Origin of the sequence: Blautia segnis (genome assembly GCF_014287535.1) — a bacterium.
GTDB lineage: Bacteria > Bacillota > Clostridia > Lachnospirales > Lachnospiraceae > Blautia_A > Blautia_A acetigignens.
Genome location: NZ_JACOOT010000035.1, coordinates 1 through 82,008, shown reverse-complemented (window position 1 = coordinate 82,008; position 82,008 = coordinate 1). Strand labels below are relative to the sequence as shown.

At 46.2% G+C, this 82,008-nt stretch carries 77 protein-coding genes, 3 pseudogenes and 1 riboswitch; of the genes and pseudogenes, 66 read left to right on the top strand and 14 right to left on the bottom strand.

Going from position 1 to position 82,008, the window contains the following annotated elements; genetic code table 11:
• The first annotated feature begins 260 nt into the window (after window positions 1–260).
• The 22 genes from H8S54_RS15060 to H8S54_RS14955 all read left to right on the top strand — a co-directional run bounded on the left by H8S54_RS15060 (window position 261) and on the right by H8S54_RS14955 (window position 20,697).
• Window positions 261–1,484 carry an FtsW/RodA/SpoVE family cell cycle protein gene (locus tag H8S54_RS15060; protein WP_021924301.1) on the top strand — a complete coding sequence of 408 codons (1,224 nt, stop codon included), beginning with the start codon at window positions 261–263 and terminating at the stop codon, window positions 1,482–1,484.
• 176 nt (window positions 1,485–1,660) lie between these two features.
• Window positions 1,661–1,894, top strand: a complete 234-nt coding sequence (gene acpP, locus H8S54_RS15055) for an acyl carrier protein (protein ID WP_021924300.1) — start codon at window positions 1,661–1,663, stop codon at window positions 1,892–1,894.
• A 293-nt stretch (window positions 1,895–2,187) separates the two neighbouring features.
• A complete protein-coding gene (gene gltX, locus H8S54_RS15050) occupies window positions 2,188–3,642 on the top strand; it encodes a glutamate--tRNA ligase (protein WP_117851554.1) in 1,455 nt (484 codons plus the stop codon).
• Window positions 3,642–5,468, top strand: a complete 1,827-nt coding sequence (locus H8S54_RS15045) for an ATP-dependent helicase (protein ID WP_186901748.1) — start codon at window positions 3,642–3,644, stop codon at window positions 5,466–5,468. Before gltX ends, H8S54_RS15045 begins: the two co-directional genes overlap by 1 nt.
• A 146-nt stretch (window positions 5,469–5,614) precedes the next feature.
• Window positions 5,615–6,763 (top strand): YncE family protein, encoded by a 1,149-nt coding sequence (locus H8S54_RS15040; RefSeq protein ID WP_021924297.1) that lies wholly within the window; start codon window positions 5,615–5,617, stop codon window positions 6,761–6,763.
• 127 nt (window positions 6,764–6,890) lie between these two features.
• On the top strand, window positions 6,891–7,757 hold the full coding sequence (spoIIIAA, locus tag H8S54_RS15035) for a stage III sporulation protein AA (protein ID WP_243000203.1): 867 nt from the start codon (window positions 6,891–6,893) through the stop codon (window positions 7,755–7,757).
• Window positions 7,754–8,269, top strand: coding sequence for a stage III sporulation protein AB (locus tag H8S54_RS15030; RefSeq protein WP_021924295.1), 516 nt, complete (start codon window positions 7,754–7,756; stop codon window positions 8,267–8,269). Before spoIIIAA ends, H8S54_RS15030 begins: the two co-directional genes overlap by 4 nt.
• A 19-nt stretch (window positions 8,270–8,288) precedes the next feature.
• Window positions 8,289–8,483, top strand: coding sequence for a stage III sporulation protein AC (gene spoIIIAC, locus H8S54_RS15025; RefSeq protein ID WP_021924294.1), 195 nt, complete (start codon window positions 8,289–8,291; stop codon window positions 8,481–8,483).
• A 7-nt stretch (window positions 8,484–8,490) separates the two neighbouring features.
• A complete protein-coding gene (locus tag H8S54_RS15020; RefSeq protein WP_173766427.1) occupies window positions 8,491–8,877 on the top strand; it encodes a SpoIIIAC/SpoIIIAD family protein in 387 nt (128 codons plus the stop codon).
• Window positions 8,874–10,124 carry a stage III sporulation protein AE gene (locus tag H8S54_RS15015; RefSeq protein ID WP_117851567.1) on the top strand — a complete coding sequence of 417 codons (1,251 nt, stop codon included), beginning with the start codon at window positions 8,874–8,876 and terminating at the stop codon, window positions 10,122–10,124. The genes H8S54_RS15020 and H8S54_RS15015 overlap by 4 nt, the downstream gene beginning before the upstream one ends.
• 71 nt (window positions 10,125–10,195) lie before the next feature.
• Window positions 10,196–10,762, top strand: coding sequence for a stage III sporulation protein AF (locus H8S54_RS15010; protein WP_186901746.1), 567 nt, complete (start codon window positions 10,196–10,198; stop codon window positions 10,760–10,762).
• Window positions 10,686–11,096 (top strand): hypothetical protein, encoded by a 411-nt coding sequence (locus tag H8S54_RS15005; RefSeq protein ID WP_243000205.1) that lies wholly within the window; start codon window positions 10,686–10,688, stop codon window positions 11,094–11,096. Before H8S54_RS15010 ends, H8S54_RS15005 begins: the two co-directional genes overlap by 77 nt.
• 11 nt (window positions 11,097–11,107) lie before the next feature.
• Window positions 11,108–11,794: a SpoIIIAH-like family protein gene (locus tag H8S54_RS15000; RefSeq protein WP_021924289.1), complete on the top strand. Its 687-nt coding sequence runs from the start codon at window positions 11,108–11,110 to the stop codon at window positions 11,792–11,794.
• A 258-nt stretch (window positions 11,795–12,052) separates the two neighbouring features.
• Complete coding sequence (locus tag H8S54_RS14995; RefSeq protein WP_117851571.1) at window positions 12,053–13,642, top strand: peptide chain release factor 3; 1,590 nt, start codon at window positions 12,053–12,055, stop codon at window positions 13,640–13,642.
• Window positions 13,643–13,749: 107 nt separating this feature from the next.
• Window positions 13,750–14,136: an Asp23/Gls24 family envelope stress response protein gene (locus H8S54_RS14990; protein WP_021924457.1), complete on the top strand. Its 387-nt coding sequence runs from the start codon at window positions 13,750–13,752 to the stop codon at window positions 14,134–14,136.
• 104 nt (window positions 14,137–14,240) lie between these two features.
• Window positions 14,241–14,798, top strand: a complete 558-nt coding sequence (nusB, locus tag H8S54_RS14985; protein WP_021924456.1) for a transcription antitermination factor NusB — start codon at window positions 14,241–14,243, stop codon at window positions 14,796–14,798.
• Window positions 14,791–16,005, top strand: a complete 1,215-nt coding sequence (gene xseA, locus H8S54_RS14980) for an exodeoxyribonuclease VII large subunit (protein WP_021924455.1) — start codon at window positions 14,791–14,793, stop codon at window positions 16,003–16,005. Before nusB ends, xseA begins: the two co-directional genes overlap by 8 nt.
• Entirely contained in the window at window positions 15,998–16,222 is a 225-nt protein-coding gene (gene xseB / locus H8S54_RS14975; protein WP_021924454.1) for an exodeoxyribonuclease VII small subunit, read from the top strand. Before xseA ends, xseB begins: the two co-directional genes overlap by 8 nt.
• Window positions 16,206–17,102, top strand: a complete 897-nt coding sequence (locus H8S54_RS14970; protein WP_117851740.1) for a polyprenyl synthetase family protein — start codon at window positions 16,206–16,208, stop codon at window positions 17,100–17,102. The genes xseB and H8S54_RS14970 overlap by 17 nt, the downstream gene beginning before the upstream one ends.
• Before the next feature lie 13 nt (window positions 17,103–17,115).
• The gene (gene dxs, locus H8S54_RS14965; RefSeq protein WP_186901745.1) at window positions 17,116–18,978 is read left to right on the top strand and encodes a 1-deoxy-D-xylulose-5-phosphate synthase; all 1,863 of its coding nucleotides are present in this window, start codon (window positions 17,116–17,118) and stop codon (window positions 18,976–18,978) included.
• Window positions 18,979–18,982: 4 nt separating this feature from the next.
• A complete protein-coding gene (locus H8S54_RS14960; protein WP_117851578.1) occupies window positions 18,983–19,810 on the top strand; it encodes a TlyA family RNA methyltransferase in 828 nt (275 codons plus the stop codon).
• Window positions 19,811–19,818: 8 nt separating this feature from the next.
• Window positions 19,819–20,697, top strand: a complete 879-nt coding sequence (locus tag H8S54_RS14955; protein ID WP_021924450.1) for an NAD(+)/NADH kinase — start codon at window positions 19,819–19,821, stop codon at window positions 20,695–20,697.
• Here H8S54_RS14955 and H8S54_RS19465 read toward each other — a convergent pair.
• Window positions 20,588–20,854 carry a DUF6783 domain-containing protein gene (locus H8S54_RS19465; protein WP_408610293.1) on the bottom strand — a complete coding sequence of 89 codons (267 nt, stop codon included), beginning with the start codon at window positions 20,852–20,854 and terminating at the stop codon, window positions 20,588–20,590. The two genes, H8S54_RS14955 and H8S54_RS19465, sit on opposite strands and share 110 nt — an antisense overlap.
• On the opposite strand from H8S54_RS19465, the gene argR reads away from it, so the two are divergent.
• Window positions 20,829–21,284, top strand: a complete 456-nt coding sequence (gene argR, locus H8S54_RS14950; protein WP_021924449.1) for an arginine repressor — start codon at window positions 20,829–20,831, stop codon at window positions 21,282–21,284. The two genes, H8S54_RS19465 and argR, sit on opposite strands and share 26 nt — an antisense overlap.
• A gap of 174 nt (window positions 21,285–21,458) precedes the next feature.
• Entirely contained in the window at window positions 21,459–23,141 is a 1,683-nt protein-coding gene (recN, locus tag H8S54_RS14945) for a DNA repair protein RecN (RefSeq protein WP_021924448.1), read from the top strand.
• 356 nt (window positions 23,142–23,497) lie between these two features.
• Here the strand turns inward: recN and spoIVB are convergent, their stop codons facing one another.
• A complete protein-coding gene (gene spoIVB / locus H8S54_RS14940; protein ID WP_117851582.1) occupies window positions 23,498–24,712 on the bottom strand; it encodes a SpoIVB peptidase in 1,215 nt (404 codons plus the stop codon).
• Window positions 24,713–25,250: 538 nt separating this feature from the next.
• On the opposite strand from spoIVB, the gene spo0A reads away from it, so the two are divergent.
• The 10 genes from spo0A (at window position 25,251) to xerD (ending at window position 35,787) form a co-directional block, all read left to right on the top strand.
• Window positions 25,251–26,057 carry a sporulation transcription factor Spo0A gene (spo0A, locus tag H8S54_RS14935; RefSeq protein ID WP_021924445.1) on the top strand — a complete coding sequence of 269 codons (807 nt, stop codon included), beginning with the start codon at window positions 25,251–25,253 and terminating at the stop codon, window positions 26,055–26,057.
• A gap of 65 nt (window positions 26,058–26,122) precedes the next feature.
• Window positions 26,123–27,568: a glycogen synthase GlgA gene (glgA, locus tag H8S54_RS14930; RefSeq protein ID WP_021924444.1), complete on the top strand. Its 1,446-nt coding sequence runs from the start codon at window positions 26,123–26,125 to the stop codon at window positions 27,566–27,568.
• Between the two features lie 241 nt (window positions 27,569–27,809).
• Complete coding sequence (locus tag H8S54_RS14925; protein WP_021924443.1) at window positions 27,810–27,995, top strand: hypothetical protein; 186 nt, start codon at window positions 27,810–27,812, stop codon at window positions 27,993–27,995.
• 12 nt (window positions 27,996–28,007) lie between these two features.
• Window positions 28,008–28,256 (top strand): spore coat protein, encoded by a 249-nt coding sequence (locus tag H8S54_RS14920; protein WP_021924442.1) that lies wholly within the window; start codon window positions 28,008–28,010, stop codon window positions 28,254–28,256.
• A 731-nt stretch (window positions 28,257–28,987) separates the two neighbouring features.
• A complete protein-coding gene (gene recA, locus H8S54_RS14915; RefSeq protein WP_021924441.1) occupies window positions 28,988–30,064 on the top strand; it encodes a recombinase RecA in 1,077 nt (358 codons plus the stop codon).
• Window positions 30,065–30,568: a regulatory protein RecX gene (locus H8S54_RS14910; RefSeq protein ID WP_243000206.1), complete on the top strand. Its 504-nt coding sequence runs from the start codon at window positions 30,065–30,067 to the stop codon at window positions 30,566–30,568.
• Between the two features lie 786 nt (window positions 30,569–31,354).
• On the top strand, window positions 31,355–31,957 hold the full coding sequence (locus H8S54_RS14905) for a site-specific integrase (RefSeq protein ID WP_117851589.1): 603 nt from the start codon (window positions 31,355–31,357) through the stop codon (window positions 31,955–31,957).
• Window positions 31,958–32,250: 293 nt separating this feature from the next.
• A complete protein-coding gene (gene rny / locus H8S54_RS14900) occupies window positions 32,251–33,795 on the top strand; it encodes a ribonuclease Y (protein ID WP_408610292.1) in 1,545 nt (514 codons plus the stop codon).
• Window positions 33,796–33,982: 187 nt separating this feature from the next.
• Complete coding sequence (locus tag H8S54_RS14895) at window positions 33,983–34,582, top strand: hypothetical protein (RefSeq protein ID WP_147342992.1); 600 nt, start codon at window positions 33,983–33,985, stop codon at window positions 34,580–34,582.
• 323 nt (window positions 34,583–34,905) lie between these two features.
• Entirely contained in the window at window positions 34,906–35,787 is an 882-nt protein-coding gene (gene xerD, locus H8S54_RS14890; RefSeq protein WP_186901744.1) for a site-specific tyrosine recombinase XerD, read from the top strand.
• Here the strand turns inward: xerD and H8S54_RS19460 are convergent.
• From H8S54_RS19460 to H8S54_RS14880, 3 genes are all read right to left on the bottom strand, one after another.
• Entirely contained in the window at window positions 35,741–35,839 is a 99-nt protein-coding gene (locus H8S54_RS19460; protein ID WP_408610291.1) for a DUF6783 domain-containing protein, read from the bottom strand. The two genes, xerD and H8S54_RS19460, sit on opposite strands and share 47 nt — an antisense overlap.
• Before the next feature lie 198 nt (window positions 35,840–36,037).
• On the bottom strand, window positions 36,038–37,069 hold the full coding sequence (locus H8S54_RS14885; RefSeq protein ID WP_021925504.1) for a 3-deoxy-7-phosphoheptulonate synthase: 1,032 nt from the start codon (window positions 37,067–37,069) through the stop codon (window positions 36,038–36,040).
• A gap of 91 nt (window positions 37,070–37,160) precedes the next feature.
• On the bottom strand, window positions 37,161–38,504 hold the full coding sequence (locus tag H8S54_RS14880) for a polysaccharide biosynthesis protein (protein WP_117851601.1): 1,344 nt from the start codon (window positions 38,502–38,504) through the stop codon (window positions 37,161–37,163).
• Between the two features lie 197 nt (window positions 38,505–38,701).
• Between H8S54_RS14880 and nifS the strand changes: the two genes are divergently transcribed.
• From nifS to H8S54_RS14865, 3 genes are all read left to right on the top strand, one after another.
• The gene (gene nifS, locus H8S54_RS14875) at window positions 38,702–39,889 is read left to right on the top strand and encodes a cysteine desulfurase NifS (RefSeq protein ID WP_021925506.1); all 1,188 of its coding nucleotides are present in this window, start codon (window positions 38,702–38,704) and stop codon (window positions 39,887–39,889) included.
• Window positions 39,890–39,917: 28 nt separating this feature from the next.
• Window positions 39,918–40,364 carry a Fe-S cluster assembly scaffold protein NifU gene (gene nifU / locus H8S54_RS14870; RefSeq protein ID WP_117851605.1) on the top strand — a complete coding sequence of 149 codons (447 nt, stop codon included), beginning with the start codon at window positions 39,918–39,920 and terminating at the stop codon, window positions 40,362–40,364.
• Window positions 40,365–40,619: 255 nt separating this feature from the next.
• The gene (locus H8S54_RS14865; protein ID WP_243000207.1) at window positions 40,620–43,196 is read left to right on the top strand and encodes a cation-translocating P-type ATPase; all 2,577 of its coding nucleotides are present in this window, start codon (window positions 40,620–40,622) and stop codon (window positions 43,194–43,196) included.
• Window positions 43,197–43,341: 145 nt separating this feature from the next.
• On the opposite strand, the gene H8S54_RS14860 is transcribed toward H8S54_RS14865, so the two are convergent.
• Window positions 43,342–44,175 (bottom strand): histidinol-phosphatase HisJ family protein, encoded by an 834-nt coding sequence (locus H8S54_RS14860; protein ID WP_173766834.1) that lies wholly within the window; start codon window positions 44,173–44,175, stop codon window positions 43,342–43,344.
• 287 nt (window positions 44,176–44,462) lie between these two features.
• On the opposite strand from H8S54_RS14860, the gene gap reads away from it, so the two are divergent.
• The 4 genes from gap (at window position 44,463) to H8S54_RS14840 (ending at window position 49,885) form a co-directional block, all read left to right on the top strand.
• Complete coding sequence (gap, locus tag H8S54_RS14855) at window positions 44,463–45,482, top strand: type I glyceraldehyde-3-phosphate dehydrogenase (RefSeq protein WP_117851616.1); 1,020 nt, start codon at window positions 44,463–44,465, stop codon at window positions 45,480–45,482.
• 146 nt (window positions 45,483–45,628) lie between these two features.
• Entirely contained in the window at window positions 45,629–46,822 is a 1,194-nt protein-coding gene (locus H8S54_RS14850) for a phosphoglycerate kinase (protein WP_117851621.1), read from the top strand.
• 147 nt (window positions 46,823–46,969) lie between these two features.
• Window positions 46,970–47,722, top strand: coding sequence for a triose-phosphate isomerase (gene tpiA / locus H8S54_RS14845; protein WP_117851624.1), 753 nt, complete (start codon window positions 46,970–46,972; stop codon window positions 47,720–47,722).
• Window positions 47,723–48,076: 354 nt separating this feature from the next.
• A complete protein-coding gene (locus tag H8S54_RS14840; RefSeq protein ID WP_117851628.1) occupies window positions 48,077–49,885 on the top strand; it encodes a Na/Pi cotransporter family protein in 1,809 nt (602 codons plus the stop codon).
• A gap of 187 nt (window positions 49,886–50,072) precedes the next feature.
• On the opposite strand, the gene H8S54_RS14835 is transcribed toward H8S54_RS14840, so the two are convergent.
• Complete coding sequence (locus tag H8S54_RS14835; protein ID WP_186901743.1) at window positions 50,073–50,375, bottom strand: helix-turn-helix domain-containing protein; 303 nt, start codon at window positions 50,373–50,375, stop codon at window positions 50,073–50,075.
• 179 nt (window positions 50,376–50,554) lie between these two features.
• Between H8S54_RS14835 and H8S54_RS14830 the strand changes: the two genes are divergently transcribed.
• The 6 genes from H8S54_RS14830 (at window position 50,555) to H8S54_RS14805 (ending at window position 58,104) form a co-directional block, all read left to right on the top strand.
• Window positions 50,555–50,767, top strand: a complete 213-nt coding sequence (locus H8S54_RS14830) for a hypothetical protein (protein WP_021926880.1) — start codon at window positions 50,555–50,557, stop codon at window positions 50,765–50,767.
• A 173-nt stretch (window positions 50,768–50,940) separates the two neighbouring features.
• Window positions 50,941–52,242: a homoserine dehydrogenase gene (locus H8S54_RS14825; protein ID WP_117851637.1), complete on the top strand. Its 1,302-nt coding sequence runs from the start codon at window positions 50,941–50,943 to the stop codon at window positions 52,240–52,242.
• A gap of 133 nt (window positions 52,243–52,375) precedes the next feature.
• A complete protein-coding gene (gpmI, locus tag H8S54_RS14820) occupies window positions 52,376–53,917 on the top strand; it encodes a 2,3-bisphosphoglycerate-independent phosphoglycerate mutase (protein ID WP_021926878.1) in 1,542 nt (513 codons plus the stop codon).
• Window positions 53,918–54,127: 210 nt separating this feature from the next.
• Window positions 54,128–55,468: an MATE family efflux transporter gene (locus tag H8S54_RS14815; RefSeq protein ID WP_021926877.1), complete on the top strand. Its 1,341-nt coding sequence runs from the start codon at window positions 54,128–54,130 to the stop codon at window positions 55,466–55,468.
• Window positions 55,469–55,804: 336 nt separating this feature from the next.
• On the top strand, window positions 55,805–57,775 hold the full coding sequence (locus H8S54_RS14810) for a L,D-transpeptidase family protein (protein WP_021926876.1): 1,971 nt from the start codon (window positions 55,805–55,807) through the stop codon (window positions 57,773–57,775).
• Between the two features lie 32 nt (window positions 57,776–57,807).
• Window positions 57,808–58,104 (top strand): DUF3784 domain-containing protein, encoded by a 297-nt coding sequence (locus tag H8S54_RS14805; RefSeq protein ID WP_021926875.1) that lies wholly within the window; start codon window positions 57,808–57,810, stop codon window positions 58,102–58,104.
• A 214-nt stretch (window positions 58,105–58,318) separates the two neighbouring features.
• Here the strand turns inward: H8S54_RS14805 and H8S54_RS14800 are convergent, their stop codons facing one another.
• Window positions 58,319–58,933: an HAD family hydrolase gene (locus H8S54_RS14800; RefSeq protein WP_186901742.1), complete on the bottom strand. Its 615-nt coding sequence runs from the start codon at window positions 58,931–58,933 to the stop codon at window positions 58,319–58,321.
• Between the two features lie 207 nt (window positions 58,934–59,140).
• Between H8S54_RS14800 and sfsA the strand changes: the two genes are divergently transcribed.
• Genes sfsA through H8S54_RS14785 form a run of 3 tightly spaced genes read left to right on the top strand, consistent with a single transcriptional unit; the run spans window position 59,141 to window position 61,933 of the window.
• Window positions 59,141–59,830, top strand: coding sequence for a DNA/RNA nuclease SfsA (gene sfsA, locus H8S54_RS14795; protein ID WP_117851644.1), 690 nt, complete (start codon window positions 59,141–59,143; stop codon window positions 59,828–59,830).
• A gap of 34 nt (window positions 59,831–59,864) precedes the next feature.
• Window positions 59,865–60,920, top strand: coding sequence for an A/G-specific adenine glycosylase (mutY, locus tag H8S54_RS14790; protein ID WP_186901741.1), 1,056 nt, complete (start codon window positions 59,865–59,867; stop codon window positions 60,918–60,920).
• The gene (locus H8S54_RS14785; RefSeq protein ID WP_186901740.1) at window positions 60,917–61,933 is read left to right on the top strand and encodes a glycosyltransferase family 2 protein; all 1,017 of its coding nucleotides are present in this window, start codon (window positions 60,917–60,919) and stop codon (window positions 61,931–61,933) included. Before mutY ends, H8S54_RS14785 begins: the two co-directional genes overlap by 4 nt.
• 100 nt (window positions 61,934–62,033) lie before the next feature.
• Here H8S54_RS14785 and H8S54_RS14780 read toward each other — a convergent pair whose 3' ends face one another.
• Both H8S54_RS14780 and H8S54_RS14775 read right to left on the bottom strand, forming a co-directional pair.
• Window positions 62,034–62,723: a phosphatase PAP2 family protein gene (locus tag H8S54_RS14780; RefSeq protein ID WP_117851652.1), complete on the bottom strand. Its 690-nt coding sequence runs from the start codon at window positions 62,721–62,723 to the stop codon at window positions 62,034–62,036.
• A 30-nt stretch (window positions 62,724–62,753) separates the two neighbouring features.
• Window positions 62,754–63,686: a diacylglycerol/lipid kinase family protein gene (locus H8S54_RS14775; RefSeq protein WP_173766847.1), complete on the bottom strand. Its 933-nt coding sequence runs from the start codon at window positions 63,684–63,686 to the stop codon at window positions 62,754–62,756.
• A 175-nt stretch (window positions 63,687–63,861) separates the two neighbouring features.
• On the opposite strand from H8S54_RS14775, the gene H8S54_RS14770 reads away from it, so the two are divergent.
• The 9 genes from H8S54_RS14770 to H8S54_RS19455 all read left to right on the top strand — a co-directional run bounded on the left by H8S54_RS14770 (window position 63,862) and on the right by H8S54_RS19455 (window position 72,886).
• Complete coding sequence (locus tag H8S54_RS14770) at window positions 63,862–66,051, top strand: DNA topoisomerase III (protein ID WP_021926868.1); 2,190 nt, start codon at window positions 63,862–63,864, stop codon at window positions 66,049–66,051.
• Window positions 66,052–66,296: 245 nt separating this feature from the next.
• Window positions 66,297–66,968 (top strand): YkgJ family cysteine cluster protein, encoded by a 672-nt coding sequence (locus H8S54_RS14765; RefSeq protein ID WP_021926867.1) that lies wholly within the window; start codon window positions 66,297–66,299, stop codon window positions 66,966–66,968.
• 454 nt (window positions 66,969–67,422) lie between these two features.
• Window positions 67,423–68,907 (top strand): AAA family ATPase, encoded by a 1,485-nt coding sequence (locus tag H8S54_RS14760; RefSeq protein WP_021926866.1) that lies wholly within the window; start codon window positions 67,423–67,425, stop codon window positions 68,905–68,907.
• 23 nt (window positions 68,908–68,930) lie between these two features.
• Entirely contained in the window at window positions 68,931–69,437 is a 507-nt protein-coding gene (locus H8S54_RS14755) for an NUDIX hydrolase (RefSeq protein WP_021926865.1), read from the top strand.
• Window positions 69,438–69,569: 132 nt separating this feature from the next.
• Window positions 69,570–69,676: riboswitch (TPP riboswitch) on the top strand.
• Between the two features lie 146 nt (window positions 69,677–69,822).
• Entirely contained in the window at window positions 69,823–70,119 is a 297-nt protein-coding gene (locus H8S54_RS14750) for a thiamine-binding protein (protein WP_021926864.1), read from the top strand.
• On the top strand, window positions 70,088–70,870 hold the full coding sequence (locus H8S54_RS14745; RefSeq protein ID WP_021926863.1) for an ABC transporter permease: 783 nt from the start codon (window positions 70,088–70,090) through the stop codon (window positions 70,868–70,870). Before H8S54_RS14750 ends, H8S54_RS14745 begins: the two co-directional genes overlap by 32 nt.
• The gene (locus H8S54_RS14740) at window positions 70,863–71,870 is read left to right on the top strand and encodes an ABC transporter substrate-binding protein (RefSeq protein WP_021926862.1); all 1,008 of its coding nucleotides are present in this window, start codon (window positions 70,863–70,865) and stop codon (window positions 71,868–71,870) included. The genes H8S54_RS14745 and H8S54_RS14740 overlap by 8 nt, the downstream gene beginning before the upstream one ends.
• A gap of 58 nt (window positions 71,871–71,928) precedes the next feature.
• Window positions 71,929–72,681 (top strand): ABC transporter ATP-binding protein, encoded by a 753-nt coding sequence (locus H8S54_RS14735; RefSeq protein WP_021926861.1) that lies wholly within the window; start codon window positions 71,929–71,931, stop codon window positions 72,679–72,681.
• Window positions 72,682–72,742: 61 nt separating this feature from the next.
• Window positions 72,743–72,886 (top strand): DUF6783 domain-containing protein, encoded by a 144-nt coding sequence (locus H8S54_RS19455; RefSeq protein ID WP_408610290.1) that lies wholly within the window; start codon window positions 72,743–72,745, stop codon window positions 72,884–72,886.
• A gap of 10 nt (window positions 72,887–72,896) precedes the next feature.
• Here the strand turns inward: H8S54_RS19455 and H8S54_RS14730 are convergent, their stop codons facing one another.
• Window positions 72,897–73,358: a TspO/MBR family protein gene (locus H8S54_RS14730; protein WP_021926860.1), complete on the bottom strand. Its 462-nt coding sequence runs from the start codon at window positions 73,356–73,358 to the stop codon at window positions 72,897–72,899.
• Window positions 73,359–73,738: 380 nt separating this feature from the next.
• On the opposite strand from H8S54_RS14730, the gene H8S54_RS14725 reads away from it, so the two are divergent.
• Window positions 73,739–75,103, top strand: coding sequence for an MFS transporter (locus H8S54_RS14725; protein ID WP_021926859.1), 1,365 nt, complete (start codon window positions 73,739–73,741; stop codon window positions 75,101–75,103).
• 17 nt (window positions 75,104–75,120) lie between these two features.
• On the top strand, window positions 75,121–76,137 hold the full coding sequence (locus tag H8S54_RS14720; RefSeq protein ID WP_186901739.1) for an alpha/beta fold hydrolase: 1,017 nt from the start codon (window positions 75,121–75,123) through the stop codon (window positions 76,135–76,137).
• Here H8S54_RS14720 and H8S54_RS19120 read toward each other — a convergent pair.
• Window positions 76,131–76,331, bottom strand: a pseudogene (locus H8S54_RS19120) (DUF6783 domain-containing protein). The gene H8S54_RS14720 and the pseudogene H8S54_RS19120 sit on opposite strands and share 7 nt — an antisense overlap.
• Between H8S54_RS19120 and H8S54_RS19115 the strand changes: the two are divergent.
• From H8S54_RS19115 to H8S54_RS14705, 4 genes and pseudogenes are all read left to right on the top strand, one after another.
• Window positions 76,281–76,406, top strand: a pseudogene (locus H8S54_RS19115) (DUF6783 domain-containing protein); the annotation flags it as partial. The pseudogenes H8S54_RS19120 and H8S54_RS19115 sit on opposite strands and share 51 nt — an antisense overlap.
• 143 nt (window positions 76,407–76,549) lie before the next feature.
• Complete coding sequence (locus tag H8S54_RS14715) at window positions 76,550–77,053, top strand: gamma carbonic anhydrase family protein (protein ID WP_186901738.1); 504 nt, start codon at window positions 76,550–76,552, stop codon at window positions 77,051–77,053.
• Between the two features lie 189 nt (window positions 77,054–77,242).
• A complete protein-coding gene (locus H8S54_RS18670; protein ID WP_186901737.1) occupies window positions 77,243–78,265 on the top strand; it encodes a DUF2971 domain-containing protein in 1,023 nt (340 codons plus the stop codon).
• A gap of 422 nt (window positions 78,266–78,687) precedes the next feature.
• A complete protein-coding gene (locus H8S54_RS14705) occupies window positions 78,688–79,860 on the top strand; it encodes a DNA cytosine methyltransferase (RefSeq protein ID WP_021926496.1) in 1,173 nt (390 codons plus the stop codon).
• Between the two features lie 54 nt (window positions 79,861–79,914).
• On the opposite strand, the gene H8S54_RS14700 is transcribed toward H8S54_RS14705, so the two are convergent.
• Window positions 79,915–81,006, bottom strand: a complete 1,092-nt coding sequence (locus H8S54_RS14700; RefSeq protein WP_021926497.1) for a hypothetical protein — start codon at window positions 81,004–81,006, stop codon at window positions 79,915–79,917.
• 254 nt (window positions 81,007–81,260) lie between these two features.
• Here H8S54_RS14700 and H8S54_RS14695 point away from each other — a divergent pair, with 254 nt between their 5' ends.
• Window positions 81,261–81,713, top strand: a complete 453-nt coding sequence (locus H8S54_RS14695) for a very short patch repair endonuclease (RefSeq protein WP_186901736.1) — start codon at window positions 81,261–81,263, stop codon at window positions 81,711–81,713.
• A gap of 187 nt (window positions 81,714–81,900) precedes the next feature.
• Here H8S54_RS14695 and H8S54_RS19585 read toward each other — a convergent pair.
• Window positions 81,901–82,008: pseudogene (locus tag H8S54_RS19585) on the bottom strand (DNA replication protein); the annotation flags it as partial.

Below are 82,008 nucleotides of genomic sequence, written 5' to 3'. Positions count from 1 at the left end.
ACAAAACGTCATAAAACGCTAGTGAAATATGATTAATTTTAAAAATAAAAAAAGCCTGTCAGCCGCTAAATAAAAGGCTTTCAAGCTACAAGCAAACATGTGATGCTGCAAAACTGTGGATGATCCTGCCCCTTTCTTTATGGGTTCATGGGGCGGAACCCTTATACTCCCTTGCGTCCCCAAAAGGAGTCTGCTATAATGAAACAAATTGGGAAGAGGACTAGAAACTGACATAGAAAGAAACAGGAACAGGTGATTCAATGGATGCTGCGAAAAACAAAAAGGCAGGTGCCAGGTCAGCAAAGAAGAAAAAAGGCCTTGCCTATGAAATCCGAAAAGCACTGAAAATCGGGAAATCGGACTACTATGACTTCAATCTGGTAGCGGTCATTATCCTGATCATGTGCTTCGGTCTTATTATGCTTTACAGTACAAGCTCCTACATGGCACAGATCAATGAAGGGGACGATATGTTTTATTTCAAGAAGCAGGCTCTTTACAGCATAGGCTGTCTTGTGATGGCAATTATAGAGTCTTATTTTGACTATCATCTTCTGCAGAAAATCCCTATGCTGATCTATTTTGCAGCTGTGGTGCTGATGGTACTTGTTAAAACGCCTCTTGGAGTAACCTCCCACGGTGCCAGAAGATGGCTGAAGTTAGGAGTTCAGTTCCAGCCTGCAGAGGTCGCCAAGATCGCGGTGATCATCTGTCTGTCCTATCTGATCGTGAAAATGGGCAAGCGTGTGAAAACCTTAAAGGCATCTATGGTACTTCTCGGGGTCGGAGGCTTCCAGGCATTTCTTGCATACTGGCTGACACAGAACTTAAGTACTGCTATTATTATTTTCGGAATTACAGTTGGTCTGGTATTTATTGCACATCCAAAGACCAAGCCTTTTATTCTCGTGGCAGCAGTGGGAGTCGTTCTGGCAGCAATCCTGGTGTATGTTGTTTCCCGCATGGATGTAGTAGAGGGAAGCTTCCGTCTGCGCCGTATCCAGGTATGGCTTCACCCGGAGGCAGATGCAAGCGGAGACGGCTATCAGACTCTGCAGGCCCTTTATGCCATTGGTTCCGGCGGCTTTTTTGGAAGAGGGCTTGGAAACAGTATCCAGAAGTTAGGAAGCGTGCCTGAGGCACAGAACGATATGATCTTTTCCATTATCTGCGAGGAACTGGGAATCTTTGGGGCACTTATGGTGCTGGCCCTGTTTGCCTATCTTTTGTACAGACTGTTTTTTATTGCCCAGAATGCACCGGATCTGTTCGGTTCCATGCTGGTAAGCGGTGTGTTTATACATATTGCCCTTCAGGTCATTATGAACGTGGCGGTTGTGCTGAATCTGATGCCGAACACAGGTGTTACCCTGCCCTTTATCAGCTATGGAGGAACCTCGGTTTTGTTCCTGATGGCAGAGATGGGACTGGCCCTCAGCGTGGCGAGACAGATTAAATTCCAGGAACCGGAATTTATACTATAATTCTCTTGACAAATGCGCCACCAGATTATATACTTTCCGCAGTGTATGAAATACGGCGCAAGAGAAGCCGAGAACCTGGCTGCGAAATCATGTGAAGAATGATTTTGATGCATCGCGAAGGGCGTAACTGTGAGGGTGATGAACGGTTACGATATTTATTTAAAGGAGAATGAACAATGTTAGAAAAGATGAGTGAAATGATCGCAGAGCAGCTTAACTGCGACGCAGAGACAATTACCGCAGATACTTCTTTTAAGGATGACTTAGGAGCAGATTCCCTTGACCTCTTCGAGCTTGTTATGGCTCTGGAAGATGAGTACAACATTGAGATCCCGGCAGAGGAGCTTACAGAGCTGAATACAGTTGGCGACGTAATCGACTACCTGAGAGATAAAGGAATCGACGCATAATTTTTACGCGCGCTGATCTCCCTGAGGCGGACCTGCTTCGGGGAGATTTTTTTCGGCATTTCCCAGAAATTTTGTCCGGGAAAGCCTATAGACATTTTTTAACCTTTAGGTATATAATAATGTTAGGGTCAAAAAGTCTTTTGCCCCTGATATCATATAATGGGAAAAGACAGAAAAGATGCGGCGCGACACCCATTTTGAGAAATCTGCCAGAGCCTTTTTCAAACGTGCTCCAGGGCAGGTATCGATAGCGGGAAACAGCCGCAAATAAAGAAACAGGAGAAACAATTATCATGACGAAGATCAGAACCAGATTTGCACCAAGCCCTACAGGCAGAATGCATGTTGGAAATTTACGAACCGCGTTATACGCATATCTTATTACCAAGCATGAAGGCGGAGATTTCATCCTCCGTATTGAAGATACAGACCAGGAGCGCTATGTAGAGGGCGCTGTTGACATTATTTACCGCACCATGGAGAAGACAGGCCTTCTTCATGACGAGGGACCGGATAAGGACGGCGGATACGGACCGTACGTACAGAGCGAGCGCCAGGCACAGGGCATTTACCTGAAATATGCCAAACAGCTTGTAGACCAGGGAGACGCTTACTACTGCTTCTGCCAGAAGGAAGAACTGGAGAGCATGAAGCGCGTAGTTGCAGGCAAGGAGATCTCTATCTATGACAAACGCTGCCTGAAGCTTTCCAAGGAAGAAGTACAGCGCCGTCTGGATGCAGGCGAGCCCCATGTAATCCGTTTCAACATGCCTACAGAAGGAACAACCACCTTCCATGATGTAATCTACGGAGACATCACAGTAAACAACGAGGAGTTGGAGGATCTGATCCTGATCAAATCCGACGGATACCCAACCTATAACTTTGCCAACGTTGTAGACGACCATCTGATGGGAATCACCCACGTAGTAAGAGGAAACGAGTACCTTTCTTCCTCTCCGAAATACAACCGTATTTACGAAGCCTTCGGATGGGAAATCCCTACCTACGTACACTGCCCGCTGATCACAGACGAGACACATGCCAAGCTGTCCAAGCGTTCTGGACATTCTTCCTACGAGGATCTTCTGGACCAGGGATTCGTTTCCGAGGCAATTGTAAACTACGTTGCACTTCTTGGATGGAGCCCGGCAGACAATAACGAGATCTTCAGCCTCCAGGAACTGGTTGAGAAATTTGATTACCACCACATCAACAAGTCCCCGGCTGTATTTGATATCAACAAGCTTCGCTGGATGAACGGCGAGTATATCAAGAAAATGGATCCGGACGTATTCTATGAGAAAGCACTTCCATACATGAAGCAGGTTCTCACAAAGGACTTCAACTTTAAGAAGATCGCAGGTATGGTTCAGACCAGAATCGAGACCTTCCCGGATATCCCGGCGCTCATCGATTTCTTTGAGGCTGTTCCGGAGTACGACGCATCCATGTACTGCCACAAGAAAATGAAAACAAACGAAGAGACTTCCCTTACCGTACTCAAGGAAGCTCTTCCGGTTCTGGAGGCACAGGAGGATTACACTAACGATCCGCTTTTCGCTTCCTTAAGTGAATTTGTCAAGGAGAAAGGCTACAAGAACGGTTATGTAATGTGGCCGCTTCGTACAGCTGTTTCCGGCAAGCAGATGACTCCTGCAGGCGCTACTGAGATCATGGAGATCATCGGCAAGGAGGAGACCCTCCGCCGTGTAAACGCAGCTATTGAAAAGCTTGAAAATCTGTAATGAAAAGAAATCCATCTCAATTAAGAGCAATCGCTCACCTGTCAGGACCTATGATGGTTCTGGCAGGCCCCGGTTCGGGGAAAACCTCAGTGATCGTTGAAAGAACTGCATATATGACTGGTGAGGGCAAAATACCCGGATCCTCTGTTCTTGTTGTGACCTTTTCCAGGTCTGCTGCCAGAGAAATGAAGGAGCGCTTCCTGAAATTTACAAGACAGGCCTCTACGGATGTGACCTTCGGAACCTTCCACGGCGTGTTTTACGGCATTTTAAAGCATGCCTACGGGCTTGGCGCGGGAAATATTCTCTCCGAGGAGGAAAAGTACGCCATTTTGAAGGAAATGACCCTGGAATACGGACAGGAGCTGGCCCAGGAAGGGGATTTCCAGGAGGATGTGGCAAAGGAGATCAGCGTGGTAAAAGGAAACCGGATCGCCCTGGATCACTATTATTCCTCCTGCTGCCCGGATGATGTGTTCCGGCAGATTTACACAGGCTATCAGAAAACCCTGCGTGAAAGGCGGAAACTGGATTTTGATGACATGCTTCTTTGCTGTTACCAGTTGTTTGACAGGAGAAAGGATATTCTGGCAGCGTGGCAGAATAAGTTCCAGTACATTATGGTGGATGAGTTCCAGGACATTAATCACCTCCAGTACGACATTGTGCGTATGCTGGCAAAGCCAAGGGACAATCTTTTCATTGTGGGGGATGACGACCAGTCCATCTACCATTTCCGCGGCGCCAAGCCGGAAATCATGCTGAACTTTACCAAAGATTATCCAAAGGCGGAGACTGTGCTTCTGAACATCAATTACCGCTGTACCAAAAACGTGCTTCAGGCTGCCATGAACGTGGTGGACTGCAACAAAAAGCGTTTCCAGAAGCAGCTGTCTACTCCAAATGAACAGGGAAAGCCTGTGCGCATGATGGAGTTTGACAATCCAAGGGAAGAGTATATGAGAGTTTCCGCTTTTCTGAAAAAGCGCCTGGATGCAGGGGAAGACCTGGAGGATACGGCAGTTCTTTTCCGCACCAACCAGGAGGCAGAGGGGCTTGTAGGCGCCCTGATGGAGTATCAGATTCCTTTTACCATGAAAGAACAGCTGCCCAATCTGTTCCGCCACTGGATCAGCCGGAATCTGATGGCGTACCTTGAGATGGCAGCAGGAGACCGAAACAGAAAGACGTTTCTGGAAATCATGAACCGCCCGAACCGCTACATTGCAAGGGATGCCCTTACATCTGCTACTGTTTCTTTTGATGCCCTGCAGGAATTTTACAAGGATAAGGACTGGATGTGCGACCGGATCACCACCCTGGAAACCCATCTTCGGATCCTTTCCACCCTGGCACCTTATGCGGCTGTGAATTTCATACGAAAGGGAATGGGCTACGAGCAGTACTTAATGGAGTATGCCCAGTACCGGAAAATCCGCCCGGAGGAGCTTCTTGAGGTCCTTGACCGGATCCACGAGAGCACCAAGGGGATGAAAACCCTGGAAGAGTGGCAGGCCTACATTGAGGATTACACAAAAAAGCTTACCGAGCAGGCGAAAAAGCAGGAAAAGAAACGGGAGGGAATTGTGGTGTCCACCCTTCATGCAGTAAAGGGCCTTGAGTACGACAAGGTTTACATTATGAATGTAAATGAGGGCAGCATCCCCTACAAAAAGGCGGTTCTGAAGGAAGCCCTGGAAGAGGAGCGCAGGCTTTTCTATGTGGGAATGACCCGTGCGAAAAAAGAACTGACCCTGTGCTATGTGAGACGGCAGTATGAGAAGGAAAGAGACCCATCCAGATTTCTGGAGGAAACCGGTCTGTAATATTTCCCCTTGTAAACACCAGGAATATAAAGTATAATGTGGAATGTTGTGCGAAACAGTACAGCATTGCAGCAAATGAGAAACAGAACCATTTGTCTGCCGTGAAAAGGCAGGCAGTGACCAGTTGCAAAAAGCAGTGGAGATAAATGACGAAAAAACTGAAATGGAGAAACCGCTTATTCTGGATCCGGATCCTGATCATGATCCTGGTCCTTGCGGGTTCTTACTGCGCTTATGCGTTTATATACAGAGGAAGAAATGAGCCGCCTGCCAAGCGGAAGGTTACCAACCAGGAGGCGGCCTATTACACCTTAAGAGGGCAGATCCAGATGCTTTCCCAGAAGGAAGAGCTGATGGCATTTGCCTTTGATGATCGGAAAAAAGAGCGGGAATACGGAACCTATATCATTCCCGGATTGAAATCAACCAGAACCCTTCTTACCAGCGAGGGTGATATGCCGGCCATGTGCACCACTATGACGCCTCAGGGGCTGGCTGTAACGGAAGACTATGTTTTTGTAAGTGCCTACTGTCATGCGAAGAAGCATAACTCTGTGATCTACATGATCGATAAGGAGTCACACAGATTTATTAAAGAAATTGTTTTGCCCGGACAGCCTCATGTGGGCGGTCTGGCCTATGACAGCGAGCACCAGATTCTGTGGTATTCCTCCAATACCCAGGAGCTTGCCCAGGCGGTAAGCCTTACCATGGAATCCATCAAGAATTATGACTATGATAAGAGCCAGCGTCCCATTGCGACCAACCAGATCGCCAGCCTTTACGGAATCGTAAGGGATTCCTTTATGACCTTTTATGAGGGTTGCCTGTACGTTGGCTGTTTTACTAAATATACGGAAAGCGCCATTGCAAGATACGCAGTGGACGATGAGGGAAATCTGATCAATACCATGGATGAGGGACTTGGAATGAACTTCGAGATGGCAGTGCCTCTTGATTATTCCACCATCTCCGAGCAGGCACAGGGAATGACCTTTTATAATGACAAGCTGCTGTTGTCCCATTCCTTTGGAATTCTGCCTTCCCGCGTGGTATTTTACGAGAAATCCGACAAGCGTCTTTACGTAGATGAAAATTCAGCCATCAGCTATCGTTTCCCGGAGCGGATCGAGCAGATCTTTGTGGACGGGGACGATCTGTATGTGCTGTTTGAATCCGCTGCCTATGCATACAGCGCAGCATCCGTGAATATAGTGGACAGGGTATTAAAGCTGAGCCTTCCAAGAATGGAAGAATACCAGAAAAGTACCCAGAACTCTGTAAGCCAGTACTAGAGCTTTTTTCAAACACGTTCTAATGTGCATGAATCCGGGATTGTCCACATATATTAAAATTGAGAGGTGATACAAGATAGAAGCAGAGCAGATCCAGAACCTGTTTGCAGGCAATATCCGCAGACTGTTGATAAATGCAGACCTTGATTATGACAAAATATACGAGATCCGCCTGAGAGTGGGGCGCCCCCTGTTTTACACCTATGACGGCGGTGAGGGGTTTCTCACTGACGAGGACGGCAAATATGTGGTGACCCGGGAAGATTTAAAGGAAACCATGGAGTACGTAAGCGGCTACTCCTTGTATTCTTATGAGGATGAGGTCCGCCAGGGCTTTCTCACTGTTCAGGGCGGCCACAGGGTAGGCGTTACCGGAAAGGTAATCCTGGATGGAAATGAGATCCGGGGAATGAAATATATTTCCTGCATCAATGTGCGCCTTGCCCATGAGGTGGTAGGCTGTGCAGACCCGGTGATGCCTTACATCCGAAAAAGAGACTGGGTGGCCCACACTCTGATCGTTTCCCCGCCAAGGGGAGGCAAAACCACTCTGCTTCGTGACATTATCCGCCAGCTCAGCAACGGGAAAGAAAAATTCCCGGGAATGACAGTGGGAGTTGTGGACGAGAGAAGTGAGCTTGCAGGGTCCTATCAGGGCGTTCCCCAGAATGACCTTGGCATGCGCACCGATGTGCTGGACGGCTGTCCCAAAGCGGAAGGCATGGAGATGCTGATCCGTTCCATGTCCCCGGCAGTTGTAGCTGTAGATGAGCTGGGACGGGAAGAAGATTTCAAGGCCGTGGAATCGGTGATCCACAGCGGCTGCAAGGTGATTGCAACAGCTCACGGCAATTCCATTGAGGATGTGATCCAGCAGCCCTTATTTGAAAATCTGGTGCGAAGACGGGTGTTTGAGCGCTACATTTTCCTGGATAGGGGAGATCATGCAGGAACCATACAGGGAATCTATGACAGAAACGGGAGGCGTTGTTGAAAACAACAGGGATCATTCTGATCATTTTTTCAGGAACCGGTCTTGGGCTTTGCAAAAGCATGGAGTTGTCTGGAAGACTGAAAATACTGGAGAGGCTGGCTCAGCTTCTTCTGCTGTTAAAGGGAGAAATCCGCTGCACGGGAGCTTCTCTTGAGGATGCCTTTTTAGATGTGGCGAAAAAGATGCCGGGAGAGTACAGGCTGTTTCTGGAAGAGATGGCCGGAAGGATCGGGGAGAGATCCGGCATTGCCTTTGAAGTTATTTTCCGGGAATGTGCCTTTAAGTGCCTGCCTATGGAGAAAATTTCGCCGGAAGAGCAGGAGTGCTTACTTTCTCTTGGGGAAAAGCTGGGATATCTGGACAAAGAGATGCAGGTGGCGCAGCTGACCCTTCTGGAAGAGGAATTAAGGGAACGGATCCGGGAACTGAAAAGCGGGATGCCGAAGCGGCAGAAAATGTACCAGAGCATGGGAATTCTGGGCGGGATTCTGCTTGCTGTGCTGATGTGGTGATGCCAGAAAGGAGGAGCCCTTGGAAGTCAGTATTATTTTTAAAATTGCTGCTGTAGGGATCCTGGTCTCTGTACTTTCCCAGGTGCTCAAGCACAGCGGCAGAGAGGAACAGGCATTTCTGGTCAGTCTTGCGGGACTTCTGGTGGTGCTTTTCTGGATCGTACCTTACATTTATGAGCTTTTTGACAGTATTAAAAAATTGTTTGAGCTATAGGTGGAATATGGACATTATAAAAATTTCTTTATTAGGCGTATGCGGTGTGATGCTCGGCTTTCTCATGAAAGGAACCAAACCGGAATACGCCTGTTTTATTACTGTGGGGATCGGGCTTGTGATCATGGGACTTGCTGTGGGAAAAATCCGGTATCTGTTTGAATCCCTGGGGAAAATCCAGGAAGCCCTGCCTGTGGATACGGAATATATTTCCACTCTGGTAAAAATGGTAGGAATCACCTACATCGGGCAGTTTGCTTCCGGAATCTGCAAGGACGCCGGGTACAGCACCACAGCGGCCCAGATCGAACTGTTCTGCAAGCTGTCTGTGATGGTTCTGAGTATGCCTGTGCTTATGGCGCTTCTTCGGACCATTCAGGAGTTTATGGTATGAGACCTAGCGGTGGGAGAAGGAAAACGGATTGGCGCAGAATCGTTTTGGGCTTGCTGCTGGCGCTGTTTTGCGGGCAGTTCTGCTCCAGGCAGGTAAGTGCCATGGAAGAGAGAAAGCAAAGTAATTCCTATGGGCTGCAAACGGAAAAGGATGCAGATGAGACCAATGCTGGAACGGTTTCGGGAACTTCAGATCCGGTTTCCCAGGAACTGGTTTCGGACATGTCCTTTGAGCAGGTTCAGAAGCTGATGGACGAGATGCTTGGGGAAGAGAGTTTTTCCATGGAAACAGCTCTGAAAAATATGATAAGCGGGGAAACTGTATTTTCAAAAGAGGCGGTGCAAAGCTTTTTGCGCAGCCTCTTTTTTGATCGATTGGAGCAGGAACGGGCCAACTTTATGCGCATTCTTCTGCTGGTGCTGGCGGCCGCCTTGTTTTCCAATTTTGCTGCAGTGTTTGAAAATGGGCAGATCGGGGATGTGAGCTTTTATATGATCTATCTTCTTTTGTTCACGATCCTGATGAACAGCTACCAAAGTCTTGGGATTTCCCTGGGAAAACAGCTGGACTGGCTGACCCAGTTTATGAAGGGACTTGCCCCTGCCTATTTTGTGGCGGTTTCCGCGGCAAGCGGGGCATTGACTGCCACTGCTTTTTATCAGGGAGTGCTGCTTCTTGTCTGGCTTGTGGAATGGCTGCTGCTCACCCTGATCCTGCCGGGAGCCAATTTGTACGTGCTTCTTTGCCTGGTAAATCATCTGTCAAAGGAGGACATGCTCAGCAAAATGGCAGAGCTTCTGGAAACCTTGATCAGCTGGAGTCTGAAAACCATGCTGGGGGCTGTGCTTGGGCTTCAGGCTGTGCGGGGGCTTGTGGCGCCTGCCATGGATGCCATCAAGCGGACTGCCATCGGCAAAACAGCGGGAGCCATTCCGGCAGTGGGAAATGCGGTGAACGTGGTGACAGAGCTGATTCTCACTGGTGCCCTTCTTGTGAAAAACTGCCTGGGCGCGGTGGCTGTGGTGGCTCTTCTTCTGGCTGGTGCAGGACCGGTGATCCATTACGGCGTACTTTCCCTTAGCTACCGTTTCCTTGCCGCCGCGGCCCAGCCGGTGTCAGATAAGCGGATTGTGGGCTGCCTTGGAACCATGGGAGAAGGGTGCGCCATGCTCCTTCGGATCATGATCACGGCGGAGGTGATGTGCATCCTTACCTTTGTGATTCTGATGGCGTCTGTTGGTGGGTAAATATGGAGTTATTGCCGATAGGCGGTCTGTTTGGGGAATGCAGCAGAAGCCAGTCAGGAAGGAGGTGTGCTATGAAGGAAGCCATCTATAGCTGGATCAAATGTCTTGCCATCTTTTACATTCTTCTGACCATGCTTCTCCACTTAGTCCCAACAGAGAAATACCAGCGCTATGTGCGTTTTTTCATGGGCCTGGTTCTCATGGTCATGCTGGTCACGCCCGTGCTTTCCCTTTTGGAAAAAAGCCGTCAGCTGCCAGACAGTTTTTCGGGACTTTACCAGCAGGAAGAGCAGAAGCGCATGGAACTGGAAATGGAGAATCTCCAGAAAAACCTGCTGGAAACAGGAATGGAGGAGCAGCTTGGAGAAAATATTCTGGAAAGTTTGCAAAAGAATGGCATAGAAGTCCTGTATTGCGAAGTACATATAGAAGGGGAGCTTTTAAAAGCCTCTGTATGGACCAAAGAGGTGCCGGATGAGGATCTTGAGGGGAGGATAAAGGATGAACTTGGAAAAGAATGGGGAATCCGGGCTGAAAACTGTGAGATCCTTTCTGGGGAAGATGGGAACCAGACAGTGGGTGATCCTTCTTCTTCTGGGACTGCTTCTGACAGTGATCGCACTTCCGGTGTCCGATAAAAAAGGGGAAAAAAGTTCGGGGAAAGGCCAAAGCACCGGGATTTTTACAGATACTGCTTCTGACGATGCAGAGGTACAAAGAACTGCACTGGAAGAAAAGCTGGAGGACCTTTTGTCAAAGGTTGAGGGTGTGGGGGAAGTGCGCGTAGTACTGATGACAGGGGAGAATCCGGACAGCCAGAGCTTTTACAGCTCGGGAAAGGAAACTGTCACAGGGGTGCTGATCGCAGCCCAGGGAGCCGACAATTCTGTTGTTTCCCGGAATATTGTAGAGGCAGTTATGGCATTATTTCAAGTAGATGCCCATAAGATTAGAGTAATGAAAATGAAATGAGGAGAGGTAAAGTGAAAAAGATTCTGAAAAAAAACCAGGTAATCATTACTTCGCTGGCGGTTCTGATCGCAGTTGCCGGATACCTGAATTTCGCGGATGTGGATCTGGGATTTAAGGATCAGGCGGCAAGCACGGACGGCAGCAGTATCCTGGAAGATGTGGATTATGACCTTACCGATGAAACAGCCCTTCTGGATGAGAACGGGGCAGATGGCTCTCTTTCGGATGTGTCGGATCAGGCAACCAGCACACCTGGGGAAGCTGTACTTACGGCTGCGTCGGATTTTGCAGCCCAGGCCAAATTGTCCAGGGAGCAGATCCGTTCCCAGAACAAGGCAGACCTGCAGGCGATCATCAACAACCAGGAGCTTGGAGATGACCAGAAGCAGGAGGCAGTCAGCACCATGGTATCCATGGCGGACCTGACGGAAAAGGAATCTGCTGCAGAGCTTCTTCTGGAGGCAAAGGGCTTCGAGAACGTGATCGTCAACCTCACCGGGGAAACGGCAGACATCGTAGTGCCGGAAGCAGACCTAAGCGATGCCAAAAGGGCACAGATCGAGGACATTGTAAAGCGCAAAACCGGAATCGCCCCGGAGAACATTGTGATCACGCCGCTGAACGAGAGCATGGAAGACTCTGCAGATGAGACTGCATCCATGTCAACATCTGTAGATATCGATGACGATACCCCTTGATGATACCATTCACTGGTAATATTCCGCGAGGTGTTTTTTGTGAACAAAGTTCACAGAAAACCCGAGAACTTCGGCGCGAAATCATGCAAAGCATGATTTCTGTGCATCGCGAAGCGTGTTACTGTGCACGAAGTGAACAGTAACCCCTTGACAGTGCGGTATTCCGTATAATAGAATAGGAATGCTGTAAAAAATTAGGAACGCATTCATGAAGCGTGCCGCCGCAAGCGGCATATATAGATCAATAGGAGGCTAAACGTGTCGAAGTATACGAAAGAGATAGAAAAAAGAAGAACCTTTGCCATTATTTCCCACCCGGATGCAGGTAAGACCACTCTTACAGAGAAATTCCTGCTGTATGGCGGAGCCATTAATCTGGCCGGAAGCGTAAAAGGAAAGGCAACGGCCCGCCATGCAGTATCAGACTGGATGGAAATTGAGAAGGAGAGAGGTATTTCCGTTACTTCTTCCGTACTGCAGTTTCATTACGACGGATATTGCATCAATATCCTGGACACCCCCGGACATCAGGACTTCTCAGAGGATACCTACCGTACCCTGATGGCTGCGGACTCCGCAGTTATGGTAATTGACGGTTCCAAAGGTGTTGAGGCCCAGACCAGAAAGCTGTTCAAGGTCTGTGTAATGAGACATATTCCTATTTTTACCTTTATTAACAAAATGGATCGTGATGCCAACGACACCTTCGATCTTCTGGATGAGATCGAGAAGGAGCTTGGAATCGCAACCTGTCCTATTAACTGGCCAATTGGTTCCGGTAAGAAATTCCGCGGTGTTTACGACCGCAACACTAACAAGATCCTGACCTTCTCCGATACCCAGAAGGGTACCAAGGAGGGAAGCTTCGAGGAGATTTCCCTGGATGATCCTCACGTGCTTGAGGTGATGGACCCGGAGCAGAAGGACCAGCTTCTTGAGGAAATCGAGCTTCTGGACGGCGCAAGCGCAGAGTTTGATCAGGAGATGGTAAGTAAAGGAGAACTGACTCCTGTATTCTTTGGATCAGCTCTTACCAACTTTGGTGTGGAGACTTTCCTGGAGCATTTCCTGAAAATGACCACATCCCCTCTTCCAAGAATGGCAGACTGCGGCCTTGTAGATCCTATGAGCGATGATTTCTCCGCTTTTGTATTTAAGATTCAGGCCAATATGAACAAGGCACACCGTGACCGAATTGCCTTTATGCGTATCTGCTCCGGCAAATTTGACGCTTCCCAGGAGGTTTACCATGTGCAAGGCGAGAAGAAGATGAGACTTCTCCAGCCCCAGCAGATGATGGCAGAATCCCGCCATGTGGTAGATGAAGCTTATGCAGGAGATATTATCGGTGTCTTTGACCCGGGTATTTTTTCAATTGGTGATACCATCTGTGCACCGGGAAATAAATTTGCTTTCGAGGGAATCCCGACTTTCGCACCGGAGCATTTTGCAAGGGTAAGACTTCTGGATACCATGAAGAGAAAGCAGTTTGTAAAGGGCATCAACCAGATTGCGCAGGAAGGTGCCATCCAGATTTTCCAGGAGCTTTACGGAAATATGGAAGAGATCATTGTGGGCGTTGTAGGTGTGCTTCAGTTTGATGTTTTGAAATATCGTCTGGAAAATGAGTATAACGTGGAGATCCGCCTGGAGAACCTGCCTTATGAGCATATCAGATGGATCGCAAACAAAGAGGAAGTCAATGTGGACAAGATCGCGGGAACCTCTGATATGAAGAAGGTTACCGACCTGAAGGGCAATCCGCTGCTTTTGTTTGTCAATGCATGGAGCGTGGGCATGACAGAAGATCGAAATCCAGACTTAATATTAACAGAATTCAGTAAATAACTCTTTTCATTTTTGCGGCATTTTGCTATAATAGGAATACTTAGATGGTTCGCAGCTGTGGATGTGTGAAGCAGCTGCGATGGATTAAACCTAGGAGGTTTTGAAATATGGCAGAGAAGAGAACAACATATAAGATACAGGATCTTGAGGGAATCGGCGAGGTTCAGATCGCAGATGAGGTGGTTACTATTATTGCCGGACTTGCAGCTACAGAGGTAGACGGCGTTGCTTCCATGGCAGGCAACATTACCAATGAGCTGGTAAGCAAGCTTGGAATGAAGAATCTTTCCAAGGGCGTGAAGGTAGAAGTTCTGGACGGCGTTGTAACCGTTGATCTGACACTGAACATTGAGTACGGCATGAACATCCTCGAGACCAGCAAGAAGGTCCAGGAGAAAGTCAAGGCAGCCATTGAGAACATGACCGGCCTTGAAGTGGCAGACGTCAATATTCATATTGCAAGCGTAGATATGGAGAACGAAAAAGGAAAGTAAACCTTTCCTTTTTTTACTATGACTTTCATAGTAAAAAAAATAAAAATGTCTGCGTCAGCAGACATTACCCTGTAATTATCCGGGAGTCATAAATAGGAGGAACCATGAGAAGAAGGGAACAGAGAGAACACATTTTCAAGCTGCTTTTTATGAGCGAATTCAATTCACAGAAAGAGATGGAAGAGCAGCTTGCTTTATACTTTGCTGATATTGAGAATCTGGAAGAGAAGGATAAGGAATACATCAGCAAAAAATATATGAACATTATGAACCATACCGATGAGCTGGATGCCAAGTTAAACGGCATCAGCATGGGATGGAAGACCAGCCGTATGAACCGCGTAGACCTTACCGTGCTTCGTCTGGCTGTCTATGAGCTGGAATATGAGAAAGAAGAAGTGCCTGTAGGAGTTGCCATCAATGAGGCAGTAGAGCTGGCCAAATGCTTCGGCTCCGAGGAGTCCGGCGCATTCGTAAACGGTATCCTTGGCAAGATCGCCAATCCGGATAAGAAGGTTGCTGCAAAGAAATCTCCTGCCAAATCCCAGGAGAAATCCCCTGCAAAACCGAAGTCCGGCTTCAAGGTGAAGGATTCGTCCAAGACCATCGTTGTCGTGAACTCCAATGTGAGATCCAAGGCACCGGAAAATAAGAATGAATAATGTATATTCTGTAGCGCAGGTAAACCGTTATGTAAAGAACATGTTTACCCAGGACTATTTTTTACAGAATATTTATGTAAAAGGCGAGGTATCCAACTGCAAATACCACACAAGCGGCCACATTTATTTTTCCCTGAAGGACGAAAGCGGTACCTTAAGCTGCATTATGTTCGCTGGCTCCCGCAAGGGACTGGCTTTCCGCATGAAGGACGGGGACAAGGTTGTGGCAGGCGGCAGGGTGGACGTGTATGAGAGGGACGGACGCTACCAGTTTTATGCCAGGGAGATCACCCTGGAAGGGGCAGGTGCCCTTTATGAGCGCTTTCTTGCCCTGAAGCAGGAGCTAGAAGACATGGGCATGTTTGCACAGGAATACAAGCAGCCTATTCCGGAATTTGCCCGCAGGGTGGGAGTGGTTACTTCCCCTACAGGTGCAGCCATCCGGGACATTGCCAACGTTTCCACCCGGCGCAATCCATTTGTCCGGACTATTCTTTATCCTGCACTTGTGCAGGGGGAGGGGGCGGCTGCCAGTATTGTAAAGGGAATCCAGATGCTGGATGAAGCCGGCGTGGATGTGATCATTGTAGGCCGGGGCGGCGGTTCCATTGAGGACTTGTGGGCTTTTAATGAGGAAGAGGTGGCAAGGGCAATCTTTGAATGCCGTACGCCAGTGATCTCCGCAGTGGGTCACGAGACCGATTTTACCATTTCGGATTTTGTGGCGGATCTTCGTGCACCCACTCCGTCAGCAGCGGCTGAACTTGCTTATTTTGACTGCAGAAGCTTTCTGGATGCCATGCAGGGCTACCAGGAGCGAATCGAACGTGCTATATGGAACCGGATCGATGTGAACCGGGCGAAGGTGGAGCGTTACCAGACACGCCTTCAGTACCTGAATCCGGAGAGCAGGTTAAGAGACCAACAGCAGTATGCGGCGGACATGCAGGAGCGGATTTCCTCTGCTATGGAACAGAAGATAAAGGATAAAAGACACAGACTGTCTCTGTATCTGGAACGGTTTTACGGACTTTCCCCACTTCGCAAGCTGAATCAGGGCTACTCCTATGTTTCAGATGAGAAGGGAAAGACCGTCACATCTGTTTCCCAGGTAAAACAAGGGGATAGTCTGCTGGTTTATGTGACAGACGGCACCATCCGTGCCGCTGTTCAGGATACAAGAAAGGAGGAGCGGGACGATGGCTGAGAACCAAAAAGAAGAGAAAACTCTGGAGGAGGCATTTTCAGAGCTGGATGTTCTGGCTGACAAGCTGGAAGACCGTGAGACCTCTCTGGAGGATTCCTTCCGGCTTTACAAGCAGGGAATGGGGCTTCTGAAATTTTGCAATGACAAACTTGACACTGTGGAAAAGAAAATGCTTCAGATGAATGAGGATGGTAGCCTTGGTGAATTTTCAAGATGAATTAAAGAAAAGAACAGAAGAGATCGAAGCTGTGTTAAAGTCCTATCTTCCTAGGGAGGAGGGCTTTGCCAAAACTATGGCACAGGCCATGAATTACAGTGTACTGGCAGGAGGCAAGCGTCTTCGCCCTATGCTGATCCTGGAGACCTGCAGAATGTTTGGCGGTGAGGACAAGCTGGCTTATCCTTTTATGGCGGCTATGGAGATGATCCACACCCATTCCCTGGTCCATGATGACCTGCCTGCTCTTGACAATGACGATTACCGCAGGGGGCGTCTGACCACCCACAAGGTTTATGGGGAAGCAATGGGCGTTTTAAGCGGCGTGGCACTTCTGAACTATGCCTATGAGGTGATGCTGACCGCTTTTGATCTGGCTGAGGACGAGAAGGCCAGAGCGCGTGTGATCAAGGCGCTGAAGGTAATGTCCCACAAGACCGGACTTTACGGAATGCTGGGCGGCCAGAGCGTGGACGTGGAAAATGACGGCAAGCCTATGAGCCGTGAAATGATCAACTATATTTACGAGAACAAAACTTCTGCCCTGATCGAAGGCTCCATGATGGCAGGCGCCATTCTTGGCGGCGCTTCAGCAGAAGAAGTGGCTGTAGTGGAAAAGGCAGCTTCCGGAATTGGACTTGCATTTCAGATCCAGGACGATATCCTGGATGTGACAAGCACTGCCGAGGAGCTTGGAAAGCCTATCCACAGCGATGAGAAGAACCATAAGACCACTTACGTGACCCTGATGGGAATCGAGAAGGCGTCACAGCAGGTGGCAGAGCTGTCAGAGGAAGCGGTGAAGCTTCTGGAAGGGCTGAATAAGAAAAATGAATTCCTGTTTACCCTGGTGAAGGAGCTGGTGGGACGCAGGAAGTGAAAGAAGGATACAAATGATTCTGGAGAAAATAAAAAAGCCCAACGATATTCACAAGATTCCTCTGGCGGAATTTCCGCAGCTGGCTGATGAAATACGAAGCTTTTTGATTGAATCCGTCAGCAGGACAGGAGGACATCTGGCATCCAATCTTGGCGTGGTAGAGCTTACACTGGCACTGCATAATGTACTGGATTTTCCAGATGACAAGCTGATCTGGGATGTGGGGCACCAGGCTTACACTCACAAGATCCTCACTGGCCGCAAGGACGAATTTGAGACTCTGCGCAAGGAAGGCGGCTTAAGCGGTTTTCCAAAGCGTGGAGAGAGCAGCTGTGATTCCTTTGATGCAGGGCACAGCTCAGATTCCATTTCCGCAGGCCTCGGCTATGTGAGAGCCAGGGATATTCTGGGTGAGAAATACCATGTGGTTTCTGTGATCGGAGACGGAGCCCTTACCGGCGGAATGGCATATGAAGCCCTTAATAACGCAGCGGAGCTGGAGACGAACTTTATCATTATCCTGAATGATAACAATATGTCCATTTCCCCCAATGTAGGCGGAATGTCCCACTATCTTAGCGCCATCCGTACCGCAGAGGCGTACACCGGAATGAAAATGAGCGTTAACAAGGCTGTGAAGAAGATTCCACATGTGGGAACTGCCATGGTGGATGCCGTGCGAAGAACCAAAAGCAGCATCAAGCAGTTGTTTATCCCGGGAATGCTTTTTGAGAATATGGGCCTTACCTATTTAGGACCTGTAGACGGGCACAATATGCGCCAGATGATGCGTCTTTTCAATGAAGCCAAGCGTGTGAAAGGACCGGTTGTGGTTCATGTGCTTACAGAAAAAGGCCGGGGCTATGAGCCGGCCAGACGCAATCCGGATATGTTCCACGGAATCGGGCCTTTTGATGTGAAGACAGGCAGACCTACGGAGCAGAAGTCCTGTCCGGGATATACAGATGTGTTTTCTGAGGCGCTTTGCCAGGAGGCAGAGGAAGAGAAGAAATTGGCTGCCATCACAGCAGCCATGCCGGGAGGAACCGGGCTTAAGAAGTTTTCCCAGAGGTATCCGGACCGTTTCTTTGATGTGGGAATTGCGGAGGAGCATGCGGTTTCCTTTGCCGCAGGACTTGCCCTTGGGGGCGTGGTTCCGGTTGTGGCAATTTATTCCTCCTTTTTGCAGCGCGCTGTAGATCAGATACTTCATGATGTGTGCATGCAGAAGCTCCATGTGATTTTCGCAGTGGACAGAGCGGGACTGGTAGGGGCTGATGGAGAGACCCATCAGGGGAATTTTGATATTTCCTATCTTGGCATGATGCCGGGAATGACGGTCATGGCGCCAAAGAACGACTGGGAGTTAAGGGAAATGCTGCATTTTGCAGTGAAGGCCGAAGGCCCGGTGGCAATCCGCTATCCAAGAGGAAATGCGTACCAGGGAATGAAGGAGCATCAGGCTCCCATCTGCCTTGGCAAAAGCGAGGTTTTAAGAAATGGAAGCCAGATCGCGGTTCTGGCCATTGGAAGCATGGTGGAGGTCTGTCAGAAGGTCTGCGAGAATCTCAGAAACGCAGGCAGTGATCCGACCTTTGTGAACGTGCGGTTTGTGAAGCCTATGGACACAGAGCTTTTGGATCAGCTGGCGAAGAACCATGATCTGATCGTAACCGTAGAGGAGAATGTGCAAAACGGCGGATTCGGGGAGCATGTATGCAGCTATATGGAAGAACACCATCCAGACTGCCATGTGCTGCCAGTGGCAATCCCGGATCGTTTTGTTGCCCACGGCGGCGTTGACAGCCTGAGAAAGCAGCTTGGGCTTTGTCCGTTTGCCATTACCGAAAGAATTAAGAATTACCGGAAGGAATAAGAGAATGAAGAAAAGATTGGATATGATGCTTGTGGAACGCGCTCTTGCACCTTCCAGAGAAAAAGCAAAAGCATACATTATGGCCGGACAGGTTTATGTGGACGGCCAGAAAGAAGATAAAGCAGGCTCCATGTTTGCAGATACCGTAAAGGTAGAGGTCAGGGGCAATACCCTTCCCTATGTCAGCCGCGGCGGTCTGAAGCTTGAGAAGGCCATGAACGAATTTGATGTGAGCCTGTCCGGCAAGGTCTGTATGGACGTTGGTGCATCCACCGGCGGCTTTACAGACTGCATGCTCCAGAACGGCGGCGTCAAGGTGTATTCTATTGATGTGGGATACGGACAGTTAGACTGGAAGCTTCGCAATGACCCAAGAGTGATCTGCATGGAGAAAACAAACATCCGTTACGTAGTGCCGGAGGACATTCAGGAAAGACCTGCTTTTTCCTCCATCGACGTTTCCTTTATCTCCCTGACCAAGGTACTGCTCCCTGTGAGAAATCTGCTTACCGAGGACGGCGAGATCGTCTGCCTGATCAAGCCACAGTTTGAGGCTGGCAGGGAAAAGGTTGGCAAAAAAGGAGTTGTCCGCGACCCTGCCGTTCATGAGGAAGTCATAGAGAAGGTAAGGGATTACGCCATGAGCATTGCCCTTGAGCCATGTCACCTTTCTTTTTCCCCGATCAAGGGACCGGAGGGAAATATTGAATACCTTCTTCATCTGAAGAAAAGACCGGAAGGAACCCAGGTTCCGGACAGCCTGACTGTGAAGGTGGAGGATGTGGTCGCACAGGCTCACGGAGCACTGGACAAACCGGGAGCAGCGAACTAAAACCAGTTATGAATAACTTTTATATTATAACCAACAGTGAAAAAGATAATAATCTGGAATTTACCGATCATGTGGTAGATTACCTTGGAAAACGGGGCGAACACTGTGAAGTGCAGCTTGCCGGACGGCAGGAGGAAGGTCCGTTCCACTATACAGACCCCAGGAAAATCCCGGAGGAAACACAGTGTATTATTGTGCTTGGCGGTGACGGAACTCTTCTGCAGGCCGCCAGGGATATTCAGGCAGCCCATGATGAGAAGCGCAGCCAGATTCCTCTTCTGGGTGTGAACCTGGGCCATCTTGGCTTTCTGGCAGAGGTGGACCGGCAGTCTGTATACCAGGCACTGGATAAACTGATCGCAGATATTTATGAGGTGGAGGAGCGGATGATGCTGTCTGGTACGGTATACCGGAATGGGGAAGCCATCGGGGAAGACATTGCCTTAAATGACATTGTTATTTCCAGGGAAGGCTCTCTTCGTGTGGTAAGGTTCAAGAACTTCGTCAATGATGAGTATCTGAATTCCTACAACGCAGACGGCATTATTATTTCCACACCTACAGGCTCCACAGGATACAGCCTTTCTGTAGGCGGTCCCATTGTTTCCCCAAGCGGGGAGATGACCATTATGACGCCCATTGCACCCCACACCCTGAACACCAGAAGCATTGTTTTTCCGGCGGAGGATGTGATCACAGTGGAGATGGGCGAGGGACGCCACAATGACTGCGAGAAAGGACTGGCATCTTTTGATGGGGATTCCGAGATTCCCATGATCACAGGAGACAGGATCGTGATCCGCAAGGCTGAGGTGAAGACCAGGATTCTGAAGCTGAATCACCTGAGTTTTGTTGAGGTGCTGCGCCAGAAGATGAGGGACAGCTGATCAGAGTGTGCCCCAAAATCATTCCCGCAATCTGCACGCCCCACTTTGCGGTATATGGCAGAACGGATATCATTTTGAGACAATTGCAGATCATCTGAGAATTGGACGGATATCTGCAGGGAGGTTGAGACGTGAAATTAGCAAGACATGAAAAGATTATCGAACTGATTCAGGAATATGACATAGATACACAGGAAGAGCTTGCAGCCAGATTAAATGAAGCCGGTTTTAAGGTGACACAGGCAACGGTTTCACGGGATATCCGTGCCCTGAAAATGACCAAGGTTGCAGGAAAGGACGGGAAATCCCGTTATGCGATCCTGCAGGACACACAGCCAGGACTGGGAGACCAGTACACAAGGGTGCTTAACGATGCCATTGTCTCCATTGATGTGGGACAGAATCTTGTGGTGATCAAGACCGTTACCGGAATGGCAATGGGAGTTGCCACTGCCCTGGATGCCCTGAAGTGGCCGGAAATCCTGGGCTGCATCGCAGGAGATGACACCATCATGTGCGCCTGCAAAAGCACCGAGCTGGCCGAAGGCGTTATGGAGAAGCTTGGCGGTATTTTGAACAGAAGATAAAAAGGGACGATTTGGCCAAAAGAGTTTGGAACGTTTCCGCAAAAAATAAATCGGGCAGGAATTTCCTGCTCGATTGTTGTCTGAAAAAAGCATTATCTGAAACAGCTGCCGCCGATTGTTTTTGAGGGTTTGGCTTTGGCAGCATAATATGAGCGAATCGTAAGGAGGTCAGCTTTGTTAGTACATTTACACGTAAAAAACCTTGCACTCATAGATGAAATTGAAGTGGAATTCGGGCCTGGACTTAATATCCTCACTGGTGAGACCGGTGCTGGTAAGTCCATTCTTCTTGGTTCCATGCAGCTGATCCTGGGAGGAAAGACATCCAGAAGCATGATCAGGGAAAATGCTCCCTATGCGCTGGTGGAGCTTTTGTTCCAGGTGGAGAATACGAAAGCAAAGGAGGCGCTTGCCGCACTGGATATTTACCCGGAGGACGGACAGGTATTGATGTCCCGGAAGATCATGGACGGCAGGAGCATCAATAAGATAAATGGGGAGACAAGTACGGTAAGCCAGATGAAGGCTGCAGCGGCATGTCTTCTTGACATTCACGGACAGCATGAGCACCAGTCCCTTCTTTACGAGGAGAAGCAGCTGGAGATTCTGGATGCCTACGGCCGTGAGAGGATTTTCCCGGAAAAAGAAAAGGTGAAGGCAGCCTATCAGGAATACCGGAAGTGCCAGGCAGAGTTGAAATCCCTTGATATGGACGAGGAGCAGAAGAACCGGGAGATGGCTTTTCTGGAATTTGAGATTAATGAGATCGAGAAAGCAGCCCTGGTTCCGGGGGAAGATGAGGAACTGGAGAAGCAGTACCGGAAGCTTTCCAATGGACGGAGAATTATCGATTCCCTCCAGAGTGCCCACGCCCTTACCGGGTATGACGGTCAGGGAGCGGGAGAAGCTGTGGGAGAGGCTCTTCGTGAGCTTTCCAGAGTGACGGAGTATGATGATCAGCTGGAATCCCTTTCCCAGACTTTAAGCGAGGTGGACGGGCTTCTCAACGACTTTAACAGGGAACTGTCCTCTTATATGGATGATATGACTTTTGACGAATCTGTTTTTTATGAGACAGAGCGCCGTCTGGATCTGATCAATGGCCTAAAAGCAAAATACGGACAGCGGATCGAGGAAATCCAGGAATACCAGAAAAAGCAGCAGGAGAAGCTGACGAAGCTTCAGAAATATGAGGAAATTTTTGAGGCAGCCAAGGCGGAATTAGTTAAGGCCGAGAAGAAGCTGGAAGCAGCCTGCGGCCGTCTTTCTGAAGTGCGAAGGGAATACAGCCATCAGTTGGAGGAAAAGGTGATCCAGGGCCTGAAAGATTTGAATTTCCTGGATGTGCAGTTTGCCATCACCTTTGCCAGAAGAAGCAGCTTCACAGACAACGGTTTCGATGAGATTCAGTATGAGATTTCTACCAACCCTGGGGAGACCTTGAAGCCTCTTGGCAAGATCGTATCCGGCGGTGAGCTTTCCAGAATCATGCTGGCGTTGAAGGCAATCCTTGCCGACCGTGACCAGATTGAGACTCTGATCTTCGATGAGATCGACACCGGAATCAGCGGCCGCACCGCCCAGAAGGTATCCGAGAAAATGGCAGTGATTGGCCACCACCATCAGGTGCTCTGCATCACCCACCTGCCCCAGATCGCAGCCATGGCAGATTCCCATTTCGAAATCGAGAAGCAGGTAGAAGGCACCAAGACCACCACCCAGATACATACCCTGGACCAGGAGTCCTCCATCCGCGAACTGGCCCGCCTGTTAGGCGGCGCCCAGATCACCGACGCCGTCCTCGAGAACGCAAGAGAGATGAAAAAGCTGGCAGGAGAGTGCAAGGCAGGTCTGTAGAAATACAGAACTCTTTTCATATTGGAACAGACAGAGATACTTGCAAAATGCAGGTATCTCTATTTTTTTACTTATTTTTCAGAAGAATTTTTGCAGCGGTCGGTTTCTCTTTTTATGACATAAAAGGTTACATGTGCTTCTTCGTCTGTCAGCGGGATGTTAACCCGGTCTGGGTAGCCATCCTGGACGGCGGCGAGAGCCTGTTCTTCTCCCATTACGATCCGAAGACCGTGGAGTGGTTTATGTCCATTCTGTAAAAAGATAATGGAATAAGGTTCCTATGAAATTAGGCCCGCCAGCCTGGAGTGTGCGAAACAAACTTCGGGCTGGCGGGCTTTTACTGTTTTTTTGAGCATTTATGTGTCCAGCATATTTTCAATAAAAATCCCATATCCGCTTGCCGCATCCTGAACGAAAACGTGTGTGATGGCGCCCACTACCTTGCCGTTTTGCAGCACCGGGCTGCCGGACATTCCCTGGACGATGCCGCCGGTGGTGTCGATAAGCTCAGGGTCTGTTACCTGGATTACGAAGCTTTTGTTGGAGTCCTCGTGGTTCATATCGATTCGGGTGATTTTGGCGTCATATTCCTTCACGCCGTCACCTACGTTGCACAGGATAGAGGCAGGACCGACTTGAAGTTCCTGCTTGTATCCGATTTTCATTTTTCTCAAAGCGATTGACTGCTGGGAATCACTGCCGAAATTCCCCGTAAAATTTCCATAAATTCCATTCTCACTATTAGAGTTAATTGTCCCGATCACATTATCATTCCGATACCGTATCAGCCCAGAAAGCTCTCCGGGCTTTCCCTTGGCACCTTTTTGCACTCCGAGAATCTGCGCGCAGTAAAGCTTTCCGCCCTTAATAGAAAGAAGATTCCCGGTATCCACATCACTGATCCCATGTCCCAGTGCACCGAATTTTCCATTCTCTGTAACAAAAGTCAAAGTTCCGATTCCCTGGGTATCATCCCGTACCCAGATGCCGAGCTTGTATTTGCCCGAAGAATCCTGCACAGGCGTGAGAGACACCGGAACCAGGCTGTTTTCCCTTCGGATACTCACCGTAACCGCGCTGCCGTCCAGATCCTTCAGATCGTCGATCAGGTCCTGCTTGCAGGATATTTTCTGCTGGTTCAGGGCAACAATATAGTCACCAGGCTTCAGAAGATTTTTCGCAGGATCCTGAATCTGTCCGTCGCTGGAAAGAATTTCCCCGGTGTCGATCACCAGCACGCCCGAGGTTTCCATGTAAATTCCCACGCTGCTCCCGCTGACCAGAATGCTGTCCGCCTCCGTGGGTGTCACTTTGATATCCTTAAAATGTATTTTCCCCAAAAGCGTGCAGGGCAGCTGATAGCTTCCTTCTCCCGACACCGTAATGGTATCCCCGAAAGAAACAAAAGGGATCCCGGAAAGACTGGAAAAATCTAGTCCCGAATTTCTGTCAATGTGGATTTCATCCGGAATTTTCCGGTCCAGATAACGATAGCCGAGAAATACCACTGCAAGAAGATCCAGGACCAGACAAAACAGGATAAAATGTCTGTATTTTCGTTTCTGGTTCATGTCTGTCACATCCTTTTCTTTTGTTTGTCAGATCAAATGAAGTTAGGGTCAAAAGGTTTTTTGTCCTTAACTTGATATCTGCTTCTTCGATTCTTTTTTAGTATGTGGGAAAATCATAATTTCAGTCTTGTATTTTTATGAACGGATTCCATTTCTTTCAATCATAAAATGCGAAAAATGACAAACAAAGGTTAAAATGAGACACTGTGGGGAATGCTGTCACATTATAAAATTTAATTGGGAAAATGCCTTTTTTCTGTCTGGAAAATGAGCAAAAAACCTCGAAACAAATCGAACGAAAATCCAGTAAAATCGGCAGTTTCGGCTTGATTTCCCCATGGCTGTTCCACTATAATAGACGTTGTTACAGCAAAGGAAAATTTTTCTGAAAAATGTGCAAGAGCAAACAGGGCCCAGATGTTTTGTACAAGCAATCATAGGATGCCGGACTGGTAGAAAGTGACTTTTTACCCCGGCATCAATATATCTCCGACAGAAGCCTGTTGGAGGATTTTCGAAATAGGAGGAGAATAGCCTCATGGAAAAATTGAATGTGGCAATCGCAGACGACAATGAGAAAATGGTGGAAGTACTAAGCAGAATCATTGATCAGGACGAGGATCTGAAGCTGGTTGGAAAAGCACATAACGGAGAAGAAATCTGTAATATTATAAAAGAAAAGCAGCCGGACGTGGTTGTTCTGGATATTATCATGCCCAAGCTGGACGGGCTTTCTGTAATGGAACGGTTAAGTCATGACGACAATCTGAAAAAGGTTCCCTCTTTTATCGTAGTTTCTGCTGTGGGACAGGAACGGATCACAGAGGATGCTTTTGATCTTGGGGCGGACTATTTTATGCTGAAGCCCTTTGACAACAAAATGCTTCTGAACCGGATCAAGCACATCCGCCGGGCTGGAGAACGCCGGATGAAGGAAGTGAACCGCCCCAGAAAAAGAGAAGAGGAAGGTACATACAATCCCGGAAATCTGGAAACGGACGTGACGGACATTATACATGAGATCGGAGTTCCCGCCCATATCAAAGGCTATCAGTATCTGCGGGATGCCATTATTTTATCCGTAAATGATATGGAAATGCTGAACTCCATTACCAAAATTCTCTATCCCACCATAGCCAAGCGTCACCAGACCACCCCAAGCCGTGTGGAGCGTGCCATCCGCCACGCCATCGAGGTAGCCTGGAGCCGGGGAAAAATGGACACCATTGACCAGTTATTTGGCTACACAGTAAGTAATGGGAAGGGAAAACCTACTAATTCTGAATTTATTGCCCTGATTGCGGATAAAATCCGGCTGGAATATAAAAATCGTTCTTTCCAATAGGAGGAAAATAGGGTATAATGTAATCTATCAGAAGCTATTTGCTATTACTAAGGAGGGTTTTTTGAATGAAAAGAATTCTTTTTGCAACATCAGAAGCAGTGCCTTTTATTAAAACCGGGGGATTAGCTGACGTTGCTGGCTCACTGCCGAAATGCTTTGATAAACGCTATTTTGACATTCGCGTAATTTTACCGAAATATGCCTGCATGAAACAGGAGTGGAAGGACAAAATGGAATATGTCACACACTTCTACATGGATCTGGGCTACAAGAACTGCTATGTAGGTGTTCTACAGATGGAATATGACGGTATCCAGTTCTACTTTATAGATAATGAATATTATTTCAGCGGCCCGAAGCCGTATGACAGCGCTCCGTGGGATCTGGAGAAATTCGCATTCTTCTCCAAGGCAGTGCTCTCCGTACTTCCGGTGATCGGCTTCCGTCCTGATATTATCCACTGCCATGACTGGCAGACAGGCCTTGTTCCTGTTTACCTCCATGACAGCTTCCAGCAGAATCAGTTCTTCTGGGGAATCAAGACCATTATGACCATCCACAATCTGAAATTCCAGGGCGTGTATGATGTGAAGACCATCAAGGAGATTACCGGACTTTCCGATTATTACTTTACACCGGATAAGCTTGAGGCATACAAGGACGGCAATTTCCTCAAAGGCGGTATCGTATTTGCGGATGCGGTTACCACTGTAAGCAATACCTACGCAGATGAGATCAAGACACCGTTCTACGGCGAGGGACTGGACGGACTGCTCCGCGCACGTTCCAACAGCCTTAGAGGTATTGTAAACGGTATTGACTACACAGATTTTAACCCGGAGACAGACCGCAATCTGACTGCATGCTACAATGCAGCTACCTTCCGCAAGGAGAAAGTGAAGAACAAGATCCAGCTTCAGAGGGATTTAGGCCTTGAGGAAGATCCGAAGGCCATGATGATCGGTATCGTTTCCCGTCTGACAGACCAGAAGGGATTTGACCTGATCGCCTATATTATGGATGAGCTTTGCCAGGATTCCGTACAGATCGTGGCACTTGGTACAGGTGATGAGCGTTATGAGAATATGTTCCGTCACTTTGACTGGAAGTATCATGGCAAGGTATCTGCACAGATTTATTATGATGAGAGCATGTCCCACAGAATCTATGCAGCTTCCGATGCGTTCCTGATGCCGTCTCTGTTTGAGCCATGCGGCTTAAGCCAGCTGATGAGCCTTCGTTACGGAACACTTCCAATCGTCAGAGAGACAGGCGGTCTGAAGGATACTGTAGAGCCGTATAATGAGTTTGAGGGAACCGGAACCGGCTTTTCCTTCAGCAATTATAATGCACATGAGATGCTTACTACAATCCGCTATGCAGAGCGTATTTTCTATGATAAGAAGCGCGAATGGAATAAGATGGTGGATCGTGCAATGGCAAAAGACTTCTCATGGGGTAATTCCGCACGTCAGTACGAAGAGATGTACAACTGGCTCATCGGAGAGTAAGATCCGTACCGCATGAAATTTCTGGAAACAGATTCGGTACATAATAAGATGAAAAATCGGACATATTACCTTTTGTAAGGTGTCCGGCTCAGGATACAGGAGAATGGATTTTCTCCTGTATTTTGTTTATACGGGTTTTGGACAAGGTCATGAAGGAACTGTACTTATATGGGCAATTTATGGCTTTGGTTTTACCTTGCCTGCCGGGCATTGAGAAAATCATGAACAGGAGGCGGAGTATATGAACGAGATTTCAGAACTGGATCTGCAGAATTTAAGACACCTGATCGGTGGCTTTGACACCACCCACTGTAAAATGGATGAGTATGCCAGACAGGCGACAGACGCTCAGGTAAAGCAGTTTTTCCAGAAGTCTGCCCAGTCCGCGGCAGACTGCAAAAACCAGCTGATGCAGTATTTACAGTAGGAGGTGGCACACATGAATGAGAAAGTAATGGTAGCAGATACCCTTGCGGGAATCAACGGCGAGCTGACCCGCTACGGGGAAATGATCCCGCAGACCGAGAATCCCCAGCTGAAACAGACTCTGAAGCAGATGAGAAACCAGTGTGAGATGTCCCAGGAGGAGATTTACCAGATCGCTCGCGCAAGAGGCTATTACGTGCCGGCGGCGCAGGCTGCAAGGGAAGAAGTAGATCATGTGAGAAGTGTTCTGGAGCGTGGTTGAAAAAGGGAACTGTTGTGATGTGAATCACAGATGACGCATCCGTTTATGAGGAAAGCTCACCAAACGGTTATGTATCCGGGATTACGGAGGAAAAAACTCTTGTAATTCCGGATACTTTGCTATATAGTAGAGTTACTGACAGGCAAGGCGGCAATCAGGCCGCGCAGAATCATTTCAGAAATACAGGAAGTCTGGTACATGATTTGGGAAAATGTGTACAGATTCCGGCATACATAAGAAGTTCACACCCGAATTCCGGGAAGATTCCAACAGGGGAAGAGATTGATAATTGAATTACGTAAGTGTTTGGCAGGCGGTAAAGTCCGTATTTTAGCAGTGCATGATTTAGGCACATGGCGAAGTGGGGTCAAGTGCCTGAAGCTGGCAGGCGCAAGGGGGGGGGTACTGTTCATAGGTAATATTCCGCGAGGTGTTTTTTGTGAACAAAGTTCACAGAAAACCCGAGGATTGCGGCGCGAAATCATGCAAAGCATGATTTCTGTGCATCGCGAAGCGTGTTACTGGGCACGGAGTGAACAGTAACCAAGGGGGAAAATAGCGGACAGAAATTTAAGGAAACGCTTGACAAGAGAATGGATTTAAGATACTATGTACTACAGAAAGAAACGAACATAGGTTCGTATTTTTGAAAAAGAGATATTTATACAGTCCGTTTAATGGTTACAGCATCTGGGACTGTACTGATTATTAAGAACAGGAGAATTGAGATCATGATAAATGAAGAGAAGAGAAAAGCCCTGGAAGCAGCGCTGGGACAGATTGAGAAGCAGTATGGCAAGGGCTCTGTCATGAAGCTGGGAGAATCCAGTGCCAACATGCAGGTAGAGACCGTTCCCACAGGTTCCTTAAGCCTTGACATTGCTCTTGGCGTAGGCGGTGTGCCCAAGGGACGTATTGTAGAGATTTATGGACCAGAGTCCAGCGGTAAGACCACAGTTGCCCTTCACATGGTAGCTGAGGTGCAGAAGCGCGGCGGAATCGCAGGCTTCATTGATGCGGAGCATGCCCTGGATCCTGTATATGCCAAGAATATCGGCGTAGACATTGACAACCTTTATATTTCCCAGCCGGATAATGGCGAGCAGGCACTTGAGATCGCAGAGACCATGGTGCGTTCCGGTGCTGTTGACATTATCATCGTGGACTCTGTTGCAGCCCTGGTTCCAAAGGCTGAGATCGACGGAGACATGGGAGACAGCCACGTAGGCCTGCAGGCACGTCTGATGTCCCAGGCACTTCGTAAGCTGACTGCCATCATCAGCAAGTCCAACTGCGTTGTGATCTTTATCAACCAGCTTCGTGAGAAGGTGGGCGTTATGTTCGGTAACCCGGAGACCACCACCGGCGGACGTGCCCTGAAGTTCTACTCCTCCGTGCGTCTTGATGTGCGCCGGGTAGAGACCCTGAAGCAGGGCGGTGAGATGGTTGGTAACCACACCAGAATCAAGGTAGTGAAGAATAAAGTAGCTCCGCCATTTAAGCAGGCAGAATTTGACATTATGTTCGGTACTGGAATCTCTAAGGAAGGCGATATCCTTGACCTTGCCGCTGAGAATTCCATTGTGAACAAGAGCGGTGCATGGTACGCTTACGAGGGCAATAAGATCGGCCAGGGCCGTGAGAATGCCAAGCTGTTCCTGAAGGAGCACCCGGAGATCTGCGATGAGATCGAGCGCAAGGTGCGCATTCATTATAACCTGCTTCCAGGTGAGGAAGAGGAACAGCAGGAGACGAAGACTGCTGAAGCAGCATTGACAGCTGATGCTCCTGAGGAAGAAGAGGAATAAATGATGGCGTCTGTATCTGAAGAGCAGAAGAATGCCAGAAGGAAGGCAATGCTTCTCTTAGAACATATGGACCGCACAGAGAAAGGCCTGTCTGACCGGCTGCGTCAGGCAGGCTTTTCAGCAGAAGCTACAGAGGATGCCATGGAATATGTGCGCTCCTACGGCTATCTCAATGACCTGCGGTATGCCGAGAACTACATTTCCTTTCGGATGGGCACCAAGAGCCGCCAGAAGATCCTCCAGGAGCTCTCTGGTAAAGGAGTTGACCGTGCCACAGCCCTTGCAGCCTGGGAGGCAGCTGCCGAAGTGGAACAGCCCGACGAGCTGGCCGTCCTTCGCGCCACTGTCCAGAAGAAATGCCAGCCAGACTCCGCATTGGATGAGAAAGCCATGCGAAGGCTTCAAGGCTTTTTGCTCCGCAGAGGCTTTTCCTACGGAGACATCTCCCACGTACTGGATGAGATGCACATTACTTGTGAGAGAAATTCCTTTTTGTCAGAATGAGAGTTTTAAATCTTTTATTTTTATGGGCTCTTGGGAATGTGATGAAACTTGACGAAATTTAAATTCTCTTTTTCTGTAGAAAAGTGTTATATTTCTATGGAAAGGACTGGAAAGCCTTGATTTTACAGCGTTTCCAGACATGAAAGAAACCAAATAAATATAGTTTTATGACATTTTTATGACAAACAGCGGAAATTTTCTTGGATTTCAAGCAAGTTGGTATATTGATTTCAAGATTTGCATATGCTATAATGCCATTAGGCAAAAGAAATGATGAGTCCATGTGGACAAAAAGAGTGAAGCCCTCAGTACCGCGAATACTGGGGGCTTCTTCTTGTTTATTTATAGTAGACAAGAAACTACTAGGTTAGTGTTGCCCTTACTCGTCGCCATCTAGCCATTTGATGATGTAGTGGCAAACTACACCAGCCGTACAGGAGACAAGAAAAGAAATGATGATTTCCATATGGACTACACCTCCTCCCGTTGTCGGGTATCGGGTGGACAACATAGTTAGTATAGCATGGGTTAGAACAAAATGAAATAAAAAGATAAAAATAATATAATTGATATTTAAATAATTAATTTTTAGTATTTAGCCATTTTACAAAACATTTCATGAAATTATAAGATAGTGAGTAATTATATTTTTCTGCAATTTTAGGAATCTGTAAAATCATATCATCTGGCGTTCCCCATCCCAATATATATTCATTTCTTGAAAAATGTTTTATTTCGTCTAGTTTGTATTGCACAATCTTTATTAATCTTTGATATTATCCTGTCATTGTATTTGCACTATCCACAGGACTGCGTATTGGAGAAATTTGTGGGCTGCGTTGGGAAGATGTTGACTTAAAGGGGAGTGTGATACATGTAAGGCAGCAGTTAATATATAAGAATCTGGGCGAAGGTCAAAAGTATTATATCCATCCACTGAAAACAGAGACAAGCAAACGTGATATTCCACTGACAGAAACGGCGCGAAAAAGCCTGATAAAGCAAAGGGAGCTTGATTTTATTCTTGGCAGACGTTCAAAGGAAAAGTCCCTGGAGGGGAAAAGAAATTTTGTTTTTATTAATTCTGTGGGAAAGCAGTTTACGCCGCAGAGTTTGGATCATCCACTTATCAATATAGTGAATACCTATAATAAACGAGAGTGTGTGATAGCAGAAGGAGAATGTAGGGAGCCTATTTTATTGCCGCACATAACAGCTCATATATTGAGACACACAGCCTGTACACGTCTTGCCGAAGCTGGGATTGATCCAAAAGCGTTACAGGTTATTATGGGACATTCTGACATTGCAACGACAATGGATATTTACAATCATGCGGACTATGAGCGTATTCAGAATGAAATGAAAAAAGCAGAAAATATTATCTGAAAATCAAGGCCACTTTCCTTTTATTGGGCGGTGGCTTTTTTATGACAAAAATTATGACAAATTTTATGACATTTGAAAGAAAAAAGACGAAAATAGACGACAGATTAATTTTTATCCAAACCGCGAAAACCCTTGATTTATAGGCTTTTTGAGCTGTGATGAAACTTGACGAAATATAAATTTCATTTTTCTGTAGAAAAACTTGACATAATTCTAAAAAAAAGATAAACTTGTATTGTTGTGATTGCACAATGAAAACTAAATATTGAGGAGGTGCTCCTGTGACAACAATTATTGTTGCAGTTGTCGCTGTAGTAGCCACTCTACTGATTGCGGTTCCTATTACTAGTAAAGTTTCTGTGGATAATAAGGTTAAGAAAGACGCAGAAACGATTGGGTCAGCTGAAGAAAAGGCCAGAGGCATCATTGATGAAGCTTTAAAGGCGGCCGAAACAAAGAAACGTGAAACTTTATTGGAAGTAAAGGAAGAATCTCTCCGCACTAAAAATGAACTGGAGAAGGAAACCAAGGAACGTAGAAACGAACTGCAGAAATATGAGAAGCGTGTCTTAGCGAAGGAAGAAACCGTCGATAAGAAGGCTGAGGCAGTTGAGAAGCGCGAAGCAGAGTGTACAGCGAGATTTGCTGAATTGCAAAAGAAAGAAAGAAGAGTAGACGAGCTTGAGCTGAAAGGAGTACAGGAACTGGAACGTGTTTCCGGTTTAACCTCCGAACAGGCAAAAGAAGAATTGCTCAGATCTGTAGAAGACGATGTAAAGGTTGATGTTGCCAAGCTTTACAAAGAACTTGAGAATCAGGCGAAGGAAGAAGCAGGAAAAAAAGCCAAAGAGTATGTGGTAAATGCCATTCAGAAATGTGCGGTAGACCACGTTGCCGAAACTACTATTTCCGTAGTACAGCTTCCAAGCGATGAGATGAAGGGACGTATTATCGGCCGTGAGGGACGTAATATTCGTACCATGGAGACTTTGACAGGTGTAGATCTTATTATTGACGATACTCCTGAAGCAGTTGTCCTCTCATCCTTTGATCCTATCAGACGTGAGGTGGCACGAGTAGCTCTTGAGAAGCTGATCGTAGATGGACGTATCCATCCTGCCAGAATCGAAGAAATGGTTGAGAAAGCGCAGAAGGAAGTTGAAAACCAGATCCGTGAGGATGGTGAGAATGCAGCTATGGATGTTGGTGTTCACGGTATTCATCCAGAACTTCTGAAACTCCTTGGCCGTATGAAATTCCGTTCAAGCTATGGACAGAATGCATTGAAGCACTCCATCGAGGTTGCGCAGCTTTCCGGCTTGCTTGCAGGAGAGATTGGCGTAGACGTACGTATGGCGAAACGTGCAGGCTTGCTTCATGATATTGGTAAGTCTATTGATCATGAGGTTGAAGGATCTCACATTGAAATTGGTGTAAACCTTTGCAAGAAGTATAAGGAAACCCCGCTTGTTATTAATGCAGTAGCAGCACATCATGGTGATGTGGAGCCGGAGAGCCTTATCGCCTGCATCGTACAGGCTGCAGATGCGATTTCCGCAGCGCGTCCAGGTGCCAGAAGAGAGACACTGGAGACTTATACCAACAGACTGAAACAGCTTGAGGACATTACAAACCAGTTCAAGGGTGTAGAGAAATCCTTTGCGATCCAGGCTGGTAGAGAAATCCGTGTGATGGTAGTTCCTGAGCATGTGAACGATTCTGAGATGGTACTTCTCGCAAGAGACATAGCGAAGCAGATTGAGGCTGAGCTTGAGTATCCGGGCCAGATCAAGGTCAATGTGATCCGCGAGAGCAGAGCCGTTGATTATGCCAAATAATCGGAGTTAATTTACATTAAAAAGCAAAGAGACCGCTTCCGCATTTTTCATGAAATATGAGAAATGCGGAGGCGGTTTTTTATTATGAAAATTCTGTACGGCAGCTGTGGAAACAGCATAGGCGTGGAACAGCTGACTTTTTTCATAATTAAAACAAAGTCGGCGTAGAATGGTACAGGGTGAAGCTATGGAAAAATTACTTTGCATCAAAACGAAAACCACTTTTCCGGGAATGGCCCTGCTGCTCTTTGGATTTCTGGCAGGAATGATAATTCCCAATCTTGTTTACCGGTTTACCTGGAAGCAGCAGGCTTTTTCCGCGGTTTATCTGCTTGGCACCTATGGACGGACTGCCGCATATGGAAAAGAATATCTGTACCAGATCATTGGGATGCGGGGCGGGATGTTTCTCCTTACACTGCTGTGCGGATTTACAGTGTTTGGGGTGCCCCTTGCAGTGCTGTCCATGATTTTTACGGGGCTTGGCCTTGGAATGGTATTTGTCATGTCTATCCTGCAGTTTGGATTGGCAGGTGGAGCCGTGGCAGCGGGGCTTTTGCTTCCCCAGTATCTCATCTATATTCCCGTGTGGATGAAAGTCTACGGGATGGTTTACAAAGAATCCAGGGCAATCTGGCGCAATCATGGGATTTTTCCGGGAAAAGTAAGCAGCTATTTTTTGAATTCCCTTCTGTGGACAGCCATATTCGGGCTTGGAATCCTTCTGGAATGGTGCATAAATCCCTGGATTTTGCGGCAAATCCTTGGATTTATAAATTTTTTTTAGACAAAATTCGAGAAAAAACAACAAGATATAGTGCTGGTTACCATAAGATTAACATTATTTTGTAAAATAACTGAAAAAAGCCCAATTTTAAGCGGTTTCGGCGCGAAAAAAAGGTTTGATTTTATGTCAATTACAAAGTATAATACAGGTACATTTTAAATTATTGTGGGTGACTAGCCCATATCTTAGAGCGTGAAAAAAGAATACGCATAAAATGCGATGAATAATGATGGAGCGGGCAGTCGGAGAACTGAGGCTGTATTTATCATTTATTTGGATTTATGAAGCGAAATTCAGAACAGAAGAGACAGGAAGTAAACAGTATGGAACAGGAAATACGCGAATTTATTGATTATTTACATAATACGAAGAAGACATCCCAGAATACGGAGGTTTCCTATCAGCGTGACCTGACTAAGATGGCAGCGTACCTGCAGAAGAAGGGCATTGCTGCTGTGGAAGAGGTGCGGGAATTTGACCTTATGGGATATATGGATTATATGGAGAAAGAAAATTTCGCGTCCTCCACTATTTCCAGAAGCGTTGCTTCCATGCGTGCGTTTTTCCAGCATATGTTCGCCCTGCGAAGAATCGATGAGAACCCTGCAGACAATCTGAAATCTCCCAAGGTGGAGAAGAAGCTTCCTGAGATTCTCAGCATCCAGGAGGTAGACAATCTCCTGAAGCAGCCAGACCTGACTACGCCAAAAGGCATTCGTGACAAGGCAATGCTGGAGCTTCTTTATGCCACAGGCATGCGCGTCAGCGAACTGATCCATCTGGAAGTGAGCGATGTGAATCTTCAGATGGGCTATGTAGTATGTCAGGAAAATAAAGAGCGCATTATCCCCGTCGGCAATGTGAGCAAGGAAGCCCTTGATCTGTACCTGGACAAGGGACGGGATGTATTTGTGAAGGATGACAACGAGAATGCTTTATTTACCAACTGCTCCGGCAAGGCCATGAGCCGCCAGGGTTTCTGGAAAATGCTTAAGGGCTATGCAGAAGAAGCTGGAATCCACAGAGACATTACACCCCACACCCTGCGGCATTCCTTCGCCGTACATATGCTCCAGAACGGTGCGGACATCAGAAGCGTCCAGGAAATGCTTGGCCACTCCAATATTTCCACCACACAGGTTTACCTCAGCATGAACATTAACAGGATGAGAGATGTGTACATGAAAGCACATCCGAGACACTAGAGCATGTTTGAAAAAGGCTTTCTGCAAGATGTACGCCCCACTTTGCGGGAATGATTTTTCAAACACGCTCTAGGATATAGAATAAGAGCGAAAAGACTGTCCGGGAAAGTATTCTGGGCAGTTTTAAGGAAGTCACGCCCAAAAATGAAACCCCATAAAAAAATCTCCTGGATTCTCAAAATCAGAATCCAGGAGATTTTTCTCTAATCAGATAGAACAAACAGAAATCACTCTGCCAGATACACCTTTATCAGCACATCTCAGCAATAGTATACAGCAGCTTCTCAGACTCATCCCATCCAAGGCATGCATCTGTAATAGATTTGCCATATACATGGTTCGGGCCGATCTTCTGGTTGCCTGGCTCGATGTAGCTCTCGATCATAAGCCCCTTAACCAGACCATGTACATCAGAATCAACCTGACGGCTGTGAAGCACTTCCTTGGCAATACGGATCTGCTGCTCATACTGCTTGTTGGAGTTGGAGTGGTTGGTATCTACGATAGTAGCCATGTTCTTGAGATTCTTAGCAGAATATTTCTCAAAAAGAAGGCGAAGGTCTTCGTAATGATAGTTCGGAATGGCCTCTCCGTGCTTATTTACCGCACCGCGAAGAATGGTATGTGTAAGCTCATTACCTGTAGTTTCAACTTCCCATCCTCTGTAGATGAAAGTATGGCTTCCCTGAGCTGCCACAACAGAGTTCAGCATAACGCTGTAATCTCCACTGGTAGGGTTCTTCATTCCTGCCGGAACGTCCATACCGCTGACAGTCAGACGGTGCTGCTGGTCCTCAACAGAACGTGCACCAACTGCTACGTAGGAAAGAAGGTCGGAAAGGTAGCGCCAGTTCTCCGGATAAAGCATCTCATCTGCGCAGGTAAACTCGCTCTCCTCAATAGCGCGGATGTGCATCTTACGGATGGCAACAAGTCCGGCAAGCATATTCGGCTTTTTCTCCGGGTCTGGCTGATGAACCATACCCTTATAGCCCTCTCCGGTAGTACGCGGTTTATTCGTATAAACTCGTGGAATGATTAAAACTTTATCCGCGATCTTGTCCTGAACTTTGCGAAGTCTCAGCAGATAATCGCATACAGCATCTTCATTATCTGCAGAGCAGGGACCGATGATTGCAAGAAATTTATCGGATTTTCCAGTGAATACGTCACGAATCTCCTGATCACGTTTCTCTTTCAGTGCCTTGATCTTTGCATCAATGGGATATTGGTTGCGGATCTCGTCGGGTGTCGGAAGCTTTTTGATGAATTCAAATCCCATGGTATTTTCTCCTTTTATCGGCAAAATTTGCTTTCGTTTCAATATTATAGACTATGAACCGAAAAATGTCGATAGGCAAATTTCGTGAAAATCAGTCCGATAACTTCATTCTGTTTAGATAAATAAAATGAAGCAGGGTAAGAATTAGCTGGGAAATCAGCATTCCATAAAAATATCCACGGATCCCCATGCTGGGAACGGAAAGGATCACAAAGCCAATGCGGATGCACACTCCCGCAACATTGTGGAAAAGACAGGCATCTGGTCTGCCAAGCCCGTTCATAATGCTTTCCAGGGTGGTGTTGGTATAAAGAAACGGGCAGATAAACGCCAGCGTTTTTATGTACACTCCCGCAGTCTCACTGTGAAACAGAAAAATTCCAAGCGGCTTTCCAAAAAGAAAGAAAAACAAAGTGCAGAAAGCCCCGAAGAAAAAACAGGTTCCAAGTGTGCGCCAGATCACATAGCGAATCCTTTTTTCATAGCCAAGTGCCTGAAGTCCTGCCACAGAAGGCATCAGCATTACAGAAGCGGAATTGGTGATAGTAGCGGGAAACAGAATCAAAGGCAGAGCCATTCCCGTGAAAATCCCGTACACAGCCAGCGCATTTGTCTGCGTCATTCCCGCCAGAAGCAGCTGTTGGGGAATGAGAACCATTTCAATGCCGGAAAGCACCGTAAGCAGCAGCCTGTTTGCAGAATGAGGCACCGCAATCTCTCCAATTTCCTTTAAAGAAGAAAGAACAGAGCCAGGATTTCTGGGCTGCCTCCATAATCCCGAAAGAGGATGATAATTTTCCCGGGAAAAATCCACGCCCAGTGCTAAAAAGCAGGCAGCAGTTGCCGCAATCTCGCTAAAAAGCGCACCGCCAGCTGCAATCATGGGAGTGATTTCTTTTCCACCAGACAGAAGTACCAGGTAGATCATATAGGTGCTGCCAATCCGGGAAGTCTGCTCCAAAAGCTGGATAAAGGCTGGAAGTCCGGTTTTTTTTCTGGCATAATAAAAGCTGTTGACGCATGAATGCAGGGCACTCAGGGGAAAACTAAAAGAGAGAATGCGAAGCAAAGAAGCAGTTCTTGCTTCCTTCAAAAGCTCCCCCGCAATAAAATCCGCATTCAGGTACACCCCTGCCGACAAAAGAAGGGAAACAGCCCCGGAAAGAAACATTCCAAGAAGCAGTGTATTTCGCGATTCTTTTTCTTTTTCAAGGGCAGTAAAGGAGGCGCACAGCCTGGAAATGGCAGCCTGGATTCCCATTCCCGCTGCAGCCAGGATGATCCCGTGAACGGGAAGGGTAAGCTGGTAAATTCCAACTCCCTGTGCACCAATAGTATGAGAAAGGAATATTCTATAGAAGAAACCCATGATCCGGCTGGCAAGGCCAGTAAAGGTAAGGATCAGGGTTCCCCTGAAAAAAAGCTTATCAGACATGATGATCAGACCACTATCTTTTTAGATAATCTATGCCCAAATGTGCCTTGACAGAACTGTTATTATCTGGTAAAGTGGACTAGAAATCCAAGCGAATTACTAGGAAATAAAAAAGTACCTAAGGAGATAGATGAAAAAAGCCCTTTTCCGGGGTTCTTTCATATCGAATTGATACCAATAAACCAGGAGGAAGAAAAATGGGAAAAATGATTTATCTGGATAATGCGGCTACCACCAAGACCGCTCCGGAAGTTGTAGAAGCAATGCTTCCTTATTTTACTGAAATGTATGGAAATCCATCCAGCATTTATGATTTCGCATCCAAGAGCAAGGAAGGCGTTACCAAGGCAAGAGGCCAGATCGCAGACGCACTTGGAGCTAAGAGAGAAGAAATTTATTTCACAGCTGGCGGTTCAGAGGCTGACAACTGGGCACTGAAAGCCACTTTTGAAGCATATAAATCCAAAGGAAATCACATCATCACCACCAAGATCGAGCATCATGCAATCCTTCATACCTGCGAGTATCTGGAGAAAGAGCGCGGAGCCAAGATCACATACGTGGATGTAGATGAGAACGGTATTGTGAAGCTGGATGAGCTTGAGAAAGCCATCACACCTGAGACCATCCTGATCTCCGTTATGTTTGCAAACAACGAGATCGGTTCCATCCAGCCGATCAAGGAAATCGGAGCCATCGCCAAAGAGCACGGAATCCTTTTCCACACAGATGCCGTGCAGGCTTTTGGACAGGTGCCGATCAATGTAGATGAGTTAGGCATCGACATGCTCAGCTCCAGCGGACATAAGCTGAACGGACCGAAAGGAATCGGCTTCCTTTACATTCGCAAGGGCGTTAAGATCCGTTCCTTCGTACACGGCGGAGCACAGGAGAGAAAGCGCCGCGCAGGTACAGAGAACGTTCCGGGAATCGTAGGCTACGGTGCAGCTGCAGAGCGTGCCATCCGCACTATGGAAGAGCGTACCGCTAAAGAGATCCAGGTAAGAGATCATTTCATCGACAGAATCATGAAAGAGATTCCATATGTGAAATTAAACGGTCATCCTACCAAACGTCTTCCAAACAACGTAAACGTAAGCTTCCAGTTCATCGAAGGAGAGTCCATGCTGCTTATGCTTGACAACTATGGCGTCTGTGCATCCAGCGGTTCCGCCTGTACATCAGGTTCCCTGGATCCGTCCCATGTACTTCTGGCAATCGGACTGCCTCACGAGATCGCACATGGTTCCCTGCGTATGACATTAAGCGAAGAGACCACCATGGAAGACGCTGATTTCGTAGTAGATAAGCTGAAAGAAATCGTAAGCGGCTTAAGAGCAATGTCTCCATTATATGAAGATTTTATTAAAAAACAGAAAAATTGATTAAAACACTTGCCAGGAGGAAAAAAAGATGTATAGTGAGAAAGTAATGGATCATTTCCAGCATCCACGTAATGTTGGAGAAATAGAGAATGCAAGCGGTGTCGGTACAGTAGGAAATGCCAAATGCGGCGATATTATGAGAATTTTCCTTGATATCGATGATGAGACACATATTATCAGAGACTGCAAATTCAAAACCTTCGGCTGCGGTGCTGCAGTAGCAACCAGCAGCATGGCTACTGAGATGGTCAAAGGCAAAACCATCGAGGAAGCTATGAAGCTTACCAACAAGGCAGTTATGGAAGCTCTTGACGGACTTCCGCCAGTAAAGGTACACTGCTCCCTTCTTGCAGAAGAGGCTGTACATGCTGCACTGTGGGACTATGCACAGAAGCACCACATTGAGATCGAGGGTCTGAAGAAACCGAAGTCTGACATTCACGAAGGTGAAGAGGACGAGGCAGAAGAGTATTAATTGCGGTTGGAAACAGCGCGAATAGCAGCTGTTGCTTGTCGTCATCGATAAAAAGAATATTTTTACAGGAAACCGAATCCATAAGCAGATTTATTTCGTTACAGATAAATGAGTGGTAAAGATGAGGCAGACCCGTAAAGAGAATTCATCAGGGCGGATGTTATCATCTGCCCTAATTTTGTATACCGGGAAGGCATCCGGCATACAGGAAATTCCATATGGAATTTCCTGGAAATCCTTGAAGAAAATACAAGAATGAAGGAAGTAACGATGACAGGACTTACAAACGAACAGGTACAACAAAGAATCGAAGAAGGAAAAGTCAATGCCAACGAGAATCCCAATACCAGAAGCTACAAGCAGATCGTAAGGGAGAATGTACTTACATTTTTCAACTTTCTGAATCTTGCACTTATGGTAATGGTTCTGCTGGTAGGATCCTATAAGAATTCCATGTTCATGGGCATTATTGTGATCAATACCGTGATCGGAATCATCCAGGAGGTCCGTGCCAAGAAGACCCTGGACAAGCTTGCGATTCTCACAGAGAGCAAGGCTGTGGTACTGCGTGAAGGGAAGAAGTGGACCATCTCCACAGAAAAGCTGGTATTGGATGACATCCTGTTTCTGAAGACAGGTGACCAGGTGCCGGCGGATGCCAAGGTGCTGGAAGGAAGCATTGAGGTCAACGAATCCCTTCTGACAGGAGAATCCGACAATCTTCAGAAGATTGAAGGAGACGAGCTTTTTTCCGGAAGCTTTGTCACATCCGGAGAGGCATGCTGCCAGGTAATCCATGTTGGCAAGGACAATTACGCCTCCCAGATCACCAGCGAAGCCAAGGAATTCAAGCGTCACAATTCGGAACTGCGTAATTCCTTGAATGCTATTCTGAAGACCATCAGTGTGATCATTGTTCCTATGGGACTTCTGCTGTTTTACAAGCAGTATTATGTTGCCGGGAATGGAATCCGGGACGCTGTTGTAAATATGGTGGCAGCGGTTTTGGGAATGATCCCGGAGGGACTGGTGCTGCTTACCAGTGTGGCTTTGACCCTGGGAGCTCTTGCCCTGACCCGGAAGAACACCCTGGTGCAGGAATTATATTGTATTGAAACTCTGGCAAGAGTGGATACCCTTTGCCTGGATAAGACGGGTACGATCACCGCAGGAACCATGTGTGTGGAGCAAGTGCAGCCTTATGTGGAAGGGATGGAGAGGAAAGCTGCGGCACAGAGAAATGCGGATGCAGCCGGGGCGTTTAATGAGGCAAATATATCGGATGCAGAGGGGAAGCCTGATGCTGGATGTCAGCCAGAACTGGCAGCTGCGGAAGCAGGAATTACATCGGAAGAGGCTCCTCAGTCTGGAACCGCTTTGCAGGCAGTGGAGACTCCCCAGCCAGAGATGACCATGAACGAGATCGAGCGCGTCATGGCGAACATGATGTCTGTGCTGAAGGACAAGAATGCCACCGCAGATGCCCTCCACAAGCGTTTCTCCAGAAGAACGGACATGACCGTAGACCACTGCATCCCGTTCTCATCTGACCGTAAATACAGCGGTGTAGCTTTCAAAGAAAAGGGAACTTACCTGATGGGCGCTGCCCAGTTCCTTTTCCCGGAAGGAAACGAAGACCTGATCCGCCAGTGCGCTGCATATGGAAAAGAAGGCCTGCGTGTTCTGGTACTGGCCCACAGCCCGAACCTGAATCAGGAGAATGAGCTGCCTGCTGGCCTGAAGCCGGTAGCGCTGTTTATGATCACCGATATTATCCGAGACAATGCTCCTGAGACGCTTGCATTTTTCAAAGACCAGGGCGTGGACTTGAAAGTAATTTCCGGTGATGATCCTGTGACCGTTTCCGCCATTGCGAAAAAAGCCGGTCTGGAAAATGCAGACCGCTATATTGATGCCACAACCATTACCACACCGGAGGATATGGAGCGTGCCGTTGCAGAGTGTTCTGTATTCGGTCGTGTGACTCCGCAGCAGAAGAAGGAAATGGTGCTCGCCCTTCAGAAACAGAAGCATACCGTTGCCATGACAGGCGATGGCGTCAACGATGTTCTGGCACTGAAGGAAGCGGACTGCAGTGTGGTTATGGCAGAGGGAAGCGACGCTGCCAAGAACATTGCCAACGTGGTGCTGATGGATTCCAACTTTGCGGCTATGCCGGAGATCGTGAACCAGGGCCGCCGCGTTGTCAACAACATCCGTACTGCGGCATCCATGTTCCTGATCAAGACTATTTTTTCCGCACTGCTTTGCCTGATCACTATTTTCTGGGGCGAGAGCTATCCCTTTGAGCCTATCCAGATGTCCCTGATCAGTGCCTGTGCAGTGGGAATTCCCACCTTCCTTCTGGCTCAGGAAAACAACTTCAACAAGATTGAAAGCGGCTTCCTGCGCTACGTATTTATGAATGCATTCCCTGCAGCAGTGACCATCACAGGCTGTGTATTCACCATCATGCTGGTCTGCCAGAATGTGTACCACAGCAACGTCATGCTTAGCACCGCATGTTTCCTGGTAACCGGCTGGAACTACATGGCAGCCCTTAAGACCGTGTATGCGCCCCTTAGCCGATACCGCAAGATTATTATCTACGGCATGCAGTTTATTTTCTTCTTTGCAGCCGTATGCGTGCAGAACCTGCTGGCACTTGGCTCCCTGGAATTCGGAATGATCATCCTGGTATTCATACTGATGACTTTCTCCCCGGTCGTGATCGAAGTTATCACCGAATGGTGCCGCTCTCTGTATGACAAGGCACATGAGCGGGAAAAGAAAGGGTTTATTGCACTGTTTCTGGAAAAAGTGCAGAAATAATTACTATAAAAGTCCCGGATGACAGCTAAGAATAAGTTCTGGGCAATAGCCTGGATTACGAATATGTAAAAAAAGAAGTCGCGGGGTGCGGCTTCTTTTTTCATACGCATTCTGTGGCAAACATCAAACATTTTGCAGAAAGCATTCACAGCCTGATAAATTCCGGTTTCCTCTCTTTAAAAACCGTATAATATTCAAACCCGCATTCTTTCAGCACCTGCGCAGCCCTGTCAAAGTCATACCCAATTTTCTCCGGTGCATGGGCGTCAGCACCGATGGTGATGATTTCACCACCCAGCTCTTTATATCGGCGGATAATGGCAGTGCAGGGATTCGGTTCTCCAAGGCCATAGTGGTAGCCTCCGGTATTCACCTCAAGTCCCACATTTTTCTCAATCAGCTTTTTCAGGATCGCTTCCAAAATATCCTGGTATTTCTCATAAGAATAGAAACGGTTCTGGTTCGGACCGTAACGGACAATGTAATCCAGATGCCCGTAAGTATCCACCTCATCAAAAGCAGAAAGATTTTCCGGAATGGATTCGAAATATTCCCTGTAAGCCTGTTCTTCCTCCCTGCCCTGGAAAAATTCCGGGTAATAGGGATCTGCGCCGTGAACCAGATGGGAGGAACCGATCACGAAATCAAAAGGATATTTCCTCAAAAGATTGTGAAAATATTCGCCAAGATGAAGCTGCAGGCCGATCTCAATTCCAAAACGGATGCTGATCTGATCCTTATAAGCTTCCTTTAGCTCCATAAGCCGCTTATAGTAAGCCGGAAGATCAAGGGAGAATTCCAGGTCATCGGGAGTGGGGGGATAGTCCGGGTCCAGATGCTCGGTGAAACAGATCCCTTCAAGACCAAGTGCGATGGATCTGCGTATCATATCCTCAGTGGGAGTGTCAGAATCAGCGGAAAATGATGAGTGCATGTGGCAGTCCCACAAAATCGACGGAGATTTTTGCTGTATGTTCATGATGTCCTCCTTGAATTTGTAAAAAATAGGCTCCCTTTCTGTATGAAAAAAGGAAAAAAAGTGCGGATAAAAGAGGCCCCAGTGTCATAAAAGGGACACTGCCGGACCATTTAAAAGGAGTATACCATATTAGGGGATATTTGTGGCAATTTGCCTGTTATTTTTTTGAAAATGGACTTGAATTTTTGTTCAGAATTAGGTACAATACGCTATAGGTTGATGTTTCTTTCACAAAGATTGAAGCATTCACATAATTTTTACCATTTAATTCATAGGAGGAATTTATCATGGCAGTAAAAGTTGCAATTAATGGTTTTGGACGTATTGGACGTCTTGCATTCCGTCAGATGTTTGGTGCAGAAGGATTTGAGATCGTTGCTATCAACGACTTAACATCTCCTAAAATGCTCGCTCATTTATTAAAATATGACTCAACTCAGGGAAGATACGCTCTTGCAGATACAGTTGTAGCTGGCGAGGATTCCATCACAGTTGACGGAAAAGAAATCAAAATTTATGCAAAAGCTAACGCTGCTGAGCTTCCATGGGGAGAGATCGGTGTAGACGTAGTTCTTGAGTGTACTGGATTCTATACATCCAAAGACAAAGCTCAGGCTCATATCGATGCAGGTGCTAAACACGTTATCATTTCCGCTCCGGCTGGAAACGACCTTAAGACAATCGTTTACAATGTAAACCATGAGACTCTTACAAAAGAGGATCACATCATTTCCGCAGCTTCCTGTACAACAAACTGCTTAGCTCCAATGGCTAAAGCTCTTAATGACCTTGCTGCAATCAAATCCGGTATCATGTGCACAATCCACGCTTACACAGGCGATCAGATGACACTTGACGGACCGCAGAGAAAAGGCGATCTGAGAAGATCCCGTGCAGCTGCAGTTAACATCGTTCCGAACAGCACAGGTGCTGCTAAAGCAATCGGTCTTGTTATCCCAGAACTGAACGGAAAACTTATCGGTTCCGCACAGCGTGTTCCAACCCCAACAGGTTCTACAACAATCCTTACAGCAGTTGTTGAAGGAAATGTTACAAAAGAGCAGATCAACGCAGCTATGAAAGCAGCTTCCAACGAGTCCTTCGGATACAACGAGGACGAGATTGTTTCCAGCGATATCGTTGGTATGAGATTTGGTTCCCTGTTCGATGCTACTCAGACAATGGTTCTTCCACTTGAGAATGGCACAACAGAGGTTCAGGTTGTTTCCTGGTATGACAATGAGAACTCCTACACAAGCCAGATGGTTCGTACAATCAAACACTTTGGCAAACTTCTGAACGCTTAATCAGAAGACGAGTAGGGTTCGGATGCTGACAGGCTGCCTACGCGGTTCTGCAGTATATGAATAAGACTCAGAGAAGGGTCCGGTCTGAATAGGACCGGACCCTTTTGTCTGTATAAAGTTAATTTATAATAAGGAGGCATAACAAGATGCTGAATAAAAAATCTGTTGATGACATCAACGTAAAAGGCAAAAAAGTCCTCGTAAGATGCGACTTTAATGTACCTCTGCAGGACGGCAAAATTACAGATGAGAACCGTCTGGTAGCAGCTCTTCCTACAATCAAGAAGCTGATCGCAGATGGTGGAAAGATTATCCTTTGCTCACACCTTGGAAAACCGAAGGGAGAGCCGAAGCCTGAGTTATCTCTTGCACCTGTTGCAAAACGTCTCAGTGAGCTTCTCGGACAGGAAGTTAAATTTGCTGCTGATCCGGAAGTTGTAGGACCAAACGCAAAAGCTGCAGTAGCAGAGATGAAAGACGGAGATGTTATTCTTCTTGAGAATACACGTTACCGTGCAGAAGAGACTAAGAACGGTGATGAGTTCAGCAAGGAACTTGCTTCTCTTTGCGACGTATTTGTAAACGACGCATTCGGTACCGCTCACAGAGCACACTGCTCTAACGTTGGCGTTACCAAATATGTAGATACAGCTGTTGTTGGATATCTGATGCAGAAAGAAATCGATTTCCTCGGAAATGCTGTAAACAACCCTGAGAGACCATTCGTTGCTATCCTTGGCGGAGCTAAGGTTTCCAGCAAGATCTCTGTTATCAACAACCTTCTTGACAAGGTTGACACTCTGATCATCGGCGGCGGAATGTCCTATACATTCTCCAAAGCACTTGGCGGACATATCGGAAAATCCCTCTGCGAGGATGATTATCTTCAGTATGCATTAGACATGATGAAGAAAGCAGAAGATAAAGGCGTTAAGCTTCTTCTTCCTGTAGATAACAGAATCGGTGATGACTTCTCCAACGACTGCAACATCCAGGTTGTAAAACGTGGTGAGATTCCGGACGGATGGGAAGGAATGGACATCGGACCAGAGACAGAGAAGATTTTCTCTGACGCTGTAAAAGATGCGAAGACTGTTGTTTGGAACGGACCGATGGGCTGCTTCGAGATGCCGAACTTTGCTCATGGTACAGAGGCTGTTGCTAAGGCACTTGCTGATACAGACGCTACAACCATCATCGGCGGCGGTGATTCTGCAGCAGCAGTTAACATCCTTGGCTATGGCGACAAGATGACCCACATCTCCACAGGTGGCGGTGCATCCCTTGAGTTCCTGGAAGGAAAAGAGCTTCCGGGTGTAGCAGCAGCTAATGATAAATAGGCATTGAATACTTAATGAGGGCAAGCCACAGGCGCAGACCGAATTTAGTATGAAAGCCCACCTGACCACTTAATGAAAGCGAACCGAAGGTGAAGCTTGAATTTAGTGGACATGGTGATTCCGAAAAATAAAGGAGATTATATAATAATGTCTAGAAAGAAAATTATTGCCGGAAACTGGAAAATGAACATGACTCCAAGTGAGGCAGTTAAATTAGTAGAAACCTTAAAACCATTAGTAGCAAACGAAGACGTTGACGTAGTATTCTGCGTACCGGCTATCGATATCCTTCCAGTTGTTGAGGCTGCAAAAGGATCCAACATCCAGGTTGGTGCTGAGAACATGTACTTCGAGGAGAAAGGTGCTTTCACAGGCGAGATTTCCCCGAACATGCTCACAGATGCTGGTGTTAAATATGTAGTTCTCGGACATTCCGAGAGAAGAGAGTACTTCGCTGAGACAAGTGAGACCGTAAACAAGAAAATGCTTAAAGCATTCGAGCACGGCATCACTCCGATCATGTGCTGTGGTGAGACTCTTGCTCAGAGAGAGCAGGGTGTAACTATGGACTTCATCCGTCAGCAGGTTAAAGTTGGTTTCCAGAATGTTACAGCTGATCAGGCTAAAACAGCCGTTATCGCTTACGAGCCAATCTGGGCTATCGGAACCGGTAAAACAGCTACAACTGAGCAGGCTCAGGAAGTTTGCGCAGGAATCCGTGCTTGCATCGCTGAAATCTACGATGAGGCTACAGCAGCTGCAATCCGCATCCAGTACGGCGGATCTGTAAACGCTAAAACTGCTCCGGAATTATTTGCTCAGGCAGATATCGACGGCGGTCTTGTTGGCGGTGCTTCCCTCAAAGCTGAGTTCGGCGACATCGTAAACTACAACAAATAACCTAGATTCGTATCTCTTTAAATAATAGTAAGATATCTATATCTTACAAGTGTCCAAGCGTTGAAGACGCCATAATTCGCTATTCCGGTTTTGCCGGGAGCGTTTTATGGCGTTTTTGTTTTGATGCAGTAAGGAACTTTTAGCTAATTTTACCCAAAATACATTTTTTCCAGGCATAAAAAATTACGCTTTAAGATCAATCCAATATTGTAATCAGCTTATGATTATGGCATAATAGTTAAGGATACGTAAAAATTGAGAAAAATCCACGTTAATAGAAAACAAAATACTTGAGAAGAAAGGTCGCACTCATGCGAAGGAGCAGAGAGGGAAGCGACAACAGAGGAGTAAAACATGGCAATTTTTTCAATGGTTTTATCTTTGCTATGCGGAGTATCGTTTTTCTTATTTGGAATGTCATTGATGGGAGACGGACTGAAATCCGTTGCCGGCAATAAGCTGGAAGCTTTCCTTTACAAGATGACAAATACCCCGCTGAAGGGTGTTGCACTTGGAACCGGTGTTACAAGTGTGATCCAGTCTTCATCTGCCACAACGGTTATGGTTATCGGTTTTGTAAACTCCGGTATGATGAAGCTGAAACAGGCAATTGGTATTATCATGGGCGCAAATATCGGAACCAGTATCACAGGATGGATTTTGTGTCTGTCCTACATCCAGGGCTCCGGTGGAATTGCAAGCATCCTTTCCACAGCTACTATCTCAGCAGTCGTAGCTGTGATCGGTATTATTCTTCGTACATTCTGTAAGAGATCCGTACACAGAAATATCGGAAATATTATGCTGGGCTTTGCCATTTTGATGAATGGAATGCAGATGATGAGTGGAGCTGTTGCGCCGCTGCGTGAGAGTCCTGTATTTATCGATATGCTGACAATGTTTTCCAACCCCATTGCAGGTATCCTGGTAGGTATTGCGTTTACCGCAGTGCTCCAGAGTGCATCCGCTACCGTCGGTGTGCTCCAGGCACTTTCCGTAACCGGAATCCTTACCTTTGCAAGTGCATTTCCGATCGTTCTTGGTATCGGCGTTGGAGCTGCCTGTCCAGTACTGATCTCCGCAGTTGGAGCCAACAAGAATGGTAAAAGAACTGCCCTTGTATATCTGCTGAACGACCTGTTTGGCCTGATCCTGTGGTCCATTATTTTCTACACAGCGAATGCCATCGTTCACTTTGGATTTATGGATATGATCATGTCGCCTGTATCCATTGCCCTTCTGAATACGGTATTCCGTGTGGCAACTGTCGTTGTACTGTTCCCATTCATACCGAAGATCGAGCAGCTTGTATGCTACCTGGTAAAGGACAGTGCAGAGGAGCTGGAAGACGAGGCAGACTTCGATCTTCTGGAAGAGCGTCTGCTTAACTATCCTGCACTTGCTATTGGCCAGTGCCATCGTGCAATGAACGGCATGGCGAAGAAGCTTCGGAAGAATGTGAACAGAGCCATGAACCTTCTGAACGATTACCAGCAGGATAAATACGATAAGGTACAGCGGAAAGAAGACCTGATCGACAAATATGAGAGCCGTCTTGGGGAATACCTGATTCAGCTTACCAAGCGTGAGATGAACACAGCCCAGACTCGTCAGACCTCCCTTTATCTGCATACCATCAATGACTTTGAGCGAATCGGAGACCATGCTTCCTATATCGCGCATATGTCTAATGAAATGCATGATAACCACACTACCTTCTCTCAGACTGCATGGGATGAGCTGAATGTAGTTATGGACGCAGTCCGTGAGGAAATCAATATCACCTGCACTGCTTTCATGAATGATGACAAGGAAGCCGCACAGCGCGTTGCGCCCCTTGGCGTGGTAATCACCAGACTTTGCGATGAGCTGAAAATGCGCCATGCAGAGCGTCTCAGCCAGGGCAAATGCGGTCTGGAAGAGGGAACTGTATTCAGTGATATCCTGAACAGCTTCGGCCGTATTGCGTCCCATTGTGCAAGTGCCATGACCGCGCTTATGAAGAGTGATGATGAAACGACAGATATTCACATCCATAACTCCAAGATTTATCCCACTGACAGCCTTGAATACTACAGCTATTTCAAGGAATACAGACAGAAATACGACATTGGACCGGAAGTTGAGCACAAGCTCAGCATGGAACCGGAAGAAGTAGAATAAGCATACGAAATACAAAACACCGTCAGAGAAATGACCGGATAGAACCGGGAAATTTCTGGCGGTGTTTTTATATAACAACGTAAAAAGAAAAGTACAAACTGTTCTACAAAAGAATACAATAACAAATATCTGTGTATATAAAAATCATACACATTTTTGGATGATCGGCGTTATGTTCTCGAATATTTTATTTTTCGGAAGGCGTCTCCCCGTACTCTTTTTGCCTAGAAGCCCGGCTGTGATCGGCAGCCGCCGCTTTCCTCCGCATTTTTACATATTGCGTGTACTGCTCATCCGGCACATGCTCCACAATATCCTCAATGTTGCATTCCAGAATGGTGCAGATACGGTCAAGGGTAAAAATCTCAATGTTCTCATTCTTGCGGAACTTATGCAGCAGACTTTTACTCACCTCGTAATACGTATAAAGGTCATACTGGGAAATATGACGTTCTTCCATGGTTTTCCACAACCTGTCATATTTTATCATGATCAAACCCCATAACTGCGATTGTTCAAAGCAGCAGTCAGGCAGCGAACAAGCCCGAATCTGCAGCCAGGATCTACTCCTATTTATGAACAATTTGTACTTGATATATGTCTATTATCGGGGTAAAATTAAAAATATCATAGGGTCGTTATAAAGACCCTAAAAGGGAGGGAGAAGCATTGAAGAAAGTATTGGAGACGGGAATTGAAGTGGTGTTTGCAGGACTTCTGGCAGGATGCCTGTTTTACTGTATGGTAGCCGGAGCTGGAACAACTGCGTATGTGATCCTGGCAGCCATTTTGTCCATAGCCATTTCCGTAACCCTATGTGCCGGATTTCACTATATCAGGAAGCTGAAGAGGCAGCTGGAGGAGCTGGAAGAGAAGCAATAACCGGAAAACACATCGTTACTTCTGTTTTTTCTCCGAATCCCCATCTTGACAAATTCCACATTCTGCCATAGTATAGGAATCACACAGTGAAATGTTAATGTACGAAAGACAACTGTCTTTTTCACGCTGACGTTTAATGATTACAGAATCCTATATAAAGAAGGGAGTTCCCCATGGAAGAAAAAGTGATAAACGCGGCCCTTTTGGGGCTTGGAACAGTTGGAACCGGAGTTTACAAGGTTCTGAAAGGCCAGGAAGAGGAGATGACAACCAAGATCGGCTGCAAGGTCAAGATCCGTAAGATCCTGGTTCGAAATCTGGAAAAGGCAGCTGCGAAGGTAGACGATCCTGCAATGCTTACAAACAGCTGGGAAGAGATCAAGCAGGATCCTTCTATTGATATTGTGATTGAGTTGATCGGCGGAATTGAGCCCGCACGTACTTATATCCTGGACGCTCTTCATGCAGGCAAGCATGTGGTAACGGCCAACAAGGATCTGATCGCAGTCCATGGAAAAGAGCTTCTGGACGCAGCTAAAGCTTCCCATGTGGATCTGCTTTTTGAGGCAGCTGTGGCAGGCGGAATCCCCATTATCCGTCCTCTGAAGCAGTGTCTTGCAGGCAATCATATGAGTGAGGTTATGGGAATTGTAAACGGAACCACCAACTTCATTCTCACCAAAATGTCCCAGGACAACATGGAATTTAAGGATGCCCTGGCACTTGCCACCAAGCTTGGATATGCAGAGGCAGATCCGACAGCAGATATTGACGGATTGGATGCAGGTCGTAAGGTGGCCATTCTTGCCAGCGTAGCTTTTAATTCCAGAGTGGTATTTGATGACGTTTATATTGAAGGAATCACCAAGATTTCCGCCAAGGATATCCGCTATGCCAAAGAAATGGGCTGTGCTATCAAGCTTCTTGGCGTTGCACGCAACACAGACACCGGGGTAGAGGCTTACGTTTGCCCGATGCTGATTCCAAACGACCATCCGCTTGCAACGGTAAATGATTCCTATAATGCAGTTTTTGTTCACGGTGACGCGGTAGAGGACGCTATGTTCTTCGGCAGAGGTGCTGGTGAGCTTCCCACAGCCAGTGCTGTAGTGGGCGATATTTTCGACATTGTAAGAAATATAGTGGCAAATTGCTGCGGACGCATTGGATGTACCTGCTATAAACAGCTTCCTGTAAAAAGAATGGAAGATACTTACAACCGTTATTTCCTTCGCCTCCATGTGGAGGACCGCTGCGGTGTGCTTGCTGAGATGACAGAGGTTTTTGCCAAATATCACGTAAGCATTGCCCAGATCATCCAGCGCGACAGCCAGAGCCAGGACGACCATCTTGCAGAGGTTGTTGTGATCACAGCCAAGGTGCGGGAAGGCGATTTCAAGACCGCAGTCCAGGAACTTTCCAATAAATCCTCTGTAAAGCGTATTTCCAAGACAATCCGCGTTTACGGAAAATAAAATTTTGAAAAATTGTGATTGAAAAATTCCAGATTTTTGATACTATATATAAGGAGTAACAAACAAAAGAAAAGCTGCTGTTTCCCAGGGGATCAGCAGCCGGGAAATTTTTAATCGCATAAAGGAGAACATTATGAGCAAGAAACCAACGGTTTTAATGATTCTTGATGGATACGGCCTGAATGACAGACATGACGCTAACGCTGTTTATGAAGCAAATACCCCTGTCATGGACAAGCTGATGGCTGAGTATCCTTTTGTAAAAGGTAACGCAAGCGGACTGGCTGTAGGTCTTCCAGAGGGCCAGATGGGTAACTCTGAGGTAGGACATATGAACATGGGCGCAGGCCGTATCGTATACCAGGAGCTTACCAGAATCACCAAAGAGATCCAGGACGGTGATTTCTTTAAGAATGAGGCACTTCTTACAGCAATGAAGAATGCCAAAGAAAATGATTCTGCAATTCATTTTATGGGACTTCTTTCTGATGGAGGTGTTCACAGCCACATCACCCATCTTTTCGGACTTCTTCAGATGGCGAAGAATGAAGGACTTAAGAAAGTTTACGTACACTGCTTCCTTGACGGCCGTGACACACCTCCGGCATCCGGAAAAGGATATATCCAGCAGCTTCAGGCAAAGATGGATGAGCTTGGCGTAGGTGAGATTGGTGTTGTTTCCGGACGTTACTATGCAATGGACCGTGACAACCGCTGGGATCGTGTTGAGCTTGCTTACAACGCACTTACCAAGGGCGAGGGCGTTAAGGGAACAGATGCAGCTGAGGCTGTACAGGCTTCCTATGATGACGGCAAGACAGACGAGTTCGTTCTTCCGACTGTAATCGAGAAGGACGGCAAGCCGGTAGCTGTTGTTTCTGATAAGGACTCTGTTGTATTCTTCAACTTCCGTCCTGACCGTGCACGTGAGATCACCAGAGCTTTCTGCGACGATGCTTTCACAGGCTTTGCAAGAGAGAAGAGACTGGACCTCACATATGTATGCTTCACAGATTATGACGATACCATCGGCAATAAGCTGGTAGCATTCCACAAGGTTCAGCTTCACAACACATTCGGCGAGTACCTTGCAGCTCACAACATGACTCAGGCACGTATCGCTGAGACTGAGAAATATGCGCACGTAACCTTCTTCTTCAACGGCGGCGTTGAGGAGCCGAACAAGGGAGAGGACAGAATCCTTGTGAAGTCCCCGAAGGTTCCGACCTATGACCTTCAGCCTGAGATGAGCGCTCCAGAGGTTTGTGAGAAGCTTGTAGCAGCAATTAAATCTGAGAAATACGACGTGATCATCATCAACTTCGCGAACCCGGATATGGTTGGACATACTGGTGTTGAGGCAGCAGCAATCAAGGCTGTTGAGGCTGTTGATGAGTGCGTAGGCAAGTCTGTTGAGGCTCTCAAAGAGGTTGACGGACAGATGTTCATCTGTGCTGACCACGGTAATGCAGAGCAGCTGGTTGACTATGAGACAGGCGAGCCATACACTGCTCATACCACCAACCCGGTTCCATTCATTCTTGTAAACGCAGATCCGAAATACACACTTCGTGAGAACGGATGCCTTGCAGACATCATCCCGACCCTGATCCAGCTTATGGGCATGGAGCAGCCGACAGAGATGACAGGCAAGTCTCTTCTTGTTGAGAAATAAATAAAATTGCAGCAGCTGTCCAGATGCTGGACAGTTATGGAATATTGTGTGAAAACAGGGTGCAGCTTCCTATAGGGGCTGCACCTTTTTGTCCTCAAAAAGCATCCTGGAAAAATTTTTAAATTTCTTAAAATAGGGGCTTGAAAGTAAGTGGGATTTCGCCTATAATCGCTCTCAAACGATATTTTTTCTTATGGAGGAAAACTTAAAATGCAGACAGATATGACTGTGGGAAAGCCCATGAAAATGTTGCTGAATTTCACCATTCCTGTTTTTATCGGTAATGTATTTCAGCAGCTTTACAGTATGGCTGATGCGGTTATAGTAGGAAAGTTTGTAGGTACCAAGGGATTGGCGGCGGTAGGAGCCACAGGTACCATCACCTTTCTGATCATTGGTTTTCTGATGGGACTGACCACAGGATTTACCGTACTTACCTCCCAGAAATTTGGGGCAGGAAGAATGGATGAGATGCGGAAGACAGTTGGCAATGCAGCCATTCTTTCCGCCGTGATCGCGGTGATCATGACGGCGGTCAGCATGCTGGGAATGCACAGACTGCTGGTTTTCATGCATACACCGGAGGATATTTTTGACGGGGCATATGGCTACATTATGATCATCTGTGCCGGAATTTTTACCCAGGTGCTCTACAACCTGGTGTCCAGTGTCCTCAGGGCTCTTGGCAACAGCAAGACACCGCTGTATTTCCTGATTTTGGCAGCAGGCCTTAATATTGTATTGGACCTTGTGTTCATTATCTTTTTCCACTGGGGTGCGCCGGGAGCTGCATGGGCAACGGTTATTTCCCAGGGAGTGTCCGGACTTCTCTGCCTGGTCTACATCTGGAAAGCTGTTCCGGAGCTTCGCATGAAAAGAGAAGACTGGCATTTTAACAAAGACATTGCCGCGAAGCAGATCAGCGTGGGAATCCCAATGGGCCTTCAGTATTCCATTACAGCCATTGGAACCATGATGGTACAGAGCTCCCTGAATATTCTTGGTTCTTACGCGGTTGCAGCCTTTACCGCAGGAAATAAGATCGAGAATATTTTCACCCAGGCTTTTGTCGCTATTGGAACTACTATTTCTACATACAATGCCCAGAACATCGGAGCCAGAAAGCTGGACCGTGTGCGCCAGGGCTTCCGTGCAACAGATGTGATCGGATGCGCGTATGCGGTAATTGCAGGCTTCATTCTTTTCTTCGCAGGCAAATACTTCTCTTATCTGTTTATTTCAGATAATGCAGATGTGGTCATTCCTATGGTGGATACCTACCTCCGGTGCGTGGGAATGTTCCTGGTTCCGCTGTATGTGGTAAACTGCTACCGCAACGGCTTCCAGGGAATGGGCTACGGCCTTCTGCCTATGCTTTCCGGTGTGGCTGAGCTTGTAGGAAGAGGCGTGATGGCTGTTATTGCAGCGAATAAAAAGAGCTACACCATGGCGTGCATGGCAAGTCCGTTTGCATGGGTGGTTGCCACCGTGCTTCTGATTGTTCTTTACTTCTATGTGATGAAGGATATGAAGAAAAAACTGTGCCTGTAAGGTTAGACGTTTCATTACAGTGTGCTGCCGGGTACAGAGCGCGAATCGTGCCTGTAAATCTGGAAACACAGGAAAAATAAGGATTACAGGCATACATACAGAATATAATAAGATAGATGTGTCAGATGGAATTTTGTAACATTTTTCCATCTGGCACATTTTTTCTGTCTTTGGGGAAGAATATTTCTTTTACGTTGCAAAAGTTTGTGTAAAAGACAGAGGAAATATACATTTTAAGATGCAATTTGGAAAATATATGTTATAATAGAATAAGGTTTCGCTGTGAAGCGGCGGGACTTTGTTACAACGGTGTTTTTTTAGAGGAGAAATTTATACATGAGTAAGGACGAAAAGCGTACTCAGAGAGGCCCGGGAGGTTTCGAAGATAAAATAGATGCCGCCATGGCAGACCTGGAAGTGGATCTGGATGATGAGTTCCATGGGGCAGATTTTTTTGATGAAGAGGATACGCAGTCATCTGAGGATGGGGATTTCGATTCCTGGGATGACACAGATGAGGCCGATGATCAGGAGGACTCCGCAGAAGAGGATTACGAGGAAGAATATCCGGAGGAAGAGGAATACGATTCGGAGTATTCAGATGAATTTGAGGAGGAGTCTGAAGCGGACGATGACGAGGAGGAGTCTGAAGAGTTTGATGAGGAAGATGATTCCTATGATGATGAATCAGATGTCCCACAGGAGCGTGAGCTTCAGGTAGAAGAATTTTCCACAAGGTCCGGTCGGAAGAGAAGCCGCAGGGAGAAGAAAGAAAGTACTCAGAAACAGAGCGCCCGCCCCGCATCTCGTTCCGCTAGACCCACCAAGATTGCCTATGTTCCTATTTCTGAAGAAGAGCTGGACGAGAAAATCGTTCCCATCCAGAAAAAGAAGCATAAAGGCCTGAAGGTGACCGGAATTATTGCGGCCATTCTTGCAGTGACAGCAGGCTGTGCATATGGTGCAGTGACCTATTATTATGCGGACCGCTTTTTCGAAGGAACCTATATCAATGGGATCGACTGTTCCAACAAGACTGCCTATGAGGTGGAGCAGGCAATTGCCAGCACAGTGGAGGCTTATTCCATTGAGGTAACTTCCAGAAATCAGGATCCTCAGACTATCAGCGGAAGCCAAATTGGCTACCAGTACATGTCTGACGGTGAGGTACTGAACCTTCTGAAGCAGCAGAAGCCTTATGAGTGGGTGCGCGGCTTTATGGAGACAAGAAGCTACAACACACAGGAGAATGTAACCTTTGATAAGACTCTTCTCCAGAATGAGGTGAAAGCCCTGAACTGTGCCCAGCCGGAGAATCAGGTGGAGCCGGAGAATGCCTATGTGGCAATGAATGGGGATGAATTTACCATTGTTCCGGAGACTGAGGGAAGCAAGCTGAAGGTGAAGGAAGCCTATAAGGCATTAGATGCAGCCATTTCCGGCAGCCAGACCAGCATTGATCTTGGCAGCACGCCGGATGTGTATGCAGTGGCAGCCGTGACCAGTGAGGATTCCACGCTTCAGGCAACAAGAGATGCTTATAACAACTACACCAAGGCGAGCATCACCTACACTTTTGGTGATCAGACGGTGACCCTTGACGGAAGCACACTGAAGAACTGGCTGCAGTTTGACGAGAAGGGACAGCTGGTACAGGATGACGCATCCTTTACCCAGCATGTGAAGGACTTCGTGGCACAGCTGGCAAGCGAGCACAATACGGTAGGAACTACCCGTTCTTTCAATACCACAAGCGGCAGAACCGTTTCTGTATATGGTTCTGCATACGGCTGGAAGATTGACCAGGACGCAGAGGCTGCACAGCTGACGGAAGAAATCCGTACTGGAACACAGACTACCCGTGAGCCTGTTTATTCCATGAGAGCCAATGCCTACGGCTACAATGATATTGGAAGCACTTATATTGAGGTGGATCTGAGCAGCCAGCACATGTATTATTACCAGGGTGGCAGCATCATTTTTGATTCTGACATTGTTTCCGGTGATATCCGTTACGATGACAGAGCAACCCCTCCGGGAATTTTCACCCTGTATTACAAGAAGAGCCCGGATGTGCTCCGCGGTGCGAAGAAGCCGGACGGCACTTATGAATATGAGACTTCGGTTACCTACTGGATGCCGTTCAATGGAGGAATCGGCTTCCACGATGCTACCTGGCAGGCTTACTTCGGAGGAGACCGCTACACCTATGCAGGCTCCCACGGATGTATCAACATGCCGCTGGATGCAGCAGCAACCTTATACAGCATTATTGATACCAATGTGCCGATTGTTTGCTTTTACTAATTGATAACAAAAGAAGTGGAGAATAAGTTACTATGAATATGGATTCCTTTGATTTGATCCTGACTGTAGCAGCTCTTGTAATGGGAGTAATGCTTCTTACCGGTCATGGAGATATTCTGATGAAAGGCGGAAATGCCGCCGAGCGTAAGAGACTTTACGACGAGAAAAAGATTCAGCTGATTTCCGGTGTGACATTACTCATTTTCGGAGTTCTCACCGGACTGGATATGCTGATCAAGAGCTATGTGTATGATATTATTTACCTGGTACTGGTAATTGTCATCTTCATCGCTATGGTAGTTCTGATTCGTAAGAAATGTAAGAAATAAAACGTAAAAGCGCCTGCATCTCGGGAAAAGTTGGATGCAGGCGCTTGTTCTTTTGTAGAAAGTACAGTTGTCCATAGTCATGATAGATAGTGGAAAGCAACGAAAGAGTACTTCAGCCAGAAATACTTTTTTCAAAAAGTAGTGATGAAAATGGAAACTTTGTTAGAAGTATCCTTTGGCAAAAAAATTGCAAGCTGACATTATTCTGGAAAAATCAGAATAATGTCAGCAGATCCATCGGCTTCTCAATCACATAATCCGGTGTATCCACCTGCCCAAAGCCATAAGAGGCAAATACAAATGGCACTTCCGCCTCCTGACAGGCCTGGTAATCCCCGAAGGTATCACCCACATAGACAGGTGCCTTCAGCTCATATTTTTTCGCAATTGTCTGGATATTGGCAGCCTTAGCCTCGCCTGTATCCCCCGGGCAGAGATGTCCTGTGAAATACTTTCCAAACCCTGTTTTTTCAAATACAAGCTCAATATATCCAGCCTGGCAGTTGCTGACCACAAAAAGTGGATAGCGCTTACTCAGTTCCCTCAGGGTATCTTCAAGCCCTTCATAAACCGGCGCCCCTTTTTCTCTCAAAAGTTCATGCTCTGCATGGCAGCAAAGGTCAATGATTCGAAGCTGCTCAGCCTCTGTCTGATCGGGAAGAATCGCTTTCGCAATATCCGGAAGCAGTCTTCCGAAAAGCCCCTTCAGCTGATCCGCCGTCACCCGGATGTCAATCTTTTCTTTCTCCAAAACTTCATTCCAGGCCTGCGCCACAACATCTGTGGAATTCCATATAGTACCGTCAACGTCAAAAATAATACTGTCCATTAGAGGTCTTTAGTCCTTTCTGGTGTTTTTACACTGATTTCATTTTATATAGGAAGTTTAAAAAATGCAATGTTTTTATTTAGATAATTTTTAGCTGGCTTTTTGCGGATTTTATGTTATGATAAGAAAGTCAGTTACTGTTTTTGACCTGTTGGTCAGTTTTTGGCAGGATCAGATTACATGTCAGACAGTAACGCGAGGTGAATCATGAAATACGAAAATATTACAGAAGGCCGTTTTCTTGACCGTCCCAATCGGTTTATTGCCCATGTGGAGATTGGCGGGCAGATCGAGACGGTTCATGTAAAGAACACAGGCAGATGTAAAGAGCTTCTGGTCCCAGGGGCGCAGGTCTTTTTGGAAAAGAGCGGCAACCCGGCGAGAAAGACAGCTTACGATCTGGTCTGCGTCAATAAAAGCGGACGCCTGATCAACATGGATTCCCAGATTCCCAATAAAGCAGCGCTGGAATGGGTAAAGGCAGGTCATCTTTTCACGGAAGAGGTTCAGGTGACGCCTGAGAAAACCTACGGCAATTCCAGGTTTGACCTTTACGCCTGCTCGGACAGAAGAAAGGCTTTCATCGAAGTGAAGGGAGTAACTCTGGAAGCTGATAACGTAGCGCGTTTCCCAGATGCGCCTACCGCAAGAGGCGTGAAGCATGTAGAAGAGCTGATTCGCTGCATGGAAGACGGCTACGAGGCATATCTTCTTCTGGTAATCCAGATGAAAGGAGTCACAAGGTTCGAGCCTAACTGGGATACCCACCGTGAATTCGGGGAAACCTTACAAAAGGCGCAGAAAGCAGGCGTGCACATTCTTGCTTACGACTGTCTGGTAGAACCGGACCGCATGGAGATCCAGGACCCTGTGCCTGTCCGTTTGGAAAGAGATTAGTGCCATTCTATGGCAGTAATTTGGAGGAAATAAAATGACAGATGAGTTTATACAGCCTCTTCTTGGGTGGTACGATGAGAACAAGCGGATTCTGCCCTGGCGTGATCAGCATAACGCTTATTACACCTGGGTGTCCGAGATCATGCTCCAGCAGACCCGTGTGGAAGCTGTAAAGCCCTATTTTGAACGATTTATCCGGGAGCTTCCTGACATACCAGCCCTGGCAGCCTGTCCCCAGGAGAAGCTTCTCAAGCTGTGGGAAGGCCTTGGCTATTACAGCCGCGTCCGCAACATGCAGCTGGCAGCCCAGGAGATGGTAGAAAAATATAATGGCAAACTTCCTGAAAACTTTTCCCTTCTTATCTCGTTAAAGGGGATAGGGAGTTATACAGCGGGGGCCATTGCCTCCATTGCCTACGGCATTCCCGTGCCGGCTGTAGATGGAAATGTTTTCCGCGTGGTAACCAGAATGACAGAGGATTCCGAGGACATTACGAAGCCAGCCTTTCGTAAGAAAACAGAAAAAGCGCTCCAGGAAATTATTCCTGTGGATCGTCCAGGAGATTTCAATCAGGCTATGATGGAACTTGGGGCAGTGGTGTGCGTCCCCAACGGACAGCCCAAATGTCTGATTTGTCCAGTGCGGGATTACTGCCTTGCAGGACTTCACGGAACCATGGAAAAATATCCGGTAAAGGCCCCGAAGAAGCCCCGAGTCATAGAAGAGCGCACAGTCCTTGTGATCCAGGATGGAAACTGTACCGCAATCCGCAAACGCCCTTCCAAAGGCCTTCTTGCCGGATTATACGAGCTTCCCAACACAGAAGGCTACTTAAGCCGTGAGGAAGCCCTGGACTATGTAAAAGACCTTGGCACAGAGCCCTTATATATAGAAGAATTGCCAGATGCCAAGCACATTTTTTCCCACATTGAGTGGCGAATGAAGGCATACCTGATCCGTGTGTCATCCTTAGAACAGACACACGCCCCAGGCATTCTTTTTGCAGATAAAAAAGAATCAGAGAGAAACTACGCCATCCCTTCCGCGTTTGGCGCATATGCGAAGTACATGAAGGAGGAAATTCAATGAAATTACTTAGTATAGCAATTCCATGCTACAATTCCGAAGCTTATATGGAGAAATGTATCCAGTCTCTTCTTCCGGGAGGAGACGAAGTAGAGATTCTTGTAATCGATGACGGTTCCAAGGACAGAACTGCAGAGATCGCAGATCAGTATCAGGAGAAATATCCGAACATCGTCCGCTCCATCCATCAGCCAAACCTTGGCCACGGCGGCGCCGTAAACACCGGTATCCACAATGCCCAGGGTCTCTATTTCAAGGTAGTAGACAGCGATGACTGGGTAAACGAGGAATCCTACAAAGAAATCCTGAAAACTCTGGAGAACCTAGTAAAGGGCTCAAAGACCGTAGACCTTCTCATCAGCAACTTTGTATATGAGAAGCAGGGCGCAGCCCGCAAGAAGGTCATGCAGTACCGCCACTGCCTGCCAGTGAACCAGATCTTCACCTGGAACGAAGTAGGACATATGCCTAAAGGAAAATATCTTCTCATGCATTCCATGATCTACCGTACCCAGTTGCTCCTTGAGTGCAATCTGACTTTGCCAGAGCACACTTTCTATGTAGACAATATTTTTGCATTTGATCCACTTCCATATGTACAGAACATGTACTACCTGGACACCAATTTCTACCGCTACTTCATCGGACGTGACGATCAGTCTGTCAATGAGGCTGTTATGATCCGCAGAATCGACCAGCAGCTGCGCGTAAACAAGCTGATGGTCAATTCCTACACAAGCTGCGGCAGCATGAACAAGCGGGCAAGAGCCTACATGATCAGCTACCTGGACATCATCACCACCATTTCCTCCATCATGCTGATCCGCTCCGGCACCAAAGAAGCCCTCGATAAGAAAAAAGAGCTTCTCGAGTACATCCGCTCCACCAACCGTGTCCTTTACGGAAAACTTCGCCACAGCCTTATGGGCAACTTCATGAATCTCCCAGGCCGAGGCGGCCGCCGTGTCTCCGTAGCCGCCTACAAGATCTGTCAGAAGTTCTACGGCTTTAATTAACAATCCCCAGGGCGCTCGCTTCAGCGAAGCGCCCGTTTTTAGTTAATAGGACAAAAAAGACGCGCCCTCCAATTCCTGGAGGTTCGCGTCTTTCTCATCTTTAGTAGCGTTTCCCGCGTTTATTCCGTCCAAATCTCTCTACAGCCACATCCCGTGCTTCTTCCCCCGCCTTCTGCGGATAAAAAAACAAATACCCAAACAGCGCCAATGTAGCCCCACAGCAAACATCAATCACAGAATGCTGCTTCAAAAACATAGTAGACATGATGATCAGCAAGGTCAGAACCAAAGAACCATACCGAATGGCCTTCTTATCCCGAAGCGCCTCACAATTAGTCAGTGACATATGAATCGCCAGAGAGTTAAACACATGGATACTAGGAAGCACATTGGTCGGCGTATCCGTGCGATACAGCCACCGAACCGCGTCCGTAAACACATTCTCCCTAGGAAACTCCAACGGTCTTAAATGCAGCACATTGGGATACACATAAGACACGATCAGGAAAATGGTCATACCCATCATCATGTTGAAAACCAACTGATAATATTCTTTCTTATTCTTGTTCTTGAAGATGAAGTATAAAACTGTGACAACCTGATATGGAAACCATAACAGATAAGGGACAATAAAATACTCGCAAAATGGTATGTAATCATCAAAAACAGTGTCAATTGCATGGAATCCACGTACCGGTCTGTGCTCCAGATACCCGAAAAACATCAGGTAAACAATTGCATATACAAGTATGATCAGACCATGCTTATATTTCTTAATAAATTGTGCCAAGTCTTTCACTCCTTTTTCAAATCGTGGAGATTATACCACAGGTAAAATGATTTTTAAAGGCTTTTTTTCAATAGAAACTGTTAAATCCTGGCGGATTCCGCCGGATTCCCCATCAATATGGACGGGAAGAGCATTCTCGCTGTGAATATGAATGTCCCTGCAGGTCATAATATGTATCCCTTTAATTCCCGTATGCTTTCCGAAAAAAGCAGTAGGCAGGCAGAAAAGAAGCTTCAGCTTCCCAACGCCCTCCACCAGGATCATATCCAGCTGTCCGTCATCCGGCCGTGCATCCGGGCAGAACTTAAACCCGCCGCCCTCATATCTCTGATTCATAACTGCCGTAAAATATACGTGATCATAGGAAAAAGTATTCTCCCCATCCAATGTAACCGTCATTTTCCCCGGAGAAATAAAAATCAGCTGCTTTAAGGCAATAAAAAGATAGATCAGCTTTCCCAGTCCAAGACGATTGAACACCTTCTTAAGGGGAGTAGCAAGCACCTCCTGGCAGACTCCCGCGTCATATCCGATTCCTGTGCTGATGCCGAAATGGGACTTCTTTTCCCCGCAGATCAGATAAGGAACATCCATAGGAGCAATGCGCTCTGCCTTTAAAATATACTCAAGAGATTCCATAGGATCAAAAGGCAGTTCCATGCTTCTGCAAAAATCATTGCCCGAGCCTGTGGGAATGTAGCCGAAAACCACCCGGTCAAAATCTGTGATCCCGGTAAGCACCTCCTGAATGGTGCCGTCCCCTCCAATTGCGATCATATAGACGGGCTCAGAATCGATCCCAAGTAAAGATGCCTCAGAAGCAATCTTTGTAGCATGTCCGGAATATCTTGTAAGGCAGTACTGGAAAGAAATTCCCCGAAGCAATAACTGCTGGTGGAGCTGGTCCCAGATGATACGTCCCCTGCCGGAGTGGGAATTTGGATTAACGATAAAATAATACATAATGTCTCCCTGTGTCGCTTTCTGGTTTCATAATAACATTGGACAGGCCGTATTACAAATTAATTTTGAAAAAATATCGTTAAAATTTTCTAAAGTATGTTATACTGTTTCTTATGACTTTCTTATGAAGGACTTAAGATTTTCCCTGATAGAATTTGATTTAGGAGTAAGGAATATGAAATCACTGGTAATCGCAGAGAAGCCGTCTGTTGCAAGAGACATTGCCCGCGTCCTTGGGGCAAATCAGAAAAACGGCGGCGTTCTGGAAGGAAAGAAATATGTAGTCACCTGGGCACTTGGCCATCTTATAACCCTGGCGGACCCGGAAGAATACGATAAGAAATACGAGAAATGGGAAATGTCCACCCTTCCCATGATGCCAAAAGACATGAAGCTGGTAGTGATCCGCCAGACCGGAAAGCAGTTTTCCGTGGTGAAAACCCAGCTTTTCCGAAAAGATATTGAAGAAATCATCATTGCCACAGATGCCGGCCGTGAGGGCGAGCTGGTTGCCCGCTGGATCCTGGAAAAAGCTGGCTGTCACAAGCCTATTAAGAGACTGTGGATCTCTTCTGTCACAGACAAGGCCATCAAGGAAGGCTTTGCCAATTTAAAAGACGGACACGCCTACGACAACCTTTACCGCGCCGCTGTTGCAAGAGCAGAGGCTGACTGGCTGGTGGGCATGAACGGCACAAGAGCGCTGACCTGCAAATACAACGCCCAGCTTTCCTGCGGCCGTGTGCAGACTCCCACCCTTGCCATGATCGCCAGAAGAGAAGAGGAAATCCGCCAGTTTACCCCAAAGGAATACTACGGCGTTTCCGTGGAAACCCAGGATGTGAAATGGACCTGGCGGGATGAAAAAACAAAAAGTTTCCGCACTTTTTCCAGGGAAAAGGCAGAAGAAATCCGCAGGAAAACCGAGACTGCCAGTCTGGAAGTGACCAGAATCGAGGAAAAAACCAAAAAGTCCATGGCTCCCGGTCTGTACGACCTGACCACTCTTCAGAGAGAAGCCAACCAGAAATATGGTTTTTCCGCAAAAGAAACATTGAACATTATGCAGCGTCTTTACGAGAATCACAAGGTGCTCACCTATCCGAGAACCGACTCCAGATACATTGGAAAAGACATTGTCCCCACCATCAGGGAAAGACTGAAAGCCTGCGGAATCGGTCCTTACCGGAAGCTTGCAGGGGCGCTGATGAACAAACCCGTACAGGCGAATTCCAGCTTTGTGGATGACAAGAAGGTCAGCGACCATCATGCGATCATCCCAACAGAGCAGTTTGTGCAGCTGGATCACATGACAAACGAGGAGCGGAAGATTTACGACATGGTTGTGCGCCGCTTCCTTGCCGTTTTGTATCCGCCATTTGAGTACCAGCAGGTAACAATGGAAGCAAAAGCAGCCGGGGAAACCTTTGCAGCCAGCGGCAAAGTGGTAAAAAGCCAGGGCTGGAAAGAGGTTTACGAGGGCGGTGATCAGGAGGAAAGCGAGGAGGACGAGGAGAAATTAAAGGACCAGCGCCTTCCCAAAATGCAGACAGGCCAGAAGCTGAAGGTTCTGCGTGCTGCGCTGAACACCGGCAAAACCAAGCCACCTGCACGCTTTACAGAAGCAACTCTTCTTGCAGCCATGGAAAATCCGGTGAAATTTATGGAGACCCGTGACAAAGAAGCGGTGAAAACCATCGGCGAGACAGGCGGCCTTGGCACGGTTGCCACAAGAGCGGATATTATAGAGAAGCTTTTCCACTCCTTTATGATGGAGAAAAAAGGCAATGAGATCCACATTACATCAAAGGCCAAACAGCTTCTGGAATTGGTTCCCGAAGATCTGAAGAAGCCGGAACTGACTGCAGACTGGGAAATGAAGCTGTCCCAGATTGCAAAAGGCAAGATCCGTCAGGGCGATTTCCTGCACGAGATCCGGGACTACACCTGCGAAATCGTGGACGAGATCAAGTCAGGAGAGGACACTTTCCGCCACGACAATCTCACCAACAAGGTCTGCCCACGCTGCGGCAAAAAGCTTCTGGCTGTGAACGGCAAAAACAGCAAAATGCTGGTCTGCCAGGATCGTGAGTGCGGCTACCGTGAGACCATTTCCCGTACCACCAATGCCCGCTGCCCCAAATGCCACAAGCGCATGGAAATGTACGTAAAAGGCAAGGAAGAGACCTTCATCTGCGCCTGCGGCTACAAGGAAAAACTGTCTGCCTTCCAGGCAAGACGCAAGAAGGAGGGCGCAGGAGTTGGCAAACGGGATGTGCAGAACTATCTGCGCAGGCAGCAAAAAGAGGCCAATGAGCCTGTAAACAACGCATTTGCCCAGGCCCTGTCCGGGATTAAACTGTAAGCTTTAGAAGGATATGAGTGTCAAAAGGTCTTTTGCCACTCATTTGATACCCCGGATTGCGACCCAGCTACGCTGCTCCCGCAATCCTCCAAATATTCGAAATCCGCTGATTTACTGCGTAAATCGCTACTTTCTCATATTTGGCGTGTCCCAAGTTCAAAAGCCTTATCGTGCAAGCACGAACGGCTTTTTGACCTTTTGACACTGGTATCATTAGAATTATATAAAGAAAGAGGAATTTGCATATGCGCCGAGAAGTATCTTTGGAGGAGATTTCCGACGGAAGACTTTATGAATTAAATGATATGGTAAAGGCAGACTGCCAGGACTGCGCTGGCTGCCACGACTGCTGCGAGGGAATGGGAGACTCCGTAGTGTTAGACCCTATGGATGTGTACCGTTTAAGCCAGGGCCTTGGAAAAAGCCCTACAGAGCTGGTAAGCGCCGGATGGATCCAGTTTGACGCCATGGACGGAAACATCCTTCCCCACCTTTGCATGACCGGGAAAAACGAAAGCTGCGTGTTTCTAAACGACCAGGGAAGATGCCGGATTCACAGTGTCCGTCCTGGATTTTGCAGGCTTTTCCCGTTGGGACGCTACTATGAAAACGGAAGCTTCAAGTATTTTCTGCAGATCCATGAATGCAAGAAGACCAACCGGAGCAAAATCAAGGTAAAAAAATGGATCGACACCCCGGAGCTTCGCAAATACGAGAAGTTCGTAGCAGACTGGCATTACTTCCTGCTTGATGTGCAGGAGGTGCTTTACGGTGCCACAGATGCCCAGCTGATCAAGAATCTGAACCTTTATGTGGTGAACCGTTTCTACCTGAAGCCTTATGAAAAAAATCAGGATTTCTATGAGCAGTTTGAAGAGCGGCTGAAAGAGGGCAGGCAGCTCCTAAGCCTTGCCTGAAGGCAGGGGACTGCCCCTGACACCAGAAAAAGAAAAGAGTATAGAAAAACTCCCGGAACTCTCACGAGAACCGGGGGTCTTTTATTTTTAGTTTGCAGTATTCCATTAGAAGCTTTGGGAGGGACTATGGTATCTGCGCACTAAAAATTCAATCTATAACAAATTATAAGATATAAGCAACATAATAGAAAGCTGTTCGAATACTAGAATACACGAAAAATTCCGTTTTGGCAAGTGTTTTTTGTAAAATTTGATACAAAATTTAATGTAAATTTTACAGAATCTGCAAATAAAATTATACAGCCTATTATAACACAGCAAAAAGGCGTTTTGTAAAAATCCTTTTTCAAACATGTTCTGGACATTGGAGGAAAATGTTGCTATAGTTAGGAGAGAAATCAGGGAAAAACATTATTATACCTGATCTTATTTAAAAACGAAAGAGGACACAGCCATGCCAGTATTTGATTTCAGCGGCGCTTCTGCAAGCAAAGCAGAGGCCAAATGCACCTATACCACTTTTCAAAGCAATAATACCACACCATCTGCAGACCAGCCCATTATGGTGCTTGATAATAAAGAAAGACACTGGAAGCATCATTCCTGCGGCGTTTTCACCAATCCGGTGAACCGCACTGCCTTTGAATTTAAGGAAGAGGACGGCACCTTCACAGCCGATGTGCTGAAAATCGATTCCAGATTTACCAGCCTTCTGAAATGGCTTGGAGACAGCCGCATCAATGTGCGCCTGTCAGGAGCGAATACAGAGGACGGCTATGCTGTGTACCGCATCAGAGAGACTGCCTTTGGGGGCGGCACCAAGCTTTCCGCAGAGGACGGCTTTCTGCAGTTTATGATCGAGCGTCTCCTTGAGAGCAATGCACCTGCAGAAGCAGAGGAGGACGAGACTCAGGAGGAAACAGGGGATGAGATGAAGCTTACCAGCCTTCAGAGCATCACCGATTTTATGACCTGCGCAGGCAAAACCCTGCCGGATAACATCCGCCTGTGGACCAGAAGAAACCTGGCAGTGGCAAGATCCAGCGAGGTTTCCCAGGAAGAGCGCCATCACGCACAGAGAGCTCTTTCCATTATGCTGAACATCCAGTGGAAAAACAATTACTTCGAAGCCATCGACCCGGTGGAAGCAAGAAGAATCCTGGACGAAGAGCTTTACGGAATGGAGCGTGTGAAACAGCGTATCATCGAGACCATTATCCAGATCAACCGTACCCATACCCTGCCTGCTTACGGACTTCTTCTCATCGGACCTGCAGGTACCGGTAAATCCCAGATCGCCTATGCGGTAGCAAGAATCCTGAAGCTTCCGTGGACGACTCTGGACATGAGTTCCATCAACGATTCCAAGCAGCTGACAGGTAGCCCTCGTATTTATGCAAACGCTAAACCTGGAATTATCATGGATGCATTTTCCATGGCAGGAGCCTCCAACCTGGTATTTATCATCAACGAGCTTGACAAGGCAAACTCCGGACATGGCAACGGAAACCCGGCAGACGTGCTTCTTACCCTTCTGGACAACCTTGGATTTACAGACAACTATATGGAATGTATGATTCCAACCGGCGGTGTTTACCCTATTGCCACAGCCAATGATCGTGACCAGATCAGTGCGCCGCTGATGTCCAGATTTGCCGTGATCGACATTCCGGACTACACAGCAGAAGAGAAGAAAGTAATCTTCTCCAGATTCTCCCTGCCCAAGGTTCTGAAAAGAATGCATATGGAAGAGGGCGAGTGCATTATCACAGATGACGCTCTGGATGCCATTGTTGCCCGCTATTCCAATACCACCGGTATCCGTGACCTGGAGCAGGCAGCCGAGCACATTGCCGCCAACGCCCTGTACCAGATCGAGGTCAACCATGTGGATAAGGTGGAATATACAAGAGAGATGGTTGAGGAACTGCTGAAGTAAAAAACATAACAGGAGTAACAAAAATGGAATTCTGGGATATTTATGACATTAATAAAAGACCTACAGGCCGCACCATGAAGCGCAACGACTGGTGCTTAAAGGACGGAGAGTACCATCTCACCGTCCTCGGAGTAGTTGCAAGACCGGACGGCACCTTCCTGATCACCAAGCGCGTCATGACCAAAGCATGGGCGCCAGGCTGGTGGGAAGTATCCGGCGGCGCAGCCCAGGCAGGAGAATCCTCCTATGACGCAGTTCTCCGCGAGGTGAAAGAAGAGACAGGCCTTGACGTAAGCAGTGCACAGGGCGGCTATCTTTTCACATACAAAAGAGAAAACCCGGGTGAGGGAGACAATTACTTTGTAGACGTATACCGCTTTGTCATGGACGTACAGGAAGAAGACCTGCACCTTCAGGAAGAGGAAACAGACGGCCACATGTTCGCCACATTGGAGCAGATCAAAGCCTTTGCCGCAGAAGGAAAATTCCTTCACTACGACAGCATCCAGGCCGCTTTTCAAGGGTTATAAGCAATGGCCGTGCGCCCTACGGCTGCAAATTTTGGAAATAAATAATGTTAAAATTATGTAAGAAAACAGCCGGAAATGAAATAGCCGCTTGTAATTTCAAGAAAGATATATTATAATTAGCACCGAAATCTGAATAAAAACCAGGGGAGTTTCGATTGAGAAGCTGAGAGTAAGGTAGCCCTTAGACCCTTTTAACCTGTTGGATCATGCCAGTGTAGGAAGTGTTGAAGATGTATTTTAGAGCATTTGCGTGATTGCAGATGCTCTTTTTTCTTTTGCAGATTCATAAAAAGATGGTTCTTATTCGATTGCTAAAAAATCCCAGGCCCGGAACCCTTTCAAATCAGCTTCGGAGATCTGGCACATATTAAAGGAGGAAACAAAAATGAACGCAAGTGTAGCAATTCAGGTACTGCCAAATGTACAGGATGACGAAGAAGTAATCCGCATTGTAGACGAGGTAATCGCCTACATCAAATCCACAGGACTTAACTGTTATGTAGGACCTTTCGAGACAACCATCGAGGGTGACTACGATCAGCTTATGGACATTGTAAAAGAGTGCCAGCACGTAGCAGAGCGCGCAGGCTGCAAGGCTATGAACGTCTATGTAAAGATCTCTTACAAACCAGAAGGGGATGTGCTTACCATTGAAAAGAAAGTTACCAAACATCACCAGTAAGATTCCCCCTGTCGTTGCAATGGCGGCAATCCTGCTTCTCTGGGAGCTGGTAAGCATCTCCGGATTAGTTCCGTCCTACATGCTTCCCTCCCCGGTTGCAGTGTGCAAGGCGCTGATCGGCGACCTTCCCACTATTTTATTCCATGCGAAATTTACCCTTTTGGAATCCTTCTACGGACTTCTCATTGGAATCGCTCTGGCATTTATTTTCGCAACTGTGATGGACCGTTTCCGGGTAATGGATCAGGCTTTTTATCCGATTATGATCATTACCCAGACCATTCCCACCATCGCCATCGCGCCGATCCTGGTGTTGTGGATGGGCTTTGGAATGGCACCAAAGATCACCTTAGTCGTGATCACCACCTTTTTCCCCATCACCATCGGGCTTCTGGACGGCTACAAGAGTGTAGACCCGGATGCCATCCGCCTGATGAAAGCAATGGGCGCCGGCAGAATGCAGATTTTCCGCCATGTGAAATTCCCCTCTGCCCTGCCCCAGTTCTTTTCCGGGCTGAAGATCTCCGCATCCTACGCCGTAGTAGGTGCCGTAGTATCTGAGTGGCTGGGAGGCTTTAACGGTCTTGGTGTTTACATGACAAGGGTAAAAAAGGCATACGCGTTTGACAAAATGTTTGCAGTTATTATTTTCATTGTGATCATCAGTTTGCTGCTGCTTTTCATAGTAAATGTGGCAAGCCGCATCGCAATGCCCTGGCTGCAGGTTGAAAAGGAGAAAAATCATGAATAAGAATCTGAAAAAAGCCGTTGCATCCGCTGCAGCGCTGACAATGGTATTTGCAGTTCCTACAGGTGTTTACGCAGCAGATGGCGAGAATGAGAAAATCACATTCTGCCTGGACTGGACACCGAACACCAACCACACAGGACTTTATGTAGCACTTGCAAAAGGCTATTATGAAGACGCAGGACTTGACGTAGAGATCGTACAGCCGCCGGAAAACGGTGCAGCACTGATGTGCGCAGCCGGACAGGCCCAGTTCGCAATCGAGGCACAGGATACTATGGCAGCTTCCCTGGCACTTGATGAGCCTCTTGGAATTACAGCAGTGGCAGCCGTGATCCAGCATAACACCTCCGGAATCCTTTCAAGAGCAGGAGACGGAATCGACACACCAGCCGGACTGACTGGCAAAACTTATTCCACATGGGACTCTCCAATCGAGCTTGCCATGCTGGAAAATGTAGTAAACAGCGACGGCGGGGATTTTGACCAGGTTACCCTGATCCCCAACGACATCACAGATGAGCCGGCAGCACTTGCAGCCCATCAGACAGACGCCATCTGGGTATTCCAAGGCTGGGGCGGCGTGAACGGAGAGGTAGAAGGCGTAGACTGCGATTACTTCGCATTCTCTGATATCAACCCTGTATTTGACTACTACACACCGGTTATTATCGCCAACAACGATTATCTCAGCGAAAATCCGGATCAGGCGAAAGCATTTATGGAAGCAACTGCAAAGGGCTATGAGTTTGCAGCAGAAAATCCGGACGAGGCAGCACAGATCCTCATCGACGGCGACAACACAGGTTCCCTCAAGGACGCAGAGGAGCTGGTAAAGAAGAGCCAGGAATTCCTTTCCGCAAAATACATTGACGATGCAGACAGCTGGGGCGTGATCGATCCTGAGAGATGGAACGCATTCTACAAATGGCTGTATGAGAATCAGCTTTGCGACAAAGACCTGACAGACGTAGGATTTTCCAACGACTATCTGCCGCAGTAAAAAACAGACGGCGGTCTTATAGTTTGAAAACAGACAGTTGTATAGTAAGGAATATAGAATGTCATCAGAAAACAGTAAATCATTACTAAGAGCAGAACATATTTCAAAAGCATACGGTGAAAAACAGGTCCTGAAGGACATTTCCATTCATCTGGAACAGGGCGAGCTGGTATCCCTTCTGGGAGTCAGCGGCTCCGGAAAGACTACTTTATTTCACATTCTTTCCGGCCTTGTCACTCCAGATGAGGGAAAAGTCTACCTGCGTGACCAGGATGTGACCTCCACTCCCGGAAGCATCAGCTACATGCTGCAGAAGGACCTCCTTCTTCCTCATAAGAAGGTGATCGACAATGTGGCACTTCCCCTTCTTCTGAAAGGCATGAAGAAGCAGGAAGCCCGGGAAAAAGCCAATCCCTTATTTGCGGAATTTGGTTTGGAGGGCACCCAGCTTCAGTATCCAAGCCAGCTTTCAGGAGGCATGCGTCAGCGTGCAGCCCTGCTGCGAACGTATTTAAGCTCCAGCGGTGTTGCCCTTCTGGACGAGCCCTTCAGTGCACTGGATACTTTGACCAAAGCCAGCGTGCACAAATGGTACCTGGACATTATGCAGCACATTGATCTGTCCACCTTGTTTATTACCCATGACATTGACGAGGCCATTTTGCTGTCCGACAGAATCTACATTCTGAACGGGATTCCCGGAACTATCAAGGAAGAAATCGTGATCCGGGAGAAAAAGCCAAGGGCAGAGGACTTCTCGCTGTCAGAAGAATTTTTGGAATATAAGAGACAAATTATCAGTAAGCTTTGACAGAAGATGTGTGCAGAGGTTTTTGCAGCATCTGTGAAAAAAATTCAAAAGGCCGCTATGCATATTCAGTATAATCCGAAATGCACAGCGGTCTTTTTCTGATTGGGAAAAATTTTCCACAAATTGTAATATGCATCTTGTAGAAAGCCTTTTTCAAACAAGCTCTGGCGGATACATGCCGAGCATTTTATTATCTGCTGGATGATCATAGTACATCAGTTTAGAAAATACACTCCCAGATTCAAATACCCTGCAAACGTCACCCATGCCAGATAAGGAAGCATCAGATTCGCCGCCACGGGGGACACCGCACCGAAAGATTTTATAGTGGCAAAAATCAGCAGCCACAACGCCGCCAGCCAGAAAAAGGCAAACAGATACCACTCACAGTTAAAGAACCAGATCGACCACAGAAAGTTAAAAAACAGCTGCAAAATGTAAAAAAACAAAGCATTGTTGGTGCATTTCCCAGAATTTGCCACCAGGTAAGCGGCGAATCCCATCAGCAGATAAAGAATGGTCCACACCACCGGAAACACCCATCCCGGCGGGGAAAGGGGCGGCTGGCAAAGGTCCGCGTAGGCCTCCATAGACCCGGTAGTCAGAAGCGCTGCAAATGCTCCCACTGCCAGTGGAAATAAAAGAAAAGGAAGAATATTTTTTATCTGGGTATTCATTGAAAAACTCCGTTTGCCGGTAAATTTAATTCATTATATGCTTCTGGCCATGGACGAAATACCGATTGCTTTTATTGGATATCAAAATATGATGATGTTAGGGTCAAAAGGTCTTTTGCCCCTAACTTGATATCCACGAATTGCTCCGCTGCAAAGCAGCTCCCGCAATTCTCGAACATTCGGAATCCGCTGATTTACTATGTAAATCGCTACTTCCTCATGTTCGGCGGGTCCCAAGTTCAAAAGCCTTATCATGCAGGCATGAACGGCTTTTTGACCTTTTGACCCTGATATCAAAATATACAATAAGTACGAAAATGTAATTGCATAGCGGAATATATTGTGCAATAATTATAAAAATGAGCGCAAGGAGGAAAAAAATGAAGAAATTAACAACAGGAAAAATCTGGCAGTTTGCAGCTGGACAATTTGGCTGGGCAATGCTGTCGGGAATCATTTCCAACTGGCTGGTGTATTTTTATCAGCCAGATGAGACTGCCATCAGTCAGGGACAAACTGTATTTATTCCTCAGGGGCTGGTGGTACTTGGCATTTTTACCATAATTGGAGGAATCACAGCTTTCGGAAGGATTTTTGACGCATTTACAGACCCTATGATCGCGTCTTTATCAGACCGGTGTACATCAAAAAATGGGCGAAGAATCCCATTCCTGAAATGGGCATCTCTTCCGCTGGCACTTTCCACCGTATTGGTATTCTGGTCTCCGCTAAATCAGAACAGCTGGATCAATGCTGTCTTTTTGCTGGCAATGATTCTGGCATATTATCTTTCCATTACTGCATATTGTACGCCATATAATGCGCTGATTCCGGAACTGGGACATACTCAGCAGGAACGACTTAATATTTCTACCGTTATTTCTTTTACTTTCATTGCAGGAACAGCAGTAGCATATCTGGCGCCCACCATCTGGGGTGTATTTATCCCGGTTTTTGGAAGAGTAGGCGCAATTCGGGTGACATTTACAATAATGGCAGCTGTGGCATTTATATGCATGCTGGTACCGGTGTTCACCATCCGGGAAAAAGACTATGTGGATACAGTTCCATCTAAGGAATCTGCTTTTGTCTCACTTACTGCTACCTTCAAAAATGGAGAATTTAGAAAATTTGTAGCATCTGATATTTTTTATTGGATCGCGCTTACCATGTTTCAGACAGGACTTCCCTTTTTTGTTACCAGCCTTCTGAAGCTTCCGGAGACTATGACAACCCTGTACTTTGTTGGAATGACAGCTTTGTCTCTGGTCTTTTACATTCCGGTAAATAAATTGACACCAAAGCTTGGAAAGAAAAAGATGATTTTGTTTGCATTTGCGGTATTTTCCACTGCTTATTTCTATACTGGATTTATGGGAAAAATGCCTTTTATTCCAGCTTCCGTGCAGGGACTGATCCTGACTGTCTGTGCGGCACTTCCTATGGCAATTTTTGGAATTCTTCCACAGGCTGTTGTAGCAGACATTGCTCAAAGTGATTCTATTACAACGGGAAGCAATCGCGAAGGAATGTTTTATGCAGCAAGAACATTTGCGTTTAAGCTTGGACAAAGCATTTCCATGTTGATTTTTACGGCAGTTTCCACAATTGGAACAGGAAACGGAACCGGTTATCGGATTGCTGCCTTTGGTGCTGCAGCTTTTTGCTGTGCAGGAGGAATTATACTGGTGTTCTACAACGAAAAGAAGATTAACAAAATTATAAGAATCCAAAACCAAAAATAACAGCAGGAGCAGCCAATATGGAAATAATACATGAAAATGAATATTTATACAGGATGAACAAAGAGGCAGAGCCGTATCTTGAACTGCACCGTCAGGAAAAATATGTCTCAAATGCCGAAAATTTCATTCGAGGCAAAAATAAGGATTTTTCAAGAAAAATACACATACAGTATTATCTGGCAAAAAATCCCAGGGGTGTCATTGTGATCAGTCACGGTTTTACAGAAGGTTCGCCGAAATATGATGAGATGATTTATTACTTTCTGAAGGCTGGGTATCATGTGTATATGCCAGAACATATGGGGCATGGGTTGAGCTATCGGCTGACGGCAGATCCGTCTCTTGTGCATGTGGATATCTGGAAAAGGTATGTGCGGGATTTTTTGAAAGTATGCCGTGAAATAAAAGGAACACATCCGGATTTACCCCTGATTCTTTTTGCCCATTCTATGGGAGGGGCAATTGGTGGGATTTCGGCATCCTGGGAGCCTGGACTGTTTCAGAAAATCATATTAAGTTCGCCTATGATCCGTCCTCTTACAGGAAAGGTGCCCTGGCCGCTTGTAGTTTTGATTGCACATTTTGAATGCTTTTTCGGAAAGGCTCAAAAGTATGTGGCAGGGCAAAAACTCTATGATGGAGGGGAAAGCTTTGAAACCTGTGCCGGAACCTCGGAATCAAGATTTGAAAGATATGATAAAATTCGCAGGGCGCACAAGGAACTGCAGACCTGTGCGGCATCCTATGGCTGGCTTTTGGCGGCTATAAAAATGAGTTGGTATCTGCAGATTTGGGGGTGGAAAAAAATAAAGGTACCTGTACTTTTCTTTCAGGCAGAAAATGACGATTTTGTATCTGTGCGCGCACTGAAAAGATTTGCAGGAAAAGTGAAGCAGCAAGGCAGCAGCTCCTGTAAATATATTTATATGCCTGGAACAAAACATGAAATCTACTGCAGCGATGACTCCTCTATGGAGAAATATCTGAAACAGATCTTCCGCTTTTTAGAAATAGATGCACAGGAAATTTATTGACAGGCCTTTTTAAACGGGAAGACAATACTGAGAGCATAAAGAAATATACAATCTCTTTTCAGTATGCTAAGATTAGAGCGTGTTTGAAAAATCATTCCCGCAATCTGCACGCCCCACTTTGCGGTATATTTTGCCCGAATTCAGTTGCCGTAGCCCGCTACGGCGCCCTCATCCGGACAAAATCTCCCACAAATTGTGACGCACATCTTGCAGAAAGCCTTTTTCAAACACGCTCTAGAGAAAATGTAGAAGTATTGTTGTCAATATAAGGGGCTTTTTGGTACTTTGGGTATTGGTATAATCTCAGTATTTACTACGAGCTATTAGTTTCGCTTAGTAATGAAAAATTGAGAAGAATGGAATTCTCCCAATGTTAAGAAAGAACCGAGATACGAGCAGAATGAGGTAAAAAATGAGCTATAGAAATGTGAAAATAGAGAAAAGCGCGAGAATCGCCAAGCAGTCCATCATCCTTGGAGACGTAACCATCGGCCGCGACAGCTGCGTCCTGTATTACGCCGTCATACGCGGCGACGACGCCCCCGTCACCATCGGCGCAGAAACCAACATCCAGGAAAGCTGCACCATCCACGTAAGCCACAACATGCCTGTCCACATCGGAAACAACGTCACCATCGGCCACAACGCCGTCATCCACGGCTGCACCATCGGCGACCGCACCCTAATCGGAATGGGCACCATCATCCTAGACGGCGCCAAAATCGGCACCGACTGCATCATCGGCGCCGGCAGCCTCGTCACCAAGAATACTGTAATTCCAGACGGTTCCCTGGTAATGGGAAGCCCCGCGAAGATTAAGCGGAATCTTACGTGGGAGGAGAAACTGGGGATTGTGGAGAATAGTAAGGAGTATGTGGCGGTAAGTGCGGAGATGCGGGAGCAGGGAGTGCTGTGAAAATAGTGCGCGGCACAAATAGCTAAAACTTATGGAGAGGAATAAATGGGGAGAAGATTTTTGTACGGTTGATTGTGAAAACAGACTTTTTTGTTATATTTATAATATTAGAAAAGGTTGAAGCTTTGTGGAGGAGCATATGGATTTTAAGAAAATTATTGAAGATACGATAGTTCCGATAATTTTCCCGTGGAAGAAAAAAAGGCTTGCTATGATGCTGTTGATAAATATGTTAATAGTATCTTGCCAAATAAATTATATCGTTTTAGAGCTTGCTCTGAAAGAAATCTAAGTGCATTTTATAATGATGAATTATGGTTTTCTAATGGAAGCACAATGAATGATGACTTTGATGCAAGGATTTATTACGATAAGAAAAGAATAGAAGGACGGCTTGGTTCATTGTTATCTGAAGAGGGAGAGCTAAAAGCGGTAGAAAAATTAATAACTATGGAACAACCGCCGCAAAAATTATTAGAACTTATTCCAAATGCAGAATATATCTTTAAGTGCTTGAAAGAAGCACCAAAAGGACAGAGAGTGGATATTTCAAACAATTTAATTCAACATTTGTTGGAAAATCTTGACGTAGCATTAAAAGATACGACAGAGCAAGTACAACGTATAACAAAGTTTGCGTGTTTTACACAGAAAATTTGCTCAGATATGATGTGGGGGCAGTATAGCAATAACGCTACAGGATTTGCGTTAGAGTATGAATTTGGTAATGAGAATAAGATTACTTATGTTGATAATAATATGCAGACTCATGTTTGGGGAAAGTTGTTTCCTGTAATATATGACGATAAGAGATTGGATACTACAGATTATGCCGCATACTTATTTCAAATACAAATTCTTAAAGGAATGGCTCAAAGCATAGGTTTTCCATATAATGCATCATGGCTGAACGCAGTTGTTCCATGTCCAGATGAGTTTATGGCAACTAAGTTAGCTATAAAAAAATCTACAGATTGGAAAGCTGAAAAAGAATGGAGAATGTTTTATTCAACAGATAATACTTTATTGGCCAACGAAGAACATTCTTGCGTTATTCAAAAACCAAGTGGGGTATACGTAGGGCGTAAAATTAGTAAGATAAATCAGAAAATTATTGTAGATATGGCAAAAGAAAAAGGAATTCCTGTGTATAAAATGGATTTCAATGAGGACTCAAGAAATTACAAATTGAAAAAATATAGGCTAATATAAAAAAGCTAAGCAACTGTACCCTATAAAATGGGAGAAGTTAAGAGTAACTGCCATAAAAATACATCTTTTTGACGAGAAATGCTATATCTAATGACAGATAATAATAGCGTAGAAAATAGGAAAAGAAAAGCTTACAAGATAAAAATAACTTGACATTTTATAATCCAAAAACTATATTATAAAAAGGAAATATTGAATACTAGAAAATAAGTGTTTAATGCTTATACATTCTGCGATAAAGTTACATCTAAGAAAGATGTAAAAATATCTTTAAAATCCTATTTTATAAGGAAGAAGTATAAATCTTTAGGATCCTTATATCTTGGTTTATCTCCAAATCCAATTATTTCCATATTAAATCTAATATATTGTAAATTTGCGGATAAGGGTGTTTTATATATAAAATGGAAAGGAGACGAACGATGAAAATTTTTTCATTTTTTGCGGGCTGTGGATTTCTCGATCTAGGATTTGAACAGAATGGCTTTGATATTGTATTTGTTAATGAATATAATCCAGAATTTATGAGAGCGTACAGATATGCAAGAGAGTACATGCATGTTAATATTCAAGAACCTCAGTGTGGGTATTATCAAGGTGATGTTAATGATTTCTTGAATGATATTAATATGCAGAATAATATGAGGCAGGACATGCAAGAATATAGAAATCATGGGGAATGGGTAGGCTTTATCGGCGGGCCCCCATGTCCGGATTTCTCGGTAGCAGGACGTCAAAGAGGAAGAGATGGAGATAATGGACGACTTTCACAATCATATGTAGATTTGATTATAAGAATGCATCCGGATTTCTTTTTATTTGAAAATGTAAAAGGACTCTGGCAGACGAAAAGGCATAGAGCATTTTATGAAGAATTAAAAACATCTTTACAAAATGCCGGATATAAAACAACTGAACGCTTAACAAATGCATTAGAATTTGGAGCTCCACAAGATAGAGATAGAATACTATTATTTGGTGTAAGTCAGAATATTTTACATCCAATTAATTATCAAGGAAATGATCTGAATAATTTTAATTGGGGACAATATCAGCAATATGACCTTTGGAATATAAAAAAAGAGATTCCATGGCCAGGAACAGAAACATTCCAAGAAGGAAAGGTTACGCAGCCACCAGAGGGGATTCCAGTGCAGCTGACAGTTCAACATTGGTTTGATCAAAATAATGTGACAGAGCATCCAAATGCAAATGATTATTTCAAGCCGAGAGCAGGCTTAGCTAAAATGCAGACGATTGACGAAGGGGATGTTGGAAGAAAATCGTATAAAAGAATTCACAGGTGGAGATATTCCCCAACAGCAGCTTATGGCAATAATGAAGTGCATTTACATCCGTACCATGCAAGGAGGATGTCAGCAGCGGAAACTTTGGCAATTCAAACGTTACCAGCAGACTTTATACTGCCACCAGATATGAGTCTGTCGAATATGTTTAAGACCATAGGTAATGGTGTACCGTATGTTTTAGCAAGTGGAATAGCACAGACTATTAGAGATTATTTAAATGCAAATGCTATACAAAATGTAAATGGAAATCAGATCTATCAATTGATAGATTTGTCAAATGTTTAAAAATAAGGTGCCACATAACATCCACTTTGATGGTTGTGTGACACCTTATTTAGATTATGAATTTAAGTCTTCACAAAATGTTTCAATAAATGCGGCCTGGACGCCTTTTAGTTTTCTTTCTTGGCAAAGTCCTAACAATTCACTGACAGAAGAATAGGAAAGATATAGTGCATGCAATTCTTTAAATTCTGGTCTATTAACTTCTCTGAATACTTTATCTCTGAGGTCATCAGGTGCAACAATAATAAAACGCATATCGCTAAGTGATGGCATATGTTTTTTGAAAGAAAGCATTCGATTTAAACCGCTGGTTACACCTGTTGAATTTTCAACTTCAAATATAGCAGGGATGCTTTTGTTTCCAATCCACATTGCGTCAATTAAACTACCTGCTCTTGCAGCACCGTCCATAATATTTATAAGAGGTACATCATTTAAAGATGTGACCATATTACTTTGAGCAGAAAGAAATTTGCCTTTATATTTGGCTCCCTGGTCATTTTTTGCAATGTAAGTATTTAGGAAAAGTGCGCGACCAATTTCATATATGGCCATTTGCATACGAAGGTGAATTCTGCCTTCTTCAGAATCGATTTTTCCGGATTTTATTAGGGCTTGAGGGAGCTCGAGAGCATCATAAATTACACTTTTAGATGGAAGTTCACTTATTTCGAGTCCAGTGACCTTTTTTTCCATAAGTATTCCAAGAGCATGTGGTTCGTCTGGAATCCAGATAACATGCTTATGGCCGCGTTTGGTTTTGGGCTTTCCGTTAATATTTTCAATTCTGCCAGGAAAACAATAATAAAATTGCGGGGTATGGCATAATAGTGTTTCTAACGCTGAACGAGTATTATATGAAGCTCCAAGCAATCTGTCTATATTAATTGGCATTTGGGGAGTAATGGCATTTGCAACTCGTGATAACATTTGAGTGGAAATGGACTCAATTTTTGCTTGCTTCTGGATTTCGCCTTTTGAGGGATCCCATCTCTGAATAGAAATTGGACCACATGCTCCTTCAATATCGGTTATGGAAACTAAAGTCTTAGTTGCCTTGTGGATATAGCCAAATCCCTGATTTTTCGGTAAAGATTTAAGGGCATTAACAAGTATTTCAATAGACATATTTGTAGTTGTAGTCATAACGTTTTATCCTTTGTGTAATTCGTGAGATTTATAAGCTGATGTTATTATAATTTTAGGAGTTACGCAAGAAAAATTATTGAAAATATACAAAAATAATTATAAATTTAATGAAAATATACCTAGAATATGAATTGATTTTTGTCGGTTTTACTTGCTTGCAATATTAATTAATGTTGTTTTGCTGGTTAAATTGAGTATAATATAAACAAGTATAGTAATTGATAATAATGTGATATTTACAGGATGAGATTATGGATAAGTTGACACCTGAACAGCGTAGAAAAAATATGCAGAGTATAAAGGGAAAAAATACGAGCATTGAACGGATATTAAGAAAGGCTTTATGGAATAAAGGATACCACTATAGAAAAAATTATAAAGTCCTTCCTGGAAAACCAGATATTGCATTGACAAAATATAAAATTGCAATTTTTTGTGATGGAGAGTTCTTTCATGGAAAAGACTGGGAAGTTTTGAAGCCACGTCTTGAAAATGGAAAAAATAGTGAATATTGGATAACAAAAATCTCCAGAAACCGGGAACATGATAATGAAATTAATAAGAAACTTTTATTTATGGGGTGGACTGTGATTAGATTCTGGGGAAAGGACATTAAAAAAAATACGGATGAATGTATTCAGGTCATAGAAGAGACAATATTTGATTTGAAAGTATCTGAAAAGTTTGATGAAGGAAATTTATAATCGTATAGTGTACAGATGAGGTGAAGCATGTGAATGAGTATGTTCTTATGACATATTATATAAAATATTTAAAAGAAATAAGAAAAGTGTCTGATTCAACTGCAAATTACGTTCAAACGGAATGCCAGTTCCGCTACTGCGGAACGGCTATTCCATTTTTAACGGTACGAAGTACTGCTAGATGATATCATTCTGTTTCACGCATATTTATACCGTTCATTTCCAGACGATATGTATGATGTTTATCTGTGATTCGTGTAAGGCACGCATCAGCGTAGGTATTATCAGCAAACAT

Coding starts and splice junctions, on each gene's coding strand:
- H8S54_RS15060 (WP_021924301.1), top strand. CDS start 261: ATGGATGCTGCGAAAAACAAAAAGGCAGGTGCCAGGTCAGCAAAGAAG.
- acpP (WP_021924300.1), top strand. CDS start 1,661: ATGTTAGAAAAGATGAGTGAAATGATCGCAGAGCAGCTTAACTGCGAC.
- gltX (WP_117851554.1), top strand. CDS start 2,188: ATGACGAAGATCAGAACCAGATTTGCACCAAGCCCTACAGGCAGAATG.
- H8S54_RS15045 (WP_186901748.1), top strand. CDS start 3,642: ATGAAAAGAAATCCATCTCAATTAAGAGCAATCGCTCACCTGTCAGGA.
- H8S54_RS15040 (WP_021924297.1), top strand. CDS start 5,615: ATGACGAAAAAACTGAAATGGAGAAACCGCTTATTCTGGATCCGGATC.
- H8S54_RS15020 (WP_173766427.1), top strand. CDS start 8,491: ATGGACATTATAAAAATTTCTTTATTAGGCGTATGCGGTGTGATGCTC.
- H8S54_RS15015 (WP_117851567.1), top strand. CDS start 8,874: ATGAGACCTAGCGGTGGGAGAAGGAAAACGGATTGGCGCAGAATCGTT.
- H8S54_RS15010 (WP_186901746.1), top strand. CDS start 10,196: ATGAAGGAAGCCATCTATAGCTGGATCAAATGTCTTGCCATCTTTTAC.
- H8S54_RS15005 (WP_243000205.1), top strand. CDS start 10,686: ATGGGAACCAGACAGTGGGTGATCCTTCTTCTTCTGGGACTGCTTCTG.
- H8S54_RS14990 (WP_021924457.1), top strand. CDS start 13,750: ATGGCAGAGAAGAGAACAACATATAAGATACAGGATCTTGAGGGAATC.
- nusB (WP_021924456.1), top strand. CDS start 14,241: ATGAGAAGAAGGGAACAGAGAGAACACATTTTCAAGCTGCTTTTTATG.
- xseA (WP_021924455.1), top strand. CDS start 14,791: ATGAATAATGTATATTCTGTAGCGCAGGTAAACCGTTATGTAAAGAAC.
- xseB (WP_021924454.1), top strand. CDS start 15,998: ATGGCTGAGAACCAAAAAGAAGAGAAAACTCTGGAGGAGGCATTTTCA.
- dxs (WP_186901745.1), top strand. CDS start 17,116: ATGATTCTGGAGAAAATAAAAAAGCCCAACGATATTCACAAGATTCCT.
- H8S54_RS14960 (WP_117851578.1), top strand. CDS start 18,983: ATGAAGAAAAGATTGGATATGATGCTTGTGGAACGCGCTCTTGCACCT.
- H8S54_RS14955 (WP_021924450.1), top strand. CDS start 19,819: ATGAATAACTTTTATATTATAACCAACAGTGAAAAAGATAATAATCTG.
- spoIVB (WP_117851582.1), bottom strand. CDS start 24,712: ATGAACCAGAAACGAAAATACAGACATTTTATCCTGTTTTGTCTGGTC.
- spo0A (WP_021924445.1), top strand. CDS start 25,251: ATGGAAAAATTGAATGTGGCAATCGCAGACGACAATGAGAAAATGGTG.
- glgA (WP_021924444.1), top strand. CDS start 26,123: ATGAAAAGAATTCTTTTTGCAACATCAGAAGCAGTGCCTTTTATTAAA.
- H8S54_RS14925 (WP_021924443.1), top strand. CDS start 27,810: ATGAACGAGATTTCAGAACTGGATCTGCAGAATTTAAGACACCTGATC.
- H8S54_RS14920 (WP_021924442.1), top strand. CDS start 28,008: ATGAATGAGAAAGTAATGGTAGCAGATACCCTTGCGGGAATCAACGGC.
- recA (WP_021924441.1), top strand. CDS start 28,988: ATGATAAATGAAGAGAAGAGAAAAGCCCTGGAAGCAGCGCTGGGACAG.
- H8S54_RS14910 (WP_243000206.1), top strand. CDS start 30,065: ATGATGGCGTCTGTATCTGAAGAGCAGAAGAATGCCAGAAGGAAGGCA.
- H8S54_RS14895 (WP_147342992.1), top strand. CDS start 33,983: ATGGAAAAATTACTTTGCATCAAAACGAAAACCACTTTTCCGGGAATG.
- xerD (WP_186901744.1), top strand. CDS start 34,906: ATGGAACAGGAAATACGCGAATTTATTGATTATTTACATAATACGAAG.
- H8S54_RS14885 (WP_021925504.1), bottom strand. CDS start 37,069: ATGGGATTTGAATTCATCAAAAAGCTTCCGACACCCGACGAGATCCGC.
- H8S54_RS14880 (WP_117851601.1), bottom strand. CDS start 38,504: ATGTCTGATAAGCTTTTTTTCAGGGGAACCCTGATCCTTACCTTTACT.
- nifS (WP_021925506.1), top strand. CDS start 38,702: ATGGGAAAAATGATTTATCTGGATAATGCGGCTACCACCAAGACCGCT.
- nifU (WP_117851605.1), top strand. CDS start 39,918: ATGTATAGTGAGAAAGTAATGGATCATTTCCAGCATCCACGTAATGTT.
- H8S54_RS14865 (WP_243000207.1), top strand. CDS start 40,620: ATGAAGGAAGTAACGATGACAGGACTTACAAACGAACAGGTACAACAA.
- H8S54_RS14860 (WP_173766834.1), bottom strand. CDS start 44,175: ATGAACATACAGCAAAAATCTCCGTCGATTTTGTGGGACTGCCACATG.
- gap (WP_117851616.1), top strand. CDS start 44,463: ATGGCAGTAAAAGTTGCAATTAATGGTTTTGGACGTATTGGACGTCTT.
- H8S54_RS14850 (WP_117851621.1), top strand. CDS start 45,629: ATGCTGAATAAAAAATCTGTTGATGACATCAACGTAAAAGGCAAAAAA.
- tpiA (WP_117851624.1), top strand. CDS start 46,970: ATGTCTAGAAAGAAAATTATTGCCGGAAACTGGAAAATGAACATGACT.
- H8S54_RS14840 (WP_117851628.1), top strand. CDS start 48,077: ATGGCAATTTTTTCAATGGTTTTATCTTTGCTATGCGGAGTATCGTTT.
- H8S54_RS14835 (WP_186901743.1), bottom strand. CDS start 50,375: ATGATAAAATATGACAGGTTGTGGAAAACCATGGAAGAACGTCATATT.
- H8S54_RS14825 (WP_117851637.1), top strand. CDS start 50,941: ATGGAAGAAAAAGTGATAAACGCGGCCCTTTTGGGGCTTGGAACAGTT.
- gpmI (WP_021926878.1), top strand. CDS start 52,376: ATGAGCAAGAAACCAACGGTTTTAATGATTCTTGATGGATACGGCCTG.
- H8S54_RS14815 (WP_021926877.1), top strand. CDS start 54,128: ATGCAGACAGATATGACTGTGGGAAAGCCCATGAAAATGTTGCTGAAT.
- H8S54_RS14810 (WP_021926876.1), top strand. CDS start 55,805: ATGAGTAAGGACGAAAAGCGTACTCAGAGAGGCCCGGGAGGTTTCGAA.
- H8S54_RS14805 (WP_021926875.1), top strand. CDS start 57,808: ATGAATATGGATTCCTTTGATTTGATCCTGACTGTAGCAGCTCTTGTA.
- H8S54_RS14800 (WP_186901742.1), bottom strand. CDS start 58,933: ATGGACAGTATTATTTTTGACGTTGACGGTACTATATGGAATTCCACA.
- sfsA (WP_117851644.1), top strand. CDS start 59,141: ATGAAATACGAAAATATTACAGAAGGCCGTTTTCTTGACCGTCCCAAT.
- mutY (WP_186901741.1), top strand. CDS start 59,865: ATGACAGATGAGTTTATACAGCCTCTTCTTGGGTGGTACGATGAGAAC.
- H8S54_RS14785 (WP_186901740.1), top strand. CDS start 60,917: ATGAAATTACTTAGTATAGCAATTCCATGCTACAATTCCGAAGCTTAT.
- H8S54_RS14775 (WP_173766847.1), bottom strand. CDS start 63,686: ATGTATTATTTTATCGTTAATCCAAATTCCCACTCCGGCAGGGGACGT.
- H8S54_RS14770 (WP_021926868.1), top strand. CDS start 63,862: ATGAAATCACTGGTAATCGCAGAGAAGCCGTCTGTTGCAAGAGACATT.
- H8S54_RS14765 (WP_021926867.1), top strand. CDS start 66,297: ATGCGCCGAGAAGTATCTTTGGAGGAGATTTCCGACGGAAGACTTTAT.
- H8S54_RS14760 (WP_021926866.1), top strand. CDS start 67,423: ATGCCAGTATTTGATTTCAGCGGCGCTTCTGCAAGCAAAGCAGAGGCC.
- H8S54_RS14755 (WP_021926865.1), top strand. CDS start 68,931: ATGGAATTCTGGGATATTTATGACATTAATAAAAGACCTACAGGCCGC.
- H8S54_RS14750 (WP_021926864.1), top strand. CDS start 69,823: ATGAACGCAAGTGTAGCAATTCAGGTACTGCCAAATGTACAGGATGAC.
- H8S54_RS14740 (WP_021926862.1), top strand. CDS start 70,863: ATGAATAAGAATCTGAAAAAAGCCGTTGCATCCGCTGCAGCGCTGACA.
- H8S54_RS14735 (WP_021926861.1), top strand. CDS start 71,929: ATGTCATCAGAAAACAGTAAATCATTACTAAGAGCAGAACATATTTCA.
- H8S54_RS14730 (WP_021926860.1), bottom strand. CDS start 73,358: ATGAATACCCAGATAAAAAATATTCTTCCTTTTCTTTTATTTCCACTG.
- H8S54_RS14725 (WP_021926859.1), top strand. CDS start 73,739: ATGAAGAAATTAACAACAGGAAAAATCTGGCAGTTTGCAGCTGGACAA.
- H8S54_RS14720 (WP_186901739.1), top strand. CDS start 75,121: ATGGAAATAATACATGAAAATGAATATTTATACAGGATGAACAAAGAG.
- H8S54_RS14715 (WP_186901738.1), top strand. CDS start 76,550: ATGAGCTATAGAAATGTGAAAATAGAGAAAAGCGCGAGAATCGCCAAG.
- H8S54_RS14705 (WP_021926496.1), top strand. CDS start 78,688: ATGAAAATTTTTTCATTTTTTGCGGGCTGTGGATTTCTCGATCTAGGA.
- H8S54_RS14700 (WP_021926497.1), bottom strand. CDS start 81,006: ATGACTACAACTACAAATATGTCTATTGAAATACTTGTTAATGCCCTT.
- H8S54_RS14695 (WP_186901736.1), top strand. CDS start 81,261: ATGGATAAGTTGACACCTGAACAGCGTAGAAAAAATATGCAGAGTATA.